103 protein-coding genes, 2 tRNA genes and 1 pseudogene (2 of these 106 running past the window's edge) are annotated in these 115,343 nt (G+C 55.6%); 50 read left to right on the plus strand and 56 right to left on the minus strand.

All coding sequences use genetic code 11. The annotated features are described in order from the left end of the window. The 7 genes from hpxW to UR504_RS03855 all read left to right on the plus strand — a co-directional run. Positions 1-1,384: the 3' portion of an oxamate amidohydrolase gene (gene hpxW, locus UR504_RS03825; protein WP_320739346.1), read on the plus strand. It extends 200 nt beyond the left edge of the window; the window shows 1,384 of its 1,584 coding nt (coding positions 201-1,584); its start codon lies beyond the left edge, outside the window; it ends in the stop codon at positions 1,382-1,384. An 11-nt stretch (positions 1,385-1,395) separates the two neighbouring features. Next, positions 1,396-1,584 (plus strand): oxalurate catabolism protein HpxX, encoded by a 189-nt coding sequence (hpxX, locus tag UR504_RS03830; protein ID WP_045334723.1) that lies wholly within the window; start codon positions 1,396-1,398, stop codon positions 1,582-1,584. Beyond that, positions 1,581-2,978: an AtzE family amidohydrolase gene (locus UR504_RS03835; protein WP_302234703.1), complete on the plus strand. Its 1,398-nt coding sequence runs from the start codon at positions 1,581-1,583 to the stop codon at positions 2,976-2,978. Before hpxX ends, UR504_RS03835 begins: the two co-directional genes overlap by 4 nt. Next, positions 2,975-3,361, plus strand: coding sequence for an oxalurate catabolism protein HpxZ (gene hpxZ / locus UR504_RS03840; RefSeq protein WP_248173389.1), 387 nt, complete (start codon positions 2,975-2,977; stop codon positions 3,359-3,361). Before UR504_RS03835 ends, hpxZ begins: the two co-directional genes overlap by 4 nt. Before the next feature lie 130 nt (positions 3,362-3,491). Next, on the plus strand, positions 3,492-3,683 hold the full coding sequence (locus UR504_RS03845) for a hypothetical protein (RefSeq protein WP_302234702.1): 192 nt from the start codon (positions 3,492-3,494) through the stop codon (positions 3,681-3,683). After that, a complete protein-coding gene (locus tag UR504_RS03850) occupies positions 3,671-4,924 on the plus strand; it encodes a PAAR domain-containing protein (protein WP_302234701.1) in 1,254 nt (417 codons plus the stop codon). Before UR504_RS03845 ends, UR504_RS03850 begins: the two co-directional genes overlap by 13 nt. Beyond that, on the plus strand, positions 4,917-5,309 hold the full coding sequence (locus UR504_RS03855; protein WP_248173383.1) for a DUF943 family protein: 393 nt from the start codon (positions 4,917-4,919) through the stop codon (positions 5,307-5,309). The genes UR504_RS03850 and UR504_RS03855 overlap by 8 nt, the downstream gene beginning before the upstream one ends. Positions 5,310-5,934: 625 nt before the next feature. Here the strand turns inward: UR504_RS03855 and puuE are convergent. The 3 genes and pseudogenes from puuE to UR504_RS03870 form a co-directional block, all read right to left on the minus strand. Further along, positions 5,935-6,834: an allantoinase PuuE gene (gene puuE, locus UR504_RS03860; protein ID WP_232057393.1), complete on the minus strand. Its 900-nt coding sequence runs from the start codon at positions 6,832-6,834 to the stop codon at positions 5,935-5,937. After that, positions 6,791-7,623, minus strand: a pseudogene (hpxA, locus tag UR504_RS03865) (allantoin racemase). Before hpxA ends, puuE begins: the two are co-directional and overlap by 44 nt. Next, a complete protein-coding gene (locus UR504_RS03870) occupies positions 7,623-8,339 on the minus strand; it encodes a GntR family transcriptional regulator (protein ID WP_302234700.1) in 717 nt (238 codons plus the stop codon). The pseudogene hpxA and the gene UR504_RS03870 overlap by 1 nt, the downstream one beginning before the upstream one ends. 144 nt (positions 8,340-8,483) lie before the next feature. Between UR504_RS03870 and UR504_RS03875 the strand changes: the two genes are divergently transcribed. After that, entirely contained in the window at positions 8,484-9,980 is a 1,497-nt protein-coding gene (locus UR504_RS03875; RefSeq protein ID WP_029741848.1) for an NCS1 family nucleobase:cation symporter-1, read from the plus strand. A gap of 101 nt (positions 9,981-10,081) precedes the next feature. Then, positions 10,082-11,401, plus strand: a complete 1,320-nt coding sequence (gene guaD, locus UR504_RS03880; RefSeq protein WP_302234699.1) for a guanine deaminase — start codon at positions 10,082-10,084, stop codon at positions 11,399-11,401. On the opposite strand, the gene uraH is transcribed toward guaD, so the two are convergent. Together uraH and uraD are read right to left on the minus strand one after the other, a co-directional pair. Further along, positions 11,381-11,704, minus strand: a complete 324-nt coding sequence (uraH, locus tag UR504_RS03885; RefSeq protein ID WP_115874674.1) for a hydroxyisourate hydrolase — start codon at positions 11,702-11,704, stop codon at positions 11,381-11,383. The genes guaD and uraH overlap by 21 nt on opposite strands. Next, positions 11,701-12,201, minus strand: a complete 501-nt coding sequence (gene uraD / locus UR504_RS03890) for a 2-oxo-4-hydroxy-4-carboxy-5-ureidoimidazoline decarboxylase (RefSeq protein WP_302234698.1) — start codon at positions 12,199-12,201, stop codon at positions 11,701-11,703. The genes uraH and uraD overlap by 4 nt, the downstream gene beginning before the upstream one ends. A gap of 239 nt (positions 12,202-12,440) precedes the next feature. On the opposite strand from uraD, the gene hpxO reads away from it, so the two are divergent. The 3 genes from hpxO to UR504_RS03905 are packed head-to-tail and all read left to right on the plus strand — an operon-like array spanning position 12,441 to position 15,594. Beyond that, positions 12,441-13,595, plus strand: a complete 1,155-nt coding sequence (hpxO, locus tag UR504_RS03895; RefSeq protein ID WP_127730317.1) for an FAD-dependent urate hydroxylase HpxO — start codon at positions 12,441-12,443, stop codon at positions 13,593-13,595. A gap of 17 nt (positions 13,596-13,612) precedes the next feature. Next, positions 13,613-14,647 carry a molybdenum cofactor-independent xanthine hydroxylase subunit HpxD gene (gene hpxD / locus UR504_RS03900; protein ID WP_115874671.1) on the plus strand — a complete coding sequence of 345 codons (1,035 nt, stop codon included), beginning with the start codon at positions 13,613-13,615 and terminating at the stop codon, positions 14,645-14,647. 11 nt (positions 14,648-14,658) lie between these two features. Continuing rightward, a complete protein-coding gene (locus UR504_RS03905) occupies positions 14,659-15,594 on the plus strand; it encodes a PDR/VanB family oxidoreductase (protein ID WP_302234697.1) in 936 nt (311 codons plus the stop codon). 45 nt (positions 15,595-15,639) lie between these two features. Here the strand turns inward: UR504_RS03905 and UR504_RS03910 are convergent. Next, positions 15,640-15,727 (minus strand) — tRNA-Ser (locus UR504_RS03910). 277 nt (positions 15,728-16,004) lie between these two features. Here UR504_RS03910 and UR504_RS03915 point away from each other — a divergent pair. The 6 genes from UR504_RS03915 to UR504_RS03940 all read left to right on the plus strand — a co-directional run bounded on the left by UR504_RS03915 (position 16,005) and on the right by UR504_RS03940 (position 21,143). Further along, the gene (locus UR504_RS03915) at positions 16,005-17,141 is read left to right on the plus strand and encodes a D-alanyl-lipoteichoic acid biosynthesis protein DltD (RefSeq protein ID WP_115874670.1); all 1,137 of its coding nucleotides are present in this window, start codon (positions 16,005-16,007) and stop codon (positions 17,139-17,141) included. Next, complete coding sequence (locus tag UR504_RS03920) at positions 17,138-17,260, plus strand: hypothetical protein (RefSeq protein WP_256371422.1); 123 nt, start codon at positions 17,138-17,140, stop codon at positions 17,258-17,260. The genes UR504_RS03915 and UR504_RS03920 overlap by 4 nt, the downstream gene beginning before the upstream one ends. A 9-nt stretch (positions 17,261-17,269) precedes the next feature. Next, positions 17,270-18,388 (plus strand): MBOAT family O-acyltransferase, encoded by a 1,119-nt coding sequence (locus UR504_RS03925; protein ID WP_115874669.1) that lies wholly within the window; start codon positions 17,270-17,272, stop codon positions 18,386-18,388. After that, a complete protein-coding gene (locus tag UR504_RS03930) occupies positions 18,385-19,818 on the plus strand; it encodes an AMP-binding protein (RefSeq protein ID WP_302234696.1) in 1,434 nt (477 codons plus the stop codon). Before UR504_RS03925 ends, UR504_RS03930 begins: the two co-directional genes overlap by 4 nt. A 17-nt stretch (positions 19,819-19,835) precedes the next feature. Next, positions 19,836-20,054, plus strand: a complete 219-nt coding sequence (locus tag UR504_RS03935; RefSeq protein ID WP_008499867.1) for an acyl carrier protein — start codon at positions 19,836-19,838, stop codon at positions 20,052-20,054. Positions 20,055-20,306: 252 nt separating this feature from the next. Next, a complete protein-coding gene (locus UR504_RS03940; RefSeq protein WP_302234695.1) occupies positions 20,307-21,143 on the plus strand; it encodes an alpha/beta fold hydrolase in 837 nt (278 codons plus the stop codon). 106 nt (positions 21,144-21,249) lie between these two features. Here the strand turns inward: UR504_RS03940 and UR504_RS03945 are convergent, their stop codons facing one another. The 3 genes from UR504_RS03945 to UR504_RS03955 all read right to left on the minus strand — a co-directional run bounded on the left by UR504_RS03945 (position 21,250) and on the right by UR504_RS03955 (position 23,658). Continuing rightward, positions 21,250-21,507, minus strand: a complete 258-nt coding sequence (locus tag UR504_RS03945; protein ID WP_115874665.1) for a YjhX family toxin — start codon at positions 21,505-21,507, stop codon at positions 21,250-21,252. Positions 21,508-21,797: 290 nt separating this feature from the next. Then, positions 21,798-21,885, minus strand: a tRNA-Ser gene (locus UR504_RS03950). A 144-nt stretch (positions 21,886-22,029) separates the two neighbouring features. Beyond that, positions 22,030-23,658, minus strand: a complete 1,629-nt coding sequence (locus tag UR504_RS03955) for an ABC transporter substrate-binding protein (protein ID WP_302234694.1) — start codon at positions 23,656-23,658, stop codon at positions 22,030-22,032. A 270-nt stretch (positions 23,659-23,928) separates the two neighbouring features. Here UR504_RS03955 and yccA point away from each other — a divergent pair, with 270 nt between their 5' ends. Beyond that, positions 23,929-24,588, plus strand: coding sequence for an FtsH protease modulator YccA (yccA, locus tag UR504_RS03960; RefSeq protein WP_023335168.1), 660 nt, complete (start codon positions 23,929-23,931; stop codon positions 24,586-24,588). Positions 24,589-24,642: 54 nt separating this feature from the next. Here the strand turns inward: yccA and UR504_RS03965 are convergent, their stop codons facing one another. Both UR504_RS03965 and UR504_RS03970 read right to left on the minus strand, forming a co-directional pair. Beyond that, positions 24,643-25,119, minus strand: a complete 477-nt coding sequence (locus tag UR504_RS03965; RefSeq protein ID WP_111964528.1) for a hypothetical protein — start codon at positions 25,117-25,119, stop codon at positions 24,643-24,645. Continuing rightward, positions 25,116-25,871: a winged helix-turn-helix domain-containing protein gene (locus tag UR504_RS03970; RefSeq protein WP_302234693.1), complete on the minus strand. Its 756-nt coding sequence runs from the start codon at positions 25,869-25,871 to the stop codon at positions 25,116-25,118. The genes UR504_RS03965 and UR504_RS03970 overlap by 4 nt, the downstream gene beginning before the upstream one ends. Before the next feature lie 308 nt (positions 25,872-26,179). Between UR504_RS03970 and UR504_RS03975 the strand changes: the two genes are divergently transcribed. The 6 genes from UR504_RS03975 (at position 26,180) to tusE (ending at position 32,415) form a co-directional block, all read left to right on the plus strand. Beyond that, the gene (locus UR504_RS03975) at positions 26,180-26,923 is read left to right on the plus strand and encodes a fimbrial protein (RefSeq protein WP_111964530.1); all 744 of its coding nucleotides are present in this window, start codon (positions 26,180-26,182) and stop codon (positions 26,921-26,923) included. Positions 26,924-26,998: 75 nt separating this feature from the next. Beyond that, on the plus strand, positions 26,999-27,505 hold the full coding sequence (locus UR504_RS03980) for a CS1 type fimbrial major subunit (RefSeq protein ID WP_021240847.1): 507 nt from the start codon (positions 26,999-27,001) through the stop codon (positions 27,503-27,505). Between the two features lie 72 nt (positions 27,506-27,577). Continuing rightward, positions 27,578-30,295 carry a TcfC E-set like domain-containing protein gene (locus UR504_RS03985; RefSeq protein WP_320739350.1) on the plus strand — a complete coding sequence of 906 codons (2,718 nt, stop codon included), beginning with the start codon at positions 27,578-27,580 and terminating at the stop codon, positions 30,293-30,295. Between the two features lies 1 nt (position 30,296). Then, positions 30,297-31,454 carry a CfaE/CblD family pilus tip adhesin gene (locus tag UR504_RS03990; protein ID WP_111964532.1) on the plus strand — a complete coding sequence of 386 codons (1,158 nt, stop codon included), beginning with the start codon at positions 30,297-30,299 and terminating at the stop codon, positions 31,452-31,454. 10 nt (positions 31,455-31,464) lie between these two features. Continuing rightward, complete coding sequence (locus tag UR504_RS03995; RefSeq protein ID WP_126302784.1) at positions 31,465-32,016, plus strand: LuxR C-terminal-related transcriptional regulator; 552 nt, start codon at positions 31,465-31,467, stop codon at positions 32,014-32,016. A gap of 69 nt (positions 32,017-32,085) precedes the next feature. Then, complete coding sequence (gene tusE, locus UR504_RS04000) at positions 32,086-32,415, plus strand: sulfurtransferase TusE (RefSeq protein WP_111964534.1); 330 nt, start codon at positions 32,086-32,088, stop codon at positions 32,413-32,415. Here the strand turns inward: tusE and yccX are convergent. The 3 genes from yccX to UR504_RS04015 are packed head-to-tail and all read right to left on the minus strand — an operon-like array spanning position 32,412 to position 34,061. Further along, the gene (gene yccX / locus UR504_RS04005; protein ID WP_029739909.1) at positions 32,412-32,693 is read right to left on the minus strand and encodes an acylphosphatase; all 282 of its coding nucleotides are present in this window, start codon (positions 32,691-32,693) and stop codon (positions 32,412-32,414) included. The two genes, tusE and yccX, sit on opposite strands and share 4 nt — an antisense overlap. An 11-nt stretch (positions 32,694-32,704) precedes the next feature. Next, a complete protein-coding gene (locus tag UR504_RS04010) occupies positions 32,705-33,493 on the minus strand; it encodes an AraC family transcriptional regulator (RefSeq protein ID WP_127730307.1) in 789 nt (262 codons plus the stop codon). 10 nt (positions 33,494-33,503) lie between these two features. Further along, entirely contained in the window at positions 33,504-34,061 is a 558-nt protein-coding gene (locus tag UR504_RS04015; RefSeq protein ID WP_274242477.1) for a kinase inhibitor, read from the minus strand. 173 nt (positions 34,062-34,234) lie between these two features. Between UR504_RS04015 and rlmI the strand changes: the two genes are divergently transcribed. Continuing rightward, positions 34,235-35,425, plus strand: a complete 1,191-nt coding sequence (rlmI, locus tag UR504_RS04020; protein ID WP_014883260.1) for a 23S rRNA (cytosine(1962)-C(5))-methyltransferase RlmI — start codon at positions 34,235-34,237, stop codon at positions 35,423-35,425. 60 nt (positions 35,426-35,485) lie between these two features. Next, complete coding sequence (gene hspQ / locus UR504_RS04025) at positions 35,486-35,803, plus strand: heat shock protein HspQ (RefSeq protein ID WP_008499919.1); 318 nt, start codon at positions 35,486-35,488, stop codon at positions 35,801-35,803. A gap of 37 nt (positions 35,804-35,840) precedes the next feature. On the opposite strand, the gene UR504_RS04030 is transcribed toward hspQ, so the two are convergent. Beyond that, positions 35,841-36,254 (minus strand): CoA-binding protein, encoded by a 414-nt coding sequence (locus UR504_RS04030; RefSeq protein WP_008499920.1) that lies wholly within the window; start codon positions 36,252-36,254, stop codon positions 35,841-35,843. Positions 36,255-36,427: 173 nt separating this feature from the next. On the opposite strand from UR504_RS04030, the gene csgI reads away from it, so the two are divergent. Continuing rightward, complete coding sequence (gene csgI, locus UR504_RS04035) at positions 36,428-37,090, plus strand: curli synthesis inhibitor (protein ID WP_302234691.1); 663 nt, start codon at positions 36,428-36,430, stop codon at positions 37,088-37,090. 80 nt (positions 37,091-37,170) lie between these two features. Beyond that, positions 37,171-37,629, plus strand: a complete 459-nt coding sequence (gene mgsA, locus UR504_RS04040; protein WP_045330803.1) for a methylglyoxal synthase — start codon at positions 37,171-37,173, stop codon at positions 37,627-37,629. Between the two features lie 59 nt (positions 37,630-37,688). On the opposite strand, the gene helD is transcribed toward mgsA, so the two are convergent. Then, a complete protein-coding gene (helD, locus tag UR504_RS04045; RefSeq protein ID WP_133294118.1) occupies positions 37,689-39,743 on the minus strand; it encodes a DNA helicase IV in 2,055 nt (684 codons plus the stop codon). Positions 39,744-39,866: 123 nt separating this feature from the next. Between helD and UR504_RS04050 the strand changes: the two genes are divergently transcribed. Both UR504_RS04050 and yccS read left to right on the plus strand, forming a co-directional pair. Further along, complete coding sequence (locus tag UR504_RS04050) at positions 39,867-40,313, plus strand: YccF domain-containing protein (protein ID WP_111964540.1); 447 nt, start codon at positions 39,867-39,869, stop codon at positions 40,311-40,313. A gap of 19 nt (positions 40,314-40,332) precedes the next feature. Continuing rightward, positions 40,333-42,495 carry a YccS family putative transporter gene (gene yccS, locus UR504_RS04055; RefSeq protein WP_302234690.1) on the plus strand — a complete coding sequence of 721 codons (2,163 nt, stop codon included), beginning with the start codon at positions 40,333-40,335 and terminating at the stop codon, positions 42,493-42,495. Here the strand turns inward: yccS and UR504_RS04060 are convergent. Continuing rightward, on the minus strand, positions 42,452-43,078 hold the full coding sequence (locus UR504_RS04060; RefSeq protein WP_127730297.1) for a TfoX/Sxy family DNA transformation protein: 627 nt from the start codon (positions 43,076-43,078) through the stop codon (positions 42,452-42,454). The genes yccS and UR504_RS04060 overlap by 44 nt on opposite strands. A 217-nt stretch (positions 43,079-43,295) precedes the next feature. Here UR504_RS04060 and sulA point away from each other — a divergent pair, with 217 nt between their 5' ends. Further along, positions 43,296-43,805 (plus strand): SOS-induced cell division inhibitor SulA, encoded by a 510-nt coding sequence (gene sulA, locus UR504_RS04065; RefSeq protein WP_111964573.1) that lies wholly within the window; start codon positions 43,296-43,298, stop codon positions 43,803-43,805. 354 nt (positions 43,806-44,159) lie between these two features. Then, positions 44,160-45,215 carry a porin OmpA gene (gene ompA / locus UR504_RS04070; protein WP_023311028.1) on the plus strand — a complete coding sequence of 352 codons (1,056 nt, stop codon included), beginning with the start codon at positions 44,160-44,162 and terminating at the stop codon, positions 45,213-45,215. A gap of 65 nt (positions 45,216-45,280) precedes the next feature. On the opposite strand, the gene matP is transcribed toward ompA, so the two are convergent. Further along, a complete protein-coding gene (matP, locus tag UR504_RS04075; protein ID WP_008499929.1) occupies positions 45,281-45,733 on the minus strand; it encodes a macrodomain Ter protein MatP in 453 nt (150 codons plus the stop codon). Between the two features lie 186 nt (positions 45,734-45,919). Between matP and UR504_RS04080 the strand changes: the two genes are divergently transcribed. Both UR504_RS04080 and fabA read left to right on the plus strand, forming a co-directional pair. Then, the gene (locus UR504_RS04080) at positions 45,920-47,680 is read left to right on the plus strand and encodes a Lon protease family protein (RefSeq protein WP_302234689.1); all 1,761 of its coding nucleotides are present in this window, start codon (positions 45,920-45,922) and stop codon (positions 47,678-47,680) included. Positions 47,681-47,748: 68 nt separating this feature from the next. Next, the gene (gene fabA / locus UR504_RS04085) at positions 47,749-48,267 is read left to right on the plus strand and encodes a 3-hydroxyacyl-[acyl-carrier-protein] dehydratase FabA (RefSeq protein ID WP_008499931.1); all 519 of its coding nucleotides are present in this window, start codon (positions 47,749-47,751) and stop codon (positions 48,265-48,267) included. Between the two features lie 70 nt (positions 48,268-48,337). Here fabA and rmf read toward each other — a convergent pair whose 3' ends face one another. The 6 genes from rmf to rlmKL all read right to left on the minus strand — a co-directional run bounded on the left by rmf (position 48,338) and on the right by rlmKL (position 56,264). Continuing rightward, positions 48,338-48,505, minus strand: coding sequence for a ribosome modulation factor (rmf, locus tag UR504_RS04090; protein ID WP_013097261.1), 168 nt, complete (start codon positions 48,503-48,505; stop codon positions 48,338-48,340). 255 nt (positions 48,506-48,760) lie between these two features. After that, complete coding sequence (pqiC, locus tag UR504_RS04095; protein ID WP_008499932.1) at positions 48,761-49,327, minus strand: membrane integrity-associated transporter subunit PqiC; 567 nt, start codon at positions 49,325-49,327, stop codon at positions 48,761-48,763. Further along, positions 49,324-50,964 (minus strand): intermembrane transport protein PqiB, encoded by a 1,641-nt coding sequence (gene pqiB, locus UR504_RS04100; protein ID WP_111964544.1) that lies wholly within the window; start codon positions 50,962-50,964, stop codon positions 49,324-49,326. Before pqiB ends, pqiC begins: the two co-directional genes overlap by 4 nt. Positions 50,965-50,968: 4 nt before the next feature. Then, a complete protein-coding gene (gene pqiA, locus UR504_RS04105) occupies positions 50,969-52,222 on the minus strand; it encodes a membrane integrity-associated transporter subunit PqiA (RefSeq protein ID WP_249575947.1) in 1,254 nt (417 codons plus the stop codon). A gap of 13 nt (positions 52,223-52,235) precedes the next feature. Continuing rightward, a complete protein-coding gene (locus UR504_RS04110) occupies positions 52,236-54,143 on the minus strand; it encodes an ABC transporter ATP-binding protein (protein ID WP_127730291.1) in 1,908 nt (635 codons plus the stop codon). A gap of 12 nt (positions 54,144-54,155) precedes the next feature. Next, positions 54,156-56,264 carry a bifunctional 23S rRNA (guanine(2069)-N(7))-methyltransferase RlmK/23S rRNA (guanine(2445)-N(2))-methyltransferase RlmL gene (gene rlmKL, locus UR504_RS04115; protein ID WP_302234688.1) on the minus strand — a complete coding sequence of 703 codons (2,109 nt, stop codon included), beginning with the start codon at positions 56,262-56,264 and terminating at the stop codon, positions 54,156-54,158. A 98-nt stretch (positions 56,265-56,362) separates the two neighbouring features. On the opposite strand from rlmKL, the gene UR504_RS04120 reads away from it, so the two are divergent. Beyond that, positions 56,363-57,472, plus strand: a complete 1,110-nt coding sequence (locus tag UR504_RS04120) for a YcbX family protein (protein ID WP_271367514.1) — start codon at positions 56,363-56,365, stop codon at positions 57,470-57,472. Here UR504_RS04120 and zapC read toward each other — a convergent pair. Next, on the minus strand, positions 57,469-58,011 hold the full coding sequence (gene zapC, locus UR504_RS04125) for a cell division protein ZapC (RefSeq protein ID WP_032651189.1): 543 nt from the start codon (positions 58,009-58,011) through the stop codon (positions 57,469-57,471). The two genes, UR504_RS04120 and zapC, sit on opposite strands and share 4 nt — an antisense overlap. Positions 58,012-58,176: 165 nt before the next feature. Then, a complete protein-coding gene (pyrD, locus tag UR504_RS04130) occupies positions 58,177-59,187 on the minus strand; it encodes a quinone-dependent dihydroorotate dehydrogenase (RefSeq protein WP_111964548.1) in 1,011 nt (336 codons plus the stop codon). A gap of 247 nt (positions 59,188-59,434) precedes the next feature. On the opposite strand from pyrD, the gene ssuE reads away from it, so the two are divergent. Genes ssuE through ssuB form a run of 5 tightly spaced genes read left to right on the plus strand, consistent with a single transcriptional unit; the run spans position 59,435 to position 63,675 of the window. Next, on the plus strand, positions 59,435-60,010 hold the full coding sequence (gene ssuE / locus UR504_RS04135; protein ID WP_008499940.1) for an NADPH-dependent FMN reductase: 576 nt from the start codon (positions 59,435-59,437) through the stop codon (positions 60,008-60,010). Then, on the plus strand, positions 60,003-60,965 hold the full coding sequence (locus UR504_RS04140; RefSeq protein WP_136194627.1) for a sulfonate ABC transporter substrate-binding protein: 963 nt from the start codon (positions 60,003-60,005) through the stop codon (positions 60,963-60,965). The genes ssuE and UR504_RS04140 overlap by 8 nt, the downstream gene beginning before the upstream one ends. Further along, the gene (gene ssuD, locus UR504_RS04145) at positions 60,962-62,107 is read left to right on the plus strand and encodes an FMNH2-dependent alkanesulfonate monooxygenase (protein WP_111964550.1); all 1,146 of its coding nucleotides are present in this window, start codon (positions 60,962-60,964) and stop codon (positions 62,105-62,107) included. Before UR504_RS04140 ends, ssuD begins: the two co-directional genes overlap by 4 nt. Positions 62,108-62,116: 9 nt before the next feature. Next, a complete protein-coding gene (gene ssuC / locus UR504_RS04150; protein WP_115874645.1) occupies positions 62,117-62,908 on the plus strand; it encodes an aliphatic sulfonate ABC transporter permease SsuC in 792 nt (263 codons plus the stop codon). After that, positions 62,905-63,675: an aliphatic sulfonates ABC transporter ATP-binding protein gene (ssuB, locus tag UR504_RS04155; RefSeq protein WP_302234686.1), complete on the plus strand. Its 771-nt coding sequence runs from the start codon at positions 62,905-62,907 to the stop codon at positions 63,673-63,675. Before ssuC ends, ssuB begins: the two co-directional genes overlap by 4 nt. A 50-nt stretch (positions 63,676-63,725) precedes the next feature. Here the strand turns inward: ssuB and pepN are convergent, their stop codons facing one another. After that, positions 63,726-66,338 (minus strand): aminopeptidase N, encoded by a 2,613-nt coding sequence (pepN, locus tag UR504_RS04160; protein WP_115874643.1) that lies wholly within the window; start codon positions 66,336-66,338, stop codon positions 63,726-63,728. A gap of 254 nt (positions 66,339-66,592) precedes the next feature. On the opposite strand from pepN, the gene pncB reads away from it, so the two are divergent. The 4 genes from pncB to aspC all read left to right on the plus strand — a co-directional run bounded on the left by pncB (position 66,593) and on the right by aspC (position 72,422). Further along, on the plus strand, positions 66,593-67,795 hold the full coding sequence (gene pncB / locus UR504_RS04165; protein ID WP_320739358.1) for a nicotinate phosphoribosyltransferase: 1,203 nt from the start codon (positions 66,593-66,595) through the stop codon (positions 67,793-67,795). A 165-nt stretch (positions 67,796-67,960) separates the two neighbouring features. Further along, positions 67,961-69,361: an asparagine--tRNA ligase gene (asnS, locus tag UR504_RS04170; protein ID WP_302234684.1), complete on the plus strand. Its 1,401-nt coding sequence runs from the start codon at positions 67,961-67,963 to the stop codon at positions 69,359-69,361. Between the two features lie 606 nt (positions 69,362-69,967). Then, positions 69,968-71,047 carry a porin gene (locus tag UR504_RS04175; protein WP_111964557.1) on the plus strand — a complete coding sequence of 360 codons (1,080 nt, stop codon included), beginning with the start codon at positions 69,968-69,970 and terminating at the stop codon, positions 71,045-71,047. Positions 71,048-71,231: 184 nt separating this feature from the next. Further along, positions 71,232-72,422: an aspartate transaminase gene (gene aspC / locus UR504_RS04180; protein ID WP_033145106.1), complete on the plus strand. Its 1,191-nt coding sequence runs from the start codon at positions 71,232-71,234 to the stop codon at positions 72,420-72,422. A gap of 48 nt (positions 72,423-72,470) precedes the next feature. On the opposite strand, the gene UR504_RS04185 is transcribed toward aspC, so the two are convergent. The 7 genes from UR504_RS04185 to cmoM all read right to left on the minus strand — a co-directional run bounded on the left by UR504_RS04185 (position 72,471) and on the right by cmoM (position 83,107). After that, entirely contained in the window at positions 72,471-73,118 is a 648-nt protein-coding gene (locus tag UR504_RS04185; protein ID WP_302234683.1) for an MBL fold metallo-hydrolase, read from the minus strand. A gap of 20 nt (positions 73,119-73,138) precedes the next feature. Then, positions 73,139-73,690, minus strand: coding sequence for a YcbK family protein (locus UR504_RS04190; protein ID WP_032639289.1), 552 nt, complete (start codon positions 73,688-73,690; stop codon positions 73,139-73,141). A 174-nt stretch (positions 73,691-73,864) separates the two neighbouring features. Continuing rightward, positions 73,865-75,688 carry a L,D-transpeptidase gene (ldtD, locus tag UR504_RS04195; RefSeq protein WP_115874641.1) on the minus strand — a complete coding sequence of 608 codons (1,824 nt, stop codon included), beginning with the start codon at positions 75,686-75,688 and terminating at the stop codon, positions 73,865-73,867. 177 nt (positions 75,689-75,865) lie between these two features. Next, positions 75,866-80,317: a chromosome partition protein MukB gene (gene mukB / locus UR504_RS04200; RefSeq protein ID WP_302234682.1), complete on the minus strand. Its 4,452-nt coding sequence runs from the start codon at positions 80,315-80,317 to the stop codon at positions 75,866-75,868. After that, positions 80,317-81,021, minus strand: coding sequence for a chromosome partition protein MukE (mukE, locus tag UR504_RS04205; protein WP_008499954.1), 705 nt, complete (start codon positions 81,019-81,021; stop codon positions 80,317-80,319). Before mukE ends, mukB begins: the two co-directional genes overlap by 1 nt. Next, positions 81,002-82,324, minus strand: coding sequence for a chromosome partition protein MukF (mukF, locus tag UR504_RS04210; protein ID WP_041910621.1), 1,323 nt, complete (start codon positions 82,322-82,324; stop codon positions 81,002-81,004). The genes mukE and mukF overlap by 20 nt, the downstream gene beginning before the upstream one ends. A gap of 3 nt (positions 82,325-82,327) precedes the next feature. Continuing rightward, complete coding sequence (gene cmoM, locus UR504_RS04215) at positions 82,328-83,107, minus strand: tRNA uridine 5-oxyacetic acid(34) methyltransferase CmoM (RefSeq protein WP_023311004.1); 780 nt, start codon at positions 83,105-83,107, stop codon at positions 82,328-82,330. Between the two features lie 124 nt (positions 83,108-83,231). On the opposite strand from cmoM, the gene elyC reads away from it, so the two are divergent. Beyond that, the gene (elyC, locus tag UR504_RS04220) at positions 83,232-84,011 is read left to right on the plus strand and encodes an envelope biogenesis factor ElyC (RefSeq protein ID WP_063408037.1); all 780 of its coding nucleotides are present in this window, start codon (positions 83,232-83,234) and stop codon (positions 84,009-84,011) included. On the opposite strand, the gene UR504_RS04225 is transcribed toward elyC, so the two are convergent. From UR504_RS04225 to UR504_RS04285, 13 genes are all read right to left on the minus strand, one after another. Further along, positions 83,988-84,881: a YcbJ family phosphotransferase gene (locus UR504_RS04225; RefSeq protein WP_320739360.1), complete on the minus strand. Its 894-nt coding sequence runs from the start codon at positions 84,879-84,881 to the stop codon at positions 83,988-83,990. The two genes, elyC and UR504_RS04225, sit on opposite strands and share 24 nt — an antisense overlap. Positions 84,882-85,023: 142 nt before the next feature. After that, entirely contained in the window at positions 85,024-85,770 is a 747-nt protein-coding gene (gene kdsB, locus UR504_RS04230; RefSeq protein WP_008499959.1) for a 3-deoxy-manno-octulosonate cytidylyltransferase, read from the minus strand. Next, complete coding sequence (gene ycaR, locus UR504_RS04235; protein WP_006174474.1) at positions 85,767-85,949, minus strand: protein YcaR; 183 nt, start codon at positions 85,947-85,949, stop codon at positions 85,767-85,769. The genes kdsB and ycaR overlap by 4 nt, the downstream gene beginning before the upstream one ends. Before the next feature lie 45 nt (positions 85,950-85,994). Next, the gene (locus UR504_RS04240) at positions 85,995-87,224 is read right to left on the minus strand and encodes a winged helix-turn-helix domain-containing protein (protein WP_302234681.1); all 1,230 of its coding nucleotides are present in this window, start codon (positions 87,222-87,224) and stop codon (positions 85,995-85,997) included. 44 nt (positions 87,225-87,268) lie between these two features. Next, on the minus strand, positions 87,269-88,246 hold the full coding sequence (gene lpxK, locus UR504_RS04245; protein ID WP_302234680.1) for a tetraacyldisaccharide 4'-kinase: 978 nt from the start codon (positions 88,244-88,246) through the stop codon (positions 87,269-87,271). Further along, positions 88,243-89,991, minus strand: coding sequence for a lipid A ABC transporter ATP-binding protein/permease MsbA (msbA, locus tag UR504_RS04250; RefSeq protein WP_111964565.1), 1,749 nt, complete (start codon positions 89,989-89,991; stop codon positions 88,243-88,245). The genes lpxK and msbA overlap by 4 nt, the downstream gene beginning before the upstream one ends. Positions 89,992-90,027: 36 nt before the next feature. Further along, entirely contained in the window at positions 90,028-92,292 is a 2,265-nt protein-coding gene (locus UR504_RS04255; protein ID WP_302234679.1) for a ComEC family protein, read from the minus strand. A 214-nt stretch (positions 92,293-92,506) separates the two neighbouring features. Then, on the minus strand, positions 92,507-92,794 hold the full coding sequence (ihfB, locus tag UR504_RS04260) for an integration host factor subunit beta (RefSeq protein ID WP_008499965.1): 288 nt from the start codon (positions 92,792-92,794) through the stop codon (positions 92,507-92,509). A 170-nt stretch (positions 92,795-92,964) separates the two neighbouring features. Further along, positions 92,965-94,638 (minus strand): 30S ribosomal protein S1, encoded by a 1,674-nt coding sequence (rpsA, locus tag UR504_RS04265; protein ID WP_008499966.1) that lies wholly within the window; start codon positions 94,636-94,638, stop codon positions 92,965-92,967. A gap of 111 nt (positions 94,639-94,749) precedes the next feature. Further along, complete coding sequence (cmk, locus tag UR504_RS04270) at positions 94,750-95,433, minus strand: (d)CMP kinase (protein ID WP_024907794.1); 684 nt, start codon at positions 95,431-95,433, stop codon at positions 94,750-94,752. A gap of 185 nt (positions 95,434-95,618) precedes the next feature. Then, positions 95,619-96,902, minus strand: a complete 1,284-nt coding sequence (gene aroA / locus UR504_RS04275) for a 3-phosphoshikimate 1-carboxyvinyltransferase (protein WP_127730265.1) — start codon at positions 96,900-96,902, stop codon at positions 95,619-95,621. Positions 96,903-96,971: 69 nt separating this feature from the next. Further along, entirely contained in the window at positions 96,972-98,060 is a 1,089-nt protein-coding gene (gene serC, locus UR504_RS04280; protein WP_302234678.1) for a 3-phosphoserine/phosphohydroxythreonine transaminase, read from the minus strand. A gap of 162 nt (positions 98,061-98,222) precedes the next feature. After that, positions 98,223-98,915, minus strand: a complete 693-nt coding sequence (locus tag UR504_RS04285; protein WP_111964569.1) for a DUF421 domain-containing protein — start codon at positions 98,913-98,915, stop codon at positions 98,223-98,225. Between the two features lie 127 nt (positions 98,916-99,042). Here UR504_RS04285 and ycaO point away from each other — a divergent pair, with 127 nt between their 5' ends. The 4 genes from ycaO to pflA all read left to right on the plus strand — a co-directional run bounded on the left by ycaO (position 99,043) and on the right by pflA (position 105,345). Then, entirely contained in the window at positions 99,043-100,803 is a 1,761-nt protein-coding gene (ycaO, locus tag UR504_RS04290; protein ID WP_320739362.1) for a 30S ribosomal protein S12 methylthiotransferase accessory factor YcaO, read from the plus strand. A 406-nt stretch (positions 100,804-101,209) separates the two neighbouring features. Then, positions 101,210-102,067, plus strand: coding sequence for a formate transporter FocA (gene focA / locus UR504_RS04295; protein ID WP_008499974.1), 858 nt, complete (start codon positions 101,210-101,212; stop codon positions 102,065-102,067). Between the two features lie 51 nt (positions 102,068-102,118). Then, a complete protein-coding gene (gene pflB, locus UR504_RS04300) occupies positions 102,119-104,401 on the plus strand; it encodes a formate C-acetyltransferase (RefSeq protein ID WP_023310992.1) in 2,283 nt (760 codons plus the stop codon). Positions 104,402-104,604: 203 nt separating this feature from the next. Continuing rightward, positions 104,605-105,345, plus strand: coding sequence for a pyruvate formate lyase 1-activating protein (gene pflA, locus UR504_RS04305; protein WP_045630022.1), 741 nt, complete (start codon positions 104,605-104,607; stop codon positions 105,343-105,345). Positions 105,346-105,380: 35 nt separating this feature from the next. On the opposite strand, the gene UR504_RS04310 is transcribed toward pflA, so the two are convergent. The 9 genes from UR504_RS04310 to ftsK all read right to left on the minus strand — a co-directional run. Continuing rightward, entirely contained in the window at positions 105,381-105,911 is a 531-nt protein-coding gene (locus UR504_RS04310; protein WP_127730261.1) for an anti-virulence regulator CigR family protein, read from the minus strand. Positions 105,912-106,034: 123 nt separating this feature from the next. Beyond that, the gene (locus tag UR504_RS04315; RefSeq protein WP_111963924.1) at positions 106,035-107,183 is read right to left on the minus strand and encodes an MFS transporter; all 1,149 of its coding nucleotides are present in this window, start codon (positions 107,181-107,183) and stop codon (positions 106,035-106,037) included. 276 nt (positions 107,184-107,459) lie between these two features. Continuing rightward, complete coding sequence (locus UR504_RS04320) at positions 107,460-108,323, minus strand: dimethyl sulfoxide reductase anchor subunit family protein (protein ID WP_223581770.1); 864 nt, start codon at positions 108,321-108,323, stop codon at positions 107,460-107,462. Between the two features lies 1 nt (position 108,324). Beyond that, positions 108,325-108,942, minus strand: a complete 618-nt coding sequence (locus tag UR504_RS04325; RefSeq protein WP_021240882.1) for a DMSO/selenate family reductase complex B subunit — start codon at positions 108,940-108,942, stop codon at positions 108,325-108,327. 10 nt (positions 108,943-108,952) lie between these two features. After that, positions 108,953-111,397, minus strand: a complete 2,445-nt coding sequence (gene dmsA, locus UR504_RS04330) for a dimethylsulfoxide reductase subunit A (protein WP_302234673.1) — start codon at positions 111,395-111,397, stop codon at positions 108,953-108,955. 209 nt (positions 111,398-111,606) lie between these two features. Continuing rightward, complete coding sequence (gene serS, locus UR504_RS04335; protein WP_008499983.1) at positions 111,607-112,899, minus strand: serine--tRNA ligase; 1,293 nt, start codon at positions 112,897-112,899, stop codon at positions 111,607-111,609. Positions 112,900-112,991: 92 nt separating this feature from the next. After that, a complete protein-coding gene (rarA, locus tag UR504_RS04340; protein WP_111963921.1) occupies positions 112,992-114,335 on the minus strand; it encodes a replication-associated recombination protein RarA in 1,344 nt (447 codons plus the stop codon). A gap of 9 nt (positions 114,336-114,344) precedes the next feature. Beyond that, positions 114,345-114,959 (minus strand): outer membrane lipoprotein chaperone LolA, encoded by a 615-nt coding sequence (gene lolA / locus UR504_RS04345; RefSeq protein ID WP_021240884.1) that lies wholly within the window; start codon positions 114,957-114,959, stop codon positions 114,345-114,347. A 128-nt stretch (positions 114,960-115,087) separates the two neighbouring features. After that, a protein-coding gene (gene ftsK / locus UR504_RS04350) for a DNA translocase FtsK (RefSeq protein ID WP_302234670.1) crosses the window boundary here: on the minus strand, positions 115,088-115,343 show its final stretch. The gene runs 3,476 nt beyond the window's last position; only the last 256 of its 3,732 coding nucleotides appear in the window; the start codon falls outside the window, past its right edge — the gene reads right to left on this strand; it ends in the stop codon at positions 115,088-115,090.

Raw genomic sequence — 115,343 nt, forward strand, 5'->3', positions numbered from 1 at the left:
CCCCATCGCCATTGACGCCAGCGGCGCGGCGGGATCGCACGCGACGCTGGCCGCCTACGACGGGCTCACGCAGATCCCCCATCGCGGACCGCAGGCGGCGCTAACCGTCGCCGGCACGGTCAGCGGCTGGGACGAGGCGCTGAAGGTTTCCCGTGAGATGACCGGCAAGTCGCTGCCGCTGGCCCGCCTGCTGGCCGACGCCATTGACTACGCGCAGAACGGCACGCCGGTCACGGCCTCTCAGGCTCACGCCACCGCCAGCAAGTTCGACGAGCTGAAGGATGTGCCGGGCTTCGCGGAAACCTGGCTGGTCGACGGCAAGCCGCCGCAGGCCGGGAGCCGCTTTTACCAGCCCGCCATGGCCACGACCCTGAGGCGCCTGGCGGAAGACGGTCTGGACAGTTTTTATCGCGGCCCGCTGGCGGACGTGCTGGCGCACGGCATGGAGACGCTGGGCCTGCCCGTTACGCTGGCCGATTTACACGCCCACGCAGCCCGGCGCACCGCGCCGCTGAAGCTGGAGCATCAGCAGGGAGAGATCTTTAACCACGCTCCGCCGACGCAGGGGCTGGTCTCGCTGGCGATACTCGGCATCACCGACCGCCTGAACATGGCGGAGGCCGACGACGCCGAAACCCTTCACCGCATCGTTGAAGCCACCAAGCTGGCCTTTGGCCTGCGCGATGCCCACATCACCGATCCGCGCGAGCTGAAAACCGATATTCAGGATCTGCTGGATCCCGCCGCCCTGCAGGCGCTTGCCGACAGGATTGACGACGGCCGCGCCGCGCCGTGGGGTACCGGAAAAGGCCCCGGCGATACGGTGTGGATGGGGGTGATGGACAGCAGCGGGCTTGCCGTGTCGTTTATCCAGAGCCTTTATCACGAGTTCGGCAGCGGCGTTGTCCTGCCCGATACCGGCATCGTCTGGCAGAACCGCGGCGCATCTTTCAGCCTCGATCCTGCCCATCTTCTGGCCCTCGCGCCGGGCAAACAGCCGTTCCACACCCTGAACCCGGCGGCGGCGCGTCTGAAGGACGGTCGCGTGATGGTCTACGGATCGATGGGCGGCGACGGACAGCCGCAAACCCAGGCCGCGATCTTTACCCGCTACGCGATTCAGGGCGTGCCTTTACAGGAGAGCATTTCCCGCCCGCGCTGGCTGCTGGGGCGCACCTGGGGACAAACCTCGGACACCCTAAAGCTTGAAGGACTTTTTTCACCCGAGACGGTCGCGCGCCTGCGGGCACTCGGTCACGAGGTGGAGCTTTTCCCTGACTTTAGTGAAGCCATGGGCCACGCGGGCGCGATTGTCCGCCACCCCAACGGGCTGTTCGAAGGGGCATTTGACCCGCGCAGCAACGGCGCGGCCGCCGGATTCTGAGGAGAAAAAAAATGACGACACACCAACCCGACTGGCAGGCATACCTGGCGCAAATGGAAACTGTACTCGGCGTGACGCTGGATGACGCCCGCCGCGCCGAGCTGCAGCTGCAGTTCAGCCGCATAGCCACCATGGCCGCCCCGCTGATGGCGCTGCCGCTCGACGACCGTCTGGAGATTGCAGGAGTGTATAAAGCATGACGCTACACGAGATGAGTATCAGCGCGATCCAGCAGGCGCTGAGCGCGGGGGAGCTGAGCGCTCGCGAGATCGCCCGACAGACGCTGGAGGGGATTGCGCGCGTTAACCCGCAGATCGGCGCCTGGACCGCCGTGACGGAAGCACGCATGCTCGCCGAGGCCGACAATATCGATACCCTGCGACGGGAAAAGCGCCCCCTGCCGCCGCTGGCGGGCGTGCCCTACGCGGTAAAAAATCTGTTCGACGTTGCCGGTCACACCACCCTCGCCGGAGCCGAATTGTTCAGCCAGCGCCCTGCCGCCGCCGCTGACAGTTTTGCGGTGCGCCAGCTGCGCAGCGCGGGCGGGCTGCTGACCGGGATGGTCAATATGGACGCCTACGCCTACGGCTTTACCACCGAGAACAGTCACTACGGCACGACGCGTAACCCGCACGACCTGACGCGCATTGCGGGCGGGTCGTCCGGCGGTTCAGCCGCCGCGGTGGCCGCCGGGCTGGTGCACTTTTCGCTCGGCACCGACACCAACGGCTCGATTCGCGTTCCGGCCTCCCTGTGCGGTATCTATGGCCTGAAGCCCACCTTTGGCCGCCTGTCGCGATCCGGCAGCCATCCGTTTGTCGCGAGCCTGGATCATATCGGGCCCTTTGCGCGCCGCGTGTGCGACCTGGCGTCCGTGTACGACGCGCTGCAGGGACGGGATACCAGCGACGGTTTTCAGGCCGAGTGCTCCCGGGAACAGACGCGCCCCCTGCTCGATCGCGGGCTTGATGGCCTGCGCTGCGCGGTGCTCGGCGGCTATTTCACCACCTGGTGCGACGCAGACGCCAGAGCCGCCGTGGCGCGGGTAGCGAAAGCGCTCGGCGTGCAGGATGAGCTGCAGTTCCCTGACGCCGAGCTGGCGCGTTCGGCGGCGTTTATCATCAGCGCCTCCGAAGGGGGAAATCAATACCTGCCCGCGCTTCGCCATGAACCGGCGCGTTTTGAGCCGCACTCTCGCGAACGGCTGCTCGCCGGGGCGATGATCCCCTCAGCCTGGTATATTCAGGCCCAGCGGTTTCGCGCTCACGCCCGGCAGGCGTTCAAAACCTTATTTGCGCAGGCGGACGTGCTGATCGCCCCGGCCACTCCGCGCAGCGCCACGCTGGCGGGCGCGCAAACCATGGAAATCAACGGTCAGCCGCTCCCCATTCGCGCCAGCATGGGGATGCTGACCCAGCCGATTTCGTTTTTGGGCCTGCCCGTGACCACCGTTCCCCTGCGCACCGCGCAGGGTGCGCCCATCGGCCTGCAGCTGATTGCCGCGCCATTTAACGAGCAGGCCTGCCTGCGCGTCGCGCGGGTTCTGGAAGAGAACGGCATCACCGATGCCCGCCCGGCGGAGATAGCAGCATGATGAATCACGATGACATTAACCTCCCGTGGGTGGTTGCCGAGGTGACCGCCGCGTTTTACCGCTATGAGGACGCGCTGGTGAGCAACAACGTTGCGGTGCTGGACGAGCTGTTCTGGCACGACAAAAGCACGGTGCGTCTCGGAGCGGGTGAAAACCTGTACGGGATTGATGAAATCCGCGCCTTTCGGGCGGCGCGCCCGTCCGCCGGATTGCAGCGGACGCTGCGCCACACAGTGATTACCACCTTTGGGGAGGATTATGCCGTGTGCAGCACCGAGTTTACCCGCGAGGGGACGGAACGCATTGGCCGCCAGCAGCAGACGTGGGTACGGTTTGCCTACGGGTGGCGGATCGTGGCGGCCCAGGTGAGTTTGATGGTGTAATGAAAAGATGCTTACAGTTACATCCGACGGCAAGCCGGCGACAGAGTGCGACATATAGGGGAATTTTGGTTAAGTCTCGACCGGTGTATGATGGATGAGACAATAACATTATGAACCAGAAGGATTTGATATGTCACAGCAATATACTAACGAACTGACCCCGGAATTAGTCGCCACACTCGCTCGTCCGCCGTTTTCGGCGGAGGAAAAGGCTGTAATATCTGACGATTCCCGTCACACAGTCGAAGCGAAGGAAACATTCATGCATGAACATCCGGTGGTGGAGATTTACCGGCAGAGGGCTGAATTATGTCCATCATGAGAGGGTGTAGCGTTCACGGCAAGAATGTCGGATTACACGGAGATAAAACCTCCTCGGGGGCACAATGTATCGCGGCCCGGCCCGGTATGTCGGTCATGGGGTTGCTGAAACTCTATATCGGCGACAAGACCACACCCTGTCCGAAGTGTGGGGAGGTGGGAGTCATTGTGGACGGGGATCACCGCTGCTCAAACAGTGCCGCTGTTGCGGTGGATGGTGCGGAGATCCGTTGCGGGTGTCCGCAGGGGTCCAATTTTCTGATTGCCCCGGATACTATCCCGCAGCTTTCAGAGCCAAGCGCCGGGATGGTACCGGTCGCAGCACCAGAGCCGGAACTGCATGCGCAGACGGCGGAAAAGCCTCGCTCTGAACCTCTCCCTCTTCCGACGCGAATTTACCAGACCACGAGGCAGATGGATGACTATCAGGCCAAGGATATGCGCTACGGCGATCTGGACACGCTGACGCTACGTAACCAGTTTTACATCGACGTGGACAATGTGTCCGCGAAGGTGAACCCTCGAACCCTGAAGCTACAGCCGACAGCGAACACTGCAACACAATATTCCCCTTATGCCATGCAGGATCTTGAACAGCAGCAGCCGTCTGTCAGCAGGGACGAGGCGACGCGCCTGATGTTTGATGAGTTCCGGGAACTGGCGAAGCTGTATTCCTTCCACGGTCCGTATAAGAACATCATCACAGAGATGATTGACCATATGCAGGAGAATCACGGTGCACCATACAGCAGCCCGTTGCTGGACAGGGCGCTGAAGGAGCAGATCCTGAATGACCATTCAGAGAAAAGCTCTTTACTGGAAATTAAAGATGTTCTGAAACGAGTAATTGACTATGAACATGGATTTATACCACTGGATAAAAAAGGCGATATCTTCGACAAAAATGGAAACCTTAAAGAAATAGGGAAAACTGTACTGCCTAAATTTGACCGGAAGATAGATAACACTAACGGTCTGGTGATCTCTGTACATGACACCTGGTCCACTCATATCACGCTGGTATCACTACTTGTGAGTGGTGACAGCTACCGGGCAACGGTGCATTACCGGATTCAGGATCACTTTGGACTCGATGACGATGATGTACTGAACCCTGTATACCGGGAGTTTCGTATTTTCCGTTTGTGGTTTGCGCTCCAGCGTTGGAATGAGTACGGGTATAAGCCGTTTATCACCGAGATGAATGCCTCTGTCGAAATTAACGGGAGGCGAGGTGAATAAACGGCTGTTAGCTGGCGCTATTGCGGTAATAGCTTGTGGTTATGTGCTCTGGCAGCGTTTGACACCAGTTGAAATAGTGGCGGTGCATGAAGGGGATACGATCTTAGTCAGGAATTTCCCGTATCTGAAAAGTCGCCAAATAGCTTGGTGGGAAGCCAACAAAGATATAATTCAGGCGAAATATGGGATACCTAATAAAAGCGAAGGTGGTTATTACAGCGTAACTATTATGGACTTTGGCGACGGTTATCGTATTGATCGAGGGACGGATGAAGACTCTGATTTAATTTGCTTCGATGAAATGCCCGTAGATGCGCGATGTATCGAAAAACATCCTCGGCTATGGATTATGTCTAGCCAAAATACCGGGCTGTTTTATAGATAATAATACTTACCAAAAGGATCTTCTTGAGATCCTTTTTTAACGCATAATCTCTTGCCCTGTAAACGAAAAAACCCGCCAGTAGGCGGGTTGATCCGGGTTCGTTGAGCTTGCAACTCGGGAAACCGGACGGTAACTGGATCTTTAGCGGAAGACAGTCACCAAATCACTTCTTTCAGTTAGCCTCTACAAGGCTGTCTGTTTAATAGTAAACGACAGTTTTACTTATGTTGACTATCAGTCTGCCTTCTTCCGCGAACCTCAGTGACCAGTGGCTGCTGCCTGTGGCGATTTGTAGTATCTGTCCGGGTTGGCTCCAGAATACAGTTACCGGAACAGGCGCAGCAGTCGGGCTGAACGGGGGGCTCTTGCTTACAGCCCAGCAGGGAGTGAACTATCTAACTGGAACGGGGCGTTTTGATATAGGTAAGGCTTCCACCACAACACGTAGACCTTATGCGGTTTGCCTACGGGTGGCGGATCGTGGCGGCGCAGGTGAGTTTAATGGTGTAACGCTGAAAAACCTGCCCGGTGGCGCTGCGCTTACCGGGCCTGCGATGTCCAGTATGCCCTGTGGGTTCTGTAGGCCGGGTAAGGCGCAGCCGCCACCCGGCTAAAGACGGCTCAGTTATTTCTGAAACGGATGCACCTCCCGCCAGTGGTCGGCAATCTGCTGGCGGGTACAGACCCATACCCGCTCGTGCTGCTGCACATAATCCAGGAACTTCTGCAGCGCGCGAAAACGCCCCGGTCTGCCCAGCAGGCGACAGTGCATGCCGATGGACATCATCTTCGGCGCGCTTTCTCCCTCTTCGTACAGCACGTCAAAACTGTCCTTCAGGTAGGTATAGAACTGCTCGGCCGTGTTAAACCCCTGCGCGGTCGCGAAGCGCATGTCGTTCGCATCCAGCGTATATGGCACAATCAGGTGCGGCTTGCGGGTGCCGTCGCTGCAGGCCACTTCCGTCCAGAAGGGCAAATCGTCGCCGTAGTAGTCGCTGTCGTAGTCAAAACCGCCGTGCTCCACCACCAGCTGGCGCGTGTTGGGGCTGTCGCGCCCGGTGTACCAGCCCGCTGGCGGCTTGCCGAACAGGTCGGTCAGAACGTGCACCGCCTTATGCAGGTGTTCGCGCTCCTGGCTGATGTCCATGTTTTGATAGTGGATCCAGCGCCAGCCGTGGCTGACCACGTCGTAATCTGCGGCTTTGATCGCCTCAACGATCTCCGGGTGACGCGCCAGCGCCATCGCCACGCCAAAGACCGTTAGCGGCAGGCCGCGCTTTTGAAATTCATTGTGGATCCTCCAGAACCCGGCGCGGCTGCCGTATTCGTAGAGGGAGTCCATCGACATGTGCTTATCCGGGTAGCTGGCCGCGCCGATAATGTCCGACAGGAACTGCTCGGATCCGGCATCGCCGTGCAGAACGTGGTTTTCCGCCCCTTCCTCATAGTTGAGCACAAACTGCACGGCGATGCGCGCCTGATTAGGCCACCGCGCGTGCGGCGGGTTGCCCGCGTAGCCGCGCAGATCCCGCGGATAATCCTGTTCAAAAAGCCCCATTGCCACCCCCAAAAATTAAAATGGATTCAATGCCTGAAAATGCCCGCTTAACGGTTTGTTCTCCGGGAATGCCAGATCCCCGTGCTTGCTGGTCGACAGCCCCAGCGCCACCAGCGATTCCACCATCTTCACCGCCGCGCTGACGCCGTCGATCACCGGCACGCGCAGCTCGCGGGTCAGCTCCTGCGCCAGCGTTGCCATGCCGCCGCAGCCCAGCACGATGGCGCCACAGCCATCCTCTTTCAGCGCCTGTATACAACGCGCGCGCACTTTTTCCTGCGCCAGACCGCTGCCGTCCTCCAGCGCGAGCACCGGAAGGTCGATGGCGTGCAGCGCCGCGCAATGGTCCTGAAAGCCATACTGGTGCAACAGATGACGGGCAATAATCAGCGTGCGCGGCAGCGTGGTAACCACCGAAAAACGCGTCGCCACCAGCGTCGCCATGTGCATCGCGGCTTCGGCAATGCCGATAACCGGCCCCTGGGCCAGCTCGCGCGCCGCCAGCAGGCCCGGATCGCCAAAGCAGGCAATCACGTGACCCGACACGCCCTGTTCCCTGCCTTTTTTGATCTGTTCCAGCACACCGACGGCGGCGATGGCCTCATCAAAGTGGCCTTCTATGGACGGTACGCCCGCGCTCGGGCAGACCGCGAGGATCTCCGTCCCCGGCGCCGCCACCGCGCGGGCCGCCGCGCCGATGGTTTCCGTCATGGCGAGGCTGGTGTTGGGGTTGATCACTTGTATACAGACAGACATTACGACTCCTTGTGGCCGGCAAACAGCCGGGCAAAATCAGGCAGGCACTCGCCCGCCCGCTCGAAGCAGAGGCTGGCGACGATATGTTCAAAATGGTGCATTAATGCATCGCTTAGCGGCTGGAGCGCCTTCTGGCGCAGCAGATCCACAAGCTGTTCGTGATCGTTGCAGCGGCAGCCCTGACGCCACGGCGCGCCCCAGGTGGCAATCACCAGCGAAGAACGCTGGCTCAGGCCGGTCACCATCTCAGTGAGCACCTGGTTGCCGGATATGGCCTGCAGCTGAATGTGGAAATTGGCGGAGTGGCGAATCGCCGCCGGGCCGTCATAGGCCTCGTGCGCCTGCTGCTCCTGGCGAATAATGGTCTCCAGCGCGGCAAGGTGCGGCGGCTGGCAGTGCGCCAGCACGTCCGGAAGGTTAGCGACCTCCAGCAGCGCGCGGGTGCGAAAGATGTGTCGCGCCTCTTCCACCGTCGGGCTGGCGACGTGTGCACCACGCTTGGGCGTCAGGGTGACCATTTGCACAGCGGCGAGTCGTTGAAGCACCTTTCGGATGCCCGTGCGGCTTACGCCAAACACCTCGGCCAGCGCCTCTTCCGGCAATTTGCTCCCCGGCAGCAGCTGATGTTCGACAATCGCGGTCATCAGCGCCTGAAAGATCGATTCGTCTTTGTCATGCAGGTCTGGCGCGGTCTGCAGGGCGTTTATGTTGTTCATTCACCACTCCGTCTTTTACTCTTCGTTATCGAATCGTATACATAAAAATAAAATATTGCATACAAGATTTATTATTTTGGCCTGGATCCTGCAACACCGTTTGCACTCCCGCTTAACGGGTTTTCATTCACAGGAGCAGGTTTCATGCCAAACAGTCAAAACGCACAGCAAGGTACGGCCGCTGATTCCGGTGCGGTTTACAGCCCACGTCTTTGCAATGAGGATCTGGCACCGACGCGTGACCAGAACTGGAGCTGGTACAACATCTTTTCGTTCTGGATGTCGGACGTTCACAGCATGGGGGGTTATGTTGTCGCCGCGAGCTTCTTTACGCTCGGTCTGGCAAGCTGGCAGGTGCTGCTCTGCCTGCTGGTGGGGATTTGCATCGTGCAGCTGTGCGCCAACCTGGTGGCCAAACCGAGCCAGATGGCGGGCGTGCCCTATGCGGTGATCAGCCGTCAGGCGTTCGGCGTGTTCGGGGCCAATATTCCGGCGGTGATCCGCGGACTGATTGCCTTTGCGTGGTACGGTATTCAGACCTATCTCGCCGCCAACGCCCTGATGCTGGTGGCGCTGAAGTTCTGGCCGTCGCTCTCTTCACTCACCACCGGCGCGTTCCTGGGCCTGTCGCATCTGGGCTGGATCTGCTTCGCTATTATGTGGGTCCTGCAGGCGATGGTCTTCTGGCACGGCATGAGCGCCATCAAGCGCTTTATTGATATCGCCGGTCCGGCGGTCTACGTGGTGATGCTTGCCCTCGCAGGCTGGATTGTATACAAGACCGGTTTTGACGGGATATCCTTTACCCTCGCCAGCAAATCCCTGAGCGCGGGCGAGCAGACCTGGCAGATGATCACCGCGACCGCGCTGGTGGTGTCTTACTTCTCCGGCCCGCTGCTCAACTTCGGCGACTTCTCCCGCTACGGAAAAAGCATGGGCGAGATCCGCCGCGGCAACCGCTGGGGCCTGCCGTTCAACTTCCTGCTGTTTTCCATCGTCACGGTGGTCATTGTCTCCGGCACCCAGTCGCTGTTTGGCCGCATGATTACCGATCCGATCGAAACCGTCAGCCGCGTGGGCAACGATCTGGCCGTGGCGATTGGCCTGCTGACGATGATCACCGCCACCATCGGGATCAACATCGTGGCAAACTTCGTCTCCCCGGCGTTTGATTTCTCTAACTGCTCGCCGCAGAAAATCAGCTTCCGCACAGGGGGCATGATTGCCGCCGTCGGCTCGATCCTGCTCACCCCGTGGAACCTGTTCAACTCGCCGGAGCTTATCCACTACACCCTGGACGTGCTCGGGGCGTTCATCGGCCCGCTGTTCGGCATTCTGATTGCAGACTTCTACCTGATTAAGCGCGGCAAGGTGTCGGTTGACGATCTGTTCGACGACACGCCAAAGGGCAAATACTGGTACCGCAACGGCTTTAACCCGAAAGCCATTGGTGCGCTGATCCCGTCCGTTGCCGTGGGCCTGGTGATTAGCTTTATCCCGGCCCTGCATGAGGTAGCGAACTTCAGCTGGTTTATCGGCGTCTTCCTCGGCGGCGTGACCTACCGCTGGCTGGCGCGGGAAGATCGAGAGACGGCGGGTGCGACGTCGTTCAGCTCCCGCGTGGCAACGCAAAAAGAGTAACCCCCTCCCTCCGGCCGCAGCTTATCTGCGGCCCTTTCATTCTGGCACCGTTCTTGCTGAGCCTTCTCACCCCCCGCAACGCAAACACGAAGGCAGGAACCATGATGGAATACCAGACTGCGATACGCGGTGCATTTTTTGATATTGCCCGGGTCTGCGACAGCGCAGACGCCATTGCTCAACACGCGCGCTACCTTGAGGACGGGCTGCTGTTTATACAGAGCGGGAAAATTCTGGCGCAGATGCCGTGGCAGGAGGGCGAGCAGTATCTTGACCCCCACAAGGGCTACACCGACCTGCGCGGCAGGCTGCTTCTGCCCGGTTTTGTCGACACCCACGTCCATTACCCACAAACGGAGATGATCGGCGCCTTTGGCGAACAGCTGCTGGAGTGGCTGACCACCTACACCTTCCCGGTGGAGAGCCAGTTTGCCGATGAGGCCTACGCGAAAGAGATCGCCGAATTTTTCATTAACCAGTTGGTAAGCAACGGCACCACCACCGCGCTGGTATTTTGCACGCTTCATCCTGAATCGGTCGAAGCGCTGTTTACCGAGGCCCTGCGCCTCAACATGCGCCTTATCGCCGGAAAAGTGATGATGGACAGACACGCGCCGGACTACCTGAGCGAAGACGCGAAGCAGAGCTACCGGCAGACGCGGGCGCTAATCCAGCGCTGGCACCACCGGGGACGGCTGGGCTATGCCATTACGCCGCGCTTTGCCCCGACGTCATCCCCCGAGCTGCTTGCGGCGGTCAGCCTGCTCAGAGAGGAGTTCCCGGACACCTGGCTGCAGACCCATCTGAGCGAAAACCCCAACGAAGTGGCCTGGGTAAGCGACCTCTGGCCGGAGCACGAGCGCTATCTGGACGTGTATCACCACTACGGCCTGACCGGCGAGCGCAGCGTGTTTGCCCACGCGATCCATCTGCACCACAGCGAGTGGCAGTGCCTGCATGACACCGGCTCGGCGGTGGCGTTTTGCCCCACCTCTAACCTGTTTCTCGGCAGCGGGCTGTTTCGCCTCCCCGCCTGCTGGCAGCACAGGGTGCGGATGGGCATCGGCACCGACGTTGGGGCGGGCACGACCTTCAGCATGCTGCGCACGCTGGGGGAAGCCTACAAGGTCGGCCAGCTTCAGAGCTACCGCCTGCGCGCCAGCGAGGCGTTTTATCACGCCACGCTGGGCGGCGCGCACGCCCTCCGGCTGGACGATAAGATTGGCAACTTCACAACCGGCAAAGAGGCGGATTTTGTGGTCATCGATCCCGACGTGACGCCGCTGCAGCGCCTGCGCAATCGCCGCTGTCAGGATATCTACGAGCAGCTTTTTGTGCTGATGACCCTCGGAGACGAGCGCAACATCAGCGAGACCTGGGTTAACGGCGAGCGGGTGTGGTCAACTGCCCCGGTAGGTTGACCACCCGCCGGGGGCAATCACAAACGGCAGATGGAAATGCTCGTCTGCCGTTTCTCCCGTCACAAAATCAATTTGCGCACAGGGGTAGATTGTCTCCCGGCCGGTATCGCTAAACCACGCCCCGATCTCCGCCACCAGCCGATAGCGGCCCGCGGGCAGAGAGGCAACGAACGCGGCGATGCGCCCCTGCGCGTTGGTCACGCCCGTCGCCAGCGTCTTTCCGTCCTGTTGCAGATGAACCGTTACGCCCTCTGCGGGCTTGCCCGTAGAGATATCGAGAATATGGGTGCTGAGTGTGCTCATTCGTTAATAACTCCTTCCAGCCGAAGCAGCGTAATTTCCCGCAGCTGTTCCAGCGCGGCACGGATTTCCTGCGCGTCGCTGTTCTCCAGCCGCGCGTGCAGGGCCCGCAATATCTCCTCGCCGCTGCGACCCTTCGCGCGGATCAGAAACACGCGTCCGAAGCGGGCCTCGTAGCGGGCATTCCCCTCGCGCAGCGCCTGGGCAAGGGCGCCATCGCGATCGTTCACAGCGCCCTGCTCCTGACGCGACAGCGCCGCCTCCGCCGCTGAACCCGCGGGCTTTTCCCCGATGCGCGGATGGGCGCTCAGGGCCTGCGCCAGCGCCGCTTCGTCCCAGTTTTGCGTCAGCGCGTTTGCCGTACTGAGTAATTCGTCCCGGCTGGCGTATGGCCGCCCCAGAGCCAGCGCGTCGGCCCAGCCGGGTATCGCCACGCAGGGCAGAAGCAGCGTAAGAGCATCTTTCTCAGGAAGCTGATTGAAGTCGTGCAGTGCGATCATAGTGTCTCCTTTGTTATCCTTCTCCAGGCTATTGCACAAACCACGCCACCCTGAACGCGGGCGTGAAACAGTCGATTCCGTATAGCTCAACTGGAAATTTTTGATTCATAAAAAGGCACGCTCACCGCGTTTACGCACCTTAGCAGTGCAAACGTCTCCCTCACAACGCCGTTTTCGCCATGCTGCAGCCTGGTACGCAAATTGCTGAATGTCTTTACACCCTGCAAAAGGAGAGAAGCATGAAAGCAATCGTGATTGGCGCGGGCATTGGTGGCCTGAGCGCTGCCGTGGCGCTGAAGAAAGCGGGCATCGACTGTACCGTGTTTGAAGCCGTGAAGGAGATCAGGCCCGTCGGGGCGGCCATCTCCATCTGGCCTAACGGCGTGAAATGCATGCAGCACCTCGGCATGGGCGACATCATCGAGACCTGGGGCGGGCCGATGCGTTTTATGGCCTACAAGGATTACCGGCGCGGCGAGACTCTGACCCGCTTTAGCCTTGCCCCGCTGGTTGAGCGTACCGGCGGGCGTCCCTGCCCCGTCTCGCGCGCTGAACTCCAGCGCGAAATGCTGGACTTCTGGGGGCGCGACGGGGTGCAGTTCGGCAAGCGCGTGGAACACGTCCATGAAGACGACGCGGGCGTGAACGTCACCTTCACCGATGGCACCACGGCAACCGGCGATTTTCTGATTGCCGCCGACGGCAGCCACTCGGCGGTTCGCCCGTATGTGCTGGGGTATACCCCGGAGCGCCGATACGCCGGGTACGTAAACTGGAACGGGCTGGTGAAGATTGACGAAGAGATTGCCCCGGCGCACCAGTGGACCACCTTCGTTGGCGAAGGCAAACGCGTGTCGCTGATGCCCGTCTCCGGCGGACGCTTCTACTTCTTTTTTGACGTGCCGCTGCCCGCAGGCCTGGCGGAAGATCGCACCACCCTGCGCGCCGATCTCACGGGCTACTTCCGCGGCTGGGCGCCGCCGGTGCAGAAGCTTATCGCGGCGCTGGATCCTGAAACCACCAACCGCATTGAAATCCACGACATTGAGCCGTTCGACAGCCTGGTGCGCGGCAACGTCGCGCTGCTCGGCGACGCCGCGCACAGCACCACGCCGGATATCGGCCAGGGCGGCTGTGCGGCGATGGAAGACGCCGTCGTGCTGGGGGAGTGCCTGCGTGAAAACCATAATATTACGCTGGCGCTGCGGCAGTACGAGGCGCTGCGCTGCGACCGGGTGCGCGACCTGGTCCTGAAGGCGCGTAAGCGCTGCGACGTCACCCACGGGAAAGACATGGCGCTGACGCAGGCCTGGTATCAGGAGCTTAGCGAAGAGACCGGAGAGCGCATCATCAACGGTCTGTGCGAGACCATTCAGGGCGGCCCGTTAGGCTGAACGCAAGAGGGACAACGATGAAAAGAGAACCGACTCCACCCGCCCACTGCACGTTTGAGCCAGAAGACTGGCTGCGTCTGGCGAAATGCTGGCATCCGGTCGCGCGCGCCTGCGACGTCGGTCCGGCGCCGGTCAAAGCGACGCTGCTGGATGAACAGCTGGTGATTTATCGGATAAACGAGCAGGTTGTGGTCGCCCGTGACGTTTGCCCGCACCGCGGCGTGCCGCTGACGCTCGGCTTTCACGATGAGCACGGGATTATCTGCCCCTATCATGGTTTACGCTTTGGGGAGGACGGGCGCTGCAACCGTATTCCGTCCAGCCCCGACCAGCCCGTTCCGGCGAAGCTGAACCTGATTAACTACGCCGTGGAGGAGCGGTTCGGGCTGATCTGGACCTGCCTGGCCTTTGATCCGGAAAACCCCGCGCCGCTGCCCACCATGCCGCACTGGGATGACGACGGATTTCAGCAGATCAACTGCCCGGCGTTTGAGGTGAACGGCTTCGCCGGGCGTCAGGTGGAGGGTTTTCTGGACGTGGCGCACTTTGCGTGGATCCACACCGATACCTTTGCCGACCCCAATAATCAGCTTGTACCTGCCTATCAGCCGCAGGAGACGCCGTTCGGCTTCGTGGCGGATTACTGGAGCTCCGTGAGCAACTATCCCGCCAGTTCACCCGTGCAGGCACCAGAAGGGTTCCAGTGGCTGCGCCATTTTGAAATGCACCTGCCGTTTACCGCTACCCTGACGATTCATTTTCCGGGTGAATCGCGGCTGGTGATCATGAACGCCGCGTCGCCCGTGTCGTCGCGCGTGACCCGCATGTTCGCCCCTATCGCCCGCAACTTTGACCTGCATATTCCGGTGGAGGATGTGCATGCCTTTAACCTGCGCATTTTTGAAGAGGATCGCCTGATGGTCGAAACCCAGCGCCCGGAAAGCCTGCCGCTGGATCTGACGCTGGAAGCCCATATTCCCGCAGATAAAAGCTCAATTGCCTACCGTCGGGGGCTGAAGAAGATGGGCTTTGGCGAATTTTTCCTGGTATGACGGAGGCCGATATGCTGAGCGTAATTGTTGACGGGCTGTGGCGCGAGGGCGACAAAAGCCTCGCCGTCAGGCTGGTGGCTGAAAACGGCGAAGCGCTCCCGGCGTGGCAGGCCGGCGCGCACGTTGATGTCCACCTGCCCTGCGGCGTGGTGCGCCAGTATTCACTGACCGGGGCATGTGGGGACGAGAGCTATCTTATTTGCGTGGGGCGTGAAACCGCCTCGCGCGGCGGGTCGCGCTACGTTCACGAGACGCTGCGTCCCGGGCAGAAGCTGATGATATCGGCCCCGCGCAACCTGTTTCCGCTTCAGCAGGCTGAGCGGGTTTTGCTGCTGGCGGCGGGCATTGGCATTACGCCGCTGTACGCGATGGCCCTGCAGCTGAAGGCGACCGGAACGCCGTTTACGCTGCACTATTACGTCAGAAACCGCGAAAGCGCGGCGTTTACGCGTGAACTCTCCCGGTTCGATGAGTGCCTCACTCATACCGCCAGCCCGCGCACAACGCTGGCAGAGCATCTCCCCGCGCCCGAGGCGGGGCTGCACGCCTGGATATGCGGACCGGCAGGGTTTATGGAAAAAGTGCGTGAGGTCGCGACGGCAAAAGGGTGGGATTACGCCCACCTTCACAGCGAGGCGTTTCAGCCCGTTGCGCCCGCCGCAGGCGGTGAAACCGGGGAGATCTTCACGGTCAAACTGGCCTCCACGGGTGAGCGCTGGCCGGTGCCTGCGGATAAGACCATCGCCCAGGTATTACAGGAAAACGGGGTGGACGTTCCGCTGTCATGCGAAATGGGGATCTGCGGTGCGTGCCTGACGCCGGTGATTGACGGCGTGGTGGATCACCGGGATAGCGTGCAGTCGGAGGCGGAAAAAAGCGCGACGAACCAGCAGGTGGCGCTGTGCTGTTCGCGAAGCCATTCCGGGGAGCTGGTGATTGGGCTGTAAAACGAAAAAAACCCTGCGATATTGCTATCGCAGGGTTTTCGAATTTGGCGGAAGCGTAGAGATTCGAACTCTAGAACCCTTTCGGGTCGCCGGTTTTCAAGACCGGTGCCTTCAACCGCTCGGCCACGCTTCCAAAGTGAGGCGCACTATAAACATCTATTAGCGCCTTGTAAAGCAGGAATTTTTCTATTTTTCCCCACAGGCGTTTGACTGCGCAAAAAGTCACCCAAACGCTGACTTCACATCACTCTCCGCGACCTTGTACATACCGTAACATAGCAACGCTCATCGTTTTAAAACGCTCTGGTATAGAATGCCACAAAAATAAACGGTCATTTGTTGTGTAATTGTTATAAATCTGAGTAGCCACAGATTTAGAAATTACTGCCATGCAGTGTTACTGGTTGATGATGAAAATCAAAAATTCGCTTTGCTTACATATCCTGATGGCGACGCTGGCCATTTTGTTTCTCTGTGTTCACCCGCTGGTGACGAGTTTCGATCCGCCGCTCACCTTCCAGCCGCTGATTAAATCAATGGCGGGCACGCCTAAAGAACAGGCGGAAAAAATTGCCACTATTTCTCATGCCTTAGAAGGGAATGCTATTTTCTTCATTGGCGCGTCTGAGGTTGCCACCTCAGAAGATGAACATTACGCTGTATATAATTACTTTAATAAGCAATTACACAAACCCGTCGTGGCGTATGGCGATGCGTTTGTCGATGATGAAACGCAATTTTTACTATTCTCACGCTTTAAAAATAGCCTTAACGCAAACAGTAAAGTTGTTTTGCTGCTGGCGCCTGACAGCTTTTACTCAAAAGGGCTGCCACCGGCTATTTATGCCGATAATTTCCCCGGCTCTATTTTTAATCCACTGATGAAGGATCCGCAGGCGCGCCCGCTGCTGGTTAATTATTTAAAGCATATTGATAGTAAAGAAATAAGCCATTTAACCTTTGGCCAAATGCGCGTCTTTGGCTGGCATCCCGATCTGATCTGGGACGAGCTGAGCTTCCAGTTTGCGAATGTCTGTACCATGATAAAAAACGATTGGCTGTCGCTGCTCAACATTAGGCCCCAGACGGTTCAGACCTGGCCGCCGCAGCCAGCCACCCACATTATCCCTGACTGGGATAAAGAGCTGGCGAATGCCCGCGAGTTAAATAAAAAACGCCAGCAGAGCGCGGCCACCCTGTGGATGGACAAAACGATTTACGAAGAGGACGGTACGCGGCAACAGTGGGACGACACGCCGGTCGTGCCTGCGCAAATCGCCGCTTTCAGTAAAACCGTCCAGCTGCTGAAAGAACATCACGTGCAGGTGATTGCTATCGTCGACCCGGTTAACCCCTGGGCGCTTTACAACACCGATACCTTCCGCCCGGTTGATAAGCAAATTAAAACCATTCTGGAAAAAAACCAGATCCCCTATTTAGATATGTACGCCATGCCTTATCAGAATGGCTGGAACTGGGATCGTTTGCACCCTTCCGAACTGGCCTGGGTTCCAATGATTCGCTTTATTGCACAGAGTTTTAAATGATGAAAATTGCGATCCGTCTTTTTTTCCTTTATCTCCTGCTGGCGATTACCGTCGTCGCGTGGACCTCTGTCGATGACAGCATGAGTATGCAGCTGCATTTTGAATATCAAAAGTTCTGAGGCCGAATGATGTATAGCTCAGGAATGTTTTTTGTCTATTTGTTTTCATCCGCCCTGGCGTTTGCGCTGGTCAATCGCGTATTACGCCATCGCCTGACGTATTTATCGGCCTTATCCGTCCTGGCCGCATTAGGCTGGGGCTATATTTTTCAGGGTGATTACCGTGTTCCCGCGGTCGTTTTTTTTAGTTTTTACCTTGTCGCCGCGTTGAAAGAAAAAGGATGGTTAAAAACCTGGCAGGCGATTGTGTTAACGCTGCTTCCTTTATTTTTGGTGAAACTGCACGTTAATCACCATCTCGGCATGATCGGCCTCTCTTTTATGACGTTCCGCGCGGTGGACGTGCTGCTCTATCGCAGTAAAAAAGAAGGGCAGAATTTCCTGCACTATTTCTGCTATCTGTTTATGCCCTTTATTATTCTGGCGGGCCCAATGTACCGCTGGCGGACATGGATGAGCGACGTCAGCAAGCCCGTCTTTGCCCTTACTCGCGAACAGTTTTTAGTGGCGCTGGAGCAAATCATTACCGGCATTGTCCAGAAGTTCCTGTTTGCGATGCTGGTTGACTCACTCGTCGTGCAGCCCTGGAGCCATAAGCCGTTTACGCTGACCGTGGGCGTGGTGATGTCGATTGCCTATAGCGCCTATCTGTACTTTGATTTTGCGGGCTACAGCAATATGGCCATCGGCGCAGGCCGCCTGTTTGGACTCAACATTCCGGCAAACTTCAATATGCCGCTTCTGGCAAAGAACCCGCAGGATTTCTGGCGCCGCTTCCACATCAGCCTGTCTGAATGGCTGCGCGATGTGGTCTTTATGCCCGTTTATATGAACCTGATGAAGTTCAACTTTTTCCGTCAGAACAAAACGCTGGCGCAAAATATCGGTATTTTTTGCACCCTGTTCTGCATGGGTGCATGGAATGGCCTGGAACGCCATTACGTCATCAGCGGCGCGCTGTTTGGCGGCATTTCTGTCGCCCATAACATGCTGCTGTGGTCAGCCAAACGCAGCCCGACGTTACACCGCGGGTTGCAGTATCCGGCCGTTGCGTTTTTGGGACGCATTCTGACGCTGGGAAGCGCCGCGGGCTCCCTTTACATCTTTAGTGGAATGTCACCTCTATGAAAAATCACTCCGATCTTCAGGAAATGCACGATTTCTTGCGTGCGGCATTATGCGATCCCGCCTCCCCGCAGCAGCCGGCCATCAGCGGCAGCGACGAAGCCTTAAGCTGGCTGCAGCTTTCCGCGGCCGTGACGGACTGGGCGCAGCGCTATCAGCGTTGCCAGCCTGTTGCCGGTACGCCGGTCGTCTTGTACGGACACCAGCAGGCCGAGTTCGCCGTGGCGATTTATAGCTGCCTGCTGCACAACATTCCGTATATTCCGGTGGACTGCATTTACCCGCAGGAGCGCCTGCGGGAGATCTGCCATCTGGCCAGCGCCCCTTACTATTACGACGTCGCGACCCGGCAGTTTATCGCCACCGGTGAACCGGGCAAGGTGCTGGAGGAGCAGGATTTGGCCTATATCATGTTTACCTCAGGCAGCACCGGCAAGCCTAAAGGGGTGCAGATTGGACGTGAAAGCGTATGGCACTTCATGAAATGGGTCAGCCAGGACTTTTCGCTGCCGGAAAAACCAGTGCTGATGAACCACGCGGTGTTCAGTTTTGACCTCTCCCTGATCCCTTTGCTGGCGAATCTGGCGATGGGTGGACACATCGTGCTGAACGCCAAAGAAGACATTCAAAAAGAGAACTGGCTGGAACGACTGAAAAGCAATGCCGTCTCCGCCTGGATTTCCACCCCCTCTTTTGCTTACCAGCAGCTGCTTTCCCCGCAGTTTAACAGCGAGTATTTACCTGAACTCAACGTCTTTATCTTCATTGGTGAAGTGTTGAATAAAGCGCTGGTTAAACAGCTTCGCCGCCGCTTCCCGCAGGCAAAAATCATTAACTCCTATGGTCCAACGGAAGCGACCATCGCGACCACCGTGGTTGAAATCACGGATGAGATCCTGAACAGCGACAGCGCCGTGCTGCCGGTGGGGGTCATGATGCCAGAGAGCAGAATGGAAATTTCCGCTGAAGGCGAGCTGATTATCTGGGGTAAAAACGTCATGCGCGGCTACCTGGGCCTACCGCAGGAGAATGCAGAAAAATTACTCCGTCGGGAAAATGAAGCATTTCGCGGCTACCGGACCGGCGATCTGGGCTATGAAGCGGGACTTATCTACTGCCAGGGCCGCAACGATAGCCAGGTCAAACTGAATGGCTACCGTATTGAAATTAACGAGATTGAAAACCGCCTGCTGGCCATGTCCGGCATCAACGAAGCGGTGGTTCTGCCGTTGATGAAATCCTGCGGCAGCGTGCTGCGCATTGCCGCGTTCTGCGTGACCGATATGGCGCCGGATACCATCAAAACGTCGCTTTCTAAGGTGGTTCCGCACTATATGGTGCCTTCACAAATTATCGTAAAAGACGCTTTGCCGCTGAATCCCAACGGCAAAATTGACCGCAAGCTGCTGGACGCTCACGCCCGCACAAATTAATGACTCCAGGAAAAATTATGGAACAAGAAATTCTCGCCCTGTTCGAAAAAGTGTTATCCCGTAAGGTGGGCTTTCACGATGAACTGATTGAATCCGACATTCTCGACTCCATCCTGGCGGTCGATATGGTGCTGGAAGTGCAGGACGTTTACGGCTGTATGATCCCGCCAACTGACGTAGCGACGGTGCTGAAAACCCCGGCTGACCTGGCCCGCTATATTGAAGAAAACCGCTAAACGCCCCTGCAGTTAATCCTGCCCTGAAGGCTCTGGAGGATCTCCCCAGAGCCTTTTTTCGTTCCCCCCTCCCGCCTGAAAGCAAAACGCTGCCTTTCACAGGAATGAAACCCACTGCTTTTACTATTTCACCTACACTTTAGGGGTACTGTCGGTACGGGAAATAGAAAAAAGCCAACTTAATTAAGGCATTAATGATTCGCTCTCCACCCGGGTTGCGATCGTTTTGCCTTTAACAGAGGAGTCTGCAGTATGGCATTCGTAACCACGAAAGACGGCGTCAACATTTACTACAAAGACTGGGGCCCCAAAGAGGCCCAGCCCATTGTCTTCCACCACGGTTGGCCGTTGAGTGCCGATGACTGGGATAACCAGATGCTCTTCTTCCTTGCTGAAGGCTATCGCGTTATCGCTATCGATCGCCGCGGTCACGGGCGTTCGGACCAGGTGAGTGAAGGACACGATATGGATCATTATGCGGCCGATGCGTCAGCCGTGGTTGAAAGCCTGGATCTGCGTAATGCCGTGCACGTCGGTCACTCCACCGGCGGCGGCCAGGTCGCCCGCTATGTTGCCCGGTACGGCCAACCGCAGGGACGCGTTGCCAAAGCGGTGCTCGTCAGCTCTGTTCCGCCTCTCATGGTAAAAACGGAGACTAACCCCGGCGGAACGCCGATCGAGGTTTTCGATGGCTTCCGCAAAGCGCTGGCGGCTAACCGCGCCCAGTTTTACCTCGACGTCGCCAGCGGTCCTTTCTATGGTTTTAACCGTGAGGGAGCCAAGATTTCACACGGTACGATTCAGAACTGGTGGCGTCAGGGCATGATCGGCAGCGCCAAGGCCCACTATGAGGGGATTAAGGCATTTTCTGAAACCGATCAGACGGAAGATTTAAAAACCATCACGGTTCCCGTTCTGGTGATGCAGGGCGACGACGATCAGGTCGTGCCGTATAAGAATGCCGCCCTGCTGCAGGACAAGCTGCTGGCGAACAGCGTACTGAAAATTTATCCGGGCTTCCCGCACGGGATGCATACCACCCATGCGGATACTATCAACGCGGACATTCTGGCTTTCATTCGCTCATAACGCTGCGTTTCTTGCCGGGTGGTGCTGCGCTTACCCGGCCTACATTCCGCCACAATATTCAGTTCAATGCATGAACGCCACCCGAGGGTGGCGTTGTCTATTCCGCTTAGCGATTATCCAGCTGGGCGCGAACGTTGTTCAGCCCGGTGGTGTTGATGCGGTAAGGCTGCCCGTTCACGGATCGGATCAGCTTTTTAGAGCGGAGTTTTTTGAAGACGTTCAGCGTGCAGTCGCTCAGCACCAGCCCTTCACGGGTGTAGCACTCAACGGACGTGACGCGGCCGGAACTGTCGCGGACGTGCACAATACGCCCACCTTTGGCGAGAACGTGTAAGGTACGTTGTTCCTGACGGGATAAATTCATACTGGAAAACCTGTGTAATCATCATGCGTAAAAACGAGCCCACACCCGCAGGTGCGTGCGTAAGGTTTAAGCGCAGCGATAACCAGTCCGTCCTGAAAAGGTCGGGAAACTGATTATCTGATGAAAACATTCTCCAGCATCAAAGCCTCGATGAGAGATGAAAAGGTATTTACGGGGTGAATAATAGCGCCTGATTTTTGCGGGGAAATAACGGGGTCTTGAAAGTGTGAGGCGGATCGGTCAATCCAAAACAAAAACCCCAGGTTCACGAGTAACCTGGGGTTTATATCTGGCGGAAGCGCAGAGATTCGAACTCTGGAACCCTTTCGGGTCGCCGGTTTTCAAGACCGGTGCCTTCAACCGCTCGGCCACACTTCCTAAGTGAGGCGAACTATAAACACCTCACCGCGTGCTGTAAAGAGTGGCTGCACTCGTTCGCTGTAAAAATAGTCAAAACGTGTTTAATCGGTTGAACTGACGACACATCGACGATTTTATCAGCACAGTCTCCCGCGCTCAGGCTTAGTGTTTTTTGATGTACATGTCTTTGGTGTAATAGTACCCCAGCTTATCCGGCGTAAACCCACCCACCCACGGTTTCACCAGGTGCGTGCGAACGTAGTGATAAACCGGAATGGCCGGCACATCACGACCCAGCAGATCTTCCGCCTGCTGGTAGAACTTACCCCGCTCTTCCGTTGTTTTGGCTTTTGCGGCATTCACCAGCGCCTGGTCGTATTCCGGATTGCTGTACTGGCTGGTGTTTTCGCTGTCGCCGGTGCGGAAGGTGTTCAGGAAGGTCGCCGCATCGTCGTAATCGGCAATCCACGCGTACCGCACCGCGTCAAAGTTGTGGGTGTGCATGGTATCCAGCATGGTTTTCCACTCCTGATTTTGCAGCTTCGCCTCCACGCCGAGGTTCTTTTTCCACATGGAACTGGCCGCAATCGCGATACGCTGGTGCGATTCAGAGGTGTTATAGAGCAGGTTGAAGCTCAGAGGGTGGCTTTCGTTGTACCCGGCCTCGTTGAGCAGTTTTTTCGCCTCAGCGATGCGCTTGTCCTGCGGCCAGCTGGCGTAGTCCGGATTCTGAAGCTTAACGCCGCCGATATCCGGCTGGCTGATGAGCCACGCCGGGCGCTGCCCCTGCCCTAACACTTTCCCGGCAATGATGTCTTTATCGAGCGCCATGTTCAGCGCCTTGCGCACCCGGGCGTCGTTGAACGGCGGTCGGGTGGTATTGAATTCGTAGTAATAGGTCGCCAGCTGCGGAGAGACATCCAGCTGGCTGCCCAGAGTCTTCTTAAGCTGGGCAAACTGGTTGATCGGCACCGTGTACACGATATCAATTTCACCCGCTTTATAGCGGTTCACATCCGCGGCTTCGGAGGTGATAGGCAGATAGGTCACCTTGTTAATCACGGTATGGTCATTATCCCAGTAGCGCGGGTTACGCTCCGCCACGATGCGTTCGTTGACCACCCACTGCGAAAGCTTATACGCCCCGCTGGTGACGATATGTTCAGGCTTGGTCCACTTGTCGCCAAAGCGGCTAATCAGCACTTTATCCACCGGCACCAGCGACGGGTGCGCCAGCATCGCGAGGAACGCCGCGTTAGGCTGCGTCAATGTCACTTCCAGGGTGGTGTCGTTAATGGCTTTCACGCCCAGCGTATCGGGCGTTTTTTTCCCCTGGGCGATATCCGCACCATTTACGATGTGCATGTTGCCTGGATAGCTGGCATACGGTGAAGCGGTTTTAGGATCAACCAGACGCTGCCAGCTCCAGACCACATCTTCCGCGGTGATGGCAGTGCCGTCGCTCCAGGTGATGCCCGGGCGCAGATGGAACGTCCAGACGGTGTTGTCCTTGTTCTCCCATTTTTCCGCCAGCCGTGGCTGAACTTCACCCGACGGGGAAACGCTGACCAGCCCGTCGAATAAATCACTGATAATATTGAATTCGACGTCGCTTTCGACTTTATGCGGGTCGAGCGAAGCGGGCTCATTACCGTTGTTCCTGACCAGTTCCTGCTTATCGGCCAGCTGCGTTCCTGCCGGCACGTTAGCCGCCCAGGTAGCCGTGCTGGCGCACAGGATCCCTGCGGTAAGTAAAGAGAGCGTAAAGCGCGTGCGTGTTTGTGGTTTCATTTCCTTCGCCTTATTGTCTGTTTTTGTGACGATCCGGAAATAACTCTTAGCGGCCTTATGGTAATAACGCAATAATTTTCAGTAACCTATAAGAGGTTGATCTGATTAATCGCGTCAAACCGCTGTTCATACTGGTGAAATGTATTTATGCAGAAGAAACAACCAGCTCCAGCGCTAACCTGCTGAGTAAAGATGGGTAAAACCACTTTGAGACTGGCGCCCCGTTTCCTATTCTTTCCGTTAATTACATCTGTCATAAGAGAGTGACTCATGGATCGTATAATTACTTCCTCACGCGACCGCACATCGCTACTCAGCACCCACAAGGTGCTGCGCAATACCTATTTCATGCTCAGCCTGACGCTGGCATTCTCAGCGATCACCGCCACAGCCAGCACCGTGCTGATGCTGCCGTCTCCGGGGCTCATTCTGACGCTGGTGGGTATGTACGGTCTGATGTTCCTGACCTACAAAACCGCTGACAAACCGGTCGGTATTCTGTCGGCCTTTGCCTTCACCGGCTTCCTGGGCTACATCCTGGGACCGATGCTGAACGCGTATCTGTCTGCCGGTATGGGCGACCTTATCGGCATGGCGCTGGGCGGTACCGCGCTGGTATTCTTCTGCTGCTCGGCCTACGTGCTGACCACCCGTAAGGACATGTCCTTCCTCGGCGGTATGCTGATGGCGGGTGTTGTTGTGGTGCTGGTGGGCATGGTGGCTAACATCTTCCTGCAGCTGCCTGCCCTGCACCTGGCGATCAGCGCCGTGTTTATTCTGATTTCTTCCGGCGCGATCCTGTTTGAAACCAGCAACATCATTCGCGGCGGTGAGACGAACTATATCCGCGCCACCGTCAGCCTTTACGTGTCGCTGTACAACATCTTCGTCAGCCTGTTGAGCATCCTGGGCTTCGCCAGCCGCGATTAAGCACAACGGATATTAAAAAGGAGAATGCCTCTGGCATTCTCCTTTTTTTATGCCCTACTCACCCCGGCAAATATAGGTGGGGTAACGCCGGTCCTGAATCAGCCACACGGATGGCGAGAGTTCAGAGATCGTGAGGTAATAACGTGCGGTAGGACTGGCAAAGCTCCCCCACTGTGCATCAGGCGTATTGTCATTGTGCCGACGCCAGGTTTCGGTGTAGCTCAATACAATGACCTTATCGTCGTCCCGCTGCTGCCAAGTAAAGTCCACGTCCCTGTCAACGATCATATTTTGCCCGTCAGCCCTTGCCGCGCCTTTATAGGTAGTTACCCCTGTACCATCCCGGTGAAAATAGAACTGAGCAACGGTATTGACCTTTACTTCGCTGGCTTTTCCCTCATTGCGCGTGAAGTTAAATTCAGTGCTGCAGGCCAGCACATCCTTTTTAAACACACAGCCGGAATAGTAAAATAGCGCCAGGGCACTGCCGACCAATGCGCCACCCAGCCCAAAAAGAAGTTTTATTTTCATTTTTGTGCCCCACTTTTATAACGGATGGTTTTGCACAGGCTGGATTTACTGACCGGGCAAGCGCCAATGAACACCTCATCTGCAGTGGCAATAGAAAAACGGGCGCTGAAATAATAAATGTCGTATTCCTCACGTTCGCATGCCACGTTATTGGCCGCCAGCCGCTCCGCTAATTTCGATAACACCAGCGGTCTTCCGTGATCGTTGATAATCCAGATGCTGCAACGCGCGATTTTCTCCTTAACCGGCATGAGTTTCGCCGGGACGAATATCCCCTGCTGTCGGCTAAAGCAGAAGCTCGCTCCCAATACAGCGACAATCAATACGGCAGGGATCCCCCACCTTTTCAGGGAAGCGGGTCGCCGGTTTTCCTGTTGCGGTGCAGACGGAGGCTGCGGCTCGGCGGTTTGAATATTCTCTCCAGGCTGAAAAATCACATCGGCCTCAAAGCGAAACCCATAACGGGGCACGGTTACGATAAATTCATACCTCTCTCCCAGCGCCTGGAAGCTTTTCCGTAATTCGCTCACCGCTTTATTGAGATTATTTCCCGATGGCGTAAAGCCAAACTCCTCCCACACGCGGGTAATCAATTCCTCCCGACTCAGGTCGTGCCCTTTGTGTTTAATAAATTCCTGTAAGAGGCGAACGGCGGGTGCCGAAAGCGTTAATACAGATTCCGGTTGTCCAACAAGACTTATTGCATGTGCTTCAGGATCAAATAACAACGAATTATTGCATATAAAAAACATCTTTTATTCTCGGCTGTTACCGCATGCTTTTTAATCCCTGGTACATCGACATGAAAATCGCCTCCCGATCTGCTTATTTTTTCATCAGAAGGAATTTTCTCTCCATCCCTGGTCGCGGTATTTTCGCTTAACTATACAACCTCAAAGCCAGAAAAGCAGGATAAAAAACTGTATGTAACGAGTTAATTAATACAAATTTTCACAAACCGCTGTTCTGGTTAAAGTTTCCCTGCCCTGAAGCGATACGTTAGCAGAGGGTGTCCCGTTGTGAATGCTCCGGGAATGAACTCAACGCAGGCGGACCGAAAGTGAAACAGAAAAAAAATGTGAATAAGACAACTGCCTTTTATATCGCTGCGCTGTCACTGCCATTTTTCTCAGAAATGGCACTGGCCAATATGAGCGTGTATCCCATGGAACTTAACGTGGATAAGTCCGGTGCGGCGCAAATTAAGGTGGCCTCAAAAACGGATGATATTCAGTTCATTCGGGTGAGGCAAAAGAAAATTCTTAATCCCGGCACGGCCCAGGAAAAAGAGATTGATGTGGCCTCGTGGAAAGAAGGCGGTGTTGTTGTCACACCGGAAAAATTCGCCCTTGCGGCAGGCGCAATGCGAGTGGTTCGTCTGGTATCGCTTACGCCCCCGGAAAAAGAGACGACCTGGCGCGTCTATTTTGAAGGAGTAAAGCAGCCTGACAGCATTATTCCGGGCAAGGCAGAAAGCCCTGCGGCGACGGCAAGACTGGGCGTCAATGTGATCTGGGGCGCCCTGATCCATCTCGCACCGGAAAAAAGTGTGGTTTCACTGACGATAGACCCTCGCAGGGGCACGTTAAAAAACAACGGCACGTTGCGCGTGCCGCTGAGAGAGATCGGTATTTGTAACGCAGATTCGTCGTGTAAATGGGTTAAAGAAGACGCAACGATTTATCCGGACACCGAACGGAAATTAAAAACGCTCACAAAGACACAAGGCCAGAAATATAAATTCCGCTACTTCAACTGGGTGAATAAAACCGCTGAAGAAGCTGATTTACCCGTCGTGCAATAACACGACGTCACCGTAAAGACCCCAAAGGGTTTGTTTAAAGAGCCAGGGTGCTCATTTGTAAATATGGAGATATCAATGCGTAAGTACTTTAAACCTCTAATGATTGTTGCCGCGATGACCACGTCCGTTAGCGCGCTGGCGATTCAAAAAGATATTACCGTCAACGCCAGCGTTGATTCACAGCTGGATATGACCCAGGCCGATAACACGCCGCTGCCGGCAAGCATCGATATGCAGTACCTGCCTGGCCGCGGTCTGGAAAGCTATCGTCTGAATACCAAGGTGTGGTCTAACTCCGCCACCAGCAACGTGAAAGTCCGTCTGGTGAGCGCCGCGAAGCTGGCGAATGCCGACGGCGCTGAGACCATCCCAATGACGGTGAAGCTGGGCGATAAAACCCTCTCTACCGCAGATGTTGAATACACCGGTACCGAACTGTTCCCGGGAAGCATCGAAAACGGTTCAGCGGTACTTCCGCTGACCATTTCCCAGACCACCAAAGGCATTCTGAAAACCGGTCAGTACAGCGGCGTTGTCAGCCTGATGCTGACGCAGGCGACTACCACGGAAGGCGGTGCGTAACACCACAGCACCTAAGGAATAACGTCAGAGGGTGCCCACCCTCTGACGTCAGGATGATGTCGAGGCTCGTTCATGGCGTTTCACAGAAATACCCTCCTCTTTGTTGCTTTGTTACCCGCTTCCATCCAACTCGCCTGCGCCGGGATGGCCGTCCCGGCAGGTTTTGAAGATCTGGCGAAAACGCAGCGCCTGTGGACAGAGGTCAACCTCTACGGCGAGTCGCTTGGACTTTTTGAAACGGATATCACCCTTGAAACGGTGAGCTTTGTCGCACCTGAAACCGTGGTTGCGGCCATCAAACGACGGTTCAATGACGCCCCTGCACTCGTTGCCACCGTGTCTGCCGCGCTGGCCGTTCCGCTTGCCCGTAACGGCAACCTGGCCTGCAGCAGCAACGGCTCCGCAGCAGGCTGCGATTACATTGATACCGACCGCGCGGCCATTATCTATGACGAGAATAACGCCCGCATTAGCCTGTTTTTGGACAAGAAATTTCTGCCTAAAGCCATCGCGGAAAATCAGTGGTATCAGCCCACGCAGGACACTGAAAATGCGCTGATCCATCAGCAGAACATTAACTTCGTTGCCGACAGGGATTATCAGTCGGCTACCGTGCAGGGCAACGGCGCGCTGGCGCTCACGCAGGACGGCTATGTTAATCTCGACTGGACCTGGCTGGGACAGCGTTCACGGCGTCAGCAGCAGCAGGAGATAACCGTCAACAACGCCTGGTTCCGCCAGGATATCTTGCGTCAGTACTATGTCCAGCTAGGCGAGATGGATACCCGCGATCTGTTCAGTAATGCTGGCGGAAATATTAACCTCAGCCAGCTGCCGCTGGGCAAAATTCGCGGCCTGCGCACGGGATCGACAAGGGCGTGGATAAATCCGGTTCAGCAGTCGAAGGGAACCCCTGTTACCGTGCTACTTTCCCATGACGCGCGTATCGACGCCCGCCGGGGCAATCAGCTTCTGGCGAGCTTTTATCTGAATGCCGGGGCGCAAACCCTGGACACGCGATCGTTCCCGGACGGGAGCTACACCGTGACGCTCTCCATCTATGAAAATAACCGGCTGACGCGCACCGAGCAGGTGCCGTTTACCCGAACCGGCATTACGCCATTCGACCGCGTCGAGTGGTTCCTGCAGGCGGGCGAAACCGACAACAGCGAACAAAACGAAGAACGCCGTGCGGTTGCGCAGGCGGGCGTACGCCTGCCCCTGACCCCGTCGCTGGCGCTAACCAGCGGCGCAACGTTCAAGAAAAACCAGCGTTTCCTGGAAAATGCGATCGACTGGAGCCGGGGCTTCAACGCGGGCCCGATCGATGGCGTGCTGAGTACCCGGTTTAGCTACCTTTACGGCAGCGAAGGCCAGCGAGGCAATATCCAGCAAATCAGCTACAACGACGGTTTTTCACTTAGCCTCTATCGCAACGCGCTATCAGCGGAAAACTGCAACACACGAAGTACAGGGTTTGATGCCGTGAACGGCTGTTATCGCACCCTCTCGGTGATGTTCTCCGTCCCGGTCGGCGCCTGGTATGCGAGCCTGGGGTATTCGGATAACCGCAACGAAGGACGGTACGTTTCACGTCGGGAGCTCCCGGACAGCGACGATCGCCACGATGCGGGTTTGCCGTGGGAATCAGTCTATATGACCCGCTCGCGTACGCGGGCCTGGCAGGGTGGCCTGAGCAAGGCCTTCAGCCCCCATGGTCTGAACATTAACAGCAGCATTAACCTGTTCATGCGTAACGATGACTCACGCGAAGGCAGGGATAAAGGCGGCTACCTGAGCGTGAGCCTGTCCATGACGCATAACCGTCAGGGCGATGCATCAAGCTACACCTCTCTGGGCGCGACATGGCAGCACCAGCAACGTGAAAAAAACCAGCTGAGCTACAGCGTGGCGCATAACTGGTATGCCGATGCCCGCGGCGAAAATGAGTACGGCCTTAGCGCATCGGGCATTAACAGCGACTCGCTGAATACCTCAGCCTATACGCGCCAGGGCGGGCGATATGGCAACGGCAGTCTTACCGTCAGCGACGCCTGGGATCGTCAGGATCGGCGCCATACGCTGAGCAGCAGCGGCAACTACAGCTCGACCCTTGCGCTGTCGCGTTCTGGCCTGTGGCTGGGCCGCTGGAGCGACGGTCGCCCTGCTTCCGCCGTCGCGGTGAACGTGACCACGCCGGAAGATGCTCAGGATCCGCGCGTGGCCGTGTCGCTGGATAACGGCGGCAGCGCAGATATTCCGGGCAATAGCCGCGCCCTCTTCGCGGTGCCGGGCTATCAGCAGACAACGTTGACGGTTAACGAATCGCTGGATGTCTCACGAGGAGCCAGCAGTGAAATCACGCAAGGATCGGGCAGCAGAACGCTGTTTATGGTGCCTGGCAAACTGCTGCGCCGGGACGTGCAAACCACCGCAAGCTACACCTGGCTCGGCCAGTTAACCGACGAGCGTCATTCGCCGTTTATCGGCGGCGTGCCGCTGAACGTGAACGGCTGGAGCGACCTTGGCAACGGCGGGTTTAGCGCCCAAAGCGACGCCCTGCTGCATAACCTCTACCTGGTGCGTCAGCAGCAGTTTTATCAGTGTGCGCTGAACGTGAAGAGTATGCGCGACGTGGTGCGTTACGTCGGGTCGATCCCCTGTAAGGAGTTAACCTTCTCCGCCCTGCCGGATGCCGTCCAGCAGCAGGCACAGCTGATGCTGGCCGGACGGTCGGTTCCTGCTGGCCCGACTGCCATGAACACCGATAGCCTCACTAAAGGGAAATGATGTGATTAAGTGCCTCTTTATTTTACTGTTCTTAAGCCTGTGGGCCAGCCAGACGCTGGCAGGCTCTCCCGCGGGACGAAACACCAGCGTAGGGATCAGCTTCGATCGCACCGCGCCGCCCGCGCGTTTTGACATCTGGTTTCATGAATCGGGCGGCTTTGACGCCGCAGATCCGCAAAAGTGGGGACGCAATACCCTGACCTGTCAGTCCCGTACCGATACCACGAACGGCGCCTGCATGAACTCACCGGTCTGGTTCTCGGCAAACCCGGCCGCGCCCTATGCCATCAATTTACGTTTCACGCATACCCTCACCGGCAAGACGGCGGATATCAAGGTGTATGGCGATCACTACATGTTTATCAACAACAAAGTGTTTACCTTTGCCAGCTTCGTGACAGGGGGAACGGCCACCATCGCTGACTGGAACAGAGAGCCTTATTTCGATTTCTATATCGTGAAAAGCGAACTGGATAAGCTCGCCCTGCCGGGGATCTGGACCGCCACGCTGAAGCAGAACCTGCGTCAGTGGGGAAGCGCCGACTGCGGCGGCAACTTCAATGACGTAAATGTCGGTTGTCCTGGCTATCTCACCATCGCCAAATGGCAGGCAAATATTCGCATTGAGGTGGTCGACCCGGGAAACCAGCAGATATATCTGCCAGCCTTTCCGCACTCAACGCCCATCGTTAACCTCAACCTGACCAACTTCCCGGGGCGACCGGGAGGCAGTGAGATCCAGGGTGAGAACTCGCTGGATATGTGCCTGTACGACGGCAATAACAGTACCAGCACCCGCGCCTACCTTCGGTTTGAGGACGACGGACTTACGTCAGCGGGCCGTGCAGATGGCGCGTTTTCTATCAGGCGACGTGGCGGTAGCCAGACCGATGCGCGGGATCGTCTCGATTATCGGGTCTCCGTCACCAATCCAATAACAGGCGCAACCGAAACCGTCTCGAACGGTAAAACCCTTGTCTGGCAAGGCACAAACGATCCGCAGTATCTGCGTCAGGTCGTGCTGCCCGGCGGACGCGAGAGCGTACTGTGCATTCCTGCACCGATTATCCTGAAAACCCCCGCGTTTGCTGCCAGCAGCAAAAACGCGGGCGACTACACCGGCACGCTGCGCGTTATCTATACCCCCAGCACGTTATAACGAGGTCACCGTGAGTTACGCCATTCTCGACAACAATCGATTTTACGCCGAAGGGTTGCGCTATGCGCTGCTGCGTCGGGGCGTCCAGCCAGAGGTCATAAGCGATACCGTACAATGGCAGCCAACTCTGCTTACCCGCCGCGTGGTTGTCGTACGCTGTCGTTTTTCCGTTGCGGGTACGCATCAGGCACTGATTAACATTTTACTCAGACTGGAAGCCGCCCGCTGGCAAGGCAGCCTTTATCTGGTCTGCAATGAAAAAGGGTGGGCGCTGGCGACGCATTTACGCAAGCGTTTCGGTACGCTAACGCTTTATATCATCGACGACAGGATCGCCGTTGCCGATGCGGCGTATTTGCTGGCAAAAGAGCCCCGTCGCGTTCGAAGTCTTGACTGCTGTCTTACCGGCCTTGAATTCAACGTGCTCGATCTGATGCTTACCGGGTTGCCGGTACGCCACATTGCCATCATGACGCGTATGTCTGAGAAACAGGTTTCGACCCATAAATGCAACGCGCTGAAAAAGCTTAATGCCAATAATCTGCTGCAGCTCCTCCTGTAGGGCACGGTTTATCCTGCGGCCTCTTTTTTGCTACACTGTCGCCGGTTTTTTCACACACGACAGAAAATTATGTTCATTTTTGCAGGCCAGGAAATTGAGACCGATAGCGAAGGCTATCTGAAAGATACGACGATCTGGAGCGAACCGCTGGCGGAGAAAATTGCGGAAAACGAAGGGATAACCCTCTCTCCAGAACACTGGGAAGTGGTGCGTTTTGTTCGCGAGTTCTATCTTGAATTCAACACCTCTCCGGCCATCCGCATGCTGGTCAAGGCGATGGCCAATAAGTTCGGTGAAGAGAAAGGCAACAGCCGCTATCTGTATCGTCTGTTCCCGAAAGGCCCGGCAAAACAGGCCACCAAAATTGCTGGCCTGCCTAAGCCGGTGAAGTGTATTTAATACCGAATACCGAAATTTACGTATTCGCGCCCCGGTTGATGGGGTTCCGTTAAGACCTTATCAACCCGCGCGCTGCGCGGCCCACCCGCTTTCAGCCACGCCACCAGCTTGTCGACCTGCTCCGCTTCGCCGCAGGCGACCACTTCGACGCTTCCGTCGTCCATGTTGCGCGCGTATCCCGTTAGCCCAAGCTCAACAGCTTCGCGCTGGGTGCTGTAGCGGAACCCGACGCCCTGAACAACGCCGTGAACCCAGGCAATAGTGCAGACTTTAGACATTCTTCTTCTCCTTAACGTAGCGTTTTCGGTAAGCAGCCATAGTGTTGCCGGAAACGGGCAGTGAAACGAGAGCTGGAAAGATACCCACATTGTAATGCGATTTCGCCGATCGGTAATCGGGTTGACTGTAGCTGTGACAAAGCCACGGCCATCCTCACCTCCTCGACAATCTGGCGAAAACTCTGTGACTCCTCGCGTAACCGTCTGCGCAGCGTCGGTACGCTCAGGGCCAGACGGCTGGCAACGTCCTGCGCGGTCCAGGCTCTGGCGGGCGACAGCATAATGAACTGTCGCACCTGCTCGGTCAGGTTACTGTTTCGCTCAACAAGCAGCGGACCCGCCACACCGTCATGCAGCAGGGCCAGCAAAAGGCCGAAAGCCTGATGCTTTTGTAGCGCCTCCGGTAAATCCTGACGGACGGCGTGCAGCAGGTTGTCCCACATAAATGCCAGCCCCTCGCTCAGCGGAGCACAGAGCGAATGCAGCGTCGTGCGCGGCCAGGATTTCAGGTAATGCGCTTTAAACTCGGCAACAATTTCCGGCGATAACATTAGCAAATCCGAGTGAAACAGCCCGTTTACAGGCTGATTGATAATTTCCATCGACGTATTGGCCGGGATAATAATGAGCTCATCCCGTGTCGCCTCCAGGCGGTTATCATCCTGAACAATCACCTTACTGCCGTGAGTGATATGACAAATAGCCGGAAAAAAAAGTTTAACCTGGTGCAGGCGATGCATTTTGCTGGCAGTCACTTCACCCGCTGTAAGATGTTTATGTCGAAAATGAAACTCCTGCACCCTGCCATCCTTATCTGCTATAGGTTGCTGTTAACTGAGCCTTTGCCAGAGCGTGACTGTTGATCATAAAACCGACCAGCGCGCCGCTGGCATTTTTGTCTACGGGCAGTTTATCCACGTCCAGCGCCCAGACGGTAATCTGATAGCGGTGAGGCTTATCCCCGGCGGGTGGACATACGCCGCCGAATCCAGAATAGCCGAAATCATTACGCCCCTGCACAGTGCCGGCAGGTAATTTCTCGCCGTTTGGATTACCGGCATCAGCGGGCAGCGTCATTGTCTTCGCCGGAATATTGGCTACTGTCCAGTGCCACCAGCCGCTGCCGGTAGGTGCATCCGGGTCATATACCGTAACGGCAAAACTTTTCGTACCGGCGGGGGGATTCTTCCATGCCAGCTGTGGTGAAGTATTTCCACCGTGGCAGCCGAACCCCTCAAACACCTGCTGTGTCGCTAACCGCCGTTCGCCGGAAATATCCCGGCTGGTGATACCGAAAGGCGTTGCCGCTAAAACCTGAGAACTCATTGCCGCCAGAGCGGCTATGGCTATTACACTGCGCTTTTTCATGGGTGCTCCCTTTGCTGTACCGGAAGCCCCACTCTAAAGCCAGCTGCAATATCGTAATGTGCCTAAGCGATTTGATTTTGTGCCGAAACGCTCAACGGCATCCGCAGATGATTGCGCCTTGCTGAATGTGGTAATCTACGCGCCATTTCCTGAAATCGACAGAACAGCAAATTATGAGTGTACGTTTAGTGTTAGCCAAAGGGCGCGAGAAATCATTACTGCGCCGTCATCCCTGGGTCTTTTCCGGCGCGGTTGCCCGTATGGAAGGTAAAGCCAGCCTCGGTGAAACCATTGATATCGTTGACCATCAGGGGAAATGGTTAGCGCGAGGCGCTTACTCGCCAGCGTCCCAGATCCGTGCCCGCGTCTGGACCTTCGATAAAGATGAAACCATCGATATCGACTTCTTCGTCCGCCGCCTGCAGCAGGCGCAGCAGTGGCGCGAATGGCTGGCAAAACGCGACGGGCTGGACAGCTACCGCCTGATTGCCGGTGAGTCCGACGGGCTGCCAGGTGTAACCATCGATCGCTTCGGCAACTTCCTGGTGCTGCAACTTCTGAGCGCCGGGGCGGAATACCAGCGTGCCGCGCTGATTAGCGCCCTGCAAACCCTGTTCCCGCAGTGTGCCATTTACGACCGCAGCGATGTGGCGGTGCGCAAAAAAGAGGGCATGGAGCTGACGCAAGGCCCAGTGACCGGCGAACTGCCGCCTGCCCTGCTGCCGATTGAAGAGCACGGCATGAAGCTGCTGGTGGATATTCAGGGCGGGCACAAAACGGGTTATTACCTCGACCAGCGCGACAGTCGTCTGGCTACGCGTCAGTACGTTGCCGACAAACGCGTGCTGAACTGCTTCTCCTATACCGGCGGTTTTGCCGTTTCAGCTCTGATGGGCGGCTGTGCCCAGGTTGTCAGCGTGGATACCTCGCAGGAAGCGCTGGACGTGGCAAAACAGAACGTCGAGCTGAACAAGCTGGATCTGAGCAAAGCGGAATTTGTACGCGATGACGTGTTCAAGTTGCTGCGTAAATATCGCGATCAGGGCGAGAAGTTCGACGTCATCGTGATGGATCCACCAAAGTTTGTGGAAAATAAAAGCCAGCTGATGGGCGCGTGCCGTGGGTATAAAGATATCAACATGCTGGCCATCCAGCTGCTGAATCCGGGCGGGGTTCTGCTCACGTTCTCCTGCTCCGGCCTGATGACCACAGATTTATTTCAGAAAATCATCGCCGACGCCGCAATAGATGCTGGCCGTGATGTACAATTTATAGAGCAGTTCCGTCAGGCAGCCGATCATCCCGTGATTGCTACCTACCCGGAAGGACTGTATCTGAAAGGGTTTGCCTGTCGCGTCATGTAACTTGAAAAGAGAAATATTGCCCGCACATAACGTGTAAGTCGTATTTCCCGGGAGGTGACTATGATTGCCAGCAAATTCGGTATCGGCCAGCAGGTCCGCCACACTTTGCTCGGGTATTTGGGTGTGGTCGTGGATATCGACCCGGAGTATTCCCTTGATGAACCGTCAGCAGACGAGCTGGCGGTGAACGCAGAGCTTCGCGCCGCGCCCTGGTACCATGTGGTGATGGAAGGTGACGACGGGCAACCCGTCCACACCTACCTTGCCGAAGCGCAGCTGAGTAGCGAGCTGCAGGAAGAGCATCCGGAGCAACCCACTATGGATGAACTTGCTCAGACTATCCGCAAACAGTTACAGGCTCCGCGCCTGCGGAACTAAGCGTGTAAAAAAAGCCCGATGAACGGGCTTTTTTTTATTACTTCGCTAGCCCCAGACGGGGGATATCGATCGCCGGACAGCGGTCCATGACGACGTTCAGCCCCGCATCCCGCGCCAGTACCGCAGCCTGCTCGTTAATCACACCCAGCTGCATCCACAGCGTTTTCGCCCCTACAGCGATAGCGTCCTGCGCCACTTCCCACGCTGCCTCGGAGTTTCGGAAGACATCAACCATATCAATTTTTTCCGGCACGTCAGCGAGCGTGGCATACCCCTGCTGACCGAGTAAGGTTTTCCCCGCCACTTTTGGCGAGACCGGGATAACGTGATAGCCCTGATCGAGAAGGTATTTCATCACCCGATAGCTTGGGCGATCGGGTTTATCGCTCGCGCCCACCAGCGCAATGGTACGCGTAGATGTCAGAATCTCGGCAATATCGTTCTCTTTCATGGTTTTTCTCCTGGCTTTTTTAAAAGTGTACGCCAAACCGCACATCTCAACCATCCATCCCATACAGATGCATGAGGGCAAAACGGCGAAATATGTCTATATGTTAGTAAACGTGATTATCGAAAAATTTAGATACATTAATGCGGCGACAGGATTTCTGACGGGAGCCTTCTATGAAAACCGGTATTGCCACTGCTCTGATTGCGTTAGTGATGCCGGTCTGCGTTTTTGCTACCACGCTCCGGCTCTCTACCGACATTGATCTCCTTGTACTGGACGGAAAAAAGGTCTCCAGCTCGTTATTGCGCGGTGCGGACAGCATCGAGCTGGATAACGGGCCGCATCAGCTGGTATTCAGGGTGGAAAAATCGATCGGTCTGGCGAATCACGAGCAAAGGATGTACATCTCGCCGCCGCTGATCGTCAGCTTTAATACCCAGCAAATCAGTCAGGTGAATATCACCCTGCCTCGCCTTGAAACGGAGAAGGAATCTGCGGCCTTCGACGCTTCACCCCGCGTTGAACTGCTGGACGGGGATGCGATGCCGATTCCGGTGAAGCTGGATATTCTGGCGCTGACGACCTCACCGAAAGGTCCGGACTACGAGGCAGCGACCCAGACCTATAACAAAGCGGGTAAACGCGCCTCTCTTCCTCAGTTTGCCACTATGATGGCGGACGACAGTACGCTTTTGTCCGGCGTCTCCGAACTGGACGTCATTCCTCCCCAGTCCCAGACCCTGACGGAACAGCGCCTTAAGTTCTGGTTCCAGCAGGCCGATCCCGACACGCGGGCCCGTTTTTTACAGTGGGCAAAACAACAACCTTCATCATAAGCCACATTTTTTACGCCTTTCTCTTGCAGCGTCAGACGGTTCCCGTCATCGTGTAGTCAGTTAACCTGATGGATATGATTATGGAACTGACAACACGCACGCTACCTGAGCGCAAACACATTGCTCTTGTGGCGCACGATCACTGTAAACAAATGCTGCTTAACTGGGTTCGCCGCCATCAGTCTTTGCTGGAAAAACACGCCCTGTCGGCGACCGGTACAACCGGTAACCTGATCCAGCGCGAAACGGGTCTGCAGGTGAATGCGATGCTGAGCGGCCCGATGGGCGGCGATCAGCAGGTCGGCGCGCAGATTTCCGAAGGGAAAATTGATGTGCTGATCTTCTTCTGGGACCCGCTGAACGCGGTTCCGCACGATCCGGATGTCAAAGCGCTGCTGCGCCTGGCGACGGTGTGGAATATTCCGGTGGCGACAAACCTCTCGACGGCGGATTTCATCATCGAATCGCCGCAGTTTAACTCACCGGTAGATATCCTTATTCCGGACTATCAGCGTTATCTTTCAGAGAGATTGAAGTAGCTTTTTTAGCCGGGTGGCGGCTACGCCTTACCCGGCCTACCCATCCTTGCCCGGCGGCGTTATGGCTTCCGCGCCACCGGCACATCTATACTCTTCAAAATATCGACAAACACGGATGGCTCCTCTTTATTGAACAGCAGCCACACGCGATGGCGCGCGCGGGTCATTGCCACATACAGCAAACGCCGCTCTTCGGCATCCGGGAAATCTTCCGGCTCCGGCAGCAGGGCCTGTTCCATCACCGACTCACGGGCCGGGGCCGGGAAACCGTCGCTCCCCTCTTTCAGCCCCACCACGATCACATAATCGGCCTGCTGCCCTTTGCTGGCATGAATCGTCATAAATTCAAGCTGCAGTTTCGGCCAGCGGGTGGCGGCTTTTTCCAGCGCCTCAGGTTTAAGGTGATGGTAGCGTGCCAGCACCAGGATACGCTCATCGGGCTTCGCGTAGCCGCTGAGCTTGTCCAGCAGCGGTTCCAGCTGATCGTCCGCCAGCAGGGTCACTGCTTTTTTATCCCCAGGCCGCAGGCTATTGAGCGGTTTTGCCAGCTGATGCGGGTTCTGCTGGATAAAGCGGTTGGCGATTTCACCAATCCGTGAATTGAAGCGGTAGGTCGTGTCCAGATCGCTGCGATCGCCTTCGCCAAAATAGTGGTGGAATGCGGTCGTCAGCGAAAGCTGTGCCCCGCTGAAGCGATAGATGGCCTGCCAGTCGTCACCCACCGCAAACAGAGAGGTATGTTTATTTTGTGCCCGCAGCGCCGAGAGCAGAGCCGCACGCTGTGGAGAAATATCCTGGAACTCATCCACCAGAATATGTTTCCACGGGCTGACAAAACGTCCCTTTTCAAGAATGATGATGGCTTGATGGATCAAACCGGAGAAATCGACCGCATTTTCTTCTTTCAATGCTGTTTTCCAGGCCTTCAGCAGCGGCGCCATCAGCTTGACCCGCTTCGAAAACAGCTCGCGGATTGCCTCCGGCGCGCTTTCAATCATCTCTGCCTGCGATCCGCCGTGCATTCGCATCAGGCTGACCCAACGGTCAAGTCGCGAACCCAGCCGACGCGCCAGTTTGTCATCCTGCCAGAAACTGCCCTCTGGCACCTCCCAGTTAAGCTCCTCTTCCAGCCACTGACGCCACCCTTTCGCCTGCGCCTTTTTCTCGCTGCACTGCTGGCGCCACGTTTTGATGAACAGCGCCTGACGCGCCTGCGCGTCGTTTTCCAGCTTACTGATGGACGGCACTTTTTTACTGCCCTGCTGAATAATATGTAGCGCAAGGGCATGGAATGTTCTGGCCGTGATATCCCGGGTGTGCAGGCGCTCCTGGATCCGTTCGTCCATCTCCTGCGCGGCCTTACGGCCAAAGGCCAGAAGCAGGATTTGATCGGCAACCGCTTCCCCGGTCGTCAGCAGCCAGCCGGCACGCGCGACCAGCACCGACGTTTTTCCGCTACCGGCTCCCGCGAGCACCAACAGCGACTGCTCGCCGTTGACCACCGCGCGCGCCTGAGCCGGATTGAGCGGTGAAGATTCCACCGTACTGAAAAAATCGGCGTATTGGGTAAGCATGGCATCCGTCCAGGCCTGGTTATGGGCGAGACGGCTTTTATCCTTTTCATTCAGCCAGGCCTGACACTGGCGCCAGGCGTCGCGACAGTTGTCAAACTCGTCGAGACGCGTCACGGAGAGCGGCAGCGCCGAGAGTGCCTGCCGGATCTTTTGCTGCAGGCCGGCAGTCTGCTGACGGGTCAGCCACGCGTGCTGCGCGTTGCTCTGGGCGATATCGTCCAGCACCTGCTGCAGCACCTGGGCGGCAATCACGCTCATATCCTGGCTCCACTGCTGCCAGAGTGCGTTCAGATGATGATGGAAACGCTGGGTTTCCGCCCACTCGGTGCCATGAAGGCGCACGACTTTATCGTCAGGCAGAACGAACTCCAGCTCGCCCCACACCAGACCGCGTTTGCAATGAATAGCCAGAAGCTGATTAAACGGAATAAGGTATTCGTGGCGTTCCCCGGAGACTTTCACCCCGGCATTAAGGAGAACAACCCTGTCGTAAGGGTGTTGTGCCAGGCGTTTGCCCAGCGACGTTGCTTTCAGTTCCATGTTCCGCCAAATCCACGAAGAGATAATTTACCTGACAGTTTAACTGCCAGTTTTAAGGTGCTCCAGCCTAAAAAAACGTTACAATCATTGGGCGTTAATTATATCGAAAGGAAGTGAGCGTTTATGCGTACCGTTCTGAATGTGTTGAATTTTGTGCTGGGCGGTTTTGCCACCACCCTTTCCTGGCTTTTTGCCACGCTGGTGAGCATCGTCCTGATTTTCACGCTTCCCCTGACCCGTTCCTGCTGGGAAATCACAAAACTCTCCTTAATCCCCTACGGGAATGAAGCCATCCACGTTGACGAGCTGAATCCGGAGAGCAAAAACGCCCTGATGAATACGGGCGGAACCCTGCTTAACATTCTGTGGCTGATTTTCTTTGGCTGGTGGCTGTGCATCATGCATATTTTTGCCGGTATTGCACAGTGCATCACGATTATTGGTATTCCTGTGGGGATCGCAAACTTTAAGATCGCCGCTATCGCCCTTTGGCCCGTTGGTCGCAGGGTTGTTCCGGTAGAAGTGGCCAGAGCGGCGCGCGAAGCAAACGCTCGCCGTCGTTTTCAGTAAATAAGGACTGGCCGCGCTTATGCTAAGCCCACTGCTTCGCCGTTATACCTGGAACAGCACCTGGCTTTATAACGTCAGGATATTTATCGCGCTTTGCGGCACGGTTGCCCTGCCCTGGTGGCTGAATGATGTCAAGCTCACCATTCCGCTCACGCTTGGGGTGGTCGCCGGGGCGCTGGCGGATCTGGACGACCGTCTGGCCGGGCGTTTACGTAACCTGGTCATTACGCTCGTCTGCTTTTTTATTGCGTCAGCTTCCGTTGAGCTGCTTTTCCCGTGGCCCTGGCTGTTTGCCCTGGGCCTTACGCTCTCAACCAGCGGGTTTATTTTGCTGGGCGGGCTTGGGCAGCGCTATGCCACCATCGCTTTTGGTGCATTGCTGATCGCTATCTACACCATGCTGGGCGTTTCCCTGTACGACCAGTGGTACCAGCAGCCGGTTCTGCTGTTGCTGGGCGCCATCTGGTATAACCTGCTGACGCTAACCGGTCATCTGATTTTCCCGGTTCGCCCGCTGCAGGATAACCTTGCCCGCAGCTTTGAGCAGCTAGCCCGCTATCTGGAACTGAAATCCCGGCTGTTCGACCCGGACATCGAGGAAGAAAGCCAGGCACCGCTCTACGATCTGGCCCTGGCAAATGGCCAGCTGGTCGCCACCCTTAATCAGACAAAAGCTTCCCTGCTTACCCGTCTGCGCGGCGATCGCGGTCAGCGCGGAACACGACGGACGCTTCACTACTATTTTGCAGCCCAGGACATTCATGAACGCGCCAGCTCCTCGCACGTTCAGTATGCCGCCCTGCGCGAGAAGTTCCGCTACAGCGACGTGATGTTCCGCTTTCAGCGCCTGCTGTCCATGCAATCCCAGGCGTGCCAACAGCTCTCGCACTCCATTCTGCTGCGCACGCCCTATCAGCATGACCCCCGCTTTGAACGCGTATTCAGCCATCTTGATGCGGCACTCGACCGCGTTCAGGCCAGCGGAACGTCACCGGAACACATCAAAGCGCTGGGTTTTCTGCTTAACAACCTGCGTGCGATTGATGCCCAGCTGGCAACCATTGAGTCCGAACAAGCGATGGCGCTGCCAGGCAGTGAGGTGGAAAACCAGCTTGCTGATGACAGCGTACACAGCGTTAGCGATATGTGGCTACGGCTGAGCCGCAACTTTACGCCGGAGTCGGCTCTCTTTCGGCACGCCGTGCGAATGTCGCTGGTTCTGTGCGTGGGGTATGCCTTTATCCAGATTACCGGGCTGCATCACGGCTATTGGATCCTGCTGACCAGCCTGTTCGTCTGCCAGCCGAACTATAATGCCACCCGACACCGTCTTGCGCTGCGTATTATCGGCACGCTGGTGGGCGTCGCGATTGGCCTTCCGGTGCTCTATTTCGTGCCCTCCATTGAAGGTCAATTGATCCTGATCGTGATTACCGGCGTGTTGTTCTTCGCGTTTCGCAACGTGCAGTACGCCCATGCCACCATGTTCATCACGCTGCTGGTGCTGCTCTGCTTTAACCTGCTGGGTGAAGGGTTTGAAGTCGCCCTGCCCCGCGTGATCGATACCCTGATTGGCTGTGCGATTGCCTGGGCCGCGGTCAGCTTTATCTGGCCGGACTGGCGTTTCCGAAATTTGCCGCGCGTGGTAGACAGGGCGATGAACGCCAACTGTCGATACCTTGACGCGATCCTGGAGCAGTATCATCAGGGCCGCGATAACCGCCTGGCTTACCGGATAGCCCGCCGCGACGCGCACAACAGTGATGCGGAACTGGCCTCCGTAGTCTCTAACATGTCGACGGAGCCTCGCGCCACGGCGGATATTCGTGAGACCGCGTTCCGCCTGCTCTGCCTGAACCATACGTTCACCAGCTATATTTCGACGCTGGGCGCTCACCGTGAGAAACTCACCAACCCGGGTATTCTCAACCTGCTCGATGACGCCGTCTGTTATGTCGATGACGCGCTTCATCATCGACCAGCCGATGAGCCGCGCGTTCAACAGGCGCTGGATGAACTGGCTCAGCGCATTGCGCATCTAGACCCGGGAAATGACAGTAAAGCACCTCTGGTGCTTCAGCAGATAGGCCTGCTTATCGCTCTGCTGCCTGAAATTTGCCGGCTGCAACAGCACATTGCTACCTGGAGGAGTGATTCTCCTGTGGCTCAGTCAACGCATTAAACCACTCCGTGAGCTCCCGGCGAATGTCTGCCGGGAGTGCCGCTTCATGCAGCCCCTCGATAGCCCCTTCCAGCGCGAAGAGTACTTTAATACTCAGCGCTTTATTTTTTGCCCGCATCTTTAGCCAGCACGCCCTGGCACCAAGCTCCCGCAACATTTCCTCATTGGTGATGCCAGCTTCAAAGAGCAAGACTTCAAGCTGAAAGGTCAGGTTAGGCAGATCCTTGAGTCGGTTTCGTTGATGGCGCTGATAACGCTCTTTTCTTGCCGCACTGAGCGCAAACGAGGAGAGCTGAAGTAACCGCTCCCTGTCCTGCCATAATCCGTCATCAACACGATAATAGTTGAGCAGCACCGGACGGCCTCGCTTCATCAACGTCAAAAAAGAGGAGGCATTTTTTACACAGTATTTGGCACTCTCCTCACAGGCGCGAAGGTAAAGCTCGCCATCTGAGACCATGGCAAAAACAGCATCATCCACCGCAAGGGTATAGCCGCCAAACAACGCGCGGTGATGAATCTCGCCCAACGGGGAGAGGTATTCCTGAGATTTATAAATCCGTTCATAAGATATCTTTTTCATGATATTTCCCTTCAAAATCATAAAGTAACAACTAAATTTCTTACTAGCGGATCCGTTAGCAGGAAAATAGGCAACTTAACGTCGTTGAGCAAGATGATTTTTCGAGGAGCATCAAGATTGAATGAATTTTGCGAGTCGCTTTCCGAAAATGAGGTTGATCTTTGGGTATACAGGGGTTACTGTATATCCATACAGTAACTACAGGGCTGGAATGAATATGCACACTTCAGGCTATGCAAATCGCGCTACCTCTCTCTCTTCTGCTGCAGGCAATGTCTCGCAGAATTCCATCGAGCGTGTTTCCACGGGGCTTATCAGTGAAGTGGTTTATCGTGAAGACCAGCCCTTGTTAACGCAACTTCTGTTACTGCCGTTATTACAACAGCTCGGTCAGCAATCGCGCTGGCAGCTTTGGCTCACGCCTCAGCAAAAGCTGAGCCGTGAGTGGGTTCAGTCCGCCGGCCTGCCGCTGACGAAAGTCATGCAAATTAATCAACTCTCGCCTTGCGATACCGTTGAGTCGATGATCCGCGCGTTACGCACAGGGAATTACAGCGTGGTGATTGGATGGTTACCGGAAGAATTGACTGAAGAAGAACATTTCCGTCTGACTGAAGCCGCTGAAGAAGGGAATGCGATCGGGTTCATTATGCGTCCGGTTCGATCGGATTCTTACCGCAGAGGACAACTTTCTGGGCTAAAAATTCACTCAAATTTGTATCATTGAGTGAAATTAAGATTTTTCCTGGAATTTTTTTTGACCGCAAGATGGGTTTTAAGTTCCCGACCTGAAAATTGCGGCAAGGCTTGTCTGGTGCGGTTCTCCTTAATTTTATTGCACAAAATTCGTTCGAAAAATGTTAAATAATCGGTATACGGAACTTTTTTTTTCATATGCCTGACGGACTTCACACTTGTAAGTTTTCAGCTACGTTGTAGACTTTACATCGCCAGGGGTGCTCGGCCTAAGCCGAAGATATCGGTAGATTTATATTTGACCACGCCCCCCGGTGAAGGATTTAACCGTGATTCTCTCTTGAGACTTTCATGGCGAATTTTGGATGATAACGAGGCGCAAAAAATGAAAAAGACAGCTATCGCGATTGCAGTGGCACTGGCTGGCTTCGCTACCGTAGCGCAGGCCGCTCCGAAAGATAATACCTGGTATGCAGGTGGTAAACTGGGCTGGTCTCAGTTCCACGACACTGGCTGGTACAACAGCAGCCTGAACAATGATGGCCCAACTCACGAGAGCCAGCTTGGTGCAGGTGCGTTCGGTGGCTATCAGGTTAACCCGTATGTTGGTTTTGAAATGGGTTACGACTGGTTAGGTCGTATGCCATACAAAGGCGACACCATCAACGGCGCTTTCAAAGCACAGGGCGTTCAACTGACCGCTAAACTGGGCTACCCAATCACTGACGATCTGGACGTGTACACCCGTCTGGGCGGCATGGTATGGCGTGCTGACTCCAGCAACAACATTTCTGGCGACAACCATGACACCGGTGTTTCCCCAGTATTCGCTGGTGGCGTTGAGTGGGCTATGACCCGTGACATCGCTACCCGTCTGGAATACCAGTGGGTTAACAACATCGGCGACGGCAACACCGTTGGTGTTCGTCCAGACAACGGCATGCTGAGCGTAGGTGTTTCCTACCGTTTCGGCCAGCAGGAAGAAGCAGCACCAGTTGTTGCTCCAGCGCCGGCTCCAGCTCCAGAAGTACAGACCAAGCACTTCACTCTGAAGTCTGACGTTCTGTTCAACTTCAACAAAGCGACTCTGAAACCAGAAGGTCAGCAGGCACTGGATCAGCTGTACACCCAGCTGAGCAACCTGGATCCTAAAGACGGTTCTGTAGTGGTTCTGGGCTTCACCGACCGTATCGGTTCTGACGCTTACAACCAGAAACTGTCTGAGAAACGTGCTCAGTCTGTTGTTGATTACCTGATCTCTAAAGGTATCCCAGCTAACAAGATCTCCCCACGTGGTATGGGCGAATCTAACCCAGTTACTGGCAACACCTGTGACAACGTGAAAGCTCGCGCTGCACTGATCGACTGCCTGGCTCCAGATCGTCGCGTAGAGATCGAAGTTAAAGGCATCAAAGACGTTGTAACTCAGCCAGCGGCATAAGTTATCGTCTTATAAAAAAACCCCGCCATGCGGGGTTTTTTATTGTCTGAAGAAAAGTAAAAAATCTACTTTTTACCCAACAGAGCCTGAAGGTCGTTCTTCAGCGTCGACATCTGGTTGGCGTACTTCTCTTTATGTTCTGCATCCTCAATCAGCTGCACGATGGTTTCCGACAGCGTTTTTCCCCGTCGTTGTGCCAGCCCGGCCAGGCGCTGCCAGACAACGAACTCAAGGTCGATTGATTTTTTGCGAGTGTGCTGATGCTCAGCATTAAAATGCCGTTTGCGTCGCGCGCGGATAGTTTGCTTCATCCGGTTTAACAACGCAGGATTGATGTGTTTCTCAATCCACCCGTTAACCTGTACCGGTTCATTTTCGAGGGTCAGCAAAATATCCACGGCTTCTTGCGCAGCGCTGGCTTCGATGTAGCAGGTGATCAGCTCCCCTTCACGGTGCTTTTTGACCAGGTATTTCCATTTCCAGCCGCTTTCGAGATTTTCCAGTTGTTGATATTTCATTGCGATCTCAGTGTTACCACGTAACTCTGTTCAGAATATCAGTTTTTTAGCAATCTGCTGAAAAGAAATCATATCCTGTGAGTGAATGCAGCCATTCGCCCTGTCGAAATCCCCAATCCTGCTTGGGTACAGCCCCCCGCTTACGGTATACTCCACGCTTTTACATCTGACTAAAAAACATCAACTTTGACCATTACGAAACTTGCATGGCGTGACCTTGTTCCGGATACCGAAAGTTACCAGGAACTGTTTGCACAGCCAGATCTCGCAAAAGAACACGAATTCATCCTTAGCGATACGCAGCCCCGTTTGCATTACGCGCTGGAGCAGGTGTTAAGCCCCTGGGCAACTGCGCCCTTCATGCTGCTCAAAGCCCCGGAAGAAGCGGAATACCTGACGCTGCTCGGTGATGCTGTGCGTCAGCTGAAGCCGGAAGCGAACGCCGTTTTTGGCGGGCAGTATCGTATTGCGGGACATGATGTCAATTTCGAACCTGCGGCGCAGGCCGATGGCGCTTTTGCCGCTAAGGGCGAAGTGGTTACCGCTAACTGGGTCGAGGCGGAACAACTCTTTGGTTGTCTGCGCCAGTTTAACGGCGAACTTTCGCTGCAGCCGGGGCTGGTACATCGCGCAAATGGCGGTGTTCTCATCATCTCACTGCGTACCCTGCTCTCGCAGCCGCTGCTGTGGATGCGTCTGAAAACCATCGTGCATCAGCAGCGTTTCGACTGGGTCGGCTACGATGAGTCTCGTCCCCTACCTGTCTCGATTCCGTCTATGCCGCTGTCGTTAACCGTCGTGCTGACGGGCGACCGTGAGTCGCTGGCAGACTTCCAGGAAATGGAGCCTGAACTGGCTGAGCAGGCGGTATATAGCGAATACGAAGATAATATCCAGATTGCCGATGCCGACGATATGGCGCAGTGGTGCCAGTGGGTGATGACCGTTGCAGAACGTTTTGCGCTGCCAACGCCTGCCGCTGACGCGTGGCCAGGCCTGATCCGCGAAGCGGTGCGCTATACCGGTGACCAGGAAACGCTGCCACTCTGCCCGCTCTGGATCGGCAAACAGCTGCGTGAAGTGGGTGTGATTAGCGGTAACGGTGCGTTCACCGGAGAGCAGCTCACCCAGATGCTGGCTCAGCGAGAATGGCGAGAAGGCTATCTTGCTGACCGTATGCAGGATGAAATTCTGCTGGAACAAATTCTGGTGGAAACCGAAGGCGAACGCGTCGGGCAGATCAACGCCCTGTCGGTGATTGAATTTCCTGGCCATCCGCGCGCATTCGGGGAGCCGTCCCGTATCAGCTGCGTTGTGCATATTGGCGATGGCGAATTTACCGACATCGAACGCAAAGCCGAGCTGGGCGGCAACATTCACGCCAAAGGCATGATGATCATGCAGGCGTTTTTGATGTCTGAGCTGCAGCTTGAGCAACAGATCCCCTTCTCCGCCTCGCTGACGTTTGAGCAATCCTACAGCGAAGTGGATGGCGATAGCGCCTCTATGGCTGAACTGTGCGCCTTAATCAGCGCCCTGGCGGAAGTGCCCATCAATCAGAACATCGCGATCACCGGCTCGGTGGACCAATTCGGTCGTGCCCAGCCTGTCGGCGGCCTCAACGAAAAAATTGAAGGCTTCTTCTCTATCTGCCAGCAGCGCGGTTTAAACGGCAAGCAGGGTGTAATTATTCCTGCTCCTAACGCACGCCATTTAAGCCTCAGCCAGGAGATTCTGGATGCGGTTGAACAAGAGCAGTTCGCCATCTGGGCCATCGAAGGGATTGAGGATGCACTACCCTTACTGACAAACCTGGTATGGGATGGCGAAGGGCAAACCACCCTGATGCAGACTATCCAGGAGCGCATTGCTCAGGCAACACAGCAGGATGCTCGTCACCGTTATCCATGGCCGTTACGCTGGCTGGGCTGGTTTAGTTCGAACTGATCGGACTTGTTCAGCGTACACGTGTTAGCTATCCTGCGTCCTTCACTAAAATAAGGCTTACTGAGAACATGGTAGATAAACGCGAATCCTATACAAAAGAAGATCTTCTTGCCTCTGGTCGCGGCGAACTGTTTGGCGCAAAAGGCCCACAGTTGCCGGCCCCGAACATGCTGATGATGGACCGTGTCGTGAAAATGACCGAAACCGGCGGCAACTTCGATAAGGGTTACGTAGAAGCAGAACTCGATATCAACCCGGACCTGTGGTTCTTCGGTTGCCACTTTATTGGCGATCCGGTAATGCCTGGCTGTTTGGGCCTGGATGCCATGTGGCAGCTGGTTGGCTTCTATCTGGGCTGGCTGGGTGGCGAAGGTAAAGGCCGCGCGCTGGGCGTGGGCGAAGTGAAATTCACAGGCCAGGTTCTGCCTACAGCGAAGAAAGTGACCTATCGTATTCACTTCAAGCGCATCGTAAACCGCCGCCTGATTATGGGCCTGGCAGATGGTGAAGTACTGGTCGACGGTCGTCTGATCTATAGCGCAAGCGACCTGAAGGTTGGCCTGTTCCAGGACACTTCTGCGTTCTGATCGTGCTTTTCGAACCCCGGAAAGGCGAAACCTCCGCAATGCGGAGGTTTCTTTTTTGAAAGAGACGTTATCAGGCTATGAGTGCCCTGTCGCCGATGGCTTCTCGCCAGCCTCCAAGCCATTGTGACCTTTGATTTATCGTCTGATAAGGACACATTTCTTTAGAACGTCCAGCGATGCCGGCCTGATAACCACGTTGATGAGCCCGTTCCAGGCGATCTCGTTTCTGTCTCTTCATGCCTCGTTTCCCTCATTCTTTTGTCTGGTGGAAAGAAAACAGTGTCTGCACTATCTGCACAGGCACAGATAACGAATACCCCGAATTAGTCGCATCGTCAATGTTCAAAATTCATACGGGTGTCATATCTGTGAGCTACATGGAAGTTCATTTGTACAAAAATTGTGACGTGGCACAAGTAACAACCTGAGTTGAAAACGAAAAAAAAACCGCAATCAGCGACAGGCCAACTGCGGTTTTAATGATGAATTTTACTTATGGCAGCCGGGAAATCTCCCTCGCGATACTGGCCGACTCCTGCGCCCAACCCTGAGCCAGGACTTTCACCATTTCGTCATAGCCATCCTTCTGCTGCTTCAGCTCCAGATGGAAAGGACGCTTAATCAGCTGCCCCTGATGGTTCAGCAACCACTCCCCGCTGATCACCACCGCACCGTCATAGCGGCCGTGGAAGCCCGTTACGGTGACGTTCAGCGTATCCTGATCGTTACCCAGCGGCTGCGACGCGACTACCCAGCCCGGAAGCTGGCTGCCCAGGTTAGCCACCAGCGTGTTGCGCAGCTGCTGATCCAGCGGGCTGGCCCACAGGTTGTTGGTCGCAATCACGTATTTAACGTCGCTGGTCTGATAGACCACGCCGTTCCCTGCCAGATAATCCGGCACGGCGACCTGCTCAACCCACAGCTGGCGGTTTCCCTGACTGGCCGTGCTTTGCCCACCGCTGTGGGTTGCCACAGGCAGCTGATAATAACTTTTATTATCTCCCCCTGAACTGCACGCCGTTAACAGCAGAGCGCCAACCATCAATAGCCATTTTTTCATTCTTTTGCCCTCTTCGGCTCAGGATCCTTTTTATCTTTCGCTTCGAACACCAGCGCATTGCTCTTCTCGTTGAGCGTTTTCAGCACCGGCTGCAGTTCACGCAGGACCTGATCAAGACGCTGCATATCTGCCACCATCTTGTTATAGGCCGCAGATCCCGGCTGGAAGCCCTGCATACTGCGGTTCAGCTCACGCAGCGTTTTCTGCATGTCCTGCGGCAGCTGCTGCATGCTCTGGCTCGCCGTGATCTTGTTGATGTTATCCAGCGTGGTTTGCAGACGGCGCATCGTTGCCTGGCTTTCGCTCAGCGAGTTTGTCGCCGCTTCAATCATCGGATTCAGTGGCAGATTGTTGATCTTGTCCAGCGTCTCCATCAGACGCTGCTGGATCTGCGCCAGACCGCTGCTCACCGTTGGGATGATCTTGTAGCCGCCGAATTCACGGATACCGGTAATCGGCGGTGCTTTCGGGTAGAAGTCCATATCCACATACAGCGCGCCGGTTACCAGGTTGCCGGTTTTCAGCGACCCGCGTAGACCGCGTTCCATCAGTTGGGTGATATGGGTAGCGATATCCTGATTTTCACCAATCTGGTTAAGAAGACGCTCTGGTTCAATGCGGATCAGCACCGGAATGCGATAGTCATCATCCAGCATCTGGCTCAGACCCGGGACGAAGAACGGTACTTGCCCAACCGTACCGAGGCGAATACCGCGGAACTCAACGGGCGCCCCCGGCTGCAGGCCGCGAACGGAGTCTTTGAAGAACATCAGGAAGTCAACGTGATCGGTATAGAGCGCATCCTGAATGCTTTTTTGATCGTCAAAGAGGCGGAAAGCGGTGTTCTCTGCAACCGGCTGCCCCAAATCCAGGCCTTCCGGCACGTCAAAACTCACGCCGCCGCCAAACAGCGTGGTCAGCGAACCCATTTCAACGCGCATGCCTGCCGAGGTCAGATCCACCGCGATCCCGCTGTCTTTCCAGAAACGGACGTTGCTGGTGACCAGACGATCGTTTGGCGCATTAATGAAGAGCTGATAGCTAATTGCGCGTTTCTGCGGATCGAACGTGCTTTTCTCAACCGACCCGACGCGGTAGCCGCGGAACAGGACCGGGTCGCCGGCCGTGAGCTGACCTGCTTTTTTGCTGTCGAGGATCACGCGGATGCCCTTGGCATCAGGCGGCGCAAGCGGCGGTGAATCCAGAAGCTGGTATTTGGCAGGCTGGTTACCCTTAGCGCCGGGCTGCAGCTCTATGTAGGCGCCCGAAAGCAGCGTTCCTAAGCCGCTGATCCCTTCACGCCCTACCTGCGGTTTAACGACCCAGAAAACGGAATCGCCGTGCAGCAGTTTCTCCATGCCGGCATTAAGGCGCGCCTTAATCTCCACATGGGTTAAATCGTCGGTCAGGGTTGCGCTTTCGACCACGCCCACATCCACGCTACGGCTTTTGATGGTCGTTTTACCGCCCTCAATCCCCTCGGCATTGGTGGTTATCAGCGTGACTTCCGGTCCCTGATGGCTGTAATGATAAAACAGGATCCATGCACCGATCAGCGCGGTCACGATGGGAAAAATCCACACCGGTGACCAGTTTTTGACCTTCTGCACTTTCGCCTCTCCACTCTTATTTTCCATGCTCTTACTCTTCCTCATGGCTTGATTCAGGCTCACGATCCCACGATAAACGAGGGTCGAAGGTCATGGCCGCAAACATGGTCATGATCACGACCAGTGCAAACATTAAAGCCCCCATCGCGGGATAAATACTCATCAAACCGCCCATCCGCACCAGCGCAGAGAGAACGGCGATGACAAACACGTCTATCATTGACCAGCGTCCAACAAACTCGACCACTTCATAAATCAGGTGCATACGTTCGCTGTCGCGTTTTCCATGGCCTTTCGCATCCCAACAGAGCCAGGCGATGGCGATCATTTTTAAGGTTGGCACCATAATACTGGCGATAAAGATAACGCCAGCGACCGGATAGGAACCCTCGCCCCAAAGCAGTATCACCCCGGCCAGGATCGTTGAGGGCATTTTGTCACCGAGCAAATCGGTGATCATGATTGGCAGAATATTGGCAGGCAGATACAGCATGATGGACGTGACCAGCAGCGCCATCGTCCACTGAAGACTATTTTTACGCCGCACGTGCCCTTTCGTTTCGCAGCGCGGACAAACGTTGAGATCGGCGGGGAGCACGGCGGTACAGCATGGGCAGGAACGCAGCCCCTGACGAATTCCGGGTACGCCGACCTTTACCGTCTGCGCAAGCGTCGGTGCCGGGGCGATATCATCCCACGCCCAGCGCCTGTCAACGCACTGGAATGCACGCAGCTGGAGGACGCAGTACAGACACCAGGGAATAAAGCTGCTGCCGATCCCCACGTCGCCGTACGCCATCAGCTTCACGAAACTGACCAGAATGCCCGCCAGAAAGATCTCGGCCATGCCCCAGCTTTTGAGCTGAAAAAGGATACGCGCAAGCCGGATTTTCAGTGATGCGGGCATCCTGACGCGGTTGACCAGCAAAAGGATTACGACCAGGCAAAAAGCCGGGACTATCTGGACAAACAGGAGAAAAAAGGTGCCGAGGCTGGCGTAATCTTCTGAGAACATCACGCCCGGGATTTCAAGCAAATCCACCTGGCTGGTTATCCCACCCACCTTCATATAGATGAAGGGGAAGAGGTTAGAGAGCAGCAGCATAAAAAGTGCTGCAAGAGCGTAAGCAGTGGGACGCTGCCGCGGCGCGTCCCACTCGGTTGTCAACGTCGCACCGCAACGTGGACACAGGGCTTTATGTCCGTGACCAAGCTCTGGCAACGCCACGAGCATATCGCATTGCGAGCATAAAATATGCCTGTCGGCATGGTGCTGGTCACACATATGTTATCCCTGTTTATGCGCCGTTTTTCAGAGACTCAAGGTACTCCCAGCGCTCAAATGCTTCTTCCAGGGCTTTTTCAGCCGCGGACAGTTCTGACAGTACTTTCTGAGTATAGTCATGCGATTGGGTAAAGAATGACGCATCAGCAACCTGTTTTTGCAGATCCTCAAGCGCGGCCTCCAGCTCTTCAAGACGCTGCGGCAGTCCCTCCAGTTCGCGCTGCAGGTTATAGCTTAGTTTAGCCGAGGTTTTCTTGACAGTTTCTGCTTTTGTTACAGTAGCTTCAGGACCAATTTTGGACTTTGACTGCTTCGTCGCCAGCGACTGTGCCTGCTGCCCTTTTGCGTCGTGATAACCGCCTACGTATTGACCAATTCGCCCTTCACCTTCGAAGATCCAGCACTCGGTCACGGTGTTGTCAACGAACTGACGATCGTGGCTAACCAGCATCACGGTACCCTGATAGCCGTCGATCAGCTCTTCGAGTAGTTCCAGCGTTTCGACATCAAGGTCGTTCGTTGGTTCATCGAGAATCAACAAGTTACTTGGCTTCAGGAACAGGCGCGCCAGCAGAAGACGGTTGCGCTCACCGCCTGACAGCGCGCGCACCGGCGTCATGGCACGTTTCGGATGGAACAGGAAGTCCTGCAGGTAGCCCAGCACGTGGCGCGGCTTGCCGTTTACCATCACCTCCTGCTTACCTTCAGCGAGGTTATCCATCACCGTACGGTCCGGATCCAGCTCCGCGCGGTGCTGGTCGAAGTAGGCGACCTCCAGCTTGGTCCCGCAGTGAATGCGGCCGCTGTCGGCCTGCAGCTGGCCCAGCATCAGCTTCAGCAGCGTGGTTTTACCGCAGCCGTTCGGGCCAATCAGGGCGATTTTGTCGCCGCGCTGAACCTGTGCGGAGAAGTCTTTCACCAGCACTTTACCGTCAACCTGGTAGTTGACGTTTTCCATTTCAAAGACAATCTTGCCGGAGCGGGACGCCTCTTCCACCTGCATTTTGGCGCTGCCCATCACTTCACGGCGTTCGCTGCGCTCGCGACGCATCGCCTTCAGGGCGCGCACGCGGCCTTCGTTACGGGTACGGCGGGCTTTTATGCCCTGGCGGATCCAGACCTCTTCCTGCGCCAGCTTGCGGTCGAACTCGGCATTCTGCAGCTCTTCCACGCGCAGGTTTTCTTCTTTCTCCAGCAGATAGGTGTCGTAATCGCCGGGATAGGTGACCAGCTTGCCGCGGTCGAGATCGACAATACGCGTCGCCATATTGCGGATAAACGAACGGTCGTGTGAGATGAAAATAATGGTGCCGCTGAAGGTTTTCAGGAAGCCTTCCAGCCAGTCGATCGCTTCGATATCCAGGTGGTTAGTCGGTTCGTCCAGCAGCAGCACCTTCGGCCCGCTAACCAGCGCGCGGCCCAGGGCCGCCTTACGCAGCCAGCCGCCGGAGAGCGCCGACAGCTCCATATCGGGTTCCAGACCGAGCTGGGCCAGCACTTCATTAATACGGTTTTCAAGCTGCCACAGACCGTGGTGATCGAGCATCTCCTGCACTTTTGCAAGTTCGTTGAGGTTTTTGTCGCTCGGATCGGTCATCACCAGATGCGAAATCTCGTGATAGCGCTTCAGGTATTCGGCCTGCTCGGAGATCCCTTCCGCAACGAAATCGTAAACGCTGCCGGTCACGTGACGCGGCGGGTCCTGCTGGAGGCGGGAGACGATCAGATCCTGTTCGTAAACAATGCGTCCGTCATCCAGGCCCTGTTCACGGTTAAGGATTTTCATCAGCGTGGATTTACCCGCGCCGTTACGGCCCACCAGACAGACGCGCTCGTTATCTTCGATGTGCAGCTCTGCATTATCGAGAAGCGGTGAGTCGCTGAAAGAGAGCCACGCGCCGTGCATACTAATTAAAGACATTTATTTTTCCTTTCAGACCGCGGTAATCAACCAGCAGTTATGGATTTGACGGTTACGGGCAAAGTCCTGAGACAGCGTTTTTTGGCTGATTTCTTGTGCTTTCAGTCCCAGGGCTGCTAAGCCGTCATGATCCATACGGAAGCCGCGTTTGTTGTTCGAGAACATAATGGTGCCGCCTTTGCGCAGCAGGCGCTTCAGGTCGGTCATCAGGCGCAGGTGATCGCGTTGAACGTCAAAGCTATCTTCCATACGCTTGGAGTTGGAGAAGGTCGGAGGATCGATAAAGATCAGGTCGAACTGCTCGTCGGTATCGCGCAGCCAGCCCAGCACGTCGGCCTGCATCAGGCGATGCTGACGTCCGGTTAAGCCGTTAAGGCGCAGGTTGCGCTCCGCCCACTCCAGATAGGTGCGGGACATATCTACCGTGGTAGTGCTGCGCGCGCCGCCCAGACCGGCATGCACGCTGGCGCTGCCGGTGTAGGAGAAGAGATTCAGGAAGTCCTTGCCTTTACTCATCTGGCCCAGCATGCGGCGGGCGATACGGTGATCGAGGAACAGACCGGTATCCAGATAGTCGGTCAGGTTGACCCACAGGCGCGCGTTGTATTCGCCCACTTCGATAAAGTCGCCCTTCTCGCCCATCTTCTGGTACTGGTTTTTGCCTTTCTGACGTTCACGCGTTTTCAGCACCAGCTTGTTTGGCGCAATACCCAGCACGGCGATGGTGGCGGCAATGACGTCCAGCATGCGCTGACGCGCTTTTTGCGCATCAATGGTTTTCGGCGGCGCATATTCCTGAATCACCACCCAGTCCGCGTAGCGGTCAACCGCCACGTTGTACTCCGGCAGGTCGGCATCATACAGGCGGTAGCATTCAATGCCCTCCTGCTTCGCCCACTTCTCAAATTTCTTCAGATTCTTGCGCAGACGGTTAGCGTAATCTTCCGCCACGCCGGACGGCTTGCTGTCGGCCGCCTTCTCCGCCAGATGGTAGTTTTTCTGCACGCAGTCCAGCGGGCCGTTTTTCGCCTTAAACTGGCGTTCGGCACGCAGCTGCAGGCAGCTCAGCAGTTCCGGCGAGGCGCTGAACAGAGACAGGTTCCAGCCGCCAAAGTGGTCCTTCATGTTGCGGCCCAGCAGGCTGTGCAGGGCAATCAGCGCCGGTTCGCTGTCGAGACGTTCGCCATATGGCGGGTTGCTGATCACGGTACCGTACGGGCCTTTTGGCAGCGGGTTGGTCAGGTTCGCCACGTCTTTCACTTCGAAGGTGACCAGTTCGCCGATACCGGCACGGCGGGCGTTGCTGCGCGCGCGCTCAATGACGCGAGGGTCGCTATCGGAGCCGTAGAAATGAGAGGTATATTCCGCCAGCCCCTTACGTGCGCGGGTCTGCGCGTCGTCTTTGACCTCTTTCCAGAGCGCTTCATCGTGCTGCGCCCAGCCTTTAAAGCCCCACTGTCCGCGGTGCAGTCCCGGGGCGCGGTCGGTGGCCAGCATGGCCGCTTCAATCAGCAACGTACCGGAACCGCACATCGGGTCGAGCAGCGGCGTGCCCGGCTGCCAGCCGGAGCGCATCACAATGGCGGCCGCCAGGGTCTCTTTGATGGGTGCCATGCCGGTACGATCGCGGTAGCCGCGCAGGTGCAGGCCCGCGCCGCTCAGATCGAGGGAGATACTCGCCGTGTCGCCGTTCAGCCAGACGTTAATACGCAGATCGGGGTTTTCACGATCGACGTTCGGACGTTCCTTATTTTTACGGGTGAAGCAGTCCACAATGGCGTCTTTTACGCGCAGGGCACCGTACTGGCTGTTGCGGATCTCGTCGTTCACGCCGTTGAAATGCACCGCAAAGGTAGCATTCGGGGTGAAGATCTCTGTCCAGTCGATCATCTGTACGCCGGTATAGAGATCAAGGTCGCTATAGACCTTGCACTCCTTCATCGGCAGCATGATGCGCGACGCCAGGCGGCTCCACATCAGGCTCTGGTAAATAAGCCGCGTGTCGCCCTCAAAATGGACACCACCCTGAACCACCTGGCACTCTTGCGCGCCCAGGCTTTCCAGTTCAGTTTTTAACAGCTCTTCCAGCCCACGGGCCGTACTGGCAAACAGAGAATTCATATCGTCACTTTTACTCTTAGAAAATTGTCGCGCATTATAGCTAATATGGCGTGTATGTCATAAAGTTGAAGGCTTATTTTCATTCGAGGGAGTGTGCAGTGGCGACGTTATCCAGGCTTTTTATTCATCCGGTGAAATCCATGCGCGGCATCGGCGTCTCTCACGCGCTGGCCGATATGAGCGGATTTGCCTTCGATCGTATTTTTATGGTCACCGAGCCTGACGGAACGTTCATTACCGCACGCCAGTTCCCTCAGATGGTTCGCTTTACCCCTTCCCCGCTTCATGACGGTTTGCACCTTACCGCGCCGGACGGTTCCAGCGCGGTGATTCGCTTTGCTGATTTTGCGCCCGTCGATGCGCCGACGGAAGTGTGGGGCAATCATTTTACCGCGCGCATCGCCCCGGATGAGATCAACCGCTGGCTGAGCGGCTTCTTCTCCCGCGACGTGCAGCTGCGCTGGGTTGGGCCTGAACTGACGCGTCGCGTGAAGCGCCACGACGCCGTTCCCCTCTCCTTCGCCGATGGCTTCCCGTTCCTGCTGACTAACGAAGCTTCACTGCGTGATTTGCAAGGCCGCTGCAAAGCCAGCGTTCAGATGGAACAGTTCCGTCCGAACCTGGTAGTAACGGGCGCAGACGCCTGGGATGAAGACACCTGGAAAGTGATCCGCATTGGCAGCGTCATTTTTGACGTGGTGAAGCCGTGCAGCCGCTGCATTTTCACGACGGTAAGCCCGGAGAAAGGCCAGAAGCACCCTTCCGGCGAACCGTTGAAGACATTGCAGTCATTCCGCACCGCGCAGGACAACGGCGATGTGGATTTCGGTCAGAACCTCATCCCGCGCTCCAGCGGCGCTATCCGCGTCGGTGATGAGGTAGAGATTCTTGCCCGAGGGCCTGCAAGGGTGTACGGCTCAGGGCAGGAAGAAGAAATGGTAGACGTTGTGACGAATGTCGCCTCTGCGATAGATATTCACTGGCAGGGCAACGTCATCCGTGGCAACAACCAGCAGGTATTACTGGAGCAACTGGAGCAGGCTGGTATTCGCGTACCGTATTCCTGTCGCGCAGGCATTTGCGGATGCTGCCGCATCAGGCTGGTGGATGGCGAAGTGAGTGCGTTGAAAAAATCAGCAATTGGAAGTGACGGCACAATTCTCTGCTGTAGCTGCATACCGAAAACGTCCGTACAGCTGGAAGCTTAAACCGCCTGCTCGAGGCTGAAGGCATCCACGCGAAGCTGGGGCTTCAGCCTGTCGTTCATGACCTTAATAGCATCCCCAAGCTGCATCGTCCGCCCGGCAATCGTTACGCCGGGCTGCGCCAGCAGACAGAGTGCAGCATTTTCGCCAGGCTCAACCACCAGCAGGCTCACCTCTTCTGCAGTGTCGCTCAGATTTACGCTCGCCGCATCGCCCGTTGCCGGGGTCCAGTTCATGCCGTGGGGCAGAAAATGCCAGCTCTTTGGCATTTGCGGTTTCAGGAAACGGATAGCCACCAGCGCATTTAATACCAGCTCGGCGCGCTGCTCTTTAGAGAGCACCAGATCGCGGCATTTTTCCTCAAAGGAGAAATAAAGCGCTGCATCGTCAACGCAAAAGCCCGACGGGGAAAACGCATCCGGGGTTAACATTCGGCGGGCAAAACGAGAACGAAACAACATGCCATTGGCTAAGTCGAGCATCATTCGGTCATGCTCGTCGCAAAAATACCAGCGCCAGTTATCGTCAGGTTTAATTCGCATGTGTCTCTCCCGTCCCCAAACGTCCTGTACTAAAAATGTCCTGTTTGCCGCCTCGTTTATAACACCATTAATAAAAGACTATAATGACTAAATAAGCAACAGTGACGGAATATAAAACAACCAGGGCTGGAAATAAAGCCCTGGTTGTCTGATTAAGAGAAAAGATTAGATATGAGTAACGATTTCTTTAATCAGCGGCGGTCCTTTAAAAATAAAGCCGGAATAGATCTGCACCAGCGACGCACCCGCCGCCATTTTCTCGCGCGCAGCAATCACGGAGTCAATGCCGCCGACGCCAATAATCGGCAGACGACCTTTTAATTCCGCAGACAGGGCGCGAATAATTTCGGTGCTTTTTAATTGTACCGGACGGCCACTTAACCCACCCGCTTCGTCACAGTTTTTCATTCCCTGCACGAGGGAACGATCGAGGGTGGTATTGGTTGCAATCACACCATCAATATTATGGCGAACCAAACTGTCGGCAACCTGGATCAATTCTTCGGGAGAAAGATCCGGGGCGATCTTAACCGCGACCGGAACATATTTATGGTGGATCGACTGAAGTTCATTTTGTTTATTTTTAATGGCACTCAGAAGATCGTCCAGCGCTTCGCCATATTGTAAAGAGCGCAGCCCCGGGGTATTGGGTGAAGAAATATTCACCGCAATATAACCGGCATAGGCGTAGACTTTTTCCATACAAATCAGATAGTCATCTTTACCCTGCTCTACCGGCGTGTCTTTATTTTTGCCGATATTGATGCCTAATATCCCGTCAAAATGGGCTTTTTTTACATTCTCAACCAGGTGATCAACACCGAGGTTATTAAAGCCCATGCGGTTGATCAGCCCTTCGGCTTCCACCAGTCGGAACAGGCGCGGCTTGTCATTTCCCGGCTGCGGGCGCGGGGTGACGGTACCGATTTCAATGGAGCCAAAGCCCATCGCGCCCAGGGCATCAATGCACTCGCCATTTTTGTCCAGACCGGCCGCCAGACCTAGCGGATTTTTAAAGGTCAGCCCCATGCACTGCACAGGTTTTACCGGCACATTCTGACGCACCAGAGCGGCCAGCGGCGTTCCGGTAATACGACGTAATTGCTGGAATGTAAATTCATGAGCGCGCTCAGGGTCGAGCTGGAAAAGGGCTTTACGAACGAAGGGGTAGTACATGAACTCTCCTGGATTCCCGGTGTGCAAACCGGGAGGGGATTATGGGCGATCCAGGCGCGAAAGGGAATTGACCTGCGGCAAAAAATCAGCGCAAAACGCAATCGTTTACCTTCCCGTCTATTTCTTATGCACTTTTTCGCATTTTAATTGCAGTTAATCATTTAGTGGAATAACCGTGCGGTGTCACACTCCTGAAAATTGTTATGAATGTTAGATAAAAGCAAACAATTAGTTATAAGGAGGAAGTATGCGCGTCATTACCCTGGCCGGAAGTCCACGATTCCCATCGCGCTCCAGCGCCCTGCTGGAATATGCCCGCGAAAAACTCAATGCTCTGGATGTGGAAGTGTGCCACTGGAACCTGCATAACTTCGAACCTGAAGATCTGCTTTATGCCCGTTTTGACAGCCCTGCGCTGAAAACGCTCATCGAGCAGCTTAACGGCGCTGACGGCTTAATTGTGGCAACGCCCATTTATAAAGCCTCTTTTTCCGGTGCGCTGAAAACCCTGCTCGATCTGCTTCCGGAACGCGCCCTGGACGGCAAAGTCGTGCTGCCGCTGGCAACGGGCGGTACGGTTGCCCATTTACTGGCCGTGGATTACGCCCTGAAGCCGGTACTGAACGCGCTGAAAGCGCAGGAGATCCTCCACGGCGTTTTCGCCGATGACTCCCAGGTTATCGATTATCAACACAAACCACACTTTACGCCCAACCTGCAAACCCGCCTCGATAACGCTCTGGAAACGTTCTGGCATGCCCTTCACCGCAGGGATATCCAGGCCCCGGCGTTTGGTCAGCCTCAAGGAGTCGCACATGTTTAAAACGTTCACCCGTATCGGTCTGGCAGGTCTGATGGCCCTTACCTCGCTGGCCCATGCCGCAGAAACGGCTCCGGAAAGTTTACGCATCGGGTATCAGAAAGGCAGCGTCAGCATGGTGCTGGCGAAAAGCCACCAGCTTCTGGAAAAACGCTTCCCGGACACCAAATTCTCCTGGGTGGAGTTCCCTGCCGGCCCGCAGATGCTGGAGGCCCTTAACGTGGGCAGTATCGATCTTGGCAGCACGGGCGATATTCCGCCGATCTTCGCACAGGCCGCGGGAGCGGACCTCGTCTATGTAGGCGTTGAGCCGCCCAAGCCGAAGGCCGAGGTGATCCTGGTGCCTGAAAACAGCGACATTAAAAGCGTCGCCGACCTTAGAGGACATAAAGTTGCTTTCCAGAAAGGTTCCAGCTCACACAACCTTTTGCTGCGAGCTCTGCAAGAGGCCGGACTCAAGTTCACCGACATTCAGCCCGTCTACCTGACTCCCGCTGACGCGCGCGCCGCGTTCCAGCAGAAGAACGTTGATGCCTGGGCCATCTGGGACCCGTACTACTCCGCCGCATTGCTGCAGGGCGGCGTTCGCGTGCTGAAAGACGGTACCACGCTGAAGCAGACCGGCTCGTTCTATCTGGCCGCACGTCCTTATGCGGAAAAGAACGGCGCATTTATTCAGGGCGTGCTGGATACCTTTACCCAGGCCGATGCCCTGACCCAGACCCAGCGTCAGGAGAGCATTTCCCTGCTGGCGAAAACCATGGGCTTACCTGAGCCGGTGATCGCGAGCTATCTCAACCACCGTCCGCCGACCACCATTACCCCGGTGGACGCACACGTCGCCGCGCTTCAGCAACAAACGGCTGACCTTTTCTATCAAAACCACCTGGTGCCAAAACAGGTCACTATTCGCGAACGCATCTGGCAGCCCGCAGGCAAAGAAGGAGCTAAATCATGAGTCTGAATCTTTTCTGGTTTTTACCCACCCACGGTGATGGACACTATCTTGGTACAGAAGAGGGCTCGCGCCCGGTTGACCACGGCTACCTGCAGCAGATTGCGCAGGCGGCGGACCGAATCGGTTTCACTGGGGTGCTCATCCCGACCGGACGTTCATGTGAAGATGCCTGGCTGGTCGCCGCATCAATGATTCCGGTCACCCAGCGTCTGAAGTTCCTGGTTGCGTTACGTCCAAGCGTCGTCTCCCCTACCGTGGCGGCACGCCAGGCGGCAACGCTGGACAGACTATCCAACGGCCGCGCCCTGTTTAACCTGGTGACGGGCAGCGATCCGCAGGAGCTGGCAGGCGACGGCGTGTTCCTCGACCATACCGAACGCTATGAAGCTTCCGCCGAGTTCACCCGCGTCTGGCGACGCCTGCTGGAAGGTGAAACCGTTACCTTTGAAGGCAAGCATATCCACGTTCGTGACGCGAAACTCTACTTCCCGCCGGTACAGCAGCCGCGACCGCCGCTCTATTTTGGCGGATCGTCGGATGTAGCCCAGGATCTGGCGGCAGAACAGGTCGATCTCTATTTGACCTGGGGCGAACCGCCTGAGCTGGTGAAAGAAAAAATTGCCCAGGTACGCGCTAAGGCGGCCGCCCATGGCCGTAAGGTGCGCTTCGGCATTCGCCTGCATGTGATTGTGCGCGAAACCAGTGAAGAAGCCTGGCAGGCGGCGGACCGCCTGATCTCCCATCTGGATGATGAAACGATCGCCAGAGCCCAGGCCGCATTTGCCAAAACCGACTCCGTCGGGCAGCACCGGATGGCATCCCTGCACAACGGCAAGCGCGAGAATCTGGAGATCAGCCCGAACCTGTGGGCGGGCGTTGGTCTGGTGCGCGGCGGTGCGGGCACGGCGCTGGTGGGCGACGGACCGACCGTAGCTGCACGTATCAACGAATACGCCGAGCTGGGTATCGACAGCTTCATTCTCTCCGGCTATCCGCATCTGGAAGAGGCGTACAAGGTGGGCGAGCTGTTATTCCCGCATCTGGATGTCGCCATTCCGGAAATTCCACAGCCGCAGCGGCTTCAGCTTCAGGGCGAAGCCGTGGCGAACGAGTTTATTCCACGCAAAGCCGCGCAGAGCTAAGGAGTGACCATGTCTGCCACCTCACAAAAATGGCTGCTGCGCGCCGCGCCGTGGTTTTTACCCGTCGGCATTGTGGCACTCTGGCAGCTCGCGTCGTCCACCGGCTGGCTGTCGAGCCGCATTCTGCCCTCCCCGGAGGGCGTCGTAGAAGCGTTCTGGTCGCTGAGCGTGAGCGGCGAGCTGTGGCAGCATCTGGCGATCAGCTCCTGGCGCGCGGCGATCGGGTTTTCCATCGGCGGCAGCATCGGTCTGGTCCTGGGCCTGATCAGCGGTCTTTCACGCTGGGGCGAGCGGCTGCTGGACACCTCCATCCAGATGCTGCGCAACGTGCCGCATCTGGCGCTGATCCCGCTGGTTATCCTGTGGTTTGGAATTGATGAGAGCGCCAAGATTTTCCTCGTGGCGCTGGGCACGCTGTTCCCCATTTACATCAACACCTGGCACGGCATCCGCAATATCGATCGCGGTCTGGTCGAGATGGCGCGCAGCTACGGCTTGTCCGGTTTTTCCCTGTTTATTCACGTGATCCTGCCGGGCGCCCTGCCCTCCATTATGGTCGGGGTGCGTTTCGCGCTCGGCCTGATGTGGCTAACGTTGATTGTGGCGGAAACCATCTCAGCTAACTCCGGGATTGGCTACCTGGCGATGAACGCCCGTGAATTCCTGCAAACGGACGTGGTGGTGGTTGCCATTATCCTTTATGCCCTGCTCGGCAAACTCGCTGACGTTAGCGCCCAGTGGCTGGAGCGCAGCTGGCTGCGCTGGAACCCGGCCTATACCCTTCAGGAGGCGAAAGCATGAATACTGCACGACTGAATCAGGGGACACCGCTACTGCTGAACGGCGTCACCAAACGCTACGGCGATAACACCATTCTTAACGGGCTGGATCTGCATATTCCCGCCGGACAGTTTGTGGCAGTTGTCGGGCGCAGCGGCGGCGGAAAGAGTACCCTGCTACGACTTCTGGCCGGACTGGAAGCCCCCAACGGCGGCGACATTCTGGCAGGGACAACGCCGCTTTCGAATATCCAGGACGATACCCGCATGATGTTCCAGGACGCGCGCCTGCTGCCGTGGAAAACGGTTATCGACAATGTCGGGCTCGGTCTTAAGGCCAACTGGAGGGATGAAGCCCGCCAGGCGCTGGCCGCCGTTGGGCTGGAAAATCGCGCCGATGAATGGCCTGCAGCCCTTTCGGGTGGGCAGAAGCAGCGCGTGGCGCTGGCGCGCGCGTTAATTCACCGTCCGGGCCTGCTGTTGCTTGATGAACCGCTGGGCGCGCTCGACGCCCTGACGCGAATCGAAATGCAGGATTTGATTGGATCTCTCTGGCAGGTACACGGCTTTACGGTACTGCTGGTGACGCATGACGTGAGCGAAGCCGTCGCAATGGCCGACCGGGTGCTGTTAATAGAAGATGGTAAAATAGGTCTGGATCTTACGGTAGATCTTCCGCGGCCTCGTCGCGTGGGCTCGGCAAGACTGGCGGAGCTGGAAGCGGAAGTGCTGGATCGGGTGATGAAGCGTGGAGGTACGGAGTTACAGCGAGCTAAGGCTAATGCCTGATGCCCTCACCCCGGCCCTCTCCCACTGGGAGAGGGCCGGGTTAACTTTTATTACGCTAAGGCTTTAGCAATCTTCTCGTACAGATCGCCAGACAGGTTTTCCAGCCCTTTCAGCTGCTCAAGCGCGGCACGCATTTTCGCCTGACGCTTCGCATCGTAGCGTTTCAGACGGATCAGCGGCTCAATCAGGCGCGACGCCACCTGCGGGTTACGGCTGTTCAGCTCGGTCAGCATTTCCACCATGAACTGATAACCGCTGCCGTCTTCGGCGTGGAACGCGGCCGGGTTGCTGCTGGCAAACGCGCCAATCAGCGAACGCACGCGGTTCGGATTGCTCAGGGTAAAGGAACGATGCTTCAGCAGGCTGCGCACGTTGCTGAGCGCATCGGCCGCCGGGCTGGTCGCCTGCAGGATGAACCACTTGTCCATCACCAGGCCATCCTGATGCCACTTGTCGTCGTACTCCTGCATCAGCGCGTCGCGGCACGGCAGCTCAGCGGCAACGCTTGCACCCAGCGCGGCCAGCGCGTCGGTCATGTTATCCGCTTCATGATACTGCTTGCTCACAAGGGTGTTCGCCAGCTCGGTTTCACCAAACGCCAGGTAGCGCAGGCAGGTATTACGCAGAGAACGTTTACCAATGTCCGCGTGCTCAACGCGATAAGCATCAAGCTTGTTGGCGTTATAAATGGCGAGGAACTCGTCCGCCAGTTCAGCAGCCAGCGTACGGGTCAGCGCTTCACGCACCGCCACAATCGCGATCGGATCGATAATCTCGAACAACTCCGCGATTTCCGTTGCTGACGGCAGGGTCAGAATTTCAGCGGCGAGCGCCGGGTCAATCTTCTCATCCAGCAGGATCGCGCGGAACGCGTCAGCCACGTGCACAGGCAGCGACAGCGGCTGGCCCTGCTGGTGACGGTTTACGTTGATCTTGATGTAGGTCGCCAGCAGGCTTTGCGCCGCATCCCAGCGGGAGAAATCGTTGCGCGCGTGACGCATCAGGAACGTCAGCTGCTGATCGCTCCACTTGTACTCCAGCTTCACCGGCGCGGAGAATTCGCACAGCAGAGCAGGCACCGGCTGGAAGTAGACGTTATCAAAGATAAAGGTCTGCTCGGCCTGGGTCACGTTCAATACGTGGTGTACCGGGTGGCCGCCCTTCTGCAGTGGGATGACTTTGCCTTCGTTATCGTACAGCTCAATGCTGAACGGAATATGCAGCGGGTATTTCTCTTCCTGCTCTGCCGTCGGCGGCGTGCGCTGACTGATGGTCAGCGTGTACTGCTCGGTTTCCGGATTGTAGTCGTCTTTGACGGTAACAATTGGCGTACCGGCCTGGCTGTACCAGCGGCGGAAGTGGGAAAGATCGACATTAGAGGCATCTTCCATCGCCTGCACGAAATCGTCGCAGGTGGCCGCGCTGCCGTCATGACGCTCGAAGTAGAGCTGCATCCCTTTCTGGAAGTTCTCTTCACCCAGCAGGGTATGGATCATGCGGATAATTTCTGCACCCTTCTCGTACACCGTCAGGGTATAGAAGTTGTTCATTTCGATGACTTTATCCGGGCGGATCGGGTGCGCCATTGGGCTGGCATCTTCCGCAAACTGCAGGCCGCGCATGGTACGCACGTTGTTGATGCGGTTCACCGCGCGTGAACCCAGATCGGAGCTGAACTCCTGATCGCGGAAGACGGTCAGGCCCTCTTTCAGGCTCAGCTGGAACCAGTCGCGACAGGTGACGCGGTTACCGGTCCAGTTGTGGAAATATTCGTGGCCGATGACGCGTTCGATATCGAGATAATCTTTATCGGTAGCGGTATCGGTTCGCGCCAGCACGTATTTGGAGTTAAAGACGTTGAGGCCTTTATTCTCCATTGCGCCCATGTTGAAGAAATCAACGGCGACGATCATATAGATGTCGAGGTCATATTCGAGGCCGAAGCGCTCTTCGTCCCACTTCATGGAGTTGATGAGCGAGGTCATCGCCCACGGCGCGCGGTCAAGGTTACCGCGGTCTACGAACAGCTCCAGCGCCACCTCGCGGCCTGAGCGCGTTTTGAAGGTGTCACGCAGCACGTCGAAGTCCCCCGCCACCAGCGCAAACAGGTAGCACGGTTTCGGGAACGGATCCTGCCACTGAACCCAGTGACGGCCATTCTCCAGCTCGCCTTCACCTACGCGGTTGCCGTTGGAGAGCAGGAAGGGATACAGGGTTTTATCGGCGATGATTTTGGTGGTGAAGCGCGCCAGGACGTCCGGACGGTCGAGATACCAGGTAATGTGGCGGAACCCTTCCGCTTCACACTGGGTACACAGCGCCACGCCAGACTGGTAAAGCCCTTCCAGCGCGGTATTGGCGGCCGGGCTGATTTCATTCACGATGCGCAGCGTAAACTGTTCCGGCAGGTTGTCGATGACCAGCTGGTTGTTTTCTTCTTTATAGTCCGACCAGGCTTCATCATTGATATGCAGGGAGACCAGCGTCAGGTCTTCGCCATCCAGACGCAGCGGAACGGCGGTTGCGCTGTGGCGCGTCACCTGACTCACCGCCGTGACAACGGTTTTTGTGGCATCCAGGTCAAAAGTCAGATCGATTTCGCTAATCAGGTAATCCGGCGCACGGTAGTCGTGGCGGTATTTGGCTTGTGGCTGTTGTGTCATAGAAAACCTTATGCATCGTTTGTCGAGTAACGTTTCAATATATTCCTGTTGCGCAAATCGCGCTATGCAGAATGTTCATCTTTTCAGGGTCAAAACCCTTTTTTGCTACATTTGTATAACACGGGGCACAAAATGCCCTCGACCATAAAACGCGCTTATGTTGTGATCGGGGTTCAATAAATCACTAAACAAGGTATACTCCGGAGTTGTTTATTGTACTAAACGCTCCTGTGAGAGGATGCTACTGCGCACCTATGACTCAATTCGCTTCTCCAGTTCTGCATACGTTGCTGGATACCGACGCGTATAAACTGCATATGCAGCAAGCCGTTTTCCACAACTACTATGACGTTCACGTCGCGGCGGAATTCCGCTGTCGTGGCGACGACTTGCTCGGTATCTATGCTGACGCCATTCGTGAACAGGTCAATGCTATGCAGCATCTGACGCTGCAGGACGAGGAATATCAGTGGCTTTCTGGCCTGCCTTTCTTCAAAGCCGACTATCTGAACTGGCTGCGCGATTTCCGCTATAAGCCGGAGCAGGTCACCGTGCTTAACGATAACGGCAAGCTGGATATTCGCCTTGAAGGCCCGTGGCGCGAAGTGATCATGTGGGAAGTGCCGCTTCTGGCGGTGATCAGTGAACTGGCTCACCGCTACCGTTCGCCGGAAACGGGCGTAGCGCAGGCTGTCGCCGCGCTGGAAAATAAACTCGCAGCCTTCTCCACGCTGACCGCAGGGCTGGACATGTCCCGCTTCCGCCTGATGGACTTTGGTACGCGGCGCCGTTTTTCGCGCGACGTACAGGAGGCCATCGTTAAACGTCTGCAGCAGGAGCCGTGGTTCGTGGGCACCAGTAACTACGATCTGGCCCGTCGCCTCAACCTGACGCCAATGGGTACCCAGGCGCACGAGTGGTTCCAGGCGCATCAGCAGATCAGCCCTGACCTGGCCAACAGCCAGCGCGCGGCGCTGGCCGCATGGCTTGAGGAGTACCCGAATCAACTCGGGATCGCCCTCACCGACTGCATTACGATGGATGCCTTCCTTCGCGACTTTGGACCTGAATTTGCAGAGCGATATCAGGGGTTACGCCACGATTCAGGGGATCCGATCGAGTGGGGCGAGAAGGCGATTGCCCATTACGAGAAACTTGGCATTGACCCGATGAGCAAAGTGCTCGTCTTCTCGGATAATCTCGACCTGGCGAAAGCGGTCGAACTCTATCGTCATTTCAACACCAGAGTGAACCTGAGTTTCGGGATTGGTACCCGGTTGACCTGCGACATTCCTCAGGTAAAACCTCTGAATATTGTGATAAAGCTGGTGGAATGTAACGGCAAGCCGGTGGCGAAACTCTCCGACAGCCCGGGAAAAACCATCTGCCATGACAAAGCGTTTGTCCGCGCATTGCGCAAAGCGTTCGATCTCCCCTTGATTAAAAAAGCCAGTTAAGCGCTTACGGGAGCCTTTATGGCTCCCTTCCCTTATTTATTTCTCAATTCTTCTCTTTTGACTGCGAAATTTACTTGTCTGATAGCGGATGGCAGGTAACATAGATATCCCCCCATAAGGGTGGACAAGTATTTATTTTTTCCGACTATTAACAGAGAGAATATTATGAGCGTTGTGCCTGTAGCCGACGTACTCCAGGGCCGTGTCGCCGTTGACCAGGAAGTCACCGTGCGCGGATGGGTGCGTACCCGCCGAGATTCTAAAGCTGGCATCTCCTTCCTCGCCGTCTATGACGGTTCCTGCTTTGATCCTGTACAGGCCGTCATTAATAATTCTCTACCCAATTACAATGATGACGTTCTGCACCTGACAACGGGCTGTTCCGTTATTGTCACCGGCGTGGTTGTAGCATCACCGGGTCAGGGCCAGAGCTTCGAAATTCAGGCTTCTGCCATTGAAGTCACCGGCTGGGTTGAAGATCCGGATACCTATCCGATGGCGGCTAAACGTCACAGCATCGAATATCTGCGTGAAGTGGCCCACCTGCGTCCGCGTACCAACCTGATTGGTGCGGTGGCGCGCGTGCGTCATACGCTGGCGCAGGCGCTGCATCGTTTCTTCGACGAACAGGGTTACTTCTGGGTGTCTACCCCGCTGATCACTGCGTCCGACACAGAAGGTGCCGGTGAGATGTTCCGCGTCTCGACGCTGGACATGGAAAACCTGCCGCGCACGCCTGATGGTAAAGTGGACTATGACAAAGACTTCTTTGGCAAAGAAGCTTTCCTGACGGTATCCGGTCAGCTCAACGGCGAAACGTACGCCTGTGCGCTGTCTAAGATCTACACCTTCGGCCCTACCTTCCGCGCAGAAAACTCCAACACCAGCCGTCACCTGGCGGAATTCTGGATGCTGGAGCCGGAAGTGGCGTTCGCCGACCTGGACGATGTTGCGGGCCTGGCGGAAGCGATGCTCAAGTACGTCTTCAAAGCGGTGCTGGAAGAGCGTCCTGACGACATGAAATTCTTTGCAGAACGCGTAGACAGCGATGCAGTAGCGCGTCTGGAGCGTTTTGTCTCAGCCGACTTTGCGCAGGTGGACTACACCGACGCGGTGGCGATCCTCGAGAAATGCGGTGAGAAGTTCGAGAACCCGGTTTACTGGGGCGTTGACCTGGCGTCTGAGCACGAGCGCTATCTGGCCGAGAAGCATTTCAAAGCGCCGGTTGTCGTTAAAAACTACCCGAAAGACATTAAGGCCTTCTATATGCGCCTTAACGAAGACGGTAAAACCGTTGCAGCGATGGACGTCCTGGCGCCGGGCATTGGTGAAATCATCGGTGGCTCTCAGCGTGAAGAGCGTCTTGATGTGCTGGACGCGCGTATGGAAGAGATGGGGCTCAACCCAGCTGATTACAGCTGGTACCGCGATCTGCGCCGTTACGGTACCGTACCGCACGCCGGTTTTGGTCTGGGCTTCGAGCGTCTGATTGCCTACGTTACCGGTGTTCAGAACGTACGCGACGTGATTCCGTTCCCACGTACTCCACGTAACGCCAGCTTCTAATCGCTAAAAGACTAAAATGGCCAGCAGATGCTGGCCATTATTTTATTCTGCATTGTCAGTTTTCGTCAGCTTAAAGTCAGCATCTTTAAACCTTCGCCCCGTCACAACCACTACCTGTTACGTTTTGTTTCCGCGAAACATCCAGCCACAAAAAATAAACCCTATTCTTATTGCGATTATTTCCCCATCGGGCAATAGCACAAATTTCAACCATTTTTACAGCCATCCAGAAGGCTTTCAGGAGTTATAAGAAAAAACGGGTCGTTTAGCGTCTGTTTATATGAATTGCCTTTATCCAAATTAATCATAAGGAATTCATATATATAGGATATGCTCTGTTGTTTAATTCGCCAGGGCACTCTGAAGTTTGAGGTGGTTCACAAAGTTCCCAAAAATACATATTTAGTTACACATATTTTCTTTCTGTTACTCAATCTTGAGAATTGTAGCACTTTCAGGCTAGCGAAACGCTTCGGCGAATGGAAAGATGCCTGTCAGATACATAAAGACACCTAACTCTCATCAATAGTTCCGGAAATATTTATTGACAGAATTTATTGACGGCAGTGGCGAGTGTCATAAAAAAACCAATGAGGGTAATAAATAATGATGAAGCGCAATATTCTGGCAGTGGTAATCCCTGCCCTGCTGGTAGCCGGTGCAGCTAACGCTGCAGAAATCTATAACAAGAACGGCAACAAGCTGGACTTCTACGGTAAAGTTGTGGGCGAACATGGCTTCACCACTTCTGGCGAACATAAAAACGCTGATTCCTCTTACGGCCAGATCGGCTTCAAAGGCGAAACTCAGATCAACGATCAGCTGACCGGTTACGGCCAGTGGGAATACCGTGCACGCGCGGGTGCAGCTGAAGGTGACCAGACTAACGTAACTCGTCTGGCATTCGCGGGTATCAAAGTTTCTGAAGCAGGTTCTCTGGACTACGGTCGTAACTACGGTATCGTTTACGACGTAGAATCCTACACCGATATGGCTCCATCCTTCTCTGGCGAAACCTGGGGTGGCGGTTATGTTGATAACTACATGACCAGCCGTTCTACTGGCCTGCTGACCTATCGTAACAACAACTTCTTCGGTCTGGTTGATGGTCTGAACTTTGGCGTCCAATACCAGGGTAAAAACGACCGTAGCGATCTGCGTAAAGCGAACGGTGACGGCGTTGGTCTGTCACTGGGCTACGAGTTCGGCGAAGGCTTCGGTCTGATCGGTGCCTACAGCACCGCTAACCGTACGCTTGAGCAGAAAGAAGATGGTAAAGGCGATAAAGCTGAGTCCTGGGCAGTTGGCGCGAAATATGATGCGAACAATATCTACCTCGCGACCGTTTATGCTGAAACCCGCAACATGAGCATCCTGGGCGATAGCACAGAGACTGTGTACGACGTTGCTAACAAGACTCAGAACTTCGAAGTTATCGCTCAGTACCAGTTCGACTTCGGCCTGCGTCCTTCCGTTTCTTACGTTCAGTCCAAAGGTAAAGACCTGAACGGCATCGGCGACCGTGACCTGGCGAAATACATCACCACTGGTGCGACTTACTACTTCAACAAGAACTTCAACGTGTACGGTGACTACCGCTTCAACCTGCTGGACGACAAAGATGCGTCCACCAGCTGGGTTGGCTCTGACAACCAGGCTACCGTTGGCGTAACCTACCAGTTCTAATCAGTACACCACTTTGTTATATGCTTAATGAACAGGGCTTCGGCCCTGTTTTTTTATGCCTGACAGAAAATAATGGCGACTTTTGAAAAGCCGCACGCTTTTCGTCGCAAACGGTTGGCATTTTGTAAATCTACCGTTAACCTGATAGCGGATTTCACTTCTGTAATCACAATGGAACTTCGTCATGTTTGAGAACATTACCGCCGCTCCTGCCGACCCGATTCTGGGCCTGGCCGATCTGTTTCGTGCCGACGACCGCCCTGGCAAAATCAACCTGGGTATTGGTGTATATAAAGATGAAACCGGCAAAACTCCGGTACTGACCAGCGTTAAGAAAGCTGAGCAGTATCTGCTGGAAAACGAAACCACCAAAAACTACCTCGGTATTGATGGTATCCCTGAATTTGGTCGCTGCACCCAGGAGCTGCTGTTCGGTAAAGGCAGTGCAATTGTGAGTGACAAACGTGCCCGCACAGCACAGACCCCAGGCGGTACCGGTGCGCTGCGCGTGGCGGCGGATTTCCTGGCGAAAAACACCTCTGTTAAGCGCGTATGGGTAAGCAACCCAAGCTGGCCTAACCACAAGAGCGTGTTTAACTCTGCGGGTCTGGAAGTGCGTGAATACGCCTACTACGACGCGGCAAACCACTCTCTCGACTTTGACGGCCTGCTGGCGAGCCTGAGCGAGGCGCAGGCAGGTGACGTGGTGCTGTTCCACGGCTGCTGCCATAACCCAACCGGTATCGACCCGACGCTTGAGCAGTGGCAACATCTGGCGAAGCTGTCCGTAGAAAAAGGCTGGCTGCCGCTGTTTGACTTTGCCTACCAGGGCTTCGCCCGTGGCCTGGAAGAAGATGCCGAAGGCCTGCGCGCGTTCGCAGCCGTGCACCAGGAGCTGATTGTCGCAAGCTCGTATTCTAAGAACTTCGGTCTGTACAATGAGCGCGTGGGTGCCTGTACGCTGGTTGCCGCTAACGAAGAGACCGTCGATCGTGCGTTCAGCCAGATGAAATCGGTTATCCGCGCTAACTACTCTAACCCACCGGCACACGGTGCGTCTGTTGTTGCGACTATCCTGAGCAACGATGCGCTGCGCGCTATCTGGGAACAAGAGCTGAACGATATGCGTCAGCGTATTCAGCGCATGCGCCTGCTGTTTGTGAACACCCTGGCTGAGAAAGGCGCGGATCGCGACTTCAGCTTTATCATCAAACAGAACGGTATGTTCTCGTTCAGCGGCCTGACCAAAGAGCAGGTTCTGCGTCTGCGTGAAGAGTTTGGCGTGTACGCCGTGGCCTCTGGCCGCGTGAACGTTGCAGGCATGACGCCTGACAACATGGCGCCACTGTGCGAAGCGATTGTCGCCGTACTGTAATTTGCGCTCATAAAAAAGCCTGCGTTATGCAGGCTTTTTTTATTCGGGTTACCAGACAGGCATTTCATCCTGAAGGAACGGGTTATGGAGCCGTTCATAGCCCAGCGTCGACATCGGACCGTGTCCAGGGATAAACGTTACATCATCACCCAGCGGCAATAACTTCTGTTTAATCGACTGAATCAGTTGACCGTGATCGCCGCGCGGAAAATCGCTGCGTCCTACGCCACTTTTGAAGATCACATCGCCGGAAATCAGCAGACGGGACTGGTCATCAAAGAAGACGATATGGCCTGGCGTATGCCCAGGACAATGCAACACCTGTAAAGTCACATTCCCTATGCTAACGCGCTCTCCTTCGTTCAGCCAGCGATCGGGCGTCAGTGGCTGACACTCATCCAGGCCAAACATGCGGCTTTGGGCGGGTAACCCCTGCAGCCAGAACTCATCTTCTTTTTCCGGACCAACTATCGGCACGCCGTAGTGTTCAGCCAGTTCAGCCGCTGCACCCACATGGTCGAGGTGACCATGCGTCAGTAAAATCTGCATGAGCGTCACGCCGCTGTCGGCGACTTCCTGCTTGATCTTCTCAGCGTCACCGCCGGGATCGACAAGCGCGGCCAGTTTAGTCTGTTCGCACCAGATCAATGAACAATTCTGGGAGAACGCGGTAACCGGAATAATACGATAGTTCATACTGCTCCTGTGTTTCGTTATTACCAGTGCCGAACCGGACCGGTATCAATATGCACAAAGTTGCTGCTGGGGTAATATCCTACACCACCTGCGCGCATAGATAACGCAGCTTTGCGAATATTGGCTAACGAAACGCCTTCAATATGGAAGTCCATTGCCTGTCCCTTCGTGTGATAGCTTTTTTTCGCTACCCCGCGACTGTGGGCGCGCAGTTCATTATTGGTATCAATCGAGCGATAGCCAGAAATGAGCTGAACCGGCTTGCTGGTGCCCAGCAGGCCCTGAAGGCGGAAAAGCTGATCAAACAGTCCTGGATCGATGGCTTTTATTTTATTCGCGCGGAAATCACGGAAAAAATGGTTAAGTCTTGCTAATTCATCCTGAATATAGCCTCTGCCATCGAAAAACTCCGCTTTTAGCGACTCACCGGTATGCAGGTTGTTGAGCGTTAAAACTCGCGGACGAGGTGTCGAGAGGGTGGCAAATGCTGGCGTCGGCAAGATGGCCGCTGCGCCAAGCGCAACACCACCTAACGCCAGCAGTTTGCGGCGATTAGCGTCAAATTTGTCCATGATAATCAGGTCTACAGGTAAAAGAAATCGTAATATGCTTAGCGCACGAAGGGCACCTTAACTGGCAAAACCGGGTACGTCAAGGCGCCCAACCCCAGTGAATACGCGGCTTACAGCGATATTGCCCCTTATTCACCCTAACTTACGACAATCATTTTTCCCGAACTGCTTCATTTACCTGATTAATTGTTCCGCTTTTGGCAAAATTTGTGCGCCGGATCGCGCGGTGAGATCATAATTGTAAATATCTGTACGGTACTGAGTACGCCCGTCTTCGCCAACAAACGCCGTCAGATAGTAGAGATTGACCGGAATGTTGTGTCGAATATTAACGTAACGCGTATCCCCCTGCTTCAGGGCATCGGAAATGCGCGTATCGTTCCAGCCCGCATCCTGCAATAGCATATTGGCCAGCTCCGAGGCTTTGTTCACGCGTACGCAGCCAGAACTCAGCGCGCGAGTATCTTTCTGGAACAGATTGTGGTTCGGCGTATCGTGCAGATAGATAGCGTCTGAACTCGGCATATTGAATTTGTAGCGCCCTAAAGAGTTATGCGCCCCGGGTGCCTGCTGGAAACGGAACGGCAGATTAGAAGCCGTAATTGTCGACCAGTCGACCATATAAGGATCGATGGCCTCTTTACTGTTCCATCCGCGCATCACCGTATAGCCATGACGTTCCAGATACCCCGGATCGTTCCAGACCTTCGGCAGAATGTCTTTTCTCGCCAGCGTCGGAGGCACGTTCCACGGTGGGTTAACCACCACGTTATTCAGCGCGCTGCTCATCATCGGTGTTTTACGATCCGGACGCCCGACAATCACGCGCGACGCCAGTTTTTCGCTACCGTCCTGATAATAGACCAGGGAATAAGCCGGAATGTTAACCATAATTCCGGTAGAGAGTGTTCCAGGCAGCAGGCGCAAACGCTGGATATTGAGCGCCAGCACACCTGCCCGCTGCGCAGGCGATACGTTCAGCCAGTCTCGCGTCGTCTGGCCAATGACGCCATCGGCCCCCAGCCCCTGTGCGGTCTGGAATTGCTTCACTGCCGCAACCAGCTCGCGATCGTATGCTGCGGGTTTATTGCTGACGGCAATCGTTTTTTTCTCTTTCACGGGAGCTGACGGGCTGACCGCCGCATTTTGCGGATCGTCGCCTGGCAACGCAATATGTGGCCCGCCATCAAGAAGACCGGAGCGAGTCAGGATCTCGCGCAGGGCAGGCACATCGCTGCTCCACTGCCCCGGACGCAGCGTCGCGGTGCCGCGCATCTGAGGCCATGGGCGCGAGTCACCCACCAGCGCGAGGAGCGACTGGTGAAGAGTGGCATATTGTGGGTGCGCCGGTGCGAGGCTGGCGATAAAGCGCGGCAGTTCGCCGTTATCCAGCGCTAACTGCCATTGGTTAATCACCGACAGCGCCGGCGTCGCCAGCTTGTACGGCTTATCGCTGTAAAGCCAACGGTTGCCGTTGACCGGAATACCCGCCACGAACTGCAGGTAGCCCATCATGGCATCGGAAAGCACCACGTCTCGCGCCTGCCCGGTGACGGCAGGATCGGTTAACAGCTCAACCCATTTTGTAAACTGCGGCTGAAACCCTGCAATCGCGACCTCCGCCAGCTGCTGCTGGAAGGCGCGAACGGCATCGCGGTTTTCCCACATCGGTTTCATATCGCGGGCAGCATAAAGGAGCGTGAGCTGATTGAGATAGACAGGCGCGTACCCGGACGGCAGCCCCGACTGCAGCTGCTGGCTGAGCGATTCGGCGTCGATGCCTTCCGGCAGCGGCTTAATACCGGCCATGATAGCCGTTGCCGGAGACTGGTCCAGAGGCTGGGACAACGACGTTGGCTGCGCGCCCGTCGTTGCCGAGCTGTCAGTCGGCACAATTTCAGGCTCGTCGGCCTGGGCGGTTAACAGTGGAGCAAACATCACTGCCAGGCATAAACTTAGCGCCGACAGCTGACGACCACATTCTTTCTTAAGCAACATCCCTTGCCCCCTGTTTTCACGACATGCCCATCACGTTGGGGCTTTCTTTCATTATAGGTAGACGGCTAAGCTGTTGCCTTACCTTATGTAAAGAAGTTTAAAGATAACGCAGCCCTAAGCACAAGTTAAGTTTAAAAAAAAGCGGCGCCAGGGCGCCGCTTCGGGTCAGAAGACGCTTCAGGAAGCGTCCGCCGTGGTTTCAGGCAATGATTCTGGCGGCTGCGGCGCAAAGCCACGCAGCCCAACAACGTGAACGTGTTCGCTGTTCTGGAACACTTTACGCACCAGCTTGTAGGTTGTCCCTTTTTCGGGACTGATGTTCTCAGGTGCCGCAATGATGAGCTGCATATCGAGACGTTCGCAAAGCTCAAAAAGCGTGGCAATGGAGCGCGCATCAAGACGCGCAGCCTCATCAAGGAACAGCAGTCGGCATGGGGAGATGTCTTTGCCGCGCAGGCGGCGCGCTTCGTCTTCCCAGCTCTGTACCACCATCACCAGAATTGACATACCGGTACCGATCGCTTCACCGGTAGAGAGCGCTCCGGATTCCGCACGCAGCCAGCCGTCTGAGCCACGGTTTACCTCAACTTCCATTTCCAGATAGTTACGGTAGTCCAGCAGCTCTTCACCGATGGTTTGCGGCGTACGCTGCCCCATATCAATCTGCGGGTTCAGGCGCTGATAGAGCTTCGCCAGCGCTTCGGAGAAGGTCAGACGGTTACTGTTAAACAGATCCTGATGCTGCTCGTGCTGCTCAGAAAGCACTTCCAGCAGGGTGGCATGCGCTTCACGCACGTTAACGTTGAGGCGCACGCTGTTCACCTGACCAAACGACACGCTCTGCAGCCCCTGGTTGAGCTGGCGGATACGGTTCTGCTCGCGCTGAATGGTTTTACGAATAATGTTCGCTACGCTGCGGGAGCTGATTGCCAGCTTCTGCTCGCGGGAGGTCAGCTCTTCCGTCAGACGGCCCAGCTCGATTTCCATCTGTTCGATGGCTTCGACCGGATCGTCAGTACGGATGATGTCCTGGCGAATACGCTCGCGCAGGTGCTGGTAAACCGCCACGAAGAACTGGATTTTACGTTCAGGACGTTTCGGATCCTCTGACATGCGCAGGACATCGCGCAGGTGTTCGTTATCCGCCACCGCCAGACGCAGGGCACCCAACGCCTTATCCGACATGGAACGCAGCTCATCGGCGGAGAGATATGCCAGCTCGCGACGGTGCAGACGACGCTCGACGTTATTATCTTTCACCATGCGCATCACCGCGCACCAACCCGCCTTGGCGGTCACGACCTGCTCACGCATTTCGTGATAATCGCGTTCCAGCTTGCGCAGGCGACGGGTCAGGTTATCCATTTCGGCTTCGCAGAAGGTCAGCGCTTTTTCCAGCTGATTACGACGCGCACGGTTATTGCTGAGCTGCGAATGCAGTTCGTCACGACGGATACGCGCACGCTCTTCTGCCCCGCTGTCGGCACGAACGCCGATGTCCTGAAGCTCTTTCTGCAGATCGTTTAACAGCTCTTTCTTGGTGTCGAAGGAGCTTTTCAGCGAGGCCAGCACCTGGTTGTACTGGTTCAGCTGAGCGGAGTGGCTGCGCATTGCTTCGCGGGCGCGAGTACGTTCCGCTTCAGCCTGCTCAAGACGCTGACGCAGCTTTTCGTTCAGGTCACTGTTACCGCTTAGCATTTCCGCCGAATCGGAGTAGCCGAAGTGGGCGCGACGCTGCACCACCTCCGTCAGGGCAAACGCCTGCTGACGCGCCTCGCGCTGCACCTGCTGTGACCAGGCATAATCTTCTTTTAACTGCTCAAACTGCTCCGGGTCGCTCTGCAGAACAGAAACAACAGGCTCCAGCTTCGCCAGCTGATTGCCGTGCTGCTGCACGAAGCGCGCGGCTTCCTGCGCTTCATCCAGACGCTCCTGGATCTCGTCCACGCGATCGGCCAGGGTGTCATCCGCCAGCAGATTCAGGCGCGGCAGAATACGGTTAAGGGCAGCAACCCCCTCTTTCGCCTGCTCGAACTGGATGCGGCTCTGCTGGTTGTCGCTTTCATGACTGGCAATCGCCCGCTCCAGCTCGCCGCGACGGGTATTGAGCTTGCGGATTTCCGCTTCCGGGTCAGCTTCAAAGGCCACGGCCAGATGGCTGCCGATAAAGCGGCTAAACGCCTGATGCAGGCGCTGGGTTTTCTGCACGTCAAACGACAGCGTCGCAAAACGTTCAGACAGCGTTTCACGCTCGGCGTGCAGGCTTTCGATGCGGCTTTCACGCGCGGCGCGGCCAAACAGCGGCAGTTCCGGGAAGCGGGAATAGCGCCACTGACGGTCGGCGATTTTCACTACCACCGCTTTTTCCAGCTCGTCGACGCTGAATACGCTGTCATCGAACGACTGCGGATCCCCTTCGATCAGGTAGAGATCTTCCGGACAATCTTCCAGGCCGGCAAGCTGCTCAGAAATCAGCGACAGATCCGGGACCACTATCGCGTTGCGGGATGGACCGTACAGCGCGGAGAAGTACGGGGCATCGTCCAGGCCAACATCGTCATAAATCTCGGACAGCAGTACGCCGCCAAAACGCTCGGCGAGTGCATTCAGGCGCGGATCTTCTGACCCGCCCGGCTGGCTTAAGCGCTCAATTTCTTCGTCGACGTCACGCTTGCGCGCGCCCACTTCATCACGCTCAACGATGGCTTCGCGCTCGCGCTCCAGCAGCTGCTGCAGGTATTCTGTCACTTCCTGGCTGGATTCGAACTGCTCGCCGCACTGTTCGCTGAGTTGGTTCAGGCTGCTTTGAGCCGCCAGCCAGACCGGCGCCCGCTCCAGGAGCGTCTTCGAACGGGACTGAAGCTGCTCCAGCTCCTGACGCAGAGTCATACGCTGTTCGCTGGCGCTGGAGACCGTGTCTGAAAGCGCAGCGATACGCGCTTCCAGCTCCTGATGCAGGGCCTCAAGCTCGTCGAAATCGTAATTTTTTCCCTGACGCTTGCAGAATTCCGCCAGCAGACGCTCGGCTTCCTGCTGCTCGCGCAGACGCTGCTCCAGCTCGTTCAGACGCATACGCAGCGGCTGAACCTGCTCGGCCAGATGGCGCTGGTTCACGCCGTCGCGCAGCAGCTCACGGGCAACGTCCCAGGCTTCGCTACGCGCCAGCGGGCCGTTAATCGCAACGACTAACTGATAAGCCTGCTCAAACTGGCTGTGCGCCGTTTGCGCGACGCTCATTTTCTGTTCGAGGGACAGCAGTTTTTCGGTGGCTTCCTGCTCTTTGGCCTGGAAGGTATCCAGCCACTCGTCGGCGCTTTCCGGCGTCAGGTCAGGCAGATGGCACAGCTCTTTCGCGCGCTGCAATGCCTGCAATGCCTGGGTGTACTGAATCGCTCGCGTCTGCTGCACGTCCAGCGCCTGCTGGTAATCGGCAAGCTGGCTTTTCAGCTCATCCACTTCCAGCTCGGCGGCTTCGGCGCGGGCTTCGTTCTCTTCCTGCATGTCGGCGGCTTCGGCCACCACTTCATTTTGCTCTTCGAGACGGATCTGCAGCTCGTCGAGGTCCGCTTCATAGCGCTCGATTTTTTCCTGCTGACGCAGCGCGGTTTGCACCAGGTTCAGGTGATCGCTGGCGGCCTGGTAGTCGGCTTCAAGGTCGCCCTCGGCACCGTTGTGCTCACCGAGTTCGCGCGCCATTTCGACGTGCTTGTACTGCTCGGCCACCAGCTGTTTACGGGAGGTAAACAGCTCGCGACGGTATTCTAATGCCTGATCGAGGTGGACGCGGCGCTCGTTGGCGTGGCGCATGTAGTCCGCCGCCACGTAGTTGGTGGCTTCGCTGATCAGGTGTTTAAACAGGTCACGATCGGACTGGGTAACGCGAATCGCTTCCAGCGTCATACGGTTTTCACGCAGCGCCGCTTCCATATCCTGGAAGGCCTTACGCACCCCGCTGTTTTCCGGCAGCAGGTAGTCGCGCAGGGAGCGGGTAATGGCGCTGGAGATACCGCCGTACAGAGACGCTTCGATCAGGCGATAGTATTTGCTGCGGTCTGATGCGGTACGCAGACGACGCGCCACCACGCCCAGATCGAACATGAGCGAGTGGTAGTCGGTAATCGAGTTGAACTGCTTGAACTGCACGCCTTCGATCGCTTCGAGCTTATCTTTCAGCTCCTGCAGCGTTAGCACGCGCGCCTGGCGTTCGTTCAGAGTTTCCGTCAGCAGCGCCGTCGGCTGCACGGAGGTCGGCAAGCCCTGAATCGCAAACGGCTTGATATCCACTTTACGGTCGCGGCCGGCGACCTGCTGCAGGCGCACGCCCACGACTACACGCTGATGGCGGGAGTTAATGACGTCCAGAACCGAATAACAGACGCCGGCCTTCAGCTTACCGTGCAGACCTTTATCACGGGAGCCGCTTGTTGCCCCCGCTTCGGTGGTGTTACGGAAGTGAAGCAGCGTAAGGTCAGGGATCAGCGCCGTGACAAAGGCCGCCATGGTGGTGGATTTACCCGCCCCGTTACCGCCGGAGAGCGTCGTGACCAGCTCATCCAGATCGAACGTTCGGGCAAAGAAGCCGTTCCAGTTAATCAGCGTCAGTGAGCGAAATTTACCGCGTTCAATCATTACTCTTCCTCCCCGCTATCCGGCAGATTCTCTTCATGCTCATCATTGAGCTGCAAATGGTTTTCCACCGGCATCGCTTCACCGTCGCGGATCATGCGAAGCTGCGCTTCACGCGCGTCATCGCCCGCACGCACGTCGGCGCCGAAGCGGAAGACAGATTCCGTTATGCGGAATTTGCTGCTGTCATGGCCCATAAACCAGACCATTCCCAGACGACGCAGACGGTTCAGGGAAGAGCGAACCTTTTCCTGTAATTTCTGACGGTCAAGATCCGAACCCGTGGAACGGTTGTTCACCAGCTTGAGCAGCTTGCTCTCATCTGCCAGCGTCAACAGCTCGTCGTAAAGTTCCTGCTGGGTGAAGATCCCTTCATTCGCCAGACGTTCCGGGCTGAGGTAGAGGTAGCAAAGAATTTTGCCGACCATCATATCCAGCTCGGAGAGCACGGAACGCGGAATCAGCGTCGTGGAGCGCGGGCGCAGGTAGAAAAACCCTTCCGGCGCGCGGATAAGCTCCACGTTGTAGCGCGCGTAAAACTCTTCCAGGTACTCCTGAAAGTCCATCAAAAAGGCGTGATTATCCAGCTCGTCTAAGCCAATGTGACGACCGGCACGCAGCTGGCTGTCCAGCGCCGGAAATAACGGATTCGCCAGCGCCTGTGCCAGCTTAACCGGCATCACTTGTTCAATATTTGTCAATGACATGCGCCTGTACCTTGGCTCCGTAATCGTTAATTGGCTGCCACTTCGGCGGCAGTCCGGTGAAATCTGCTTGCGCGATACCCAGGCGCACCGCCTGGTCTACCACAATGCGGGCAACGTCGAAGTGGCGCGCACGAGGATATTGCGCCAGATAGTCGCGCACCACGAGTCCAAGATCCAGCGGAGCTTGTCTGGTTTTGTAGACCGCGAGCTGTTCTTCGATCATCGCCGCAAGCTGCTCGCGAATTTCGTTAAATTCTTCGTATTCCAGATCCGGCGGCAGTTCACCGGTCACCTCTTCATCGCGCAGCGCCATCTCTTCGTCACGCATATCCAGCAGACGATCGGCATTGGCGTAGGTCAACGCCCACGGCGCATCGAAATAGGTCTGTACCGACTGACGCAGACGCTGAGCAAAGACGCGGTTTTTATCCATATCGATCGCGGTACGGATAAATTTATGCACATGTCGGTCATAGCCGATCCACAGGTCGATCGACTGCTGGCCCCAGCTGATAATACGGTCGAGTTTGCTCTGCAGGTCGAACACCAGACGGTCAATAAAGTGCAGATCGTCGTGCGCAAGGGTCGCATCCTGGATGCGCAGAAGGTTCGCCTGAAGCTTATCCCCTGCGGCTTCCAGCGTATCCTGGAGCTCACGCAGCGTGCCGGAAGTTTCTGACAGCAGAAGTTCACAGCTGGAGATGGCCGCTCGCCAGTCTTTATTCAGCAGCTGTGCGATATCGTCTTTCACCTGCTGCTGCTGCTCGTCCATCAGGCGCTGGGTGAGATCGATACTGTCGAAAATCTCGGCCACCGAATATTTCAGCGGCGCGTAGACGTTACGGTGCCAGTGGAATTCGTCACCGTTTTCATCCGCCGCGTCGGCGGCGCGCTTAAGCTCACCCGCCACGATCGAGAGCTGCATGGAAAGACGCAGCGTGGAAAATTCCCGCTGGCGGATATAATAATCGGTGATGCCGATGCCCAGTGGCGTCAGACGATAGATGGCGTTTCCTTCCGCCTGCTCGCTGGTAAAGCGGTTCAGCAGACGTTGACGCACCATATCGTTGATTGCGTTGTTGGCACGCACGCTAATGGTTTCGCTGGTTTGCTCAAACGCATCACTGACATGGCGGAACGCATCCACCAGTTCACCCTCGCTCATTTCACCATCCAGCCGTTCGCCGTTCAGCGTGGCAACCGCCAGCAGGAAAGAGAGTCTGTCTACCGGCAGCGAGATGGAGAAATCGTTTTTCCTGGCCCAGGCAACCAGTTCGGGGACTGTCTGGGAAAATTCACTCATAGGTTATCCTTGCATCTGCGGCTTGTGCGCGGTGACGTGAATATAGCGGCCAAGGCTGATAAAAGGCTCCTGACGGCAATACCGCGTTTCTAATTCTGTTAAGGTGTCAAAACAGTCACGCTGTTTGTGTTTTTCACGCAGATAATCATGAAACACCCTGACGCCCGTCTTCCCGACTATCTGCCAGCCAATCGCTTCCAGCCAGCCATAAACCTGCTGTGGATCGCGCGGATAGTCCGGGGAAAGCGTGCGCTTTTTCTTTTTGGGCATCCCGACCTGAACATAGTCGAAGTTTCCTGCAACCATGTTGTGCATCAGAAAGCCGTTAGCATTGTAGAACATCAGCGACAGCGTGCCGCCCGGGCGCAACATCGACCACAGGGTTTGTAACACGCTTTGCGGATCGGCAACCCACTCCAGCACCGCATGAAACAATATCAGATCAACCTGGGTTTCCAAATGCTGTGCGATGTCCTGAGCGGCGCATTGTATAAAATGCATGTTGTCGCTCACACCTTTCTCTTCTGCCGCACGCGTCGCCCGGGCGACCATTTCAGCAGAAAGATCGCAAAGCGTGACGTGATGACCGCGTTCAGCCATTTTTATGGCCGTCTGCCCTTCACCGCCACCGGCGTCCAGCACGCGCAACGTTTGACCACCGAACGTAGCGAGAATGGTGTCCAGATCCTGCCAGAGGATCGTCTGACGAAGCTGCCCTTTCGTGGTGCCATAAATGTTGCGCGAAAACTTTTCCGCGATGTCATCAAAATTGCGATCCCGCATTGGGAGAGTTCCACTCGCTAACTGCAAAACCGCTATTTTGTCACACCCGCGCGGAGAATGAACCTCTCTGGTGTAATATCACGGGTAATCACCTGCTATATGGTCAAAAAAGGAACCAAAAAGGATGCTTTTTACCCTTAAGAAATACATTGGAGGGATGATGCTTCCCCTTCCGCTGCTGCTCATCATCATCGCGCTGGGGCTGGCGCTGGTGTGGTTCAGTCGCTTTCAGAAAAGTGGCAAAACGCTTATCACACTCGGCTGGTTAGTCTTGCTGCTGTTAAGCCTGCAACCGGTCGCGGATGGTCTGCTACGCCCCATCGAAAACAAGTACCCGACATGGCAGGGAAAGCAGAAAGTGGCGTACATCGTGGTGCTGGGCGGCGGATATACCTGGGATCCTGACTGGGCCCCCAGTTCAAACCTGATCAACAACAGCCTGCCGCGGCTGAACGAAGGTATTCGCCTCTGGCTGGCGAATCCGGGATCAAGAATGATCTTCACCGGCGCGGCGGCCAAAACGAACCCGGTGAGCACGGCTGAAGCGGGCGCCAGGGTCGCGGAATCGCTCGGCGTACCGCGTTCTTCAATAATCACTCTCGACAGCCCAAAAGATACCGAAGAAGAGGCTGCCGCTGTGAAGCAGGCGATTGGCGATGCCCCGTTCTTACTGGTGACCTCCGCCTCACACCTGCCGCGCGCGATGATTTTCTTTGAGAAGCAAGGCCTGCACCCGCTTCCCGCGCCGGCAAACCAGATGGCCGTCGACGCGCCGCTCAACCCGTGGGAGCGGGCTATCCCCTCCCCGGCGTGGCTGATGCATAGCGACCGCGTCGGCTATGAGACGCTTGGACGCCTCTGGCAGTGGCTGAAAGGATCGTCAGGCGAGCCAGGGCAACAGTGATTTTGTTGCCAGATCGAAGTTTGCGCGATTAAAACGTCCGGTGTTCACCAGCTGCGCGACTTCATCCCAGAGCAGGTAGAGCCAGCGCCGCCAGAGAAATGCATCCGCAACAGGGGCGCGTTGAAGGTAATGCCACAGTAAACCTTCCGCCGCCCCGCTGTCGCTGAGCCTGAAGAGCTCATATTCGCGCGGAGCCCAGAGCATGATCCCCGGCCCGAGCATCGCCAGAAGCTGATCGCTGCGGGCATCTTTGAGCATGCTGCGCAGGGTGAAATTACCGTGGATCAAAACGCAGTTGTCATTAAAGCCGTCGAACAGTGCCGGTAGGCACTCGCGGGTGCGAAACAGAATGCGTTTGTCCTGCATGGTTAAACCGGTATTGTTGAACTGGTTAAGCGTCCCCCAGAGCACTTCCACCCGCTGGCGGTACCACTGCGGCCACAGGTTTTCCTGAGTGCTGTCGACCGGACCAACAAGCCCGCGGCTATCCTGACGGTGCCAGGCCAGCAGCGCCTCGACAATCTGGTCTTTTAACTGCTCCCAACGTTCCGGCGTGCGCGCAGGCGCTTCAACGGACACACCGCGTAAACGCTCAATCAGCAGCACGTCCGGGCCGGGGTGTTCCTCGTGGGTCATCACGCCGTACACCGTCGGCATACGGACGGTCCCCTCCCGCGCCAGCATCGACATTTTCCATGCAAGCTGCCTGGCTACTCCCGGCGAGGTGAAACTTCTGGCCATCAGCGGCATTGGGTTGCCCTGACTGTCATACAATGACCAAAGCGCGGTATCGGCCTTTTCACTCACGCATTCTACCCGGCTTAATTTCTCACCCAGCAGATGGCTAAGTTCGGCACGCAGCTGTTCCATATGAGATTACCCACATTAAGACTACTGCTTTTATAATGAGCGTCCTTAATGAAGATGTCACCCGGAAGAGATCAATCAGGAAAAAGAAAGTGAAAAATAAAGCGGAGAGTGCATCTCTCCCTGCGGAGAGATGCCGGTAAGATTAACGCAATTCGGCTCGAACGCGCTCAAGATCTTCAGGGGTGTCTACGCCCGTGCCGGGAACTTCCTCAGCAACGGCAACGTGAATTTTCTCGCCATACCAGAGCACGCGAAGCTGCTCCAGCATTTCGATATGCTCCAGCGGGCTCGGCGCCCAGGCCACATAGCGGCGAATAAAGCCGGCGCGATAGCCGTAGATCCCAATATGACGCAGGAAGGTATCACCGATGGTCTCTTTAGAAAGCGCAAAGCGATCGCGATCCCACGGAATCGTAGCTCGGGAGAAATAGAGCGCATAGCCTTCCGCATCCATGACGACCTTCACCGCATTCGGATTGAATGCCTCTTCAGCGTGGTGAATGGGTACCGCCAGCGTGGCCATTCCGACCTGACGCTGGGCCAGGTTTTCGGCCACCTGACGGATAATCACCGCCGGGATCATCGGCTCGTCACCCTGCACGTTTACGATGACCGTATCATCACTGAAACCACATTTCTCAACCACTTCCGCCAGACGTTCGGTGCCGGACTGGTGATCGGCGCGGGTCATGCATACCTCACCGCCTGCTGCCTCAACCGCACGGGCGACGTCAGGATGGTCGGTAGCAACAATTACGCGATCGGCACCGGATTCACGCGCGCGCTCAAGGACATGCACAATCATCGGTTTACCGTTGATATCCACCAGCGGTTTACCCGGCAGACGGGTTGAGGCATAACGCGCAGGGATAATGACAACAAAACTCATGGTTTGCTCTCTTCTGCTACCAGGGAGCGGGCTTCATTTTCCAGCAGTACCGGAATGCCGTCACGCAGCGGGAAAGCCAGGCTGTCCAGCTTGCAGATCAGCTCCTGTTTGTCCTGGCTGTAGTAGAGTTTGCCGTTGCATACCGGGCAGGCAATAATTTCAAGTAAACGGTGATCCATAGTTCCTCCGTATGGGTAATCGCTAAAGCTTAACACATTCCCTTTTCAGGGCGTGCCTGTTTCCCAGCCACTTCGACAGGATGTAAACAGCCCGTCGGGTACCCGGCCCAGCGTCACGTCGCGGGCACCCTGCCAGCGCGCGAATTCGCTAATGGCGGACGTTAACCCTTTTTCCAGGCTCGCCGTCACCCTGACGCCTTCTTGCAGATAAAGCGCAATGATTTCAAGCGTTCCGGTCTTGCGGTGCATTTTGGCATCCATACGCCCGACCAGTTGCCCCTTGTGCAGCAGCGGTAAAACAAAATAGCCGTACTGGCGCTTTGGAGCCGGGGTATAACATTCCAGCCGGTAGCTAAAATCGAACAGCTGCTCGGCGCGTTTTCTGTCCCAGACGACCGGGTCGAAAGGCGACAGCACCGCACTGTGGGTTGCCTGAAGTTTCCCCTCCTGGGCCAGAGGCAGTAGCGGGAGGAGATCCGCATGCAGCCACATTTCGCCAAGCGTATCCGCCGTGACGGGGATGATGCGCTGTTCGCGTTGCCAGATGTCCAGCAGCGGTTTCAGCGCGGGCTGGCGAAGGCGGTAATAGTCTGCCAGCCATTGGGGGCGGAAAATCCCCAGACTGCGGGCGCTGTTCTCCAGCATGATGGCCTCGGCAGTCTCCTGGGTAAGCAGGTCACGCTCGTCGTCCCAGTGCGGCATCACGCGATGCGTCAGGTCGTAGACGCGCTGAAAATTACGCCGCTCAATCACCATGACTTTACCTGAGGTGAACAGCCCTTCGAGATGACGTTTGTGCGGCTTCCACTCCCACCAGCCGCTGGTGCCCTTGCGCGGGTGTTCAAAATCGGCAGAGCGGACGGGACCGTTTTCCTGAATATGCGCGATGAGCTGCTCAATTTCAGCCGCATGCTCCTGCATCCACGCCTGTCGGTATTTCCAGCCCATCTTTTCCGGCGCGAGCATGCGGTGACGAACCAGGGCAAAATCGCTGCGGGGCAGAAAACAGGCTTCGTGCGCCCAGTACTCCATTAACTCCCCCTTGCTTAGCGCTTCATCCAGCCACTGCAAAGGATAATTCCCCAGTCGACTAAACAGGACCAGGTAAGGGCTACGGGCCACAATGTTAATGGTGTCGATTTGAAGCAGCGACATGCGCTGGACGGTAGAGAGAATATCGGCAGGCTGTGCGCGGCGGCGGGGCTTTTTGAGCAGCCCCTGCGCGGCAAGGTGTAAATGACGTGCGGCTGAAAGCGAGAGTTGCGGTAATGACATGCGTTTTCCTGTCAGTCTAAGCGCCACCGGAACCGCGTAAGCCTTTACTGCACCAACGCAATCAGTTCCTGGAGCAAGTGTTCCGGCTGCTCGCCGCTGAGTTCAGCGTCAACCGGCAGATACCACCAGTTATCTTTCGCAAAGGCACGGCATTTTACCGCATCTTTTTCGGTCATGATCAGCGACTGTCCGGGCACAGTCAGGGCGTCAATCTGCCCTTCCACCAGCGCCTGGTGGTCGGCCAGCGGAACGCGTTTTTCAAGCCGGGCACCACACTGCTCCAGCGTCGCGAAGAAGCGCGGGGGATGACCAATTCCCGCCATCGCCACCGGTGAAGGTAGCTCAGCAACCGACCGGCGTTCACCCGTCGCCAGGTTGACCGCCAGAGCCGGCTGCAGGTGCATCGCGATTTCGCCCGATTTTGCCTCTCCACCGTTCACAATCACCGCATCAACGGACTTCAGTCGCGAAGCCCGTTCACGCATAGGGCCGGCAGGCAGCCACCAGCCGTTACCGAAACGGCGAACACCGTCGATGACCACGATCTCTTTATCACGCGCCAGGGCATAGTGCTGCAAGCCATCGTCAGTGATGATGATTTGTACCGCCTGTTCGGCAAGCAGCGCCTGAACGGCGTCGCTGCGCACCGGAGAGACCGCAACCGGCGCGCCGGTACGCTGGAAAATCAATACCGGTTCATCACCCGCTTCGGCTGTCGTGGTTTCCCCCGTCAGCAGCAGCGGATAACGCGCCGCTTTGCCACCATATCCGCGCGATACCACCCCTGGGCGGATGCCGCGTTTTTGCAATTGCTCCACCAGCCAGATCACCACCGGCGTTTTACCGTTGCCGCCTGCCGTAAGATTACCGACAACCACAACCGGCACCGGCGCGCGCCAGGCACGCTTCAGCCCCAGACGGTAAAGCAGACGGATAATGCCGCTCACCAGGCCGTATAGCCAGGAGAGCGGCAAAAGCAGCAGCCACAGCGGGTTCTCACCGGACCAGATGCGTGCAATCATTCGCCAAACTGCATCTTATGAAGCTGGGCGTAAACGCCGCGGTGCTCCAGCAGGTCAGCATGGCTCCCGCGTTCAACAATGATGCCATCCTCAACCACGACGATTTCGTCAGCCTGCTCGATAGTCGACAGACGGTGTGCAATCACCAGCGAGGTACGGTTTTTTTGCAGCTCATCCAGCGCAGACTGAATAGCACGTTCAGATTCCGTATCCAGCGCAGAGGTCGCTTCGTCCAGAATCAGAATCGGGCTATCGCGCAGTAGAGCACGCGCAATGGCAATACGCTGACGCTGACCACCGGAGAGCAGTACCCCGTTCTCGCCGATGATGGTATCCAGGCCGTTGTCCATCTTATTGATAAAGTCCATTGCGTAGGCCATACGCGCGGCGTTCTCAATCTGCTCGCGGCTGTACTCATCAGTGCGCGCGTAAGCGATGTTGTTGGCGACCGTATCGTTAAACAGATGCACGTTCTGAGAAACCAGAGCAACCTGGTTACGCAGCGACTGAAGGGTATACTCCCGCAGGTCATGCCCGTCTAACAGGATCTCACCTTCGTTAATATCGTAAAAACGGGTGATCAGACTGGCAATGGTCGATTTACCCGAGCCGGAACGGCCTACCAGCGCCACGGTTTTACCCGCCGGAATGGACAGGTTGATATTACGCAGGGCCGGTGTTTCGCGGCCAGGGTAGGTAAAGGTCACATTGCGAAACTCAACGTCGCCGTTTGCACGCTCAATGACGCGCTTACCTTCATCTTTTTCCTGCTCGGAATCCAGAATGCTGAACAGGGTCTGACAGGCCGCCATCCCACGCTGGAACTGGGCGTTGACGTTTGTAAGGGATTTCAGCGGACGCATCAGGGCGATCATTGAGGAGAAGACCACGGTGATGGTACCCGCCGTCAGCGTCTCCATGACGCTTGGGAAGCTTGCCGCATACAGGACGAATGCCAGCGCCAGTGACGCAATCAGCTGAATAATCGGGTCAGAGATGGAAGAGGCTGAGACCATTTTCATCCCCTGAAGACGCATTTTGTTGCTGACTTTATCAAAGCGTTTTGTTTCGACTTCCTGACCGCCGAATATCAACACTTCCTTATGCCCTTTCAGCATCTGTTCCGCGCTAGTGGTCACCTGCCCCATCGTGTTCTGCATATTCTTACTAATATTGCGGAAGCGCTTTGAGACGACGCGGATGGCAATAGAAACTACCGGCGCCAGAACGATAAGGATGAGCGACAGCTGCCAGCTGTAATAGAACATCATCACGAACAGGCCGATGATTGACGCGCCCTCACGCACAACGGTGATGAGTGCGCTTGAGGACGAGGAGGCAACCTGCTCGGAGTCGTAGGTAATACGCGACAGCAGCGTCCCGGTAGACTGCTTGTCAAAGAACGAGACCGGCATGCCCATCATGTGGCTGAACAGGCGACGGCGCATGGTCATCACCACTTTCCCGGATACCCAGGAAATGCAGTAGCTGGAGATGTAGCTGGTGATACCGCGTAAGATCATCAGTCCGATAACCACCAGAGGCATCCATAGCAGCACTGAGCGATCCGTTTTACCAAAACCGTCGTCCAGTAACGGTTTGAGAAGCGATAGCATAAAAGTATCGCTGGCTGCGTTGAGGATTAACGCTACTCCCGCCACGATCAGGCCTGTTTTAAAGGGCGCAATCATCGGCCAGAGACGGCGGAAGGTTTGCCACGTGGAGAGATCTTTGTCGTTATGCATTCAAAAAACCAGCATTCGTTGAAATAGCCGCATATTCTACCCGTTATCGACGGGCGCGCCAAACCACTGATGATACCAAACGGGTAAAAATTGCTCTCGCAAGCGCCGGATTTGCCAGTGATGTTGCGAGAATGTCACCGATATTTGTCCAGAATGAGGGGTATCGTGCCAGATATACCCCTCTTTTCGATAGCGTCGGACAACTTTTGCTGACGGGAATCGCCATGCGTTATAGCGGGCCGCTGAATCCAGGGCGATTTTACCTTCCACGCGCTGTACCAGCGGCAAGGAAGAAGAAGTAATGCTGCCATGATGGGGCACCTGTATGAGGGTAGAGGTCAGATAACGCCAGTAATGGCTAAGCATAGCCTGTTCCGCCTGCGCTTCAATGTCTCCTGTTAGCAGAACACTCTGCTCACCGTCGTCGATTTTTACCACGCAGGAATGGTTGTTTCCCTGAGCCGGGTAATTTTCAGGGGGCCAGTGTACGGTGAAGGAAAGTCCCTGCCATCTCCATCTTTCCCCGCGAAAACAGGGGTGATGCCCCGCCTGGCGCAATGGGCTTCTTACCCACAGGTCAGGCCACGCTTTTTGCAACGATGCGAGGCCACCCGCATGGTCGAGGTGCTCATGACTGAGAATAACGCCTTCAGGCCGCAGGTGATGCCAGCGAAGCCACGGGATAATTAACCGCTGTCCGCTGTCCCCGCCCGGCCAGGCGAGCCCGGTATCATAGAGAATGGCTTTCCCCTGCCGTTCAATGACTATTGCCAGCCCCTGCCCCACATCCAGCATATGTACCGTCCAGCTCTCGCTTTTTTCCGTTCTCCAGAGAGGAAATGTCAGTAAAACACTTCCTGCAAAACAAACGGCGGGAAGGGTTTTCCAGGCACGAAAACGCCAGCCAATGATGATAAGCCAGGGCAGTAGTGTCATGTACTGCCAGCGTTGATCTACACTCTGCCAGCCATCAGGCAGGCGCATGAGGATCCAGAATAGCCCCGCAAGTGACTTATCGGCTGCAAACCAGACAACGCTTTCCAGTGCTTCCAGCGGCAGCAGATGAAGCAGCATGCCGAGCAGGATCAGCGGTACGGAGACAAACGTCACCAGAGGAACGGCAAAGAGATTCGCGACCAGTGAGGTGAAGCTGAAGCCATGGAAAATCAGAACCTGTAACGGCATCAGCAGCATCAGCATACCGACCTGCAGAGAGAGCAGGTTCAGCAGCGGCCGTATACGTCGAGCCCGTTGCCAGTCTGGAAGAGGCAGCCACTGAAACCAGAAAATCAGCGCGGCGACGGCAAATGCGGACAGGGCAAGACTCTGCGAAAGTACGGCTAAGGGATCGCTTATCAGGATCGCTGCGATGCAGCATCCCCATACCTGCCAGGGAGACCATTGGCGGGCAGCGATCCGCAACATTGCAAGCACAGCAAGCGCGATGACCGTTCGTAGCGCAGGAGGTTGCAGACCGGTAAGCCAGGCATAGAAGGCGGCAAAGCATAACCCAGCCAGGAGAGGCATTTGCCAGTGGACCCGATGGCTGGGTAATAAAAACTGGAGTCCACGTGCAAGTAACCAGACGAGGGATGCCGCCAGCGCGATATGCAGGCCCGAAATCGCCATCAAATGCAGCGTCCCGGTTTCACGCATCAGGTCTTTTATTTCCCGGGGAACATCCAGACGTTCCCCCATCCCCAGTCCGAGGATAACTGCACCCCAGCGGTAAGCAGAAAGTCGGTTTTGCAGTGACATCAGGTATTGCGCTCGAAGGCTGCAGCGCCCATCGACGAGTTCAGCACGGGTGAAGCGCCCACTCAGCGTTTGATGTTGGGCAAAGGCGCTGCGCTGAGAATCATAACCGCCGTCGTTCAGTTCGCCATGGGCAGGCCTGAGCCTGAGCGTCATGGTCCAGCGCTGACCGGCACACGCTTTCTGTGGCAGATAGTTGCCATACAGCGTTACGCCGGTTGAAGCCCACCAGCGCTTGCCATCAATGCTGCGAATGTTTCCCTGATGCAGAGTAGCGCCGTCGGTCGATGTGAGTTCTACCTCAGCCTGCACAGCCCCCGTGGTTAAATGCTGCATCGGCCAGACGCTCTCCTGCGCGGCCAGAATGCCCCACGCACAAAATAACAGCGTAATACCAGCATACTTCACTCGATGGTTTTGCCATGCAGCAAGCACTATCCCGCCAGCCACCATGACCCACACGGTGTAAGGTGATGGCAGTTCAGGTAACCAGAGTAACGGGGCTATCGCCAGAATGGCGCAGATACTAAGCGTGGGAACTCCCATTGCTACCTCCCTGTTTCAGAGCGGTAGTATGTATGCAAGCAGTGCGAAATGTCAGATGAGAAAAATGCGTTTTGCAGCGCGCGCTGTGTTGTTTTTATCGGCTTACAGAAAACGAAACTGAAAATGCGGGACATCTTCAGAATAAAAGCGACAGACACAAAAAAAGCACCCGCAGGTGCTTTCTTTCGAACCCAGTTTAACCGGCTGGCTAAACTCAGTTACCGTAAATATTGGCGCGATCGCGCAGTTCTTTACCCGGCTTAAAGTGTGGAACGTACTTACCTTCCAGCTCGACTTTATCGCCAGTTTTCGGGTTACGCCCGGTACGTGGAGCACGATAGTGCAGAGAAAAACTACCGAAACCGCGGATTTCAATGCGCTCGCCCTGGGCAAGAGTGGAGGCCATATGCTCCAGCATCTCTTTTACGGCATCTTCCACTGCCTTGGCAGGGATATGCGGTTGCTGACTGGCAAGTCTTTCAATCAATTCTGACTTGGTCATGATTCCTCCGGTTCCTTTCAAACCAATTAGCTGAACAGCTCATTAAACAAGGGCGGCCGTAGCCGCCCTTTGTTATTGATTACAGGACGAATCCTGCAATCTGTCAAGTTTGCTCCTCATCCTTCACGCTGTAAATGCGTTACAACGCAAATGATGCTGAGAACCTGATATTACTCGCCTTTAGCTGCTTTGAAAGCTTCAGCCATTGCGTTGTTAGAGAAGTTTGCATCTTCCTGTTTGTTAACAGTTGCGATTGCATCTTTCTCATCAGCTTCGTCTTTAGCACGAACAGACAGGCTGATTGCACGGTTCTTACGGTCAACACCGGTGAACTTAGCTTCAACGTCGTCGCCTACGTTCAGAACCAGAGTGGCATCTTCAACGCGGTCACGGGAAGCTTCAGAAGCGCGCAGGTAACCCTCAACGCCGTCAGCCAGTTCTACGGTTGCGCCTTTAGCGTCAACTGCAGTTACTTTACCGTTTACGATTGCGCCTTTCTTGTTCAGTGCAACCCAGTTGTTGAACGGATCTTCTGCGAGCTGTTTAACGCCCAGGGAGATACGCTCACGCTCTGCGTCAACCTGCAGAACAACTGCAGCGATTTCGTCGCCTTTTTTGTATTCACGAACTGCTTCTTCGCCTGCAACGTTCCAGGAGATGTCAGACAGGTGAACCAGGCCATCGATGCCGCCGTCCAGGCCGATGAAGATACCGAAGTCAGTGATAGACTTGATTTTACCTTCAACACGGTCGCCTTTGTTGTGGGTTTCCGCGAACTGCTGCCATGGGTTGTTTTTGCACTGTTTCAGGCCCAGGGAGATACGACGACGTTCTTCGTCGATATCCAGAACCATCACTTCCACTACATCACCAACGTTAACAACTTTGGATGGGTGGATGTTTTTGTTGGTCCAGTCCATTTCGGAAACGTGCACCAGACCTTCAACGCCTTCTTCGATTTCAACGAAGCAGCCGTAGTCAGTCAGGTTGGTTACGCGACCAGTCAGTTTAGTACCTTCTGGGTAACGCTTAGCGATAGCTACCCATGGATCTTCGCCCAGCTGTTTCAGGCCGAGGGATACACGAGTACGCTCGCGGTCGAACTTCAGCACTTTAACAGTGATTTCGTCGCCCACGTTCACGATTTCGCTTGGGTGCTTAACGCGTTTCCACGCCATGTCGGTGATGTGCAGCAGGCCATCAACGCCGCCCAGGTCAACGAATGCGCCGTAGTCAGTGAGGTTCTTAACGATACCTTTGACTTCCATGCCTTCCTGCAGGTTTTCCAGCAGCTGATCGCGTTCTGCGCTGTTTTCAGATTCGATAACGGCACGACGGGAAACAACAACGTTGTTACGCTTCTGGTCCAGCTTGATTACTTTGAACTCAAGCTCTTTGCCTTCCAGGTGCAGGGTGTCACGGACTGGACGAACGTCTACCAGAGAACCTGGCAGGAACGCACGAATACCATTCAGCTCAACAGTGAAGCCACCTTTAACTTTGCCGTTGATAACACCGACCACAGTTTCAGCTTCTTCGTAAGCTTTTTCCAGCGTGATCCAAGCTTCGTGACGTTTCGCTTTCTCACGAGAAAGCAGGGTTTCACCGAAGCCGTCTTCTACTGCGTCCAGAGCAACGTCAACTTCGTCGCCAACCTGGATTTCCAGCTCGCCCTGGGCGTTTTTGAACTGCTCTGCCGGAATGGCGGACTCAGATTTCAGACCGGCGTCAACCAGTACTACGTCTTTGTCGATAGCAACAACAACACCGCGAACGATGGAACCCGGGCGGGTTTCGATTTCTTTTAAGGATTCTTCAAACAGTTGAGCAAAAGATTCAGTCATGTTTAATCTTCAGGTTAATATTAACGTCCACCTGGCTCCGTGCCGGATGGGGTTGTTTCACATACCCGCCGTCAATCCATTGCAGCGGGGGTACTGCTAAATCGGTCGCGATTACGCGAGTGCCAGTTTTTGGCGCGCATATTGTAGCGCTTTTTCAATCACTTGCTCAATAGTTAAACTGGTTGAATCCAGAACTAATGCATCTTCTGCTGGAACAAGTGGAGCGACGGCGCGGTTACGATCGCGGTCATCGCGCTCTTTTATCTCGGATAAAAGGCGATCAAAGTTAACACTAAACCCCTTTTCCTGCAACTGAAGCATGCGGCGCTGAGCGCGTTCTTCCGAAGAGGCGTCAAGGAAAATTTTCACAGGTGCATCAGGGAATACCACGGTTCCCATATCGCGTCCGTCCGCGATCAAACCCGGGGCTTCACGAAACGCGCGCTGACGACGTAACAACGCCTCACGAACGCGCGGGAAGGCCGCTACCTGAGAGGCCGCATTCGCCACTTCCTGAGTACGGATTTCCCCGCTCACGTCTTCCCCTTCAAGGATCACTTCCAGGTTGCCATCGGTCGACACGAAACGCACATCAAGATGCGCGGCCAGCGGAACCAGCGCTTCTTCTGACGCCACGTCCACGTGATGATGTAGCGCAGCCAGAGCCAGCACGCGATAGATTGCTCCCGAATCTAAAAGATGCCATTGCAATGCTTCCGCCATCGCTTTGCACAGAGTCCCTTTCCCTGCGCCACTCGGCCCATCAATGGTGATTACCGGGGCAATTGCCGTCATCTTTTTCTCCTTAAATAAGGCATACCGTTTACATGAACGCCGCGCATTATACGCGTCAACGTGCGCAACTGTTACCTTTGCGTGCAAATTACGGATTGATTGAAGCAGAGTGTAGAAGAAATGAACGGAAGTGTTCGTCAGGAAGCGTAAGGAAATGCCGCATCAGGCGATGCGGCAAGATGTTATCAGGCCAGCGTGCTAATGCGTGCCAGCTGTTCGAAGTAGTCCGGGAAAGTTTTCGCCGTACATTTCGGGTCAAGGATGGTCACAGGCGTGTCTGACAACGCCACCAGCGAGAAGCACATCGCCATACGGTGATCGTTGTAGGTTCCGATCTCGGCAACCTGCAGTTTTGCAGGAGGCGTGATGCGAATGTAGTCTTCGCCCTCTTCCACCTCAGCGCCGACCTTACGCAGCTCGGTCGCCATCGCGAACAGACGGTCAGTCTCTTTTACGCGCCAGTTGTAGATATTACGCAGCGTGGTGGTGCCTTTTGCAAACAGCGCCGCAGTGGCAATGGTCATCGCCGCATCCGGAATATGGTTCATGTCCATGTCGATGGCATTCAGATCGCCATGGGTACAGGCGATGAAGTCATCACCCCAGGTCACAACCGCGCCCATTTTTTCCAGCACGTCCGCAAAACGTATGTCGCCCTGCACGCTATTGCGACCAATACCGGTGACCTTCACGGTACCGCCTTTGATCGCACCCGCAGCCAGGAAGTAAGAAGCCGAAGAAGCGTCGCCTTCAACCAGATAGCTGCCCGGAGACTGGTACTGCTGCGCTCCACGCACCACGAAGCGCTGATAAGACTGGTTTTCCACCTCGACACCGAAGGTTTTCATCAGGTGCAGGGTGATATCAATATAAGGTTTGGAGACCAGCTCGCCTTTAATCGTAATAACCGTATCCTGCGGTGCCAGCGGCGCGGTCATCAGCAGTGCCGTCAGGAACTGGCTGGAGACGCTGCCGTCAACCTCGACATGACCGCCGTTAAAACCACCGCGCAGACGCAGTGGCGGATAGTTTTCCTGCTCCAGATACTCAACCTGCGCGCCGCCCTGACGCAGGGCATCCACCAGATGGCCAATCGGACGCTCTTTCATGCGAGGTTCGCCGGTCAGCACAATGTTGTTGCGCCCAAGACACAGGGCCGCCGCCAGCGGACGCATCGCGGTACCCGCGTTGCCCAGAAACAGCTCAAGCTCTTCATCCGTCTGCAGCGCGCCGCCGCTGCCGGTCACTTCGCAGCGGGTACGATCGTCGGAGAGAATGTAATGAACACCCAACGCTTTCAGCGCATTGAGCATATGGCGTACGTCATCGCTGTCCAGCAGGTTTGTAAGGACGGTGGTGCCGTTTGCCAGTGCTGCCAGCAGCAGAGCGCGGTTCGAGACACTTTTTGAACCAGGCAGATTAATGGTGCCATCTACCCGCGCGATAGGTTGTAACGTCAGGGATTCCATGAAAACTTAACTCTCAACTCAACATAATAAAAACCCCGCAGCAGGGCTACGGGGGTGAAAACAGCGCTATTAACCGTGGCGACGTTCGAAGTCGATCATGAAATCCGTCAGAGCTTTAACGCCTTCCAGCGGCATCGCGTTATAGATGGAGGCACGCATGCCGCCAACGACACGGTGACCTTTGAGCGAATGCAGGCCTGCCGCGAAGGACTCTTCCAGGAACACTTTATCTAGGCTGCTGTCCGCCAGCTGGAACGGCACGTTCATCCGGGAACGGTTAGCTTTCGCCACATCGTTGCGATAGAAATCGCTTTTGTCGATCACGCCATACAGCAGTTCAGCTTTCTGCTGATTCACCTTGTCCATCTGCGCCACGCCGCCGTTTTGCTTCAGCCATTTGAAGACCAGGCCGGAAAGGTACCAGGCAAACGTTGGTGGGGTGTTGAACATAGAATCGTTATCGTTCAGCACGGTGTAATCGAGAATCGACGGGCAGGATTTATGCGCTTTACCCAGCAGGTCTTCACGCACGACGACGATAGTCAAACCGGCCGGACCGATATTTTTCTGCGCGCCCGCATAGATAACGCCGTAGCGGCTGACATCAATTGGCGCAGACAGAATGGTGGAGGAGAAGTCGGCGGCAACCACGACATCGCTGCCGAAGTTTGGCGTCTCGTCGATGGCAATCCCGTCAATGGTTTCGTTCGGGCAGTAGTGCAGATACGCTGCGTTATCAGAAAGCTGCCACTCGTTCATTGGCTTCACGGCGCGCAGGCCATCAACGGTCACTTTGGCGTCGATAACATTCGGCGTGCAGTATTTATGCGCTTCTTTAACGGCGCTTGCCGCCCAGTATCCCGCGTCAACGTAGTCTGCCGTCGTTTTGTCACCAAGGATATTCAGCGGAACGCCTGCAAACTGGCCGCGTCCACCGCCGTGGCAGAACAATACTTTGTAGTTCGAGGGAATATTCAGCAGATCGCGAAAATCCTTTTCTGCCTCTTCGGCCACCTGAATAAACTCTTTACCACGGTGGCTGATTTCCATCACCGACGTACCGAGACCGTTCCAGTCACAGAGTTCCTGTTGAGCCTGTTTAAGCACGTCTGCCGGTAACATTGCCGGACCTGAACTGAAATTAAAGACTTGAGCCATTTCCCCTCACCACGCTAAAAGCCATAAGTTATAACTGTGGATATCGGTTTTATCATTCAGTGACACGCGCCGCAATGTCTAAAACTTATGACCCGTGAAATGTGCCCCGCGTCACACAAAACAATCTGCCGCCTCGCCATGACAAAACCGACAAAATGGCTGTCAGGTGATGCGTTTGGCCCGGCTAACCTTCGTCCATTCCGGATTTGCACAGCGGGGGCATAATTGACGATCCCCCGGCTGCATCGCGAGCACGTGGCTACATCTCACGCAGGCATACTCGCCTGACTCAGGTACGGTTCTGAAACGCTCGATCAGCATATCCGGCAGGATACACAGTCCCGGCTTCACCTCGTCGTCAGAATAGTAATAGACGCTGATCTGCCCGTTGGTCTCCATGATCGCCAGACGCACCTGCCCGAGCTGTTCAACGCTATTCAGTCGTAGCTCCATAAAGAACTCGAACTCGGTCATATTGGCGCTTTGTACATTTTCCCAGGCCAACTGCCCGTCCTCGACGATAACGACCGGCTTCCCCTCAAGCAGATCTTCCAGCTTTTCGCTTTTCGACATCAGCCACATGACAAGGCGATAAAGAAGCGCCAGTGAAACAAAAACGATAAACACCGGCACCATCGGCACATCATCATAGAAGGCGACATCCCCCGCCGCTGAACCCAGCGTCAGGATGATCAACACCTCAAAGAGCGACATCTGCCGTACGCCGCGACGGCCGGTGATTTTAAGAAACAGGAAGACAAGTACGAAGGTGTACAGGCTGCGGAGCGCCACTTCGCCCAGAAATTCAGGAGGAACTTTATCAAACGCCATCCGCTGGAGATCAAATGCTTTCATTTTTCTATGCCTTAACAGTCAGTTACTGCCACTAAGCATAGCCCAGCCATTTATTTTCGCCGAAGATAGCACCCGTCACGCAAAACCCGTATCATTGCGCGCTTTACGTACGATAAAAGTGAACGCCATGACTCAAACGTTTATCCCCGGCAAAGATGCCGCTCTGGAAGATTCCATCGCTCGCTTCCAGCAGAAACTGACCGACCTGGGTTTTAACATCGAAGAAGCCTCCTGGCTCAATCCGGTGCCTCACGTCTGGTCCGTGCATATTCGCGATAAAGACTGTGCCCTGTGCTTTACCAACGGTAAAGGCGCGACAAAAAAAGCGGCACTGGCTTCTGCGCTGGGTGAGTATTTTGAGCGTCTGTCCACCAACTATTTCTTCGCTGACTTCTGGCTGGGCGAGACCATCGCTAACGGCCCGTTCGTTCACTATCCAAATGAAAAATGGTTCCCGCTGACCGAAGACGACGAACTGCCGGAAGGTATTCTCGACGCACGCCTGCGTGCCTTCTACGATCCAGACAACGAACTGACCGCCAGCATGCTGATCGATCTGCAGTCTGGCAATGAGGATCGTGGGATCTGCGCCCTGCCGTTTACCCGTCAGTCTGACGAGCAGACCGTCTATATCCCGATGAACATCGTCGGCAACCTGTATGTGTCCAACGGTATGTCCGCGGGTAACACCCGCAATGAAGCGCGCGTGCAGGGCCTTTCCGAAGTCTTTGAACGCCACATTAAAAACCGCATCATTGCCGAATCCATTAGCCTGCCTGAAATTCCGGCCGACGTGCTGGCGCGCTACCCGGGCGTGGTGGAATCCATCGCTAAGCTGGAAGCAGAAGGTTTCCCAATCTTTGCCTATGACGGCTCGCTGGGCGGCAAGTACCCGGTTATCTGCGTCGTGCTGTTCAACCCGACAAACGGCACCTGTTTCGCCTCCTTTGGCGCGCACCCTGACTTCGGCGTGGCGCTGGAACGCACCGTCACCGAGCTGCTGCAGGGCCGTAGCCTGAAAGATCTCGACGTGTTCACACCGCCAACGTTTGACGATGAAGAAGTGGCTGAACATACGAACCTCGAAACCCACTTCATTGACTCCAGCGGTTTGATCTCCTGGGATATGTTCAAACAGGACGCAGACTATCCGTTCGTGGACTGGAGCTTTGCAGGGACAACGGAAGAAGAGTTCGCGACGCTGATGGCGATTTTCAAAGCCGAAGACCAGGACGTCTATATCGCCGACTACGAGCACCTGGGCGTCTATGCATGCCGCATTATTGTTCCCGGCATGTCCGACATCTACCCTGCAGAAGATCTGTGGCTGGCGAATAACAGCATGGGTGCACATCTGCGCGAAACGCTGCTGGCTCTGCCTGGCAGCGAGTGGGAAAAAGAAGATTATCTGAACCTGATCGCCCAACTGGACGAGGAAGGCCACGATGACTTCACCCGCGTACGCGAACTCCTGGGTCTGGCGACCGGTAAAGATAACGGCTGGTATACCCTGCGTATCGGTGAACTGAAAGCGATGCTGGCCCTGGCGGGTGGCGACCTGGATCAGGCCCTGGTCTGGACCGAGTGGACCATGGAGTTCAACCAGTCGGTCTTCTCTGCCGAGCGCACCAACTATTACCGTTGCTTGCAAACCCTGCTGCTGCTTGCACAGGAAGAGGATCGCGAACCGCTGCAATACCTGAACGCTTTCGTGCGCATGTACGGTGCTGAGGCTGTAGAAGCAGCCAGCGCGGCCCTGAGCGCTGAAGCGCCGTTCTATGGCCTGCAGGCTGTTGATAGCGATCTGCAAGCCTTCCCGGCGCACCAGTCGCTGCTGAAGGCCTACGAAAAACTGCAGAAAGCAAAAGCCGCTTACTGGTCAAAATAAGCGCACATAACATTACCAGCAGTAGGCGTATTCAATCGTCTGGGCTATATTACGGGGCAATTTCATTGCCCCGTTTTTTATTTTCTTCGGCAATGACTGTTGATTGTAATAATAAAGTTAAACATGGGTAAATATAATAATATTTACCTGGGCTTTACTGTTACTTTTTATGGTAAATACTCCATATTAATTAACTGTATCCGAGGTGGCTGAACGAAAAAATTCAACTCTTTTCATAACTTTTAAAATTTATTTTTATACGGATAATCAAACACTTACTCCGCATTTGCTGTAAATCCATACACACTGCGGGCCTATAAGCCAGGCGAGATATGATCTATATCAATTTCTCTTCTATAATGCTTTGTTAGTATCTCGTCGCCGACTTAATAAAGAGAGAGTTAGTGTGAAAGCTGACAACCCTTTTGATCTTTTACTCCCTGCTGCGATGGCCAAAGTTGCCGAAGAAGCGGGTGTCTATAAAGCAACGAAACACCCGATGAAGACGTTCTATCTGGCGATCACGGCTGGTGTGTTCATCTCTATCGCTTTCGTCTTCTACATCACCGCCACCACCGGTACTGCCGGAATGCCTTTCGGTATGGCCAAACTGATTGGCGGCATTTGTTTCTCACTGGGTCTGATTCTCTGCGTCATCTGCGGCGCCGACCTCTTCACCTCAACGGTGCTGATTGTCGTGGCAAAGGCCAGCGGAAGAATTACCTGGGGTCAGCTGGCACGTAACTGGCTTAATGTTTACGTGGGTAACCTGGTTGGCTGTCTGCTCTTTGTTTTGTTGATGTGGCTTTCTGGCGAGTACATGACCGCCAACGGTGGCTGGGGCCTTAACGTCCTGCAAACCGCCGACCACAAAATGCACCACACATTTATCGAAGCCGTTGCTCTCGGCATCCTCGCTAACCTGATGGTCTGCCTGGCTGTATGGATGAGCTACTCGGGTCGTAGCCTGATGGACAAAGCCTTAATTATGGTTCTGCCGGTTGCGATGTTTGTTGCCAGCGGCTTTGAGCACAGTATCGCGAATATGTTCATGATCCCAATGGGCATTGTCATCCGCGACTTTGCGAGCCCGGAGTTCTGGACCGCAGTTGGTTCATCCCCGGAAAGTTTCTCACACCTGACTATTATGAATTTCATTACTGATAACCTGATCCCTGTCACTATCGGGAACATTATCGGTGGGGGTCTGTTAGTTGGGTTGACATACTGGGTCATTTACCTGCGTGGCGACGATCATCATTGATGGTTTTCTCAGGCAGTAAATAAAAAATCCACTTAAGAAGGTAGGTGTTACATGTCCGAGCTTAATGAAAAGTTAGCCACAGCCTGGGAAGGTTTTGCGAAAGGTGACTGGCAGAATGAAGTAAACGTACGTGACTTCATTCAGAAAAACTATACCCCGTATGAAGGTGACGAATCCTTCCTGGCTGGCGCAACTGACGCGACCACCAAGCTGTGGGACAGCGTAATGGAAGGCGTTAAACTGGAAAACCGCACTCACGCGCCAGTTGATTTTGACACCTCCGTTGCTTCCACCATCACTTCTCACGATGCTGGCTATATCAACAAAGCCCTTGAGAAAATCGTTGGTCTGCAGACTGAAGCACCACTGAAACGCGCAATCATCCCGTTTGGTGGTATTAAAATGGTTGAAGGTTCCTGCAAAGCGTATAACCGCGAGCTGGACCCAATGCTGAAAAAAATCTTCACCGAATACCGCAAAACCCACAACCAGGGCGTATTCGATGTTTACACCAAAGACATTCTGAACTGCCGTAAATCTGGCGTTCTGACCGGTCTGCCAGATGCGTATGGCCGTGGCCGTATCATCGGTGACTACCGTCGCGTTGCGCTGTACGGTATCGACTTCCTGATGAAAGACAAGTACGCGCAGTTTGTTTCCCTGCAGTCCGATCTGGAAAACGGCGTAAACCTGGAAGCGACCATCCGCCTGCGTGAAGAGATCGCTGAACAGCACCGCGCGCTGGGTCAGATCAAAGAGATGGCTGCTAAATACGGCTGCGATATCTCTGGTCCTGCTACCAACGCTCAGGAAGCTATCCAGTGGACCTACTTCGGCTACCTGGCCGCAGTTAAGTCTCAGAACGGTGCAGCAATGTCCTTCGGTCGCGTATCCACCTTCCTGGATGCTTACATCGAACGTGACCTGAAAGCAGGCAAAATCACCGAGCAAGACGCTCAGGAAATGATTGACCACCTGGTCATGAAACTGCGTATGGTTCGCTTCCTGCGTACTCCTGAATATGATGAACTGTTCTCTGGTGACCCAATCTGGGCAACAGAATCTATCGGCGGTATGGGCGTTGACGGCCGTACTCTGGTTACCAAAAACAGCTTCCGCTTCCTGAACACCCTGTACACCATGGGTCCTTCTCCGGAGCCGAACATCACCGTTCTGTGGTCTGAAAAACTGCCTCTGAACTTCAAGAAATTCGCCGCTAAAGTGTCCATCGATACCTCTTCTCTGCAGTACGAGAACGATGACCTGATGCGTCCGGACTTCAACAACGACGATTACGCTATCGCTTGCTGCGTAAGCCCAATGGTTGTTGGTAAACAAATGCAGTTCTTCGGTGCGCGAGCAAACCTGGCGAAAACCATGCTGTACGCTATCAACGGCGGCGTTGATGAAAAACTGAAAATGCAGGTTGGTCCTAAATCTGAGCCGATCAAAGGCGACGTTCTGAACTTCGACGAAGTCATGGACCGCATGGATCACTTCATGGACTGGCTGGCTAAGCAGTACGTCACTGCACTGAACGTTATCCACTACATGCACGACAAGTACAGCTACGAAGCCTCTCTGATGGCGCTGCACGACCGTGACGTTATCCGCACCATGGCGTGTGGTATCGCTGGTCTGTCCGTTGCTGCTGACTCCCTGTCTGCAATCAAATATGCGAAAGTTAAACCAATTCGTGACGAAGACGGTCTGGCTATCGACTTCGAAATCGAAGGCGAATATCCTCAGTTTGGTAACAACGACTCTCGCGTTGATGACATGGCGGTTGACCTGGTAGAACGTTTCATGAAGAAAATTCAGAAACTGACTACCTACCGTAACGCTATCCCGACTCAGTCTGTTCTGACCATCACCTCTAACGTTGTGTATGGTAAGAAAACCGGTAACACCCCAGACGGTCGTCGTGCTGGCGCGCCATTCGGCCCAGGTGCTAACCCAATGCACGGTCGTGATCAGAAAGGTGCTGTTGCCTCTCTGACTTCCGTAGCTAAACTGCCGTTTGCCTACGCGAAAGATGGTATCTCTTACACCTTCTCTATCGTGCCAAACGCGCTGGGTAAAGACGACGAAGTGCGTAAAACCAACCTCGCGGGTCTGATGGATGGTTACTTCCACCACGAAGCGTCCATCGAAGGTGGTCAGCACCTGAACGTGAACGTAATGAACCGTGAAATGCTGCTCGACGCGATGGAACACCCTGAGAAATATCCTCAGCTGACCATCCGCGTATCTGGCTACGCAGTACGTTTTAACTCCCTGACTAAAGAACAGCAGCAGGACGTTATCACCCGTACTTTCACTCAGTCCATGTAAGTGGAATTGACTGAAATCACGCGTTAACAAGCGTACAATAAAGGCTCCACGTCAGTGGGGCCTTTTTAGCACCCTCTCCACCTCAGTCTCTTTTGTCCGCTATCTATACTTAATGGATAACAGCCAAAACAGACTTAACACAGCCGGCTTTGAGCTGTGCATACACAGGCCCGGGACGGGCCGATGATGGAGATATCACCGCAATGTCAACTATTGGTCGTATTCACTCCTTTGAATCCTGTGGCACCGTTGATGGCCCGGGCATCCGCTTTATCACCTTTTTCCAGGGCTGCCTGATGCGCTGCCTGTACTGCCATAACCGCGATACCTGGGACACGCACGGCGGCAAAGAAGTGACCGTTGAAGACTTGATGAAAGAGGTGGTGACCTACCGCCACTTTATGAACGCGTCCGGTGGCGGCGTCACCGCATCCGGCGGTGAAGCCATTCTTCAGGCTGAATTTGTCCGTGACTGGTTCCGCGCCTGCCACAAAGAAGGCATTCATACCTGCCTGGATACCAATGGCTTTGTACGTCGCTACGATCCGGTGATTGATGAACTGCTTGAAGTGACCGATCTGGTGATGCTCGATCTCAAACAGATGAACGATGAGATCCATCAGAACCTCGTTGGTGTCTCAAACCACCGCACGCTGGAGTTTGCCAAATACATAGCCGACAAAGGCATCAAAACCTGGATCCGCTACGTGGTTGTTCCTGGCTGGTCAGACGACGACGACTCCGCGCACCGCCTGGGGGAATTCACCCGTGACATGGGCAACGTCGAGAAAATCGAGCTTCTGCCCTATCACGAGCTGGGTAAACATAAATGGGTGGCCATGGGCGAAGAGTACAAACTCGATGGCGTGAAGCCGCCGAAAAAAGAGACGATGGAACGCGTGAAAGGTATTCTCGAGCAGTATGGCCACAAGGTCATGTATTAACGAAAAGGCCCGGTAAAACCGGGCCTTTTTATATTCTATTTAAATACACCGTTAATAACGGACGTCACAATGGCTGTGCTCAGCGCAATTAAGACCAGGTCGTCCCCGACCACGCGCCATTCATAGCCCGGGTAGGAAGGAAGCTGGTCCAGCATAGAGGCTGGCACGGTTTTCTTCGCAATGCCCGGAGGAAGCGGCTTACCGCGCGCCAGGTTTTTCGCGATGCCCGGAGGCAGAGAGTCATAACCCGTTAAGCCATAATTCAGCGCCAGGTGACGCGCATGATCGAAGCTCACGCGAGCATCAACATCATTACCGACATCTTTGCTATTTTTGAAGCTCTTATTCGATTTTCCAGGGCTATCCTGTCCGCTATTTTGCTTATTTCCATGGTTGCCGGAGTTACCAGAATTCCCGTTACCATGATTACCGCCATTACCTTGCCCGCCACCGTTTCCGTGACCACCGCCATTCCCGTTTCCAGGATTAGCCATGACCGGAGCCGTTGCAAACGTTAAAGACAACACTACGGCAAGTGCGGTAGTGGAAAAACGACGAATAGACATGATTGCTGCCTTATAGTGGTAGGACTCACATGAATTATCGCCTGGCGCAATAAACAAACAATAAGTAAAACTCTTAGTTGTGACAGGGACAAAAAAGCCTGTCATCGACAGGCTTTAATTTAATCAGGCATGTGCCACAGGCGTTGGATGCTCACCTGCTTTACGCAGCAGCATTAAGAGATATATAAACGACACGCTGGCAATCATGATAAACAGTAAATTGTCGGAGTAATTCTGCATCAGCATCGCGGTAAACGTCGGCCCTAATAAGCTGCCGATGGTATAGCTCAGTAACAGCGCCTGGTTCATTGCCACCAGCTGGTGATGCTCAACTTTCTCACAGGCCCAGGCCATCGCCACCGGATAGAGCGTAAAGCCGGCGGCCCCGAGAATGAACAGCGCAGGCGCCATTGCGGCGTTGCTGAGCATGGCAAGACATCCCATGATGACCACGAAGACCTGAACGCGCAGCACCAGCAAACGACCAAAGCGGTCCGCCAGACGGCCAATCGGCCACTGCCCGACGATCCCCGCACTCACCATGACCGCCATCCAGAATCCAATTCCGGAATCGCTGACGCCCTGATGATTCAGATAGAGCGGCATCAGACCATAGAGCGAGCCCAGTACAATCCCCGATATAATGCAGCCGTTAACGCCCAGACGCGCATGACGCAGTCTGAGCATTGGCCAGACGTGGGTTGCTTCCTGGTGTTCGCTGTTCTGGTTCACGATGCGCGTGAAGAGCAAAGGCAAGATCGCGGCCAGCACCATACCCGTTACCCACGGCAGAACGCTCATGAGGTCGGTTGGCAGCTTGCTGACCATCAGTTGCCCCAGTACGGTGCCGACGTAATAAACCATCATATAGGCTGCCAGCAGGCGTCCACGATTACGGGAGGTGCCGCTGCACATCAGCGCACTTTCAACGACTACCCAAATCATCGCGCAGCCTACACCGGCGATAAAGCGCCATGCCATCCAGCTCCAGAAGCCGACCATCAGGCCCAGCCCCGCACACCCGGCAGCGAAAATCAGCGAAGCCAGATAATAGCTGCGGTTAAAGCCAAAGCGCTTGATCAGGCTCCCGGTCACCAGGGTTCCAAGAAGGTTGCCGGTAAAAAAGGACGAGCTGACCATACCCACCTGCCAGGTCGGTAAGTTTTCATGGGCAAGCCACAGCGGGACGAGCGTATTTAACACTGCGATCGCCAGGGTCAACAGAAGCAAGCCACAGAGCAACAGCAGCACTGGCCGGGTATAGGTGGTCATGGATTAAAAAGCCGTGAGGAAGTTCAGATTTCGTGCGCATCATGCCACTGGCAAAAACAAAGTCAATCCACTGATTTAGCCGCCTCGCACAATATGTTCCCTGTCGATTTAAAAAACTTATCCTGCTAATGCCACGCCTGCTATAGATATTAATTATGTCTCTGTTTTCATTTATTAATGGGCAAAATTAAAACAAAACGACAGTCGAAAAATTTCATGATCGAAAAAAGAAAAAGCCGGGCACTCAGGCCCGGCTTGATATAACCAAATACAACGTTAACTGGCGATAGCCATACCTACAGTCATATGCAACCCGTAGAACACGCCGCGACCAATCAGTTCACCCGCCAGTACCAGCACAAAAGCCAGTGACAGCAGCGGCAGCGCGGGCTGATAACCTTTGAGCTGAGGAGCAATCCAGAATACCAACGCGGCGACCAGCAGAACGATGCGCCAGGCCATCAGAGCACCGTAGTCCGGTACCAGGGCAGAAGCCTGCTGGATAGAGCTGTGAATGGTTGCCAGTTCTGCTCCCTGCATCAGGGCGACCATCGCACTCACCACCAGCGCCAGCAGCGAAACAGCGGGCAACAAACGCATTGCCCACCCGTCTACGCCCGCCACGCGCAGCAGCAGGTAGCCCAGCAGCGGTCCGCCGATAAACATCGTCAGGAAGAAGCTCATTGGCGTCCAGACGCTGTACCAGGTTGGAACGGTATCGATGGTGTTATAGACGCGCACCATCATCCACACGAACACCACGCCCAACACCATGGTCACGATTAGCCACAGGCTGCGCAGACCCGCAGGCAATTTTTTCATGGCGGCCAGCAGCCAGCCCAGCCCACCGACGGCAAAGAAAATTGCTCCGCTGGCAATCTCATTACTGAGGGATGAGGCACCCACGCGGTTCAGGGAGTTAAACGCGCGCATAGGCGACCCCAGGTGAAGCGTAGAGGCGATAAACCCAATCCCCATCAGCACCCACAGGCCAAACATGCTCAACACTAAACGCTGCTGCTGTTCAGCATTAAGGCGACCTTTCAACAGCGCCAGCGCGAGCACAATGAAACCACCCGCCACGCACTGACCAAAGACCGTGAAGATCATCAGCGGCCATTCATGCCATCCACTTCCCATCTCACACCTCCTTCGGATTTGCCAGGTAGCCGGTGGTGTCCCCTGTAGGACGGCTGTTGGCGTTAGGTTTAATTACAATGCTCGGCTTCGTGAAGTGCGCAGACGGCAGCGGCGCCACGGCAGCGAGCTGCCCGTGTTTTTGACGCAGCTCTTCAATCGGACCGAAGTCCAGCGCGCGCAGCGGGCAGGACTCGACGCAAATCGGCTTTTTGCCGTCCGCTACGCGGGTGTGGCAACCGTCGCATTTGGTCATATGACCTTTGGCGGCATTGTACTGCGGTGCGCCGTACGGGCACGCCATATGGCAGTACCGACAGCCGATGCAGACATCTTCGTCCACCACAACAAAACCGTCTTCACGCTTGTGCATCGCCCCGCTCGGGCAGACCTTGGTACAGGCCGGATCTTCACAGTGGTTACAGGCAATTGACAGGTAATAGGCAAAGACGTTCTGATGCCAGACGCCGTTATCTTCCTGCCAGTCCCCCCCGGCGTATTCATAAATACGGCGGAAGCTGACGTCCGGGGTCAGGTCTTTGTAATCTTTACAGGCCAGCTCGCAGGTTTTGCACCCGGTGCAACGGCTGGAATCAATAAAAAATCCATACTGAGTTGTCATCGGTTACTCCTTAAACCTTTTCAACCTGGACAAGGTTTGTGTGGGATGGGTTGCCTTTCGCCAGCGGCGACGGACGCTGCGTGGTCAGTACGTTAATACTGCCAGCCTGGTCGATGCGGTTTGCATCAGGGCTATACCAGGCACCTTCACCCAGCGCCACCACGCCGGGCATCATGCGCGGCGTCACTTTGGCTTCAATGTGAACCTCGCCGCGACCGTTGAAGATCCGCACGCGATCGCCATTGCTGATGCCTCGCGCTTTGGCATCCATCGGGTTGATCCACATCTCCTGTCGGCAGGCGGCTTTCAGCACGTCGACGTTACCGTAGGTAGAGTGAACACGCGCTTTGTAGTGGAAGCCGGTCAGCTGCAGCGGGAATTTCGCCGTCAGCGGATCGTTGTAGTTTTCAAAGCCCGGCGTGTAGATCGGCAGCGGATCGATAACGTCCCCTTCCGGCAGTTCCCAGGTTGACGCAATTTTTGCCAACTCTTCGGAATAGATTTCGATTTTGCCCGACGGCGTGGTCAGCGGGTTCGCCTGCGGATCTTCACGGAACGCTTTGTACGCCACGTGGTGCCCTTCCGGATCGCGCTGTTTGTACATCCCCTGCTTGCGGAAGGTGTCAAAGTCCGGCAGGTCAGGAATGGCCTTACGGGAGAGTTCATGCAGATGGCGCATCCACCCTTCCTGAGTCCGTCCCTCGGTAAACTGCTGCTCAACGCCAAGACGTTTCGCCAGCTCGGAGGTCATCTCATAAATGGTTTTGCACTCAAAGCGCGGTTTAATCGCCTGGTCGGTAAAAATCACGTAGGACATGTTGCCGCAGGATGCATCCAGCGCGAAATCCATCTGCTCAGAGGCGGTGCAGTCCGGCAGCAGGATATCGGCATATTTCGCCGAAGAGGTCATGTGGCAGTCGATCACCACAATCATCTCGCACTTCTTGTCGTCCTGCAGGATTTCATGGGTACGGTTGATTTCTGAATGCTGGTTGATGAGGCAGTTACCGGCATAGTTCCAGATCATCTTGATCGGCACGTCCAGCTTGTCCTTGCCGCGCACGCCGTCGCGCAGGGCGGTCATTTCCGGGCCGCGTTCAATCGCATCGGTCCACATAAACATGGAGATGCTGGTCTGAACCGGGTTATCCAGCGTCGGCATACGTTCGAACGGCACTTCATATGAACCTTCACGCGCGCCGGTGTTACCGCCGTGAATGCCGACGTTGCCGGTCAGAATGGAGAGCATGGAGATGGCACGGGTCGCGATTTCGCCGTTCGCATGACGCTGCGGACCCCAGCCCTGGCTGATATAGGCCGGTTTGGCTGAAACAATTTCACGCGCCAGCTGAACGATACGCTCAGCCGGGATGCCGGTGATGGTGGACGCCCACTCCGGCGTTTTCGCCACGCCGTCGCTGCCCTGTCCGAGAATATACGCCTTGTAGTGACCGTTTGCCGGCGCGCTGGCTGGCAGAGTTTTCTCGTCATAGCCGACGCAGTATTTATCCAGGAAAGGCTGATCGACAAGATTCTCAGTGATCATCACCCACGCCAGGGCGGAGACCAGCGCGGCGTCGGTCCCCGGACGAATGGGAATCCACTCATCTTCACGTCCGGCGCCGGTGTCGGTGTAGCGTGGGTCGATGATGATCATGCGGGCATTGGATTTGGCGCGGGCCTGTTCGAGGTAGTAGGTTACCCCACCGCCGCTCATGCGGGTTTCACCCGGGTTATTGCCGAACAGCACCACCAGCTTACTATTTTCGATATCAGACGGGCTGTTTCCGTCCGCCCAGCCGCCATAGGTGTAGTTCAGGCCAGCAGCAATCTGCGCCGATGAGTAGTCACCATAGTGATTGAGATAACCGCCGCAGCAGTTCATCAGGCGCGCCACCAGCGTTTTACCCGGTGGCCAGGAACGGGTCAGCGTGCCGCCAAGCGTCCCGGTACCGTAGTTCAGGTAGATGGATTCGTTGCCGTACTCTTTAATCAAACGCTGCATGTTAGTGGCAATGATATCGTAGGCTTCATCCCAGCTAATCCGCTCGAACTTCCCTTCCCCACGCTTACCGACGCGCTTCATCGGGTATTTCAGGCGGTCAGGATTATAGACGCGACGACGCATGGAGCGACCGCGCAGGCAGGCACGGACCTGATGTAACCCTTCGTAGTTATCGTCCCCGGTATTGTCGGTTTCGACATATTTAATTTCACCATCCACCACATGCATACGCAGCGGACAACGGCTACCGCAGTTGACGGTACAGGCACTCCACACCACTTTTTCCGGGGAAGTGGCCGGAGACAGAGCATCAGCCGCCGACGCCAGTCGGGTAAAGGGGAGCGTGAAGGCACTGCTGGCTACGGCCAGGCCGCCTATAGCCGTGGTTTTCATCAAACCACGGCGAGTGACCTCGGCAGCCATTAATGCTTCAGGCGCGTTGATTTTCATAGAGACTCACTTTGGTTGCTCACAAAGAAAAGAGAGGCGGCGCAAACCGCTATGTAGTTTTATATATAACGAATATTTTCGTTATCAGCGTTTTATGCTGACTTTCATTGGAGGAGTATTACTACTTTAGAGGGAGGGGGTATTGCGTCGTATCAATTCATAAGCATAAAAAAAGCGCCCTGAGGCGCTTTTTTGTTTTAAGACAAATATTAACCGATGTACTGCTGGCCTTTCATGTATGGACGCAGCACTTCAGGGATCTCGATACGACCGTCTGCCTGCTGATAGTTTTCCAGCACGGCAACCAGGGTACGACCCACAGCCAGACCAGAACCGTTCAGGGTATGTACCAGACGGGTTTTCTTGTCAGATTTGCTGCGGCAGCGTGCCTGCATGCGGCGCGCCTGGAAATCCCAGACGTTAGAGCAGGAGGAGATTTCACGGTAGGTGTTCTGCGCAGGCACCCACACTTCCAGATCGAAGGTTTTGCAGGCGCCAAAGCCCATATCACCGGTACACAGAGCCATACGACGGTACGGCAGACCCAGCAGCTCCAGCACCTTCTCCGCGTGGCCGGTCATCTCTTCCAGCGCGTCCATGGATTCTTCTGGACGAACGATCTGCACCATCTCAACTTTGTCGAACTGGTGCATACGGATCAAACCGCGTGTGTCGCGACCGTAAGAACCGGCTTCAGAACGGAAGCACGGTGAATGTGCCGTCAGTTTGATCGGCAGATCGTCTTCGTCGATGATCTCATCACGCACGAGGTTAGTCAGCGGCACTTCCGCGGTTGGGATCAGCGCGTAGTTGCTGCTGTCTGCTTCTTCGTCCAGCGGGCGGGTATGGAACAGGTCGCCGGCAAATTTCGGCAGCTGGCCCGTACCGTACAGCGTATCGTGGTTGACCAGATACGGCACGTAGGTTTCGCTGTAGCCATGCTGCTCGGTGTGCAGATCCAGCATGAACTGCGCCAGCGCGCGGTGCAGATGGGCAATCTGGCCTTTCATCACCACGAAGCGAGAACCTGTGAGCTTAACCGCTGCCGCAAAGTCCAGGCCCGCGTGCATTTCGCCCAGCGTCACGTGATCGCGTACTTCGAAGTCAAACTCACGAGGCGTACCCCAGCGCTTCACTTCAACGTTGTCGTTTTCATCTTTGCCGACAGGCACGCTGTCGTCAGGAATATTCGGGATAGCCAGGGCAATATCACGAATCTCGGCCTGAAGAACGTCCAGCTCAGCTTTCGCCTGATCCAGTTCTTCACCCAGCTTGTTCACTTCCAGGCGTAATGGCTCAATATCTTCCCCGCGCGCTTTCGCCTGGCCGATGGATTTCGATCGAGAGTTACGCTCTGCCTGCAGATTTTCAGTTTGTACCTGCAGTACTTTACGACGCTCTTCAAGAGCGCGTAGCTTATCTACATCCAGCTTAAAGCCCCGGCGTGCCAGTTTTTCAGCGACTGCGTCTGGCTCATTACGCAGCAGATTGGGATCGAGCATGCTTATCCTGTGCTTATCGAATTAAAATAGGAAAATGTGACCACAGCCTGCGGCCACAAGGATACTACGCCAACATTACCGCAACGATTGAACTAACGGTAGCGTTTTATAGGGCTATTTTGATCCTGTCCGGCGAGCCAGGTGAGCTTTTCACCAATCTTGCCTTCAAGACCTCTGTTTGTGGGGCGATAATAGCGCGTTTGTGCCATCTCCTGCGGGAAATATTCCTCCCCTGCGGCGTAGGCATTGGGTTCATCATGAGCGTAGCGGTACTCCTGCCCATACCCCATCTCTTTCATCAGTTTGGTCGGTGCATTACGCAAATGAACCGGAACATCGTAGTCCGGACGTTCACGCGCATCCGACATCGCCGCTTTAAACGCGGTATAAACCGCATTGCTTTTCGGCGCGCAGGCCAGATAAACAATCGCCTGCGCGATGGCACGTTCGCCCTCCGCGGGTCCAACGCGGGTGAAGCAGTCCCAGGCCGACAGCGCAACCTGCATAGCGCGAGGATCGGCATTGCCAACATCTTCAGACGCAATCGCCAGACAGCGGCGCGCGACATATAGCGGATCGCCGCCCGCAGTGATAATGCGCGCGTACCAGTAAAGCGCCGCATCCGGCGCGCTGCCGCGTACCGACTTATGCAGCGCCGAGATCAGGTCGTAAAAACGGTCGCCTTTATTGTCGAAACGGGCGCTGCGTTCACCTGCAATTTCGGTGAGCAATTCCGGTTTAAGCACCCGCTTCCCGGCATCGTCGACTTCGGCCATATCGGCCATCATTTCTAGCGTATTCAGCGCCCGACGCGCATCGCCGTTGACCAGCTCCGCGATCGCACGACGCGTGTCGTCGGGCAGAACGATATCCTGCCCGCCGTAGCCGCGCGCTTTGTCGTCCATCGCCTGGGTGAGAACCTTTTCAATATCCTCGGTAGTCAGCGATTTGAGCAGATAAACGCGCGCGCGGGAGAGTAGCGCCGAGTTCAGTTCAAACGACGGATTCTCGGTGGTCGCGCCGATGAAGAAGATCGTGCCGTCTTCAATATGCGGCAGGAAGGCATCCTGCTGGCTCTTGTTGAAGCGGTGGACTTCGTCCACGAAGAGGATGGTGCGCCGCCCGGCATTGCGGTTCTGCCGCGCACGCTCGATCGCCTCACGGATCTCCTTCACGCCGGAGGTCACCGCCGAGATGCGTTCAACGTCTGCGTTGGCATAGCGGGCGATCACTTCTGCAAGCGTGGTCTTGCCGGTGCCAGGGGGCCCCCAGAGGATCATGGAGTGAAGATGCCCGGCCTCAATGGCGCGTGGCAATGGCTTACCGGCAGCAAGCAGGTGCTGCTGGCCGATGTACTGCGCTAAATTTTCTGGCCGCATACGGGCGGCCAGAGGTTGAAACGCGTTATCTGAAAAATCGAGCGACAGATTGCCCACTCACGCCTCTTACTTATTGCGTTGGTCGTCCACCGTCACGCCCTTCGGCGGGGTAAAGGTGAATTTCGATGCATCAACGGCGCCGTTCTGCTGAGATTTAAGCTGGTAGCTGCTGCGCTGATCGTCCTGCTCAACCGCGCCGAACTGATTAATGGTACCGTTGGTGCTCACGTTAATGGTGAACTGCTTCAGGTTGCCGTTGCTGCCTTTCGGCGTCAGGACAAACTCGTCACCCGTCTGTTTAATATTGTACTGCTGCCAGTCGCTGGCCTGGTTTCGGGCAATCAGCATAAACGGCGTATTGCTGGTGGCATCTTTCAGCCAGGTCGCAGTAGCCTGCTCAACGAACGGGTTGTAGAACCATAAGGTTTTACCGTCAGACACCAGGATGCTCTCATCCGGCTGGGTCATGTGCCAGTTGAACAGATTTGGGCGTTTTACCCACAAATCTCCCTGGCCTTCCTGCACCGCGTTGCCGCTGCCGTCCGTCACTTTTTGCGTGAAGCTGGCGTGGAAGCTGCTTACTTTATCCAGTCGGCTTTTAAGGTCGCTGGCTGCATCAGCCCAGACGCTGCTGGCAACAAAACTGGTGAGTAATGCACAGGCGATGGCGATTTTTTTCATTGTTATTCCTTAAAATACGTCTTCCCGATATGGGATTTCCGTCTTCTATTCTGGACCTGCCCGAAGGCAGGCGACAGAAGAAAATGCTTAATTTTGGCTGATTTACCCTTCTTTGCAAACGCTGAAGGTTAATCAAACGGCGGCGGCGCCAGCACCTCGCGGTTACCGTTATGCCCCTGCTCGCTCACAATGCCCTGCGCTTCCATCTGCTCGATGATACGCGCTGCGCGGTTATAGCCGATGCGGAATTGACGCTGCACGCCTGAGATGGACGCTTTGCGTTTTTCGGTAACGAAGTTAACCGCCTGATCGAATAACGGATCCAGCTCTTCACCACCGTCGAAGCCACCGCCGCCGCCTTCGCTTTCCGTATCGCTGGTAATG

The sequence above is a fragment of the Enterobacter sp. 241F3 genome (assembly GCF_034106785.1).
GTDB lineage: Bacteria > Pseudomonadota > Gammaproteobacteria > Enterobacterales > Enterobacteriaceae > Enterobacter > Enterobacter vonholyi.

Bases quoted from the DNA above. Each gene is read 5' to 3' on its own strand.
- hpxX (WP_045334723.1), top strand. From the start codon at position 1,396: ATGACGACACACCAACCCGACTGGCAGGCATACCTGGCGCAAATGGAA.
- UR504_RS03835 (WP_302234703.1), top strand. From the start codon at position 1,581: ATGACGCTACACGAGATGAGTATCAGCGCGATCCAGCAGGCGCTGAGC.
- hpxZ (WP_248173389.1), top strand. From the start codon at position 2,975: ATGATGAATCACGATGACATTAACCTCCCGTGGGTGGTTGCCGAGGTG.
- UR504_RS03845 (WP_302234702.1), top strand. From the start codon at position 3,492: ATGTCACAGCAATATACTAACGAACTGACCCCGGAATTAGTCGCCACA.
- UR504_RS03850 (WP_302234701.1), top strand. From the start codon at position 3,671: ATGTCCATCATGAGAGGGTGTAGCGTTCACGGCAAGAATGTCGGATTA.
- UR504_RS03870 (WP_302234700.1), bottom strand. From the start codon at position 8,339: ATGAACAACATAAACGCCCTGCAGACCGCGCCAGACCTGCATGACAAA.
- UR504_RS03875 (WP_029741848.1), top strand. From the start codon at position 8,484: ATGCCAAACAGTCAAAACGCACAGCAAGGTACGGCCGCTGATTCCGGT.
- guaD (WP_302234699.1), top strand. From the start codon at position 10,082: ATGATGGAATACCAGACTGCGATACGCGGTGCATTTTTTGATATTGCC.
- uraH (WP_115874674.1), bottom strand. From the start codon at position 11,704: ATGAGCACACTCAGCACCCATATTCTCGATATCTCTACGGGCAAGCCC.
- uraD (WP_302234698.1), bottom strand. From the start codon at position 12,201: ATGATCGCACTGCACGACTTCAATCAGCTTCCTGAGAAAGATGCTCTT.
- hpxO (WP_127730317.1), top strand. From the start codon at position 12,441: ATGAAAGCAATCGTGATTGGCGCGGGCATTGGTGGCCTGAGCGCTGCC.
- hpxD (WP_115874671.1), top strand. From the start codon at position 13,613: ATGAAAAGAGAACCGACTCCACCCGCCCACTGCACGTTTGAGCCAGAA.
- UR504_RS03905 (WP_302234697.1), top strand. From the start codon at position 14,659: ATGCTGAGCGTAATTGTTGACGGGCTGTGGCGCGAGGGCGACAAAAGC.
- UR504_RS03915 (WP_115874670.1), top strand. From the start codon at position 16,005: ATGAAAATCAAAAATTCGCTTTGCTTACATATCCTGATGGCGACGCTG.
- UR504_RS03920 (WP_256371422.1), top strand. From the start codon at position 17,138: ATGATGAAAATTGCGATCCGTCTTTTTTTCCTTTATCTCCTGCTGGCG.
- UR504_RS03925 (WP_115874669.1), top strand. From the start codon at position 17,270: ATGTATAGCTCAGGAATGTTTTTTGTCTATTTGTTTTCATCCGCCCTG.
- UR504_RS03930 (WP_302234696.1), top strand. From the start codon at position 18,385: ATGAAAAATCACTCCGATCTTCAGGAAATGCACGATTTCTTGCGTGCG.
- UR504_RS03935 (WP_008499867.1), top strand. From the start codon at position 19,836: ATGGAACAAGAAATTCTCGCCCTGTTCGAAAAAGTGTTATCCCGTAAG.
- UR504_RS03940 (WP_302234695.1), top strand. From the start codon at position 20,307: ATGGCATTCGTAACCACGAAAGACGGCGTCAACATTTACTACAAAGAC.
- UR504_RS03945 (WP_115874665.1), bottom strand. From the start codon at position 21,507: ATGAATTTATCCCGTCAGGAACAACGTACCTTACACGTTCTCGCCAAA.
- UR504_RS03955 (WP_302234694.1), bottom strand. From the start codon at position 23,658: ATGAAACCACAAACACGCACGCGCTTTACGCTCTCTTTACTTACCGCA.
- yccA (WP_023335168.1), top strand. From the start codon at position 23,929: ATGGATCGTATAATTACTTCCTCACGCGACCGCACATCGCTACTCAGC.
- UR504_RS03965 (WP_111964528.1), bottom strand. From the start codon at position 25,119: ATGAAAATAAAACTTCTTTTTGGGCTGGGTGGCGCATTGGTCGGCAGT.
- UR504_RS03970 (WP_302234693.1), bottom strand. From the start codon at position 25,871: ATGTTTTTTATATGCAATAATTCGTTGTTATTTGATCCTGAAGCACAT.
- UR504_RS03980 (WP_021240847.1), top strand. From the start codon at position 26,999: ATGCGTAAGTACTTTAAACCTCTAATGATTGTTGCCGCGATGACCACG.
- UR504_RS03985 (WP_320739350.1), top strand. From the start codon at position 27,578: ATGGCGTTTCACAGAAATACCCTCCTCTTTGTTGCTTTGTTACCCGCT.
- tusE (WP_111964534.1), top strand. From the start codon at position 32,086: ATGTTCATTTTTGCAGGCCAGGAAATTGAGACCGATAGCGAAGGCTAT.
- yccX (WP_029739909.1), bottom strand. From the start codon at position 32,693: ATGTCTAAAGTCTGCACTATTGCCTGGGTTCACGGCGTTGTTCAGGGC.
- UR504_RS04015 (WP_274242477.1), bottom strand. From the start codon at position 34,061: ATGAAAAAGCGCAGTGTAATAGCCATAGCCGCTCTGGCGGCAATGAGT.
- rlmI (WP_014883260.1), top strand. From the start codon at position 34,235: ATGAGTGTACGTTTAGTGTTAGCCAAAGGGCGCGAGAAATCATTACTG.
- hspQ (WP_008499919.1), top strand. From the start codon at position 35,486: ATGATTGCCAGCAAATTCGGTATCGGCCAGCAGGTCCGCCACACTTTG.
- UR504_RS04030 (WP_008499920.1), bottom strand. From the start codon at position 36,254: ATGAAAGAGAACGATATTGCCGAGATTCTGACATCTACGCGTACCATT.
- csgI (WP_302234691.1), top strand. From the start codon at position 36,428: ATGAAAACCGGTATTGCCACTGCTCTGATTGCGTTAGTGATGCCGGTC.
- mgsA (WP_045330803.1), top strand. From the start codon at position 37,171: ATGGAACTGACAACACGCACGCTACCTGAGCGCAAACACATTGCTCTT.
- helD (WP_133294118.1), bottom strand. From the start codon at position 39,743: ATGGAACTGAAAGCAACGTCGCTGGGCAAACGCCTGGCACAACACCCT.
- UR504_RS04050 (WP_111964540.1), top strand. From the start codon at position 39,867: ATGCGTACCGTTCTGAATGTGTTGAATTTTGTGCTGGGCGGTTTTGCC.
- yccS (WP_302234690.1), top strand. From the start codon at position 40,333: ATGCTAAGCCCACTGCTTCGCCGTTATACCTGGAACAGCACCTGGCTT.
- UR504_RS04060 (WP_127730297.1), bottom strand. From the start codon at position 43,078: ATGAAAAAGATATCTTATGAACGGATTTATAAATCTCAGGAATACCTC.
- sulA (WP_111964573.1), top strand. From the start codon at position 43,296: ATGCACACTTCAGGCTATGCAAATCGCGCTACCTCTCTCTCTTCTGCT.
- ompA (WP_023311028.1), top strand. From the start codon at position 44,160: ATGAAAAAGACAGCTATCGCGATTGCAGTGGCACTGGCTGGCTTCGCT.
- matP (WP_008499929.1), bottom strand. From the start codon at position 45,733: ATGAAATATCAACAACTGGAAAATCTCGAAAGCGGCTGGAAATGGAAA.
- fabA (WP_008499931.1), top strand. From the start codon at position 47,749: ATGGTAGATAAACGCGAATCCTATACAAAAGAAGATCTTCTTGCCTCT.
- rmf (WP_013097261.1), bottom strand. From the start codon at position 48,505: ATGAAGAGACAGAAACGAGATCGCCTGGAACGGGCTCATCAACGTGGT.
- pqiC (WP_008499932.1), bottom strand. From the start codon at position 49,327: ATGAAAAAATGGCTATTGATGGTTGGCGCTCTGCTGTTAACGGCGTGC.
- pqiB (WP_111964544.1), bottom strand. From the start codon at position 50,964: ATGGAAAATAAGAGTGGAGAGGCGAAAGTGCAGAAGGTCAAAAACTGG.
- pqiA (WP_249575947.1), bottom strand. From the start codon at position 52,222: ATGTGTGACCAGCACCATGCCGACAGGCATATTTTATGCTCGCAATGC.
- UR504_RS04110 (WP_127730291.1), bottom strand. From the start codon at position 54,143: ATGTCTTTAATTAGTATGCACGGCGCGTGGCTCTCTTTCAGCGACTCA.
- rlmKL (WP_302234688.1), bottom strand. From the start codon at position 56,264: ATGAATTCTCTGTTTGCCAGTACGGCCCGTGGGCTGGAAGAGCTGTTA.
- zapC (WP_032651189.1), bottom strand. From the start codon at position 58,011: ATGCGAATTAAACCTGACGATAACTGGCGCTGGTATTTTTGCGACGAG.
- pyrD (WP_111964548.1), bottom strand. From the start codon at position 59,187: ATGTACTACCCCTTCGTTCGTAAAGCCCTTTTCCAGCTCGACCCTGAG.
- ssuE (WP_008499940.1), top strand. From the start codon at position 59,435: ATGCGCGTCATTACCCTGGCCGGAAGTCCACGATTCCCATCGCGCTCC.
- UR504_RS04140 (WP_136194627.1), top strand. From the start codon at position 60,003: ATGTTTAAAACGTTCACCCGTATCGGTCTGGCAGGTCTGATGGCCCTT.
- ssuD (WP_111964550.1), top strand. From the start codon at position 60,962: ATGAGTCTGAATCTTTTCTGGTTTTTACCCACCCACGGTGATGGACAC.
- ssuC (WP_115874645.1), top strand. From the start codon at position 62,117: ATGTCTGCCACCTCACAAAAATGGCTGCTGCGCGCCGCGCCGTGGTTT.
- ssuB (WP_302234686.1), top strand. From the start codon at position 62,905: ATGAATACTGCACGACTGAATCAGGGGACACCGCTACTGCTGAACGGC.
- pepN (WP_115874643.1), bottom strand. From the start codon at position 66,338: ATGACACAACAGCCACAAGCCAAATACCGCCACGACTACCGTGCGCCG.
- pncB (WP_320739358.1), top strand. From the start codon at position 66,593: ATGACTCAATTCGCTTCTCCAGTTCTGCATACGTTGCTGGATACCGAC.
- asnS (WP_302234684.1), top strand. From the start codon at position 67,961: ATGAGCGTTGTGCCTGTAGCCGACGTACTCCAGGGCCGTGTCGCCGTT.
- UR504_RS04175 (WP_111964557.1), top strand. From the start codon at position 69,968: ATGATGAAGCGCAATATTCTGGCAGTGGTAATCCCTGCCCTGCTGGTA.
- aspC (WP_033145106.1), top strand. From the start codon at position 71,232: ATGTTTGAGAACATTACCGCCGCTCCTGCCGACCCGATTCTGGGCCTG.
- UR504_RS04185 (WP_302234683.1), bottom strand. From the start codon at position 73,118: ATGAACTATCGTATTATTCCGGTTACCGCGTTCTCCCAGAATTGTTCA.
- UR504_RS04190 (WP_032639289.1), bottom strand. From the start codon at position 73,690: ATGGACAAATTTGACGCTAATCGCCGCAAACTGCTGGCGTTAGGTGGT.
- ldtD (WP_115874641.1), bottom strand. From the start codon at position 75,688: ATGTTGCTTAAGAAAGAATGTGGTCGTCAGCTGTCGGCGCTAAGTTTA.
- mukB (WP_302234682.1), bottom strand. From the start codon at position 80,317: ATGATTGAACGCGGTAAATTTCGCTCACTGACGCTGATTAACTGGAAC.
- mukE (WP_008499954.1), bottom strand. From the start codon at position 81,021: ATGTCATTGACAAATATTGAACAAGTGATGCCGGTTAAGCTGGCACAG.
- mukF (WP_041910621.1), bottom strand. From the start codon at position 82,324: ATGAGTGAATTTTCCCAGACAGTCCCCGAACTGGTTGCCTGGGCCAGG.
- cmoM (WP_023311004.1), bottom strand. From the start codon at position 83,107: ATGCGGGATCGCAATTTTGATGACATCGCGGAAAAGTTTTCGCGCAAC.
- elyC (WP_063408037.1), top strand. From the start codon at position 83,232: ATGCTTTTTACCCTTAAGAAATACATTGGAGGGATGATGCTTCCCCTT.
- UR504_RS04225 (WP_320739360.1), bottom strand. From the start codon at position 84,881: ATGGAACAGCTGCGTGCCGAACTTAGCCATCTGCTGGGTGAGAAATTA.
- kdsB (WP_008499959.1), bottom strand. From the start codon at position 85,770: ATGAGTTTTGTTGTCATTATCCCTGCGCGTTATGCCTCAACCCGTCTG.
- ycaR (WP_006174474.1), bottom strand. From the start codon at position 85,949: ATGGATCACCGTTTACTTGAAATTATTGCCTGCCCGGTATGCAACGGC.
- UR504_RS04240 (WP_302234681.1), bottom strand. From the start codon at position 87,224: ATGTCATTACCGCAACTCTCGCTTTCAGCCGCACGTCATTTACACCTT.
- lpxK (WP_302234680.1), bottom strand. From the start codon at position 88,246: ATGATTGCACGCATCTGGTCCGGTGAGAACCCGCTGTGGCTGCTGCTT.
- msbA (WP_111964565.1), bottom strand. From the start codon at position 89,991: ATGCATAACGACAAAGATCTCTCCACGTGGCAAACCTTCCGCCGTCTC.
- UR504_RS04255 (WP_302234679.1), bottom strand. From the start codon at position 92,292: ATGGGAGTTCCCACGCTTAGTATCTGCGCCATTCTGGCGATAGCCCCG.
- ihfB (WP_008499965.1), bottom strand. From the start codon at position 92,794: ATGACCAAGTCAGAATTGATTGAAAGACTTGCCAGTCAGCAACCGCAT.
- rpsA (WP_008499966.1), bottom strand. From the start codon at position 94,638: ATGACTGAATCTTTTGCTCAACTGTTTGAAGAATCCTTAAAAGAAATC.
- cmk (WP_024907794.1), bottom strand. From the start codon at position 95,433: ATGACGGCAATTGCCCCGGTAATCACCATTGATGGGCCGAGTGGCGCA.
- aroA (WP_127730265.1), bottom strand. From the start codon at position 96,902: ATGGAATCCCTGACGTTACAACCTATCGCGCGGGTAGATGGCACCATT.
- serC (WP_302234678.1), bottom strand. From the start codon at position 98,060: ATGGCTCAAGTCTTTAATTTCAGTTCAGGTCCGGCAATGTTACCGGCA.
- UR504_RS04285 (WP_111964569.1), bottom strand. From the start codon at position 98,915: ATGAAAGCATTTGATCTCCAGCGGATGGCGTTTGATAAAGTTCCTCCT.
- ycaO (WP_320739362.1), top strand. From the start codon at position 99,043: ATGACTCAAACGTTTATCCCCGGCAAAGATGCCGCTCTGGAAGATTCC.
- pflB (WP_023310992.1), top strand. From the start codon at position 102,119: ATGTCCGAGCTTAATGAAAAGTTAGCCACAGCCTGGGAAGGTTTTGCG.
- pflA (WP_045630022.1), top strand. From the start codon at position 104,605: ATGTCAACTATTGGTCGTATTCACTCCTTTGAATCCTGTGGCACCGTT.
- UR504_RS04310 (WP_127730261.1), bottom strand. From the start codon at position 105,911: ATGTCTATTCGTCGTTTTTCCACTACCGCACTTGCCGTAGTGTTGTCT.
- UR504_RS04315 (WP_111963924.1), bottom strand. From the start codon at position 107,183: ATGACCACCTATACCCGGCCAGTGCTGCTGTTGCTCTGTGGCTTGCTT.
- UR504_RS04320 (WP_223581770.1), bottom strand. From the start codon at position 108,323: ATGGGAAGTGGATGGCATGAATGGCCGCTGATGATCTTCACGGTCTTT.
- UR504_RS04325 (WP_021240882.1), bottom strand. From the start codon at position 108,942: ATGACAACTCAGTATGGATTTTTTATTGATTCCAGCCGTTGCACCGGG.
- dmsA (WP_302234673.1), bottom strand. From the start codon at position 111,397: ATGAAAATCAACGCGCCTGAAGCATTAATGGCTGCCGAGGTCACTCGC.
- serS (WP_008499983.1), bottom strand. From the start codon at position 112,899: ATGCTCGATCCCAATCTGCTGCGTAATGAGCCAGACGCAGTCGCTGAA.
- lolA (WP_021240884.1), bottom strand. From the start codon at position 114,959: ATGAAAAAAATCGCCATCGCCTGTGCATTACTCACCAGTTTTGTTGCC.